This window comes from Streptomyces sp. NPDC037242, from assembly GCF_055604165.1.
This window is the reverse complement of sequence record NZ_JBVJUY010000030.1, coordinates 1-105,139: the sequence shown is the minus strand read 5'-3', so window position 1 is coordinate 105,139 and position 105,139 is coordinate 1. Positions and strand designations below refer to the sequence as shown.

Genomic DNA, 105,139 nt, shown 5'->3' with positions numbered 1-105,139 from the left:
CAACCCCGCACCCCCCAACCCCCCCCCCCCCCCCCCGCCCGCCCCCCCCCCCCCCCCCCCCCCCCCCCCCCCCCCCCCCCCCCCCCCCCGCGCCGTTTCCTGCAACCATTGACTAGTCAATGACCCGTGACTAAATTCTGCTATGCGGATCTAAGCTTCCGTGAAGCGGAAAAGAGGAGAGTGCACGATGGGTCAGCAGGAGAAGGTGGCGACGAGCCTCGCCGGCGCGGTCAGCGAGGGCATCAGCGCCTCCCTCGCCCCGGTGGACGCGGAACTCGCGCGCCACTACCCGGGCGACCCCGGCACCCGCCAGCCCATCCACACGGTCTACGTGCCCGGTGACGTCTTCGCCGCCGACACCATCCGCTCCTGGGGCGACCAGGCCCTCGCGGCCCTCGACGAGCACGCCCCGGACGCCGCCACCTTCGCCAAGGTACTGGGCATCTCCGACGAACTGGCCGTACCGGTCTACGACCGCGTCCGCGCCAAGCTCGCCTCCGAGCCGATCGAGGACCTCCGCGTCGACTTCGAGGACGGCTTCGGCGTCCGCTCCGACGAGGAGGAGGACCAGGCCGCGGCCCGCGCCGCCCGCCTCGTCTCCGAAGCCTTCTCCAACGGCACGAACGCCCCGTACATGGGCATCCGCATGAAGTGCATGGAGTCCAACGTCCGCGACCGCGGCATCCGCACCACCGACATCTTCCTCTCCGGCCTGCTGGAGCACGGCGGCCTGCCCGAGGGCCTCGTCCTGACCCTGCCGAAGGTCACCTACGCCGAGCAGGTCAGCGCCTTCGTCAAGCTGCTGGAGGCCTTCGAGGCCGCCCGCGGCCTGCGCCCGGGCCGGATCGGCTTCGAGATCCAGATCGAGACCAGCCAGTCCATCGTCGCCTCCGACGGCACCGCCACCGTGGCCCGCATGATCGAGGCCTCCAAGGGCCGCGCCACCGGCCTGCACTACGGCACCTTCGACTACAGCGCCTGCGTCGGCGTCTCCGCCGCGTACCAGTCGAGCGACCACCCCGCCGCCGACCACGCGAAGGCGATCATGCAGGTCGCGGCCGCCGGCACCGGCGTACGCGTCTCCGACGGCTCGACGAACGTCCTGCCGATCGGCACCACCGAGCACGTCCACGAGGCCTGGAAGCTCCACTACGGCCTCACCCGCCGCGCCCTGGCCCGCGCGTACTACCAGGGCTGGGACATGCACCCGGCGCACCTGCCGACCCGCTACGCGGCCGTCTTCACCTTCTACCGCGAGGGCCTCGAAGCGGCCGCCGCGCGCCTGAAGGCGTACGTCGCGAAGATCGAGGGCGACGTCATGGACGAGCCCGCCACCGCCAAGGCGCTCGCCGGCTACCTGGTGCGCGGCCTCGACTGCGGCGCGGTCGGCGCCGACGAGGTCACCGCCCTGACCGGACTGACCCGCGCGGAGCTCGACGCCTTCGCTATCCCGCGCCGCTCGGCGACGCTGACGGCCACCGCCTGAGGCTGAAGTACGGGTAGGGCCCGGCCGGGGGAGTTCCCGGCCGGGCTCTCGGCGTTCACAGGGATCCGACGATCCAGCGGCGCAGGGTGCCGTCCTCGCCCGCGGTGGCCAGCAGGCTCCCGTCGGGGGAGAAGGCCACGCTGTGGACGGGCCCCTGGTGGACGGTCAGCGGGCCGCCGACGACCCCGCCCGTGGCCCGGTCCCACAGCAGTACCGTCCCGCCGTCGTCGGCCGAGGCCAGCAGCGCTCCGTCCGGCGAGAAGGCGAGGTCGCTGACCGCCGAGGCGTGGCCGGTGCGCAGTGCGCCGACCGGGGAGCCGGTGGCCGTGTCCCGCAGCCGCACCACCCCGTCGGCCCCGGCCGCGGCGAGCAGGTCGCCCGTCGTCGAGAAGGCCACGGCCCGGACGCAGCCGGTGCTCACGGTGAATTTGCGGAGCAGGCGCTGGCTGGGGACCCCCCACAGCGCGACCGTCCCGTCCGTCGCGGAGGTGGCCAGCAATCCGCCGGGGGAGAAGGCCAGCCCGACGACCTCGCCCGCATGTTCCCGCAGGCTGGAATGGGTACGGCCGCCGGTGACCGGGTGCCACAGCCGTACGGTGCCGTCCGCACCGGCGGTTGCCAGCAGCCGGCCGTCGGGTGAGAACGCGAGGTTGCGAACGGCGCCGTCGTGGTCCGTCGGGATCTCCCTCAGGAGCTTGCCGGTGACCGGATTGCGCAAGCACACCGACCCTTGGGCGGACACCGTGGCCAGCACCGTGCCGTCGGGGGAGAAGGCCATGGCCCGGGAGCCCGTGGAGGCGTCGTCGAGCTGGGCGGCGAGGATCCGCCCGGTGACCGGGTCCCGCAGGACCAGCCCACCCCGCGAGGTGGCGCACGCGAGAATCCGCTCGTCGGGCGAGAAGGCCAACCGCAGCAGACCTTCCTCGGCCGACACGGCCGGAAGCTGGACCCCGTACTGTGCGCGCAGTGCGGCGGCGAGGGCCCGCTCGGCGAGCGAGACCGTACGGGCGGGGCCACTGCGCTCGTACAGCCACACCGTGCGGTCGTCGGACGCGGTGGCGAGCAGCCGGCCGTCCGGCGAGAAGGCGAGCCCGTTCACCGCGTGGGAGTGGTACATGAGCGACGGGCCCACGCGCAGACCCGTACCGGTGTCCCAGAGCCGTACGCGCGAGTCCTCGCACGTGCTGGCGAGCAGTCCGCCGTCGGGCGAGAAGGCCATCGCGTGGACCGCCCCCCTGTGACCCGTGAGGGTCAGCCCGCCCGGGGGGCCGCCCCGGGAACCGAGCAGCCCCGCACTGCCGTCGGCGCGCCCGAAGGCGAGCATCCGGCCGTCGGGGGAGAGGGCCAGCACACTGGGGGAGTCCACCAGTGGTGCCTTGGGCTCGCCGGGGCGGTGGCGTTCTCGGAACATGTCCCACACCCGCCCGCCGCTGCCCGCGCCGAGCAGGCGTCCGTCGTCCGTGAAGGCCACGGCCCGGATCCCGCGGCCGGCGTGATCGGGCAGGGGCGGCCCGGCCCGGCGGCCGGTTTCCAGGTCCCAGAGCCGTACGAGTCCGTCGAAGTCGAGCGTGGCCAGGCGGTGCCCGTCCGCGTCGTACGTCATCGCGCGGATCTGGGTCGCGCCCGCGGACAGGGACGGGCCGCCCGGGGTCAGGTCCGAGGCGTTCCACTGACGCACCACCGACCGGTCCTTGTCGTCGACCGCCAGCAGCACACCGGCCCGCGTGAAGGCGAGCGGGAAGGTGCAGGCGGTCTGTCGGGCAAGGGGCATCTGCCTGTCGGTGTCCCAGAGCTGCACGACTCCGTCGTCGTCGGCGAATGCCAGCAGCCGGCCGTCGGGCGAGAAGGCCACGGACCACACGGTGCAGCCGGTGCGGGCGATGAGCCGTTGGAGCGGGGCGAACGGTGCCTCGGCGGCCGTCTCCGGCCGTCTCCCGACGCCCTGTTCGGCGATGTGCGGGGGCGGTGTCGTCTCCGGCTTCGGTTCCGCTTCGTGCGCGGGCACAGGTACGGGGACGGGCTCGGGCGCCGGAATCCGGGCGCGCCCCGACCCCGTCGGCTGGAGCGCGGCCAACTCCCGCCAGCGCTGCCGCCAGGGATCCAGCTGCGGGGAGACGTGCGAGGGGACGGCGCCCTCCTGGCCGTACTCGTCGTACGAGTACAGGATCCGGACCAGGGCCATCAGCGTGTCGAAGCCGAGCAGCCGCTTGCCCGAGAAGGCATCGCTCTGTGTCGCGATGGGCAGCCGGATCCCGGTACCGGTCCGCGCCGCCTTGCTGCTGAGGTCGCGGTACGAGCGGTTGCCGCGCTCGATCCGCAGGCGGCGCAACTCCGCCGCGAAGGCGGCGAGTCCCTCGTCGAAGGCGGTGTGTGCATCCATCACCCACCAGGCTAGGGCGGCCCCGGCACGGTCGTCCCGGACTTGCGCGAACACGGTGGAACGCCGTGGAACAGCGCGGAGCATCCGTGCCGTTCGGCGCAGTTCGGCGGTGATCGGTTTCGTCCCCGGTTCGTTCCGCCAGTGCGTCCCAAGGGCCTCCTACCTGGTCGGATCGGGCCATGACGAACCCCGAACCGACGTACCCCGAACCGACGTACCCCGAACCGACGTACCCCGGGCCGACGAACGCCGAACCGGCGAACCCGGAACCCTTCCTGACCCTGCACACCGCCTTCGTGCTCGTGACCGCCGTCCTCACCGGCTGCGCGGTGGGCGTGCTGAGCCGCCTCGGCGGTACGCATCCCGCCCTGGCCGTGCTCGCCGGACTCGGCGCGGCGGGCGGGGCCGTGCCCGTACTGCGGAGCCTTATCCGCTGACCGGGGGGAGTTCGCCCGAGCCGCGCCGGATCAGGCGCGTCGGCAGCTCGATGCGCGACGGGGGCAGGTCGGCCCCCGCGAGGCGCTGGAACAGGCGGTCCGTGGCCACCCGGCCCAGGGCCGCAGCGTCCTGGGCGACCACCGTGACGCCCGGACTCAGTAGATCGGCGAGCTCGAAGTCGTCGAAGCCCACCAGCGCCACCGGACGGGGCCCGGCAGCCAGGATCCGTACCACCGTCACCGTCACGCGGTTGTTGCCCGCGAAGACCGCGGTGACGGGCTCCGGGCCCGCCAGCATGGACCGGGCCGCTGCCGAGACGCGCTCGGGCGTCGTCGAGCCCAGCGACACCCAGGATTCGGCCACCGGCAGGTCCGCCGCCGCCATGGCCGTGCGGTAGCCCCGCAGGCGCTCGGTCGCCGTGTGGATGCGGGGGTGGTCGCCGATGAACCCGATCCGGCGGTGGCCGCCCGCGATCAGGTGGGCGACCCCGTCCCGGGCGCCGCCGAAGCTGTCCGACAGCACCACGTCCGCGTCGATCCGGCCCGCGGGACGGTCCACGAACACCGTGGCCACGCCCGCCCGGATCTCCGGCTCCAGGTAGCGGTGGTCGTCCCCGGCCGGGATCACGATCAGCCCGTCCACCCGGCGGGCGCAGAGCGCGAGCGCCAACTCCCGCTCACGGTCCGGGTCCTCGGCACTGGAACCGTTGATGAGCAGCGCCCCGTGCGCGCGGGCCACCTCCTCCACGGCCCGGTTGAGCGGCCCGTAGAAGGGGTCCGCGAGGTCCTCCAGGACCAGGCCGACCGTGGCCGTGCGGCCCTTGCGGAGCACGCGTGCGCTGTCGTTGCGGCGGAAGCCCAGTGCCTCGATGGCCTCCTGGACCCGCCTCTCGGTGTCGGGGGTGACGCCCGGCTCGCCGTTGACCACGCGGGACACCGTCTTCAGGCCGACACCCGCCCTGGCCGCCACGTCCTTCATGGTCGGCCGGTTGCCGTAGCGGGGCTCGGACGGGCGGCGGGTCTGCGGCACGGTACGGAAACCTCCGGAGGCGATGTGTGGCGATGTGTGACGCGTGGCTGGTCAAGGCTCTGACCACGAGGATAAGCACTCGGCCGATTAGCGGGTTTCCGTGGCAGGGTGGTGCGGGCAAGCCACTGGGGGCTCTGGACGGGCCATGGGGGGCATGGGGAGAGGGGTAAACGTGATTGTCTGGATCAACGGCACCTTCGGCGCCGGCAAGACCAGCACGGCCCGCGAACTCGCCGGGCTCCTGCCGGACAGCACACTGTTCGACCCGGAGTTCATCGGCGACGCGCTCCGCGTGCTCCTGCCGCGCAAGCGCCTCGCGGAGGTCTCCGACTACCAGGACCTGCCCAGTTGGCGGCGGCTCGTCGTGGACACGGCGGCGGCGATGCTCGCGGAGCTCGGCGGGGTGCTGGTGGTGCCGATGACGCTGCTCAGGCAGGAGTACCGGGACGAGATCTTCGGCGGGCTGGCGGCGCGCCGGATACCCGTACGGCACGTGCTGCTCGCGCCGGGGGAAACGATCCTGCGGCACCGCATCGCGACCCGCGAGGAGCCCGGGGCGCCCCAGGACGTGGAACTCAGGGTGCGGCAATGGGCGTACGACCACATCCCCGCCTACCAGCAGGCGCTGGGCTGGCTCACGGCCGACGCGCACGTCATCGACAACGGCGCGCTGAGCGTACGGGACACTGCCCGGCGGATCGCCGAAGCCCTGCGCACCGACACGGCCCGGGCCTGCGACATCGTCCAGACACCGCATCCGACGGCGGAGACGGTGGCGGCCGGGGTGCTGCTCTTCGACGCCGAGGACCGGGTGCTGCTGGTGGATCCGACGTACAAGGCGGGCTGGGAGTTCCCGGGCGGCATCGTCGAGCCCGGCGAGGCGCCCGCGCGCGCCGGGGTGCGCGAGGTCGAGGAGGAGCTGGGCCTCTCGCTCGTACGGCCCCCCGAGCTGCTGGTGGTGGACTGGGAGCCGCCGCTGCCTCCGGGGTACGGGGGACTGCGGCTGCTCTTCGACGGCGGCCGGCTCTCGGAGGCGGACGCGGCAGAACTGCGGCTGCCCGGACCCGAGCTGAGGGCCTGGCGGTTCGTGACGGAGGCGGAGGCCGCCGGCCTGCTCCCGCCCCAGCGGTACGAGCGGCTGCGCTGGGCGCTGCGCGCGCGGGAGCGGGGCCGGCCGCTGTACCTGGAGGCGGGCCGCCCGACGCCGTAGCGGCCCTACGGAAGGGGCGTCGCCGCGGCCGCCGCGACGAGGGCGGCGGCGGTGTCCGCCACCAGGGGGTCGCCGTGCCCGAAGCACGCCACCGCCGGGGACAGGTCCGCCAGCCGGCGGAAGGACGTGACGGCTTCGGCGCGGTCCACGTTGAAGACGCCCAGCATCACCGGGCCGACGGCGGCGACGCAGTCACCGGTGAACAGCACGCCGTGCGCGGGCAGATGGACCCCGATGCTGCCCGGCGTGTGGCCCGGGGCGTGGACCGCCACGGCGCCGTCGCCGAAGCCGAGCGCGTCGCCGTCCTCCAACTCCCGGTCCACCGCAGTCGGCGGGGCCTCGGGCACCGTCAAGCCATGTGCGTACAGCGGGAGTTCCCAGTCCAGCAGGTCCGGATCCGGAACCGGGGCCTCGCCCCGGATCACGGGGGCGTCCAGCCGGTGCGCCAGCACCTGCGCACCCCAGCGGGCGGCGAGTTCACCCGCCGCGCCGACGTGATCGCGGTGGCAGTGGGTCAGCACGATCCGCTCCAGCCGTTCCGGCCGGAGCCCGAGGGAGCGGATCGCCCCCTCGATCGCGGGCGCGCGGCCGGCGTGCCCGGCGTCGATCAGCGTCAGGGCGTCACCATCGCACCACAGGTACGCCTGCCCGATGGGGAAGCGGAGCATGTGCAGTCGTCCGGGGAGTATCTCGACAAGATCCATCCCCCGAACGTACGGGCGGCGCCCCCGCTCCCGGCCGACGGATCGCCGGGAGCGGAATACGCCGACGGCGCAGACCTCAGGCGCGCTTGGACTCCGCGTAGTTGACCAGGAACAGCGCCTCCGCGACCGACAGCCGCTCCAGCTCCTCCGGCGAGACGCTCTCGTTCACGGCGTGGATCTGGGCCTCCGGCTCGCTCAGACCGATCAGCAGCATCTCCGCCTCCGGGTACAGCGAGGTCAGCGTGTTGCACAGCGGGATCGACCCGCCCATCCCGCTGACCTGCATCTCCTGACCCGGGTACGCCGCCTGCAGCGCCTGCGCCATCGACGCGTACGCGGGGCTGCTCGTGTCCGCCTGGAACGGCTGGCCCTGGCCCACGACCTCCAGTTCGAGGCGCGCCTTCCACGGGGTGTTCGCCACCAGGTGCGCCTCCAGCAGCTTGATGGCCTCCGTGGTGTCCACGCCCGGCGGCACGCGCAGGCTGATCAGCGCGCCGGCGCTCGCGTGCACCGACGGCGTCGCCCCGATCACCGGCGGGCAGTCGATGCCCAGCACGGTGACCGCCGGACGCGCCCACAGCCGGTCCGCGATCGTGCCCTCGCCGATCAGCTCGACCCCGTCCAGCACCTTCGCGTCCGCGCGGAAGTCCGCCTCCGGGTACTGCAGGCCCTCCCACACCGCGTCCGAGGCCAGACCGTCGACCGTGGTCGAACCGTCCGCCGCGCGCAGCGAGTCCAGCAGCCGGATCAACGCCGCCAGCGCGTCGGGCGCGGCCCCGCCGAACATGCCCGAGTGCAGGTTGCCGCCCAGCGTGTCGATCTTCACCTTGATCAGGGTCATGCCGCGCAGGGTGGCCGTCACCGTCGGCAGGCCGAGGCGGAAGTTGCCCGCGTCGCCGATCACGATGGTGTCGGCGGCGAGCAGTTCGGGGTGTGCCTCGGCGTACTGCTGGAGGCCGCCGGTGCCCTGCTCCTCCGAGCCCTCGACGATCACCTTCACGCTCACCGGAACACCGCCGTTGGCCTTCAGCGCGCGCAGCGCGAGCAGGTGCATGATGAACCCGCCCTTGCAGTCCGCCGAGCCGCGCCCGTACCAGCGGCCGTCGCGCTCGGTCAGCTCGAAGGCGGGGGAGATCCAGGCGGCGTCGTCCAGCGGCGGCTGCACGTCGTAGTGCGCGTACAGCAGAACGGTCGGGGCGCCCTCGGGGCCGGGCAGGAACCCGTACACCGACTGGGTGCCGTCGGGGGTGTCGAGCAGCGCCACGTCCTGGAAGCCCTCGGTGCGCAGGGCGTCGGCCACCCAGTTCGCCGCGGCCTCGCTCTCGCTCTTGGGGAACTGCGCCCAGTCCGCCACCGACTGGAAGGCCACCAGTTCGGTCAGCTCCTGCTTGGCGCGGGGCATCAGCGAGGCGATGGTCTCGGCGATCGGGTTGGGCGACATGGGCACGCTCCTCTTGGGTGCGACGTTGTTCCGTGTGTACGCCGCCGCATCCGCGGGGTGTGCGCATGGCGGTACGGCGAAAGTCAGCATCGATCCTCGCACAGAGGGGCGAGGCGGTCTCTCACCGTAGGATTTCCCCGGCATCGGGCAACAGGATGATCAGGAGCAGCAGCACATCGTGAGCAGCGACAGCAGTGACGGCGTCGGCGTACCGGACACGGCAGGGGAGACGCCCGGGGAGAGCGGCGGGGCCGGCGAGGTGTGGGACGTGGTCGTGGTCGGTGCGGGACCGGCCGGATCCTCGGCCGCGCTCGCCGCGGCGGCGGCGGGGCGGCGCGTCCTGCTGCTGGAGAAGGCCGAGCTGCCCCGCTACAAGACCTGTGGCGGCGGCATCATCGGCCCTTCCAGGGACGCCCTCCCGCCGGGCTTCGTCCTGCCGCTCAAGGACCGGATCCATGCGGTCACCTTCTCCCTGGACGGGAAGCTGACCCGGACCCGGCGCTCGAAGCAGACGCTGTTCGGGCTCATCAACCGGCCCGAATTCGACGCGGCCCTGGTCGCGGAGGCCGAGAAGGCCGGCGCGACCGTGCGAACGGGGACGGCGGTGTCGCGGGTCGAGCAGCACGGGGCGGCCGTGCCGGACCGGCGTACCGTCGCCGTGGTCCTCGCGGACGGCGAGACCGTCCTGGCGCGGGCGGTGGTCGGCGCGGACGGCAGCGCGAGCCGGATCGGCGCGCACGTCGGGGTCGAGATGGACACCGTGGACCTCGGCCTGGAGGCGGAGATCCCCGTACCGGAGACGGTCGCCGCGGACTGGAAGGGCCGGGTGCTCATCGACTGGGGCCCGCTGCCCGGCAGTTACGGCTGGGTCTTCCCCAAGGGCGACACGCTCACCGTCGGGGTCATCTCGGCGAAGGGCGAAGGCGCCGCGACCAAGCGGTACCTGGAGGACTTCATCGCCAGGCTGGGGCTGGCAGGTTTCGAACCGGCCGTCTCTTCGGGGCACCTGACCCGCTGCCGCAAGCCCGATTCGCCGCTCTCGCGCGGCCGCGTGCTGGTCGCCGGCGACGCGGCGGGGCTGCTGGAGCCGTGGACGCGGGAGGGCATCTCCTTCGCGCTGCGCTCGGGGCGGCTCGCGGGGGAGTGGGCGGTGAAGGTCTCCGAGGCGCAGGACGCGGTGGACGCGCGCCGCCAGGCGCTCAACTACGCCTTCGCCGTCAAGGCCGGGCTGGGCGTGGAGATGGGCGTCGGCAAGCGGATGCTGACGGTCTTCGAGGCCAGGCCGGGGTTCCTGCACGCCGCGATCACCGGCTTCCGGCCGGCCTGGCGGGCCTTCGCCCGGATCACCCGGGGCTCGATGACGCTGGCCGACATGGTCCGCGCGTACCCGCTGGCCCGCAAGGCCCTGCACATGGTCGACGCCCGCCAGTCCCGAACCCGCCCCCGCACCTGACCGGCGCCCCGGCGCGGGGCCCCGCCCAGCCCGCCGCGCGACCGGGGCCCGACCGCGAAGCCCACACCCGGCCCGGCCCGCCGGGGGGGGCGGGGTCGGGCAGGTCGGTCCGGAGCCCCCGACCGGCCCGTCGGGGGCGCGGCCGGTAGCCCGCGGGAAGGCCGGTCCCGAGCCCCGGACCCGCCCGTCGGCGCGGATGGGCTGCGACCGGTAGTGCGCCGGGGAGTGGGTCCTGAGATCGGGACCTGCCCGCGCGGGGTCGTGGCTGGGCCGCGGCTGATAGTCCGCCGGAAGGTCGGTCCCGAGCCCCGGACCCGCCCGTCGGGAGCGCGGCCGGGCCGCGGCCGGCAGTCCGCCGGAAAGTTTGTACCGAAGGACCGCCCGTCGGGGACGTGGCTGGGCTGCGGCCGGCAGTCCGCCGGAAAGGTGGTTCTGCGACCCGGACCCGCCCGTCGGAGGCGCGGCTGGGCCGCAGCCGGTAGTCCGCCGGAAGGTCGGTTCTGAGCCCCATACCGGCCTGTTGGGAGTGCGGCCGGGTCGCGGCCGGTGGCCTGCCGGAAAGTCGGTACTGAGACCCGGACCCGCCCATCGGGGGCGTGGCTGGGCTGCGGCCGGTAGTCCGCCGGAAAGTGGGTCCCGAGACCCGGACCCGCCCGCCGGGGCTGCGGCCGGGCGCCCAGCCGGGCCTTCGGCCCACACTTCCCGCCCGAGCGGAATCCCAGCCTGGCGAACGGCCGAACTCGCGGCGGGACGCCGGGCGTCTGGTCGCGCCGCGGTGGGCCGGGCCGGGCGTCCCGTCGCGAGGCGGGCCGGGGAGACGGGTCGGGGAGGCGGGTCGGGCTCCAGGCCGGGCTTCCGATCGGGGCGCGGGTTGGGGCTTCGGGTGGGCCCCCGCCCACACCCCCCGGCGAACTCCCGAGTGGAATCCCAGCCTGGCGAACGGTCGAACTCGCGGCGGGGCGCTCGGCGTCCGGCTGCGGGTCGGGGAGGCGGCGAGGAGACGGGCCGGAGAGGCGGGTCGGGTCCAGGTCGGGGGTCCGGTCGGGGCGCGGGGCTGGGCTTCGGGTGGGCGATGCGGCGGGGCGGGTGTGGGAGTGGGGGGCGGGTCATCCGGTGACGGTGAGGCGGAAGACCGGGTGGTCGGCGGAGGTGGCCTGGAGTTCGGCGTCGGAGGACTTGGCGGTGACGCCCTGGAAGAACCGGTTGACCTCCCAGCCCCACTTCTCCAGGTAGCCCCGCAGGATGACGGCCTTCTCCGCGGGGTCGGTGACCTCCGTGACGGTGAAGGCGCGCACCTTGCGGCCCACGCGCAGTTCGCCGCCGCCCGCGACCCGCATGTTGCGGACCCACTGGGAGTGGCCGCGGGCGGAGACCAGGTACTGGTCCGCGCCCTGGGTGAACGGGTTCACCGGGATCCGCTGCATCTGGCCGGACTTGCGGCCGCGGACCGACAGCTCGGCCGAGCCGGCCAGGCTGAGGCCGAGGCGGGCCAGCTTCCCGAAGAGCGAGTTGAAGCGGGTGGCGAGCGGGCCGGACTGGACGTAGTACGGAGTGGACGCGTTCATGTTGGCCTCCGAGGCGGTTGGGAGAGCACTGCTCTCGCTTGAGATCAGTGTGCACGGATCGGTGCGCTAAATCAAGAGCACTGCTCTCGAAGTGGTTCGGTGATCTGTTTTTTGTGCAGTGCTCCGCCCGCGTGGCACACTGGCTCACATGAGCACCGTGCGAGGGGCCAGGGAACGGGCCCGCATCGAGGTAACAGCCGCCATCAAGGACGAGGCCCGCCGCATGCTCGCGGCCGAGGGCGCCGCCAAGCTCTCGCTGCGCGCCGTCGCCCGCGAACTGGGCATGGTCTCCTCCGCCCTCTACCGCTACTTCCCCAGCCGCGACGAGCTGCTGACCGCGCTCATCATCGACGCCTACGACAGCGTCGGCGCCGCCGCGGAGCAGGCCGACGCCCGCTCCCTCGCCGCGGCCGGTACGCCCCGGGCGCGCTGGATCGCCGTCTGTGAGGCCGTACGCGCCTGGGCGCTGGAGCACCCGCACGAGTACGCGTTGATCTACGGCTCACCGGTCCCCGGTTACACCGCCCCGCAGGACACCATCGGCCCCGCCTCCCGCGTCGGCAACGCCCTCATCGGCATCGTCCGCGCCGCCCACGAGGGCCGCGGCCTCGCCCTGCCCCCGCTCCCCGCCGAACTCCGGCCCGAAGCCGCCCGTATGACCGCGGACTTCGCCCAAGGCCTGCCTCCGGAGGTCACCGCCGCCCTGGTCGCCTCCTGGGCGCAGCTCGTCGGGCTCGTCTCCTTCGAGCTGTTCGGCCAGTTCAACCGCGTGGTCGAGGACCGCGCCGCCTTCTTCGCGCACGCCGCCGGCCAACTGGCCTACGGGGTCGGGCTGTCCGCCAACGGTTGACCGCCCCGGTCGGCCTGGGCATCGGCGTACCGCAGGCTCCGGCCGTACGGTGCGAACAGGTGCCGGGCCAGGGCGAGCGCGGTGAGCACCGCCCCGGCGCGACGGGCAGCGGCTCGATCCCCCGGTCAGCCGGCGGTGAGGGTCACGCAGGGCAGGCCGACGCTCGTATCGCCCCGGAAGCCCTCCGCGCACAGCCGGGTGCCCGCCGGGAAGTGGCGCTGGGGGTACGCCCGGTCGCGGTAGGTCCGGAACTTGGCGACGTCCTCGGCCTTGGTGCGGGCGCTCCAGCCGTTGCTGGTCCACACGCGTGCGGAGATCCGGTTCGGCTGATTGGTGTTGGTGACCGACACCTCCACCCTGCCCAGGTACGTCCCGGTGTCGTAGGTCTCGATGCAGACGGAGTGGTTGCACCACTTGCCGTCGGCCACCGCCGGCGGGCCGGCGGTGAAGACGCCGCCGAAGGCCGCAGCGACCGTGGCAATACCCGTGACGATCTTTCGGAGAGTGGTCATAGCTGCGATAACGACCAGGCCAGGACCCTGTCACTTCGCACCCCGACGCGATCCCGCAGCGGCGGGCGATCGTTCGCTTTTCTGTTCCTCATACCAAAGGGAACGGTTCTGCCGTGCGCGGCGGAACGGCCGTCTAGTGTTCCTCGGGTCGCGCCCCTGCCGCCGCCGGAGGAACCGCCATGGCTCGCGCCGCGAGAGCGCTGTACGCCGTTGTCGTCACCCTGTTACTCGCCGCCCCGGCGCCCGCGGTGACCGCCTCGGCGAGCGCGGGCCGCCCCGGGGCTCCGGCGGACGCGGCGCCATCCGTGCCCGTGCCCGTACCCGCGCCGTCCGTGACGCCCACCCCCCGGATACCCGGCGTGCGGGGCCTGGAGATAGGCGTCCCCGCATACGCGTGGGCCGACGACCCCATGCTCGGCGACCTCACCGCCACCGGCCCGGCCGCCTCCGTGGTGGTCCTCAACCCCGGGAACGGCGACGCCCCCTTCGACGCCCCCTGGCGGGTCCGCGCCGACACCCTGCGCGCCGGGACCACCGCCACCGGCGAGAGGACCAAGGTGCTCGGATACGTCCACACAGATCACGGCAACCGCGACCCCGCAGCCGTCAGGGCCTCCGTCGACAACTACCTGAAGACCGGCGACGGCCGCCTCCACGTGGACGGGATCTTCTTCGACGTCGTCAGCCGCGAATGCGGCCCCGCCAACGCCACCCGCGACCACTACGCGGAACTGCGCCGCTACGTCCAGGACACCATGCGCGCCGTCGACCGCGCCGCGCCCGACCTCGTCGTCAACAACCCCGGCACCGCCATCGCCGACTGCTACCTGGAGCCCGGCCGCCGGACCGCCGACATCTTCGTGACGTACGAGGACACCTACTCGGCCTACGCGGGCGGCGGTTGGCTCGGCGGCAACGTCTTCAACGGCCTCACCGGCTACCGCACCGGCACCGAACTCGACCCGAGCGGCACCGCGTTCTGGCACCTCGTCCACGACGTCCCCGACGCGACCGCGATGCGCGCCACCCTTCGGACCGCCTTCGAGCGGGGTGCCGGCTACGCCTACGCCACCAGCGCGGACATGCCCAACCCGTGGGACACGAGCCCGGCGTGGAAGTACCGCCCCCAGACGTCGTACGCCGCCACCCTCGGCTGATGGTGATGGTGATGCTGGCGCTGACGTACTCTCCCGCCCGCTAGCGCCCGTCGTCCTCCGGGCGGCCGGAGAAGCGCCACAGGAGGTGGGTGACCCGTAGCAGGAACACCGCCCCGGCCAGGACCCCGCCGGCCACCGACAGGGCCCGGCCGACTGCGGGCGAGAGGTCGAAGGCCGGCACCGGGCCGTACACCGCCCCGAAGACGACGGCGGCGGCGAAGCATCCGCTGACGAACGCGTAGCCGATCTCGATGGTGATCGCGTCCCGGTCCGCCTGAGTACGTCGCCCCATGCGTGCAGTGTCACAGCGCGTGGCGCACCGTCACAAGGACGCCCTCTCGCCAACCGCTCAAATCCCGGCGGTGTCGCTCCACAGCCGGGCCAGCGCCAGATCACCGGTGACGCCCGGACCCGCCAGCGGCAGGCGATTCCACAGCGCCGCGTACAGCCAGGACGCCTCGCCGGTCAGCTCGCAGTCCGCCGCCGCCGGTTCACCGGCGGTGTCCCCCCGCACCGCGCGGGCCGGCTCCGGCGACAGCAGTACGTTCCAGACCGCGCCGGTGTCGGCGGCGTGGACCCGGACCAGCCGCGGCTCCGGGGTACGCACACGGCTGCGCGGCCGCGCGTGGAAGCCGGTCAGCAGCTCGTCCACCCCGTCCTCCGCGAAAGCGGGCTCCACCGGCGAGTAGGCCCTGCCCAGGGCCGCCTCGGCGTCCATCCGGTGCACCGTGGTCTCGTGCGCCTGGCGCCGGGCCCAGAAGGCGAGCGGCGAGGGCGGAGCCGTCGGCAGGAAGGTCCAGCACTGCACATCGGCCGGGGCCTCGCTCAGGGTCCGCACCAGCGCCGCGTGCCCCTCGCGGAACCAGGCCAGCAGCTCCGTGCCCACCAGCTCCGGCGCCTCCGGGAACGGCCCGGGCTCCACCTGGGCATCCCGGACGTACCCGGCGGCCCAGCGGTGCACCGACCCGGTGTGCCGCAGCAGATCGGCCACCCGCCACTCGGGACACGTGGGCACCGGGGCGTCCGTACCGGCCTGTTCGGCGACATCGGCGAGCAGTTCGCCCTCACGGGCCAGCGTCTTCACGTACTCGGTGATATCCATGCCCGGAGTCTGCCAGCCGGCACTGACAATGGGAGGTATGAACGGGGAGCTCTTCCCGCGCGAGCGCACCGAGATCGCACCCGGTGCCGTGCACGTGCCCGACTGGCTCGGACCGCGCCGGCAGCGGGAGTTGCTGGACGCCTGCCGCGAGTGGGCCCGCCCGCCCGCCGGGCTGCGCACCGTCCACACCCCGGGCGGCGGGACGATGACCGCCCGGCAGGTGTGCCTCGGCCTGCACTGGTACCCGTACGGCTACGCGCGCACCGCCGTGGACGGCGACGGGGCGCCGGTCAAGCCGATGCCCGGCTGGCTCGCGGAGCTGGGGCGGGCCGCGGTGACCGCGGCGTACGTGGCCGGCGGGTACGGAGGCGCCGGGTACGGGGCCGGCCCCTACGGGGAGGCGTCCGTCGGCGAGGTGCCGTACGCGTACGACATCGCGCTGATCAACTTCTACACCGGTGACTCCCGGATGGGCATGCACCGCGACGCCGAGGAGAAGTCCCCCGCGCCGGTGGTCTCGCTCAGCCTGGGTGATTCCTGCCTCTTCCGCTTCGGCAACACGGCCTCGCGCGGGCGTCCGTATCGGGACGTCGAGCTGCGCAGCGGGGATCTGTTCGTCTTCGGCGGGCCGAGCCGACTGGCCCATCACGGGGTGCCGAAGGTCCTGCCCGGCACCGCGCCGCCCGGTCTGGGGCTGACCGGGCGGCTGAACATCACACTCCGGGTCGGCGGGCTGGGTTAGCCGGCGGCGTCCGGGACCCCCCGATCATGCGAGGATCGCTGTCATGAACGGCAACGGGGCCCCGCCGCGGGTGGGGGATGTGACCACGGGGTCCACCGCTTCCACGAGTACATCCACCAGTGCTTCCACGAGTGCTTCCACGAGGACCAAGCTGGAGCGGGGCCGCGGTGCGCTCGGTCCGGCGCTGGAGCTCGTCCACACCGGCCGGGCCCCCACGCGGGCCGTACTGACGGCCGAGCTCGGCGTCACCCGCGCCACCGCGGGAGCCGTCGCCGCCGAGTTGGAGGCGCTCGGGCTGATCCGCGTCGACTCCCGCCCCGGTGGCGCCGGCGGCGCCCAGGGCCGGCCCTCGCACCGGCTCTCGGTGGACGAGAACGGCCCGGTGGCGCTGGCCGCCCAGGTGCACTCGGACGGGTTCCGGGCCGCGCTGGTCGGCCTCGGGGGCCGGATCGTCGCCACCGCCCCGGGCAAGGTCACCGTCTCCGCCGACCCGGCCCAGGTGCTCGGCGCGGTCGTCGAGGCGGGCGCCGCGCTGCTCGCCGAGTCCGGGCGGCGCTGCATCGGCGCGGGCCTCGCCGTGCCCTCGGCGGTCGCGGAGCCGGAGGGTACGGCGCTCAACCCGCTGCACCTGGCCTGGCCCGCCGGGGCCCCGGTACGGGCCATCTTCGCCGAGTGCGTGAAGGCCGCCGGGATCGACGGCCCCGCCCTGACCGGCAACGACGTCAACCTGGCCGCACTCGCCGAGCACCGGCACGGCGCGGGCCGCAGCGCCCAGCACCTGCTGTGCGTGGCCACCGGGCACCGCGGGGTCGGCGGGGCGCTGGTGCTGGACGGCCGCCTGCACAGCGGGAGTTCGGGCCTGGCCCTGGAGGTGGGCCACCTCACCGTGAACCCGGAGGGGCGGGCCTGCCACTGCGGCAGCCGCGGCTGCCTGGACGTGGAGGCCGACCCGCTGGCCTTCCTCACCGCGGCCGGCCGCACGCCCGGCCCGGAGGTCTCGCTGCTCCAGCAGGCCCGCGACCTGTTGCGGGACGAGCCCGCGGAGCCGGCGGTACGGGCCGCGGTCGAGGAGCTCATCGACAGGCTCGGCCTGGGCCTGGCCGGCCTGGTCAACATCCTGAACCCGGACCGGATCATCCTGGGCGGGCTGCACCGGGAGCTGCTGTACGCCGATCCGGAGCGGCTGCGCGCGGTGGTCGCCGACCGCAGCCTGTGGGGGCGCAGCGGGGGCGTGCCGATCCTGCCGTGCACGCTGGACCACAACAGCCTGGTCGGCGCCGCGGAGCTGGCCTGGCAGCCGGTGCTGGACGACCCCCTGGGGGCGCTGGGCGCGGCGGCCTGACGCGGGCCGCCCGTCCCGCGCCGTGCGCTACCCGGGCCGTGCGCTTCCCGGGCCGCCCGTCCCGGGCCGTGCGCTTCCCGGGCCGTGCGCTACCCGGGCCCGGTGCCGACCGGGACCGCCACCGGCAGGCCGGTCGCCAGGGGCTCGGGGGAGACGGCGGTCGGTGCCGCCCGGGCGGGATCCCGTACAGGCTCCGCACAGATGCCCGGAGGTGCCGTCGGCGCCGCCCGGGCCGGGGTGGCGCGCAGGGAGAACCAGACGGCCTTGCCGGTGCCGTCGGCGTGCCGTCGCGCCCCCCACGTCTCGCTGACCGCCTCCACGAGCGCGAGGCCGCGCCCGGAGGTCTCCAGGGCGTCGGCCTCGAGTTCGCGCCGTACGGGCAGCCGCGGGTCGCTGTCGCCGACCGAGACGGTCAGGCGCCCGAGGCGCAGTTCGATCTCGACCGTGCAGGTCTTGTGCGGCTGCGCATGGCGGTGGACGTTGCTGAGCAGCTCCGTCACGCCGAGTGCGGCCCGGTCTATGAGCGGGTCGAGCTGCCAGTGGCGCAGTTGCGCCGAAACGATCCTGCGGATCTGGCCGATCCGCAACGGCAGGGCCTGCAGTTCGACGACGCAGTGCCTGCGGGAATGACTTATCACGGCTGCGACTCCCCGAAATGAGTGTTACGGGTGCTGCACCCTCGGTAATGCCCCACCAGGGTCACCCACCGTGCCCATCTGTGCAACCGAAAGCGATCGAAAGCAATCCGCATAGATACCCAAAGTGACCGTTTGTGCAGGTGAGGGGGGTACATTGCGAAAGCAAGGCCGCGGAAACGCACGGTTCAGCACACGCACGAAGGAGCACGGCGCCATGAGCACCACCGGTACGACCGCCACGACCGTCGACGTCGACCGCAGCGACGCGGACTACCGCGCCTGGCTGAAGGAGGCCGTCCGCAAGGTGCAGGCGGACGCCAACCGCTCCGCCGACACCCACCTGCTGCGCTTCCCGCTCCCCGAGGCCTGGGGCATCGACCTCTACCTCAAGGACGAGTCCACCCACCCGACGGGCTCCCTCAAGCACCGCCTCGCGCGGTCCCTGTTCCTCTACGCCCTGTGCAACGGCTGGATCCGCCCCGGCCGCCCGGTCATCGAGGCCTCCTCCGGCTCCACCGCGGTCTCGGAGGCGTACTTCGCCAAGCTGATCGGCGTGCCGTTCATCGCGGTCATGCCGCGCACCACCAGCCCGGAGAAGTGCCGGCTCATCGAGTTCCACGGCGGTGAATGCCACTTCGTCGACGACTCGATGAAGATGTACGAGGAGTCGGCGCAGCTCGCGGCCCGCACGGGCGGGCACTACATGGACCAGTTCACGTACGCGGAGCGGGCCACTGACTGGCGCGGCAACAACAACATCGCCGAATCGATGTTCCAGCAGCTGAAGCTGGAACGTTTCCCCGAGCCCGCCTGGATCGTGGCCACCGCGGGCACCGGCGGCACCTCCGCGACCATCGCCCGCTACGTGCACTACATGCAGCACGACACCCGCATCTGTGTCCCGGACCCGGAGAACTCCTGTTTCTTCGACGGCTGGACGAACAACGACCCGGACGCGAGCAGCGACTGCGGCTCGCGCATCGAGGGCATCGGCCGGCCCCGCATGGAGCCGAGTTTCGTGCCCGGTGCGATCGACCGGATGATGAAGGTCCCCGACGCGGCGAGCGTCGCCGCCTGCCGCGCGCTGGAACAGGCCATCGGCCGCAAGGCGGGCGGCTCGACGGGTACCGGCCTGTGGAGTTCCCTGAAGATCATCTCGGAGATGGTGGCGGAGGGCCGCACGGGCAGCGTCGTCACCCTGCTCTGCGACCCGGGCGACCGCTACCTCGACAAGTACTACTCCGACTCCTGGCTCGCGGCGCAGGGGCTCGACATCGCGCCGTACGCGAAGACGATCGAGACCCTCCTGACGACCGGGGTCTGGCGCGAGCCCGCGGCCTGACGGGTGGTACCGCGCCCGCCGCGGCCCGTGGCTACTGACCCGCTTCGCGCCGGTCGGTGAGCCTGAGGTCCAGGGCGCGGACCGCCGAGCGGAAGGAGCGGCCCAGCCCCGGGCGGGCGGCGGTGAGGCCCAGGCGGAAGGGGGTCGAGCCGTCCGCGGCGAAGGTCCAGCGGACGTCGGTGCCCGAGCCCGGGCCGACGGGGGTGAGCCGCCACTCCTCCAGCAGTGCGCGCACCCCGGGGACGTTGGTCTCGTCGACCCGGTACGCGTAGCGCTGCCCGGGTTCCGACGCCATGATCGTCTCCTGGAACCGGGCCCCGCCCAGCAGTTTGATCTCGCGGCCGGCCCCGCCGTGCGTGGGGCGGGCGAGGGTGACGGCCCTGAACCAGCGCGGCCAGCCCTCGACCTCCTCGGCCAGCGCCCGGTAGAGGTCCTCGGGCGCCGCCGCGGCGCGGGTGGTGAACGCGAGTCGCACCGGGGCGTCCTGGACGAAGTCCAGCCCCACCGGACGGAGTCGGCGAGCCATGGCGGTACCCCCTGGAGGTGAGGTGTGGAACGTGCGTGCGGGCCACCATAGCTGGCGGGTCGTCAGATGTCCGCCGCGGGGCCGGATTCCCGCGGTGCGGCACCTGGGCAGGGACGACCGCGCGCGGGATGCTGGAACGCGTCGATCACGCCCCGCGAGCGGAGGCCGCAGTGCCGGATGCCGTTGACCCGTCTGATCCTGCCGTCACCGTCACCGTCACCGTCACCGTCACCGGCCCTGTCCCTGTCCCTGCCCCTGTCGTTGCTACCGCTGCCACTGCCCCGCCCGCGCTGGAACTGCTCGTGCACGGCGTCGCCGGCGACCCGCCCGGGGAGTTGCTCGGCGATCCGCGGACCGTGCGGGTCACCGGCGACTCCACCGCCGCCGTCTTCCGGCGTACCGAGGACGCCGATGCCGAGGCCCACCCCGAGCGGTACGCCGGCCGGCCCGTGCCCGAGGCCTACTGCTGGTCCCGGCTCACCTCCGGCAACGGCGCCCGCGCGCTGTGGCTGCTGCTCCTGCCGTTCATGGTGGCCAACCTCGCCCACTGGGCCCGCCCCGCCGGACGTGGCGCGCCGCGCGCGGTGCGGGCGTACGGGGTGCTCGTGCGGCTCATCGCGCTCAGCCTCACGGTGCTGCTCATCGCGGCCGCCTGCGAGGTCGCGCTCGACCTCTTCGCCTGGCAGAGCGCCGCCGCGTCACCCGGACCCGCGTTCCTGCGGCCCGGCGCCGGGTGGGGCCAGCCCGGCCGCCGCCTCGCGGCCGGGGCGCTGGTGCCGCTCGCGTTGACCGGGCTGCTCTGGTACCTGTCCAGCCGCACGTGGAGCGCCTACGAGTCCCAGCCGCCGCCCGCAGCCGCCGGCCCGGCCCCGGCTACCGGTCCCGACCCCGTCGGCCCCGACCCCGCCGCCGACGGCGCGCCCGCGCTCGGCCGGCCCGGATTCTGGTACGGGCGCCGACTCGTGGCCCGGCTGCGCGCGGCGCACACCGCCGCCGGGCTGCTGACGGTCGCCGCGGCCGTCGCCGCGCCCACCGCCCGCTACGACCGCCGGGCGGCCGCCCCCGTGCTCGAAGCCCTCGGCTGGACGCTGCAAGTGCTGCTCGCCGCCTGCGCCGCCGTCGTGCTCTGGGTCGTCTGCCGGCGCGGCCGCACCGAGGCCCGGGCCGACCACCGCCTCGACCGGGCCGCCGTCATCCTGCTGCCCGGCGCCGCCCTCGCCCTGCTGGCCGCCGTCCTGCTCCATGCCTGCTGGTCGCGGCCGGGCTGGACCTCCACGGGGCGGCTCTCCGGGGACCTCGCCTTCGGCGTGCTGATGCTGGGCCAGGGCGGCTGCGTGCTCGCCCTCGCCGCCGTCGCCTCCCACCTGCACCGCCGGGCCCCCGGCCGAGACCCCGCCGTCCTGCACGGCCTCGGCGGCCCGGCCGTCGCCGTGCTCGGCTGCGCGCTCGGCGGGGTGATGTCCGGCGGGGTCGCCCAGCGCGTCGCGGACTGGCTCGGCGCGGGAGCCGACCCCGGGCGGCTCGGACCGCCCCCGCCCGCACCGCCCGTACTGCTGTCCTGGCAGGCCGCCGTACTGCCGCCGCTGCTCCTCGTACTCGCCCTGCTCGCCGCCTGGTTCGGGCTCCGCGGGGCCCGGGAGCGGCGCCGGGTCGCCCGGACCGTGGCCGCCGAGTACCCGGGGGAGACCCCCGACCGGTCGCGCAGCCACCGGATCGCCGGGGCGAGGGCCGCCGCCGCGCTCACCGACTCCGCGCCCTGGTTCGTCGGTACCGTCTCCGGGATCACCCTGCTGCTCGGCGCGGGCGCGCTCGCCGGAGCCTGGATCGGCGGCCGGGTCCCGGGCGAGGCGGCCCGCGGCGCCGGCCCGGTGCTGGAGACCGCCGCCCGCGCCGCGCAGGACGCCGGGTCCTGGCTCATCGGCTTCGGCTTCGTGCTCTTCGTGACCTGGGGCCGGCGCGCCTACCGGGACCCCGCCGCCCGGCGCACCATCGGCATCCTGTGGGACGTCGGCACCTTCTGGCCCCGGGCCGCCCACCCCTTCGCCCCGCCCTGCTACGCCGAGCGCGCCGTGCCCGACCTGGCCTGGCGGATGACCGGCTGGACCGGCCGCACCGGGGGCCGCCTGGTGATCTCCGGCCACTCGCAGGGCAGCGTGCTCGCGGCGGCCGCCGTCTGGCAACTGCCCCCGCACGTCCGGCGCCGGGTGGCCCTGCTGACGTACGGGTCACCGCTCGGCCGGCTCTACGGGCGCTGGTTCCCGGCCTACTTCGGCCCCGGGCCGCTCACCGCGCTGCACGGGGAGGTCGACTGCTGGCGCAACCTCTGGCGCGCCACAGACCCCATCGGCGGCCCGGTACTGCCCGGCACCGACCAGGCCGTGGACCGCGGCCCGCTGCCCGACCCGGTCGCCTACGGGCGCAGCGCGCGGCACCCGCTGCCCGCGCCGATCCTGGGCCACTCCGACTACCAGGCCGACCCCGCCTTCGCCGCCGAACGCGACGCACTGCTCGTACGGCTGGCGGCGGGCGCACGGGCCGCCGTACCGGCCGCGAGGCTCAGTACGGAGCCGGCGCCGCCGGCAGTACCGCCGGCGCCGGGAGCGCCGGCAGATCCGCCGGGAACAGCAGGGTGAGGTCGTCGGTACTCGGCTCCGACAGCTGCGCCACCCGCCCCGCGTGCCGTTCGACCATCGACTCGAAGGTCTGGCGCGCGGTGCGGCCGTTGCCGAAGGCCGGGCCCTTGGGCAGGTCCGTGAAGTACTCCAGCAGGGCCTTGGCCGCGCCCTCGCCGAGCCGGTACTCGTGCTCCTCCGCCTGCTGTTCCACGATCCGCAGCAGTTCCCCCGGCCCGTAGTCCCCGAAGGTGATGGTCCGCGAGAACCGTGAGGCCACGCCCGGATTGACGGTGAGGAACCGGTCCATCTCCGCCGTGTACCCGGCGACGATCACCACCACCGCGTCCCGGTGGTCCTCCATCAGCTTCACCAGCGTGTCGATCGCCTCGCGGCCGAAGTCGCGGCCCGAGTCCTCGGGCGCCAGCGCGTACGCCTCGTCGATGAACAGGACGCCGCCGCGGGCCCGGTCGAAGGCCTCCTGGGTACGGATCGCCGTGGAGCCGATGTGCTCGCCGACCAGGTCCACGCGCGACACCTCGACCAGGTGGCCGCGCTCCAGCACCCCGAGCGAGGCCAGGATCTCGCCGTACAGCCGGGCCACCGTGGTCTTGCCGGTGCCGGGGGAGCCGGTGAAGACCAGGTGCCGGCGCACCGACGCGGCCTTGAGGCCCGCCTGTTGCCGCCTGCGGCCCACCTCGATCATGTCGGTGAGCGCGCGGACCTCGCGCTTGACGCTGTCCAGCCCCACCAGCGCGTCGAGCTGGCTCAGCACCTCCCCGGAGCCGCGGGCCGCCGCGGACGCGGCCGGGTCCGCCTCGTCGGCCGGCCGCGGGGCGGGCACGTCCGCCGCGGCCCGTGCCACCGGGCCCAGCGCCGCGGACGCGGGCGCGGACACCGTACGGATCCCCGGCCGGGCCCCGGCCTGACCGCCGGCCGAGGCCGACTGGGCAGCGAGCCGCGGTCCCGGCTCGTCGCTGGTGCACTCCACCGCGCTCGGGCCGTCCTCCGCGAACTCGTAGCCGCCGCGCGCGCAGCGCTCGGTGTGGCAGCGGTCCAGCGCGGTGCGGCAGCCGTCGAGGACGTGGAAGCCGAAGCCGGCGCTGCCCGTCACCCGGCAGGCCGTGAAACTGCCGCGGCCGCCCGCCGACACGTAGAACCCGGCCTCGGTGGGGGAGCTGACCGTGCACCGTTCCAGGACCGGATCGGCGCCCTTGGTCACGATCACGCCCGTCTGGACGGCGTCGACGGTGCAGTTGGCGAGGGTGCCGCCGCTGCCGTGGTCGCGGAACCAGGCTCCCGTCGCGGCTTCCCGGATCCGGCAGTCGTCGAGCTGCACGGTCGCCCCGTCGCTCACCGAGACGGCGGTGTTGCGCACCTGCGACAGGTCGCTGTCGACGACGTCCGCGCGTGAACCCCGGTCCAGTACGAACAGGGCGTCCGGCACGTCGTGCACCCGGCACGAGTCCAGCGATGCACTGGCGCCGTCGCTGATCCACACCGCCGGATAGTCGCCCGTGCTGTCGTGGATCTCGCAGGACTCGGCGACGACCCTGGTGCCCGGATCCCACACGGACAGGCCGTTGCGGCCGAAGCGGCGCACGGTGGTGCGGCTGAGGGTGAGCACCGAACGCGAGCGCAGGTCCACCGCGTTCTCGGGGATGTCGTGGATGTCGCAGCCGGCCAGGGTGAGCACCGCGTCCGTGTCCAGGGTGACGCCGTCGGCCGAAGTGCGGTGCACCGAGCAGTCGGTGAGCACCGCGGCGGCGCGCGCGGCGACCTGCACGCCCGCGCCCTTGATCTCGTACACCTCGCAGCCCAGCGCCTCCAGGCCGGAGCCCTCGCCGGTGACCCCGATGCCCGCGCCGGTGGCGTGGTGGATCCGGCAGCGCTCCAGCCGGGGGCGGCCGCCCCCGCGCACCGAGACGCCGGTCTGGCCGGCCGCCACGACCTCGCACTCCTCGAACACCCCGCCGCCGCCGTCGAGTACGGAGATGCCGACCCCGGTCGGGTTCTCCACCGTGCACCGCCGCACGAGCGGCCGGGCCCCGCCGCGGACCTCGATGCCGGCCGCCGAGCGGGTGCTGACCCGCAGGTCGGTGAGTTCGGGGGAGCCGTCCTCGACGAGCAGCGCGGGCGCCGCCCGGTCCTGGCCCTCCAGGTACAGGTCCTGCACCACGGCCGAGGCGCGCACGGTCAGGGCGACCCCGTCGGGCGGGGCGATGCGCACGGAACCCACCGCGCCCTCCGGCCCGCGCAGGGTCACGGCGTGGTTGAGGACCAGGTTCTCCCGGTAGGTGCCGGGGGCGATCGAGAGCACGTCCCCGTCGCCCGCCACGGCCAGCGCTGCGGACAGCGTCGGATACTCACCGGAGCGGCGACGCCACCGCGAAGACCCGCCGTGCGTCACCTGGACCGTGCCCTGAGCCATGGTGCTGTCGTGCCCCCACCCTCGTACTCGCGCTGTCGATGCGACCGGAGCCACTCAAAGCGACTGAAGCGACTGATCTGGCCGCTCCACCGTAGCGCGCGCGGGGCCCGGGAGTTGCCAGGTCAGCTGCCCGCGCCCGCCCGGCCCCAATCGGGTCCCACCGCGGCCCACGCACGGTCCAGCCGTATGTACCGCCGATGCATGAGCCGTCGTACGACCAGTCGCCGCACGGTCTCCACCAGCGCGGCGGCGGCCAGTGCGGACGCGAGGCCCGCCATCACCGCGTGGAAGTTCGCGGCGGCCGGGTCGAGCGGACGTCCCACCACCCGGCCCTCGGTGTCGGTCCAGATCCGGAACTTGTCGCCGGCGCGCGGGGGCTCCTCCGCGGCCGGCACCGTGCCCTGGTGGCTGCTGCCGTCGGGCGCGGTCCACGCGGCCAGGATCTGGCTGCGCTGCGGGGCCTGCCGCTGCGCCGCCGGATCGGCGGCCGCTCCCGCGGGCGGCCCCGGGGTCGGCCGGACCACCACCGCGGGGACGAGGTAGCGCTCCTGCCGCTGCTCGCGCACGGCCCGCTGAAGCGTCCCGTCGACCTGGACCCCGGCCACCCAGCCGACGGCCGGAGCCGCCACCAGGACGCACACCAGCGCGGCGAACGCCACCCACGCCTCGAAAAGGTCCGTCTGGCGGCGCAGCGGATTGCGCCGCCAACGCCAAACACCCATTGCTGTCCGCACGGTCCGGCTCCCCCTACTTGTGCCAGTCTCCGTCTGTCTGCCGTCCAAGCCTCCCGCACCCCCCGGTGACGCGCATTCCGGGACTCGCGAGACTTGTGTCACCCAATCCGGTGCATGTCCTGTGGGGCATGCCGGAGGAGGAGTCGCTCGGGATGTGTCTGTCCGCGGCGACTTTTCCTCACACGTATTGAATGGTCCAACGGCCCCGTCGTGGTGCTTGGTTCCAGCATTCTTCGAGAGCCCCTCGAACGAGTCACTCCAGTACGCGGACCTCGTCGCCGACGCGCAGGGTGCCGAGGCGCACCGGCACCAGCAGCCGGCCGAAGGCGAGCGACTTGCCGATGCGACGGTGCTTGCCCAGGGTCTTCAGCGGCTCCTTGCCGCGCTGCGCCGTCGCCTGGTCGGTGGTCGTGACGATGCACCGCCCGCACTCCTTGGCCCCCCGGAAGACGGCGTCGCCGATCGCGACGCGCCGCCAGCCGTCCTCGGCCCACGCCTCGGCCCCGGCGACCACCACATTGGGGCGGAACCGGTTCATCGGGAGGGGCCCCTCATCGGGGTGGTCGCCCTGGGCGATCAGCGAGTTGAGGGCGTCCAGCGAGGCGAGGGTGGCGATCAGCAGCGGATAGCCGTCGGCCAGGCTCACGGTTTCGCCGGGCAGCGCGTACTGGGGATCGACGGGCCGGCGTACGGCCGGGTCGTCCAGGTGCACCAGTCGCGCCGGCACCCCGAGGTACGCGCTGAACCAGTCGGCCGCGGCGCCCGCCGCGACCACGGTCTCGACCTTCTTCCCGAACAGGACGACCGGCTCCAGCGGCCCCGGTTCGGGTACCTCCACGAGCACGTCCGGCATGCCCGGTGCCGACAGTGCCACCCCGCCGCTCCCCAGCGGACGGGCCGTGGCCAAGGCCAGCCGCGGCTGCTGGCGTTGGGTGATGACCGTGCCCTCGGTGTCCACCACCGCCCACCGGCGGTCGCCGGACAGACCCCAGGGCTCCACGGCCACCTCGTCGGGAGCTGTCCCCGCTACCGACTTGACGGGATGGACGTGGAGCGCCTGGACATGCAAGTTCGACATGGAGGCATAGTGCCAGCCGCCTCCGGTCGGTCAGTAGCCCCGTCCCTGTTGGTACTGGCGGCCGTACGGGTCCTCGTACGTGGCGGCCGGCACCGGCGCGGGCTGCATCTGCATCGGACGCGGCGAGGCCGGACGCATGGCCTCGTACCCGGTGCCCGTGGCGACCGGGCGGGGCTGCTGCGGCTGGGGCTGCGGCATGTATCCCGTGCGGGCGGCGAGCGGCTGCTGCTGCGGGATGTACGGCGCGGGCGCCTGCTGCAGCGGCATCGGCTGCTGCGTGGCCTGCTGCTGGTACGGGTACCCGTACGCCGGGGCGTGCTGCTGCGGCATGGCCGGGGGCAGCGCGGCCGGCAGCGCGGGCAGCGCCGACGGGAGAGCCGGAAGGTACCCACCGCTCGAATAGCCCGTGCTCGGGGAGTCGTAGGCGGCCGGGACGCGGATCGGGGCGATCTGCGGGGTGCCGCGTTCGGCGACGAGGGAATCGTAGATGGGGGTGTCCGGGAAGGAGGGCGCGGAGTAGTAACCGCCGCCATAAGTGGAGCGGGGGGAGGTCATGGGACCTAAGTTAAGCCCACGACTTCACCGGGTCCATAGCGAGGTGTCACCAACACCGCCCTGACCTGCATCTTCGCAGGTCAGGGCCCCACCTTTCACTTGGCGTTCACGTGCACGATTCGTCACTTCCACCCCAGCTTGTTCCTACTCGTACTCACCGGTTGGGTGTTGCACCGACTTCGTACTGACGCAGCGTCACAAGCCGGTGACCTCGGATGACTCCGGCGTCCGCGAGGTTTATCCGGTGCGTGGCGGTTTCAGGCGTCGCTGGGCCGGGCATAGGTACGGCCCTTCCAGGCCGCCCCCCGTCCGCGGTAGTGCTGCACGGCCGAGTCGACGGTCATCAGGAGGTACAGCAGCGCCGTGAACGGAAGCAGCGGAGCGAGCCTCGCCGGCTGCCGGTAGTAGCGCAGCATCGGCAGGTAGGTGCCGGCCATCAGCAGCCAGGCGAGGGCGCCGGCCCAGGCGGTGGCGGGGCGCCCGGCCGCGAGGCCCGCCAGGAGGGCGGCGGGCGGCACCAGGTAGACGAGGGTCAGCCCGGCCACCGCGCCGGCCAGCACCAGCGGGTGGTGGCGCAGTTGGGCGTAGGCGCTGCGCGAGACCATCCGCCACAGGTCGCCGAGCGCGGGGTACGGGCGCACGCTGTCGACCCGTTCCGCGAGTCCGAGCCAGATCCGGCCGCCGCAGCGGCGCACCGCGCGGGCGAGCGAGACGTCGTCGATGACGGCCTGCCGGATCGAGTCCGGTACACCGGCGCGCACGGCCGTCCGCGTGCGCAGCAGCACGCAGCCGCCGGCGGCCGCCGCGGTCCGGCCGGCGGGGCGGTTGATCCGGCGGAAGGGGTAGAGCTGCGCGAAGAAGTACACGAAGGCCGGAACGATGAGCCGCTCCCAGACGCTGACGACGCGCAGCCGCGCCATCTGGGAGACGAGGTCGAGATCGGCGGAGGTCGCGGCGGCGACCAGCTCGCGGAGGCTGTCGGGCTCGTGCGCGATGTCGGCGTCGGTGAGGAGCAGGTAGTCGGGCTCGTCCGCGTGCGCGGTGCGGGCGAGCGCGATGCCGTGGCGCAGCGCCCAGAGCTTGCCGGTCCAGCCGGGGGCGGGGTCGCCCGGGGAGGCGACGGTGAGGGGGAGGCCGGGGTACTCGCGGGCGAGGCGGCGGGCGAGGTCGGCGGTGCCGTCCGTACTGCCGTCGTCGACCAGGATGACCTCGGCTTCGCCGGGATAGTCCTGGGCGATCAGCGAGGGCAGGCTGCGGGGCAGCACCTCGGCCTCGTCCCGGGCCGGGACCACGATCGCGACGGACGGCCAGCGGGCGGGGTCGCTGCGCGGCGGGAGCCGGACGTCGGTCCGCCAGAACATGCCCTGCCCGAGGGCGAGCCAGAGCCAGACGGCGAGCGAGACGAAGGCGGCGGCGGTGAGGAGGCCCATGACGGAAGTCTGCCGGGCCCCACGGACCCACGGGCGGATTCGGCACGGCCGGGCGGCGGTGTCGTTGCCGGCCCCGACACGCGGCGGGCCCCTCCGCGCGGTGCCCCGTCCCGGCCCGCGCACCGCAACCGCCGGGCGGGCCCGGAACGGCCCCCGGCCCGCGCGGCCTCGCAGCGCCGAGCCGCACCCTGCCCCGGAGCCCGGAGCCCGGAGCCCGGAGCCCGGAGCCCGGAGCCCGGAGCCCGGAGCCCGGAGCCCGGAGCCCGGAGCCCGGAGCCCGGAGCCCGGACGTCGGCGGGGCCGGAACGCGGGCGGGTCGGGGCGGCCGACTTGTGGCCCCCGGCGCGGGTGGGTTCGGAGCGGCGCGCCGTCGGCGTTCCGCGCCGGGCTCCCGGCCCCGGCCCTGCGCCCCCGGAGCCCGGCCCCCCGGCCCCGGCCCTGCGCCCCCGGAGCCCGGCTCCCGGGCCCTGGCCCCGGTCCCGGACGTCGGCGGGGCCGGAACGCGGGCGGGTCGGGGCGGCCGGCTTGCGGCCCACGGCGCGGGTGGATTCGGACTGGGGCATCGCCAGGACTCAGCGCCGGGCACCCTGCCCCGGACCCTGCGTCCCCCCGGTCCGGGCCCCTGGCCCCGCGCCTCCCGGGCCCTGGCCGCGCCCCTCCCGCGGAGCCCGGACTCGGGCGCTGCCCCGCGCGCTGCGCCCCCAGAGTCGGATCCCGGGCGCTGCCCCCGGGTCCCGCGCCCGGAGCCCGGACCCGGATGTTGGCGGGGACGGAGCGCCGGCGGGCCGGGGCCCGCGGTTTTGCACGGCGCGCCGCCGGCGTTCCGCGCCGGGCACGCTGCCCCGACCCCGCGCACCCCGGGGTCCGGACTCCGGGCCCTGGCCCCGGTCCCCCCGCCCGGGCACCGGGACTCGGCCCCGGACCCCGCGCCCGGGCACCGGGACTCGGCCCCGGGCCCCGGGGCCGGGCACCCGGCTGTGGCGGTGGTGGGGGTGGATGCGGGGGGTCGTCGACTAAGGTGACCAGGTGAAGATCGCCCTGATGGACTCCGGTATCGGCCTCCTCGCGGCGGCTGCCGCGGTGCGGCGGCTGCGGCCGGACGCGGATCTCGTGCTGTCGTCCGACCCCGACGGGATGCCCTGGGGGCCGCGGACCCCCGCCGACCTCACCGAGCGCGCACTCGCCGTCGCCCGCGCCGCCCGCGCGCAGGGGCCGGACGCGCTGATCGTCGCCTGCAACACCGCCTCCGTGCACGCCCTGACGAGCGTGCGCGTCGAGCTGGAGCCCGCGATCCCGGTCATCGGGACGGTGCCCGCCATCAAGCCCGCCGCGGCCGCCGGCGGCCGGGTCGCGATCTGGGCCACCCCTGCCACCACCGGCAGCCCCTACCAGCGCGGACTGATCCGTGACTTCGCGACCGGCGCCCGGGTCACCGAGGTGCCCTGCCCCGGACTCGCCGACGCCGTCGAGTACGGCAACGAGGCCGCGGTCGTCCGGGCCGTCGCGGCCGCGGCCGCGCTCACCCCGCCGGACGTCACCGACGTGGTGCTCGGCTGCACGCACTACGAGCTGGTCGAGGAGACCATCCGCGCCGCCCTCGCCGAGCGCACCGGCGGCGCCGAGCTCGTCTACCACGGTTCGGCCGAGCCCGTCGCCCTGCAGGCGCTGCGCCGCCTCGGCGCCGAGGCGGCGCCGGACCTGCCGTCCACCGGAACCCTGACCGTCCTCCTCAGCGGGCGCCCGGGCGCGCTCCCCGAGGCCGCCCTCGGGTACGCCGAGGGGCGGCTGCTCGCTGGTCACCGCGCAAGCATCGGGCGCTGACCCGGGCCCTCCGCCGCCAGGCGTACGGCCAGCTCCTCCAGCGCGGCCGCGTCCAGGACCCGGTCCCCGAAGCCCGGCAGCGGGACGTGGAGCGGGGCTGTCCAGGCCTCTGGGATCGCCGCTGCGCCGTAGCGGGCCCCGGCCAGGGTGCCGGTCACCGCGGCCACCGTGTCGGTGTCCCCGCCCAGGTCCACGGCGGCCCGTACGGCCTCCGCGAAGCCGCCCGTCGTGCGCAGCGCCCACACCGCCGAGCCCAGGCAGGGCCAGACCGCCCCGTTGAACTCGGTGGCCAGCCCCGGGTGCCAGTCGGGGGCGAGCACCCGCGCGTACCGCTCGCAGTGGTCGGGGTGCACCGCCTCCAGGGCTCCGGGCAGCGCGGCCAGCGGATCGGCCCCGCCCAGGGCCGCCCGTACGAGCTCGTGCAGGACGGCCGTACCCTCCCAGGCCGCCCGGTCGCCGTGCGTGAGCGCCGCGATCCGCCGGGCGGCGTCCATGGTGCCGGCCCGGCCCGCGGGGGCGAAGTACACCGCCGAGGTCGAGGCCCGCATCAGGGAACCGTTGCCCGCCGCCCGGGCGTTGGTCTGGAAGTGCAGAGCGGCGGCCAGATCCCAGGGCTCGCCGTTGGTCAGCACGGACTCGGTCTGGAGCCCGATGTCCTTGGGCTGCCCCGCCGCCCAGCGCCGGAACCGCGCGAAGACGTCGGGGAGTTCGAGCCCGCCGTGCTCCAGCAGGGACTCGCCGACCAGTACCGCCATCTGCGTGTCGTCGGTGGCCTCGCCCGGGTCCCAGCCGCCGCCCCCGCGCATCTCCTGGCCGCGCGCCGTCAACTGCCCGGCCGGTCCGAACTCGTAGGGCGCGCCGAGCGCGTCACCGGCCGCCGAGCCCAGCACGGCTCCCACGGCGCGGTCCAGCAGGGTGTTCACAGTGCAGCCTCCTAGATCCGTCTGGCCAAATTAGCGCGACAGCCCTGACCCGCGGCACCGGTCCCCCGCCGGCGGCCGAGTGGACCAGAGGCGGTGGCGTACATGCGGAACGTGAGTACGCTGCTACACATGACCGGTCACCCCCCGGGTCCGCTCTGGACGGGCCGGGCCTCCAACCGCGCGCAGTGGCTGCTCGCCGCAGCCGGAGCGGCCTGTCTGGCGCTCGGCATCGAACTCGCCGTCGACTACGCCTGGGACCACGGCATCATTCCGCTGCTCATGGCCGTGATCGGCTGCCTCGCCGTGGGGCTCCTCATCCTCTACGGCACCCTCGCCTTCGTGCACGTCGCCGTCAGCATCGACGCCGAGGCCGTGGAGATGCGCTGCGGCCACATCGGCCTCCCGCGGCGCAGGATCCGGCTCGCCGACGTGACCTCCGCGGAATTCCTCCCTCGGATCACCCCCCAGCAGTGGGGCGGCTGGGGCTACCGCTGGCGCCCCGAGAAGGGCACAGCGATCATCGTCCGGCGCGGCGAGGGCCTGGAACTGCGCCTCGGCGACGGCAAGCTCTTCACCGTCACGGTGGACGACGCCCAGAACGCGGTGCTCGTCATCCGGGCCCACCTGCGGGCCCTCGCACGCTGATACGGAAGGCAGGCTGTGGGTCCGTACGGGGCCGCGGCGCGCGGGGACGTACACTCCGCCAGATGAGCAGCAGTGCGACCCGCGCGGCCGGGAACGAGCCGTCGAAGCCCGCCGTCCGAGAAGAAGCGGAACCGGAATCCGGGCTGACCACCCCCGGCCCCGCCTCCGACGCGGCCCCCGGCGGCCCCGCGGTGCGCAAGGCGGTCCGGCTGGTGCGCCCCGCGCTCGCCGCCCTCTCCGGAGTGCTGCTCTACCTCAGCTTCCCGCCCCGCCCCCTGTGGTGGCTCGCCCCCGTCGCCCTCGCCCTGCTCGCGTGGTGCCTGCACGGCCGCCGCGCCCGGGCCGGCTTCGGCCTCGGCCTCCTGCACGGCCTCGGCTTCCTGCTGCCGCTGCTCGTCTGGACCAGCGAGGGCGTCGGGCCCGTCCCCTGGCTGGCCCTCGCCACCCTGGAGTCCCTCCTCATCGGCCTCACCGCCCTCGGCATCTCCCTCGTCAGCCGGCTGCCCGCCTGGCCGCTCTGGGGCGCGGCCGTCTGGGTCGCAGGCGAGGCCCTGCGCGCCCGGGCCCCCTTCGGCGGCTTCCCCTGGGGCAAGCTCGCCTTCGGCCAGCCCGACGGGGTCTTCCTCCCGCTCGCCGCGCTCGGCGGCACCCCGCTGCTCTCCTTCGCGGTCGCGCTGTGCGGATTCGGTCTCTACGAGGCCCTGCGCGTCGGCGCCGACACCCGCCGCGCCGGCGCCGCGCTGCTCGCGGCCGTGAGCGTGGCCGCCCCGCTGGCCGGCGCCCTCGCCGCCAAACCGCTGGTCTCCGACGCCGCCGAGGACGGCACCGCCGTGGCCGCCGTCATCCAGGGCAACGTGCCCCGCGCCGGGTTCGACTTCAACGCCCAGCGCCGCGCGGTCCTCGACAACCACGCCAAGCGCACCATCCAGCTCGCCGAGGACGTCAAGGCCGGCCGCGCCAAGCAGCCCGACTTCGTCGTCTGGCCGGAGAACTCCTCCGACATCGACCCGTACCGCGAGCCCGACGCCTACGCGGTGATCGACCAGGCGGTCAAGGCCATCGGCGTGCCCGTGGCGATCGGCTCCGTGCTGGTCCCGGAGACCGGGCCGCTGCGCAACACGATGATCCTGTGGGATCCCGTCAAGGGCCCCACCGAGACCTATGACAAGCGCAAGATCCAGCCGTTCGGCGAGCGCATCCCCATGCGCTCCTTCGTCCGGCTCTTCAGCTCCGACGTGGACCGGGTGCGCCGCGACTTCGGCCCCGGCAAGGAGCCCGGCGTCTTCGACATGGCGGGCTCCGGCGTCGGCATGGTCACCTGTTACGAGGCCGCCTTCGACGACGCCGTCCGCTCCACCGTCCGGGCCGGCGCCCAGGTGATCGCCGTGCCCAGCAACAACGCCACCTTCGGCCGCACTCAGATGACGTACCAGCAGCTCGCGATGGACCGGGTGCGGGCCGTCGAGCACAGCCGGACCGTCCTCGTCCCGGTCACCAGCGGGGTCAGCGCGGTCATCCGGCCCGACGGAACGATCGTCAAGCAGACCGAGATGTTCACCGCCGACGCACTCGTCGACGAGATCCCGCTGCGCTCCACCGAGACCCCGGCGACGCGCTTCGGGCCGCTGCCGGAGTACGCCCTGCTGGCCATCGCCGCCGCCGGATTCGGCTGGGTTCTCGCCCGTCGGATCCGGGCCCGCCGGGGCTGAGCCGCGTCCCGGCGCCGCTTAGGGTCGGGGGATGACCACACCTGACTTCATCCGAGAGCTCCGGGCCACCGCCGGGCACCAGCTGCTCCTGCTGCCCGGCGTCACGGCCGTCGTCATCGACGACCTGGGCCGGGTCCTGCTCGGCCGGAGGTCCGACACCGGGCGCTGGTCCGTCGTGGGCGGAATCGCGGAGCCGGGGGAGCAGCCCGCCGAGACGGCGGTGCGCGAGGTGTACGAGGAGACCGCGGTGACCTGCGTACCGGAGCGGGTGGTCCTCGTCCAGATGCTGGAGCCGATCACCTACCCCAACGGGGACATCTGCCAGTTCCAGGACATCACCTTCCGCTGCCGGGCCACCGGCGGCGAGGCGCGGGCCAACGACCACGAGTCGCTGGAGGTGGCCTGGTTCGAGGTGGACGCCCTGCCGCCGCTGGAGCCGTTCGCCCTCGACCGCATCCACCGGGCTCTGCGGGACGAGCCGACCTGGTTCGCGATGCCCGCCGGCGCCCCGCAGCAGTAGGCGGGTCAGTCGGAGACGGCCGCCTCCCGGTAGAGCTCGACGGCCTGGTCGCCCATGACCGCGCTGTACGAGACCTCGGGGACGGTCCCGCCGCCCTCGTAGCCGCCCAGGACGCCCGCCAGGGCGCCGTCGACCAGCCAGGGGCTGCCGCTCGTGCCGCCGCTGAGGTCCGGGCACTCGATGCGGCGCTGGGTCTCGGAGATCAGCGTCGTGTCGTTGGCGCAGCGCAGCGGGGTCTCGCCGCTGCTCGGGTAGCCGACGACCGTGACCGTCGCGTCGCCCGGCTGCTCGGGGGCCACGGGGAAGGCGCCCACGGCGTCCTCGACCTCCCGCCCGTCGACCGGAGCGACCGTCGCGAACGCGATGTCGTCGTCCGGGTCCTCCCCGTCCGTCCAGTCCGGGGCCACGTACATACTGGTCAGCCGCCACACGCCGTACGGGGCCCTGCCGTCCCGGTAGCCCGGTGCGAAGACGGTGCCCTCCAGGTCGCCGAGGCAGTGCGCGGCGGTGGCGATCACGTTGCGGTCGTCGCTGCGCACCACCGCGGCGGTGCAGAAGTGGCCGCCGTCGAGCCCGCCCGCGAAGAGCGCGCCCACCCGGTCGGCGGCCGCGTCGGGGACGGCCTCCGCGGTGACGCCGAGCGGCGGTTCGGCCATGGCGTCGGGCAGGTCCACGCTGAGCAGCGCGGCCATCGCGGTGAGGGACAGCAGGATCCGGGACGTCCGCCGGGCACGAACGCGGGAGCGGCGGCCGGGTCGGGGGAGGGTGCACTGGATCATGCTCCGAGCCTCTCCGGCGAAGCTATGTCCGGAGGCCGAAATTCCATATGAATCCGCTGTGAATCACGGGCCGTGGATCACGGCTGCGGATCACGGCCCGGGGCACAGGGACCGGGCACGGGCCCCGCCGGGCCCCCGCTCTAGCGCCGTTCGTACACCGTCACCCGGCGGCCACGGACCTGGTGGTCCTCCACCACCCTGAACCGCTCCTTGAGGACCGCCGCCTTCGTCTTGTCCCGGTCCGACCCGGGCGGCTTCGCCACCTTCGCCGCGTCCGTCACCAGCAGCACCCGTTCCTGCGCGAGCAGCGCCGCCCGGATCCGCGCCGGGTCCGCCTCCTCGCCCTTGAGCGTGCCCGAGGCGACCGGCGTACGGGCCAGCGCGATGTCCGCCAGCCCCGTGAAGGCCCCCGGCGACACCAGCGCGGTGTCCCGCCGCGCCGCCGGTACGAACAGCACCGCGTCCCCGTCGTGCTTCAGCCGGGCCACCTCCCCGGCGACCGCCAGCACGTCGTCGACCCGGCTGGCGGGGGCCCGCTTGCCCAGCTCCACCGGCAGCAGCGCGAGCACCGCGACCCCGACCACGCCCGGCACGAGCAGGCACGCCACGCGCGGGAACCGGGGCGCGGTGACGCGCACGGCGGCGCCCAGCGCGGCGCCGATCAGCAGCGCCAGACCGGCCATGCTGAACAGCACGTACCGGTCCAGGAACAGCGGCTGCACCAGGGAGAGCCCGGTCAGCCCCAGCTGGGGAACGGCCAGCAGCGGCAGCCCGACGGCGGCCAAGGACAGCCGCCCCGCACGCGGCCGGTTCCACCGGTCCGCCAGGGCCCCGAGCCCGCCGATCGCCAGCAGGATCCCCGGACCGATCAGCATGTGCCAGGTCAGCGGCGGTATCCACGACACCTGGTCGGACTGGCCCCGGCTGAACAGGACCAGCGGCAGCGCCCCCGCCACCGCGGCCCCCGAGGCGAGCAGCCAGCGCCCGCACACGGCGCGGCCCGAGCGCGCCCACCACAGGGTCGCCGCATGCGCGGGCAGCACCAGCAGCGACAGCCAGTTCAGCAGGGCGCAGACCAGCACGGCCAGCCCGTACGCCGTCCAGCGCGGCCACGTCCGCCGCCCGGACCGGTCCGACACGAGCGACACCAGCAGCAGGGTCGACCCCGCCGCCCCGGCCGCGACCAGGGCGTACGGCCTGCCCTCCTGGAGGTAGAACTGCACCGCCGGCAGCAGCCCCAGCGCCAGCCCGCCCCCGAGCCCCGCCCAGAAGCCCGCCAGCCGGCGCCCGATCAGCGCCACGCACGCCGCGGCGGCCGCGACCGCGAGCACGGACGGAAGCCGCAGCGTCGCCGTACTCGCCCCGAACACCTCGAAGAGCCCGTGCATCAGCAGGTAGTACAGGCCGTGCACGGCGTCGACGTTCGCGAGCATCTGCCAGATCTCGCCCGCCGAGCGCCCGGCCACCTGCCAGGTCGCCGCCTCGTCCCGCCACACGCTGTCCTGCCGGGAGAGCCCCCACAGGCCGAGGGAGAGGATCCACAGGACCGGAAGCAGCCACACGAGGTGCCGGCGCCGGCCGGACGGAGGACGGGATATGTCGGAAGGCATGAAGGCGCGCGGATCCTCGGTGGGCGGTTCGGGCGGAAGCCACCAGTCTATGGACGCGGCGGCGGATTTCCGGACACGGTGTTGTGCGCCGCGGAGCGTGAACGCACGGCCCGCCCGCACCTAGCCTCGCCCCAAGAGCACCAACGAGGGGCGGTACCCGGTGAACTGGCTCATCCACGACTACCGCGAGAGCGATCTCGCCGCCGTCGTCCACCTGATCGACACCACGGCCGAACTCGGCCAGGAGTCCGTCTTCTCCCTCGCCGAGTGCATCAGCGCCCTCACGGACCGGCAGCCCTGCGTCGTCGCCGTCCACCAGGGAGTCCCGATCGGCGCGGCCCTCGCCTGCGTCACCGGCGAGCGGGCCTGGGTCATGCGCATCGCCATCGCCGCGGGCTGGCGCGGCCGCGGCCTGGCCAGCGCCCTGCTCGTCGAGCTGGAGCGCCGGCTCATCGCGGCCCGCGTCGGCCGCATCGCCTACGTCCTGCCCGAGGAGGACCTGCTCGGCGAGGGCCTGCTCAACGCCGGGTACACGCGGCAGCCCGCCGTCGCCTACTTCGAGAAGACCGAGCCGCTGCACGGTCCGGCCGCGGGCCTCCTCGACGACCTCGGCGGCCGCTTCCTGCCGAACGACCTGTGGACCAAGGTCGCCGGCATGGAGAAGGAGAAGGACCTCATCGAGCGGCGTGTGGTGCTGCCGCTCGCCGAACCCGAGCGGGCCGCCGCGCACGGGGTGCGGCCGCCGCGCGCCATCACCCTCTTCGGCCCGCCCGGCACGGGCAAGACCACCTTCGCGCGCGCCATCGCCTCGCGGCTCGGCTGGCCCTTCGTGGAACTGCTGCCCTCCCGCCTCGCCGACCAGGGCAACCTGTCCACCGCCCTGCGCGACGCCTTCGCCCGGATCGCCGAGCTGGAGCGGGTGCTCGTCTTCATCGACGAGGTCGAGGAGATCGCGCCCGTACGCACCGAGCCCGCGCAGCCCGGCGGCATCCACGGGGTGACCAACGAGCTGCTCAAGCTGATACCCGGCTTCCGGGAGGGCGACGAGCGGCTGCTGGTCTGCGCGACCAACTCCATCCGCTCACTCGACCCGGCCTTCCTGCGGCCCGGGCGCTTCGACTACCTGATCCCGATCGGTACCCCGGACGCCGGAGCCCGCGCCGCGATCTGGGCGCGCTACACGGCGGGCCGCGCGGACGTCGACGTATCGGCCCTGGTGGCGGCCAGCGAGATGTTCACCCCGGCCGACATCGAGCACGCGGCGCGGACCGCCGCCCAGGTGTCCTTCGAACGGGACCTGGAGGCGGTGGGCGCCCGGGGCGCGGCTGCGGCGCAGCTGGGCGCGACCACCGAGGACTACCTGGCGGCGGTCGCGCAGTGCCGCCCGACGGTGACCCCGGCCATGACGGGCGAGTTCGCGGCGGACATCACGGCGCACGCCCGGCTCTGAACGCGAACGCGAACGCGAAGCGGCCCGCAGCCGCTCCCCAAAGCAGCCGCGGGCCTCCCGCGCGGACTTGGCATCCGTGCGGGACGGCCACGCTCCGGTTGGGGTGTTCGCCGGCTGGAACGTGACGCGCAGGGGTGCCGGAGGGCGTCCCTGAGCCCTCGTCAACGCTTCCGAGTCAACCAGCGGACGAGGCCCGCGCGCTTCGGCCGGACGGCCACGCCCACCCTGGCCGGAAGTACCGCCCGGCGGCCCGCACCCTGGGGCCGAAGGGCCCCTGGGCTTCATGCGCGACGACGAGCGGGCTACGGGCGGCAGCGGTACGTGAACTCCGTCGCGGCCGTCCGGTGCGCGGGCGAGACCAGCTGGACCTCGGCCTTCGCCGGGTAGCTCCCCGCGCCCTGGAAGGTCCACAGCAGGTGCAGCCGGGCCTCGCGCTGCCCGCGCGGCACCCGCTCGGTCAGCTGCTCCGAGGTGGTCCCGTCGCTGCGCACCCAGCGGTAGGTGATCACTCCCGGGCGCCCGTTGGTCCGTACGACGGCCACCACGTCGGCGGTGGAATCGCAGCCGGGCCCCTGGGGGGCGGTGGTGACCGCCACCTCCCGGACCTCCAGGGACGGTCCGTACCGCTGCCAGGCCAGGTACGCCAGTACCGCGAGCAGGACGACGAAGGCCAGGGTGTAGCGGCGCCATTCGCCGCGCGGGCGCGGCGGGGGCAGGGGCGTCGGCCGTAGGGGGAAGGGCGCGGGGTGCGCCGCGGTGACCCCGGGTCCGAAGCGCAGCACCGAGCCGTCGACCCGGTCCGGGACGGCGCCGCCCGGAACGTCGAACTGCTTGGTCCGGGCCAGGCCTTCCGGGGAGTCCTGCGGGTCCCGAACCGTTTCGGGTTCCGGAGCCTGCGGCGGGCCGCTGATCCAGTGGCTGCCGAGGACGGTGGCGCTGTAGTCGTCGTCGCCCTGCGGGGCGCGGGGGTCGCTCATCGGGGCACTTCCACACAGCGCGGGATCGGGAAGGTCGCGTACGCGTACGACGGTTTCGCGGCGGGCTTGGTGGAGACGCGCGCCGTCAGGTAGCAGTTGCCCCCGGTGCGTGAGAGGGCGTGCTGCTTCGACACGGTGGTCGGCGCGCCGGTCTGCGCGGTGAGGCTGTCGGCGCCGTCGGCGAAGGCGAGGCTGTTGGGCACGGTGCCGCGGAACCACTCGATGGTCACCGTGGCGGGTCCGCCTTCGACGTTGAGCCGCACGGACGCGTCGGCCACCGTGGGAGACGCCTTGAGGGTGACGGTCACCGCGGAGACGGCCGTGGTCGGGGTGGGCGTGGGCGTCGGCGACGTCGTGGCGGTCGGCTTCGGGGACGGCGAACTGCTGTAGCTCGGGGTGGCCGAAGCGGAGGGCGAGGGCGTCGTACTGGGCGACGGGCTCGGGCTGGCGCTCGGGCTCGGGCTCGGGCTCGGCGAGGCCGACGGGTCCGGGGACGGGCCGCCGGCCGGGGATGCCGCTGATGCGCTCGACGTCGCGAACGCGTTCAGCGCCTTCGCCCCGCCGGGCTCCGCGCCGACCGCCTGGTAGCCGAGTACGGCCACGATGCCCAGGACTAGCGTCGCCCCGGCCGCGACCAGGCCGCGCCGGCCGGGGGTCCACCGGTGCGGCGGCTCCGGCAGCGTGGTGGTGGCCAGTGCGGTGGTGCCCTGCGCCGAAGCGGCCGCGGAGGGGAACAGCAGCGGCAGCAGGGCGGCCAGGGCCGCCAGCCTGCGCTGTCCGCGCTCCTCCCACTGCGGCCCGTAGGCGGCCAGGGCCACGCCCTCCAGCTCGGCCACGAACCGCTCGGCGTCCTCCGGCCGCTGCTCCGGCGACTTCGCCATGCCCCGCCGGATCAGCGGACGCACCGGCTCGGGCGCCTCGGTCTCCGGCACCGGGGACTCGACGTGCTGGAGCGCGAGCTCCGCGAAGCTCTGCCCGTCGAAGGGCTTGCGGCCGGTCAGACACTCGAAGAAGGTCGCCGTCGCCGCGTACACGTCCGCCGCGGGCGAGGCCGGCCGGCCCTGCCACTGCTCCGGCGCCATGTAGGCGGGCGTGCCCGCCGCTCCGGGCGTCGAACCCTCCCGGGTGGCGATCCCGAAGTCGACCAGCTTGGAGGTGCCGTCCACCGAGACCAGCACGTTCGCCGGCTTGTAGTCGCGGTGGACCACCCCGGCCCGGTGCGCGTCGGCGAGTCCGAGCAGGGAGCCCTTGAGCAGCACGAGCGCCGCCTCGGGGCCGGTCTGCCCGCTCTGTTTGAGCACGGCGTTCAGCGGGACGCCGTCGACGAGTTCCATCACGATGGCGGCGCCGCCGGGCGCCTCCACGTACTCGTACAGCCCGACCACGTAAGGCGAGCGGAGCTCACCGAGCAGTTGGGCCTCCGCCCGGAACTCCCGGACGAAGGCAGGATTCTCCAGCATCCGGTCGTTCAGGTACTTCACCGCCACCGCGGTGCCGGTGCCGTCGTGGACGGCGAGCACCACGCGGCCGCTCGCGCCCGAGCCGAGCTCGCGGATCTCCGTGTAACCGGGAACCGACCACATGCCGTTCATGCCCTTCCCTCTGCCGCGGCGGGGCGTGACAGCGCCCCGGGGCCGGCCCCCGAGGGGACCGGCCACCATCTGGGACACGTTCCCGCCACGGCTGGTTCCCGACCCAGTGATGGTCTCGGCCGGGTCACGGAACGGGCGGTGGCGTCAGGCCGCCGCCGCTCGCGCGCCGATCATGGCGTGCAGCCGGTCGGCCGCCGCCCGTCCGAAGTCCGGGTCGTTGATGTGGGTGTCGTAGTCGTAGAGCCGGGCGGCGCTGCCCCGCAGCCCGTCGCGCAGGGCCGAGAACAGGGCCCGATCCGCGTCGGGGTCATGATAGGGGCCGCCCGGCGCGCCGAGCGTGGACAGTCCGCGCAGTGGGACGCAGACCGCCGTGGGGCCGGTGGCCGCACGGAGTTTCGCGGCGACCCTGCGGCCCAGCTCGGTGCATTCGGCCTCGGTCGTACGGACCACCGTGATCGAGGGGTTGTGGACGCGGACCCGCCGGTGGCGGGCCCGTTCCGGCAGGGTCTCCAGCGGGCCGAACTTCACCATGTCCAGCGCGCCCAGGCTCACCACCTGCGGAATCCCGGCCCGCCCCGCCGCACTGAGCCGGTCGGGGCCCGCGGTGAGGATCCCGCCGCACAGGTCGTCTGCCAGCTCGCTGAGGGTGAGGTCGAGGACGCCGGCGAAGATCCGCTGGCCGGCGAGCTTCTCCAGGGTGCGCCCGCCGGTGCCGCTGACGTGGAAGACCAGGACCTCGTAGCCGAGTTCGGTGAGCCGCTCCCGGGCCGCGTCCACGCCGATCGTGGTCACGCCCGCCATGCTCGCCGCGATCAGCGGACGGCTGCCCGCGCCCAGCGGGACCGGCCGGCGCAGTTCCAGTGAGAGGCGCTCGAAGGCCCTGGCCATGCCGGCGACGGCCTCGACCGCGTTCGCCATGATGGGCGCGGAGACGCTGTTGATCCCCGCGATGTCCACCACGCTGTACATCATCGTGATGTCCGCCGACCCGACGTACGGGGCCACGTCCCCGGACGCCATCGAGGAGACCATCAGTTTCGGCACGCCCAGGGGGAGTGCGCGCATCGCCCGGGTGGCGATGGAGGTGCCGCCGCTGCCGCCGATCGCGAGCACCCCGTGCAGCCGGCCTTCGGCGTGCAGGCGCAAGAGGGTCGCTTCCGCGCCCCGGGCCATCGTGGTCACGGCCGCACCCCGGTCGGCGGCCGCGCGTAGTTCCGAGAGCTCCGTCCCCGCTGCCCGCGCCACCGCTTCACGCGGCACGTCGGCGGGCACCCGGGGTTCGCCCATGATTCCTGTGTCGACCAACACCACTTCGACGCCGGCGCCGAGCAGCCGCTCGCGCAACCAGCCGTACTCCACACCCTTGGTGTCCAGGGTTCCCACCAGCACGACGTTCGTCATAGGTGCAATGTCCATGCAGGTGGGGTTTGTTGGCAAGTAAAGGGTGGGTCAACCCTTCACGAGCCCCAACAGCCGCTCCAGAAAAGGGATTTGGGACACCACCAGTTTGTTTCTGGCCACCTCGGGGGCGAACCAGGCCACCCGGTCCAGCTCCGGGAACTCCTGCGTCCGGCCCGAACCGGCGGGCCACTCCATGCTGAACGTCCCGGGCACCATCAGCGCCGGATCCAGGTCGGCGCGTACCGCCCAGATCGTCACCAGCTTCCCGCCCGGCACCCGCACCTCGCCCAGGGGCAGGTACGGGCCCTGCGGCGGAGGCAGCCCGATCTCCTCGGTGAACTCCCGGCGCGCGGCATCGCGCGGGGTCTCCTCCGGGCCGTACTCGCCCTTCGGGATCGACCACGCGCCCGCATCGCGCCGCTCCCAGAACGGGCCGCCCATGTGGCCGAGCAGGACCTCGACGTCATCCGGACCACCGCCGGCGGCCCCGTGGTCGGCCTCGCGGAACAGGAGCAGCCCGGCGCTGCGCTTCGGCGTCATGCGGTGATGTATGCCCAGCGTGGACCGGCTCAGCACCCCGGTCGCCCGGCTCAGCGCCTCGCGCGGGCCCGGTACCGCGTGCGCCGCCGCATCAGTGGTCGTGCGGGCTCCGCCGGTGCACCGGTCCGTGCGCGTCCGCGCAGTGCGGATCGGCCGACGGATCCGGGCCGCCGAACTCGCCCGCGCGGCCCACCGTGAGCAGGGAATCCTGGGCGTGGTCCACCTGGAGGGTGGTGTGCGTGATCCCGTACTCCTTGGCCAACAACGCCTCCAGGTCGCGGCGGACGGCGTGGCAGTCGCCCTCGGGCGCCACCAGCACGTGGGCGGAGAGCGCCGCCTGCCCGGAGGTGATGGTCCAGATGTGCAGGTCGTGGACCTCGGTGACCGGCGGGTGTCCGGCGAGCCGGTCGCCCACGGCGTCGGGGTCCATGTGGGCCGGGGCGGCCTCCAGGAAGATCCGGCCGGACTCCCGGACCAGTCCGTAGCCCGCCTTCACCATCAGCACGACCACCACGAGGGAGGCGATCGAGTCGGCCTGCCGGAAACCGGTGGTCAGCACGATCAGACCGGCCACGGCGGTGCCGATGAAGGCGAACAGGTCGTTGAGGATGTGCTGGTAGGCGCCCTCGACGGCGAGCGAGGTCCGGTTCGCCTTCGAGATGAACCAGGCCGCGACCACGTTGACGGCGATCCCCGCCAGCGCCGTGACCAGCACCAGACCGCCCTCCACCGGCGGCGGGTCGAGCAGCCTGCGCACCGCCTCGTACGCCAGCCAGACCGCCAGCAGGAGCAGCGTCAGGCCGTTGGCCTGGGCGGAGAGTATCTCGGCGCGCTTGAGGCCGTAGGTGAAGCCGCCGCGCGCCGGTCGGGCGGCGAGCCGCATCGCGATCAGCGCCAGGACGATCGAGACGGCGTCGGTCAGCATGTGCGCGGCGTCCGAGATCAGGGCCAGGGAGTGCGCCACCACACCGATGACTACCTCGATCGCCATGAAGGCCGCGATCAGGCCCAGCGCCATGGCCAGCCAGCGGCGGTCGGCGTCGGCCGCGACACCGTGGCTGTGCCCGCCGGGACCGTGGTCGTGGCCGTGACCGCCGTGGCCGACGGCACCGCCGCGGCCGTTCACGCCGTGGTCGTTCACGCCGTGGTCGTGTGCCGGGTCGTCGTGCTCGTGCGGCGCGTGGTCGTGCGCACTCATGGCGTCCCCCGTTTGATTTCGGACCGGTCGCTGTTCGGGTCTGTCGCGTGAAGTGAAGCGCACCTGACGGAGATGGGCAAAGGCTGCAACGGGGACCGTTGTCATTACCTATAACACCGGCCTGACCTGCGGTTATGCCGGGCGACTGCCAGGACGGCCGGACCGTGGGAAAATCTGACCATGGCCCAGCGACCCGGCGCGACCGCGCCCGAGCTCGTTCTGGAAACCGACAGGGGATCCACCGCGATGACCCCGGGCCGGACGTACCACGTCGGCCGGGACCCCCTCTGCGAGATCTGCCTGGAGGACGCACGCGTCTCCTGGCACCACGCGATCCTGCGCCCCGACGGCGACCACTGGACGCTGGAGGACGAGAACAGCACCAACGGCACCTGGGCCGACGGCCACCGCGTCCACGAATGGGCCGTCGGCGCCGGCAGCGAACTGCGCTTCGGCAGCGCGGCCGACGGCCCGCGAGCCCTGCTGGTCGGCCCCCCGCCCCCGGCCCCGCCGCCCGCCCGGGCCACGGCCCGTCCCTCCTCGGTGTCCAGCCCGGCGCTCACCGGCACCTTCGCCCGGCCGACCGCCGTCCGGCCACTGGCCGCCCGTACCGTCGTGCGGATCGGCCGCGCCCCCGACAACGACCTCGTCATCGACGACCTCGTCGTCTCCCGCCGGCACGCCGAACTGCACTCCCTCGCCGACGGCACGTACGAGATCGTCGACCTCGGCAGCCACAACGGCACCTACCTCAACGGCGCACCCGTCGAGCGCGCCGCCCGCCTCGCCGAGGGCGACATCGTCGGCATCGGACACAGCGCCTTCTGCCTCGTCGGGGACCAGCTCCAGGAATACGTGGACACGGGCGAGGTCTCGCTCGACGTCCAGAACCTCGCCGTCGCCGTCGACCACGGCCGCAAGACCCTCCTCGAAGGCGTCTCCTTCCCCGTCGGCGCCAAATGCCTGCTCGCCGTCGTCGGCCCCAGCGGCGCCGGCAAGTCCACCCTGCTCGGCGCCCTGACCGGCCTGCGCCCCGCCGACCACGGCACCGTCCTCTACGACGGCCGCGACCTCTACCGGGACTACGCCGAACTGCGCAGCCGGATCGGACTCGTACCGCAGGACGACATCCTGCACGCACAGCTCACCGTCCGCCGCGCCCTCACCTACGCCGCCGAACTGCGCTTCCCGCAGGACACCGCCAAGGCCGAACGTCAGGCCCGGGTGGACGAGGTCATCGGCGAACTCGGCCTCCAGCAACGCGCCGAACAGCCCATCCACAGCCTCTCGGGCGGCCAGCGCAAGCGCGTCTCCGTCGCACTGGAACTCCTCACCAAGCCCTCGCTGCTCTTCCTCGACGAACCCACCTCCGGGCTCGACCCCGGCATGGACCGCTCCGTGATGCACATGCTGCGCGGCCTCGCCGACGACGGCCGCACCGTCATCGTCGTCACCCACAGCGTGCTCAGCCTGGACGTCTGCGACCGGCTCCTGGTCCTCGCCCCGGGCGGCCGCATCGCCTACTTCGGCCCGCCCGAGGAGACCCTCGGCTACTTCGGCTTCGAGCAGTGGCCCGAGGCCTTCGAGGCCTTCGAGAACCAGCAGGGGCGCGACTGGGCCGCCGAGTACGCCGCTTCCGCCCAGCACCGCCGCTACGTGACGGGCGCCCCCCGCCAACCCCGCCTCGACGGGGAGGACCGGGCGGCGGGCTTCGTCGCCGCGCCCCCGAAGGCCCAGAGCTGGGGCTCCCAGCTCTCCACCCTGATCCGGCGGTACGCGGCCGCACTCAGCGCCGACCGCACCTTCCTGGCCATCATGATCGCGCTCCCGTTCGTCATGGGAGCCATGGCCCGCGCCCTGGCCGGCACCACCCTCACCCAGGAGACGGCGATCAACGCCCTGCTCATCCTGTGCGTGGGCGGCGTGCTGACGGGCGCCGCCAACGCGGTGCGCGAGCTGGTCAAGGAACGCACCATCTACCAGCGCGAACGCGCCGTCGGGCTGTCCAGATCCGCCTACCTGATGTCCAAGGTGGTGGTCCTCGGCGCCGTCACCGTGGCCCAGGCGGTGGTGCTGACCCTCGTCGGGCTGTTCGGAGTGAAACACAACGCACCCGACGGCAAGGGCGTCCTGCTGCCACCCCTGATCGAAATCACCCTGGCCGTCGCCCTGTTGTCGTTCACGGCGATGATGCTCGGCCTGCTCGTCTCCGCCCTGGTGCGCAAGGAGGAGGTCACCATGCCGCTGCTGGTCCTCCTCGCCATCGTCCAAGTGGTGTTCTGCGGAGCGCTGCTCCAGCTCGACGGGGTGCCGGTGATCGAGCAGCTGGCCTGGTTCGTGCCGTCGCGGTGGGCGCTCGGCGCGATGGCCGGCACCATCGGCCTCGGCGCGATCGTGCCCGGCAAGCTCACCGACGACCCGCTCTTCGCCCACACCACCGGGGTGTGGCTGCTGAACCTGGGCATGCTGGTGGCCCTGGCCGTGCTGTTCGGCGTGCTGGTCGCGCGGCTGCTGCGGCGGCACGAGCCCGCGATCATGCGGAAGTAGGGCCGATGACCAGCGCGGCGGGGCCCGCCGAGGAGTTCCGCCCCACCCATGTCGTGCCACAGGAAGGGCTGCCCGCCTGGGAGGCGCCCGACGTGTCCCGGCCGACCGCCTCCCTGGACGCCTTCCTGCCCGTGCGCCTGTTGTCCCGGCGCGGGGAGTGGGGGGAGGTCCTGTGCTCCAACGGCTGGTCCGCGTGGGTGGACGGCCGCCTGCTGGTGGCCGTGCCGCAGCCCCCGCCGACCGGCGGGCGGCCCCTCGCGCGCACGGAGGACCCGCAGCCGCTGCTCGCCCACACCGCGGAGGCGCTGGAGCGGTACCGGCGGGCCGTGCGGGAGTACGCCTCGGGCGGGGTGGACGCCGGGGCCTTCCGGCGCGGCACCCGGGGACTGCGCGCCGGGGTCGTGGTCGACGGGGAGTCCGTGTGGCTCTACGACGAAACGGCGGGACGGTGGATGTACGCCGACGGGGCCCGTCTGACGACCTACGCGGTCGTCGCCGGACCGGGTGCCCGGGCCGAGGCGGAGGCCCCGCCGCAGGACACCGACCCCGCGGGCGGGGCCGACGTACAAGAAGCCGACACCGGGGCCGTCGCCGATCCCGGTGCCGATGTCAGTGGCGGTGATGCCGGTACCGATGCCGGTGCCGGTGCCGGTGGGGCGCACGAGCCGACGCGGATCGCGGACCTGCCCGGGGCCGGGGCCGGGGAGCGGTGATGGCCGCGGAGCCGCTCGGCGGCCGCGCCTCCGACCTGCGGGGGCGCCAGATCGCCGGGTACGTGGTGGAGAGCGAGATCGGGCGCGGCGGAATGGCGGTCGTCTACCGGGCGCACGACGTACGGCTGGACCGGACGGTGGCGCTGAAGCTCCTGGCGCCCGAACTCGCGCGCAACGACACCTTCCGGCAGCGGTTCGCGCACGAGTCGAAGGTGGCGGCGGCCATCGACCACCCGCACATCGTGCCGGTCTTCGAAGCGGGGGAGACGGACGGGCTGCTGTACATCGCGATGCGGTACGTGGCCGGGCAGGACCTGCGGGCCATGCTCGACCGCACCGGGCCGCTGCCGGTGGCGACGGCGGCGCGGATCGCCGGGCAGGTGGCCTCGGCCCTGGACGCGGCGCACGGGCACGACCTGGTGCACCGCGACGTGAAGCCCGGCAACATCCTGGTCGCGGAGGGCACGGACAGCGAGCACCCCGAGCACGTGTACCTGACGGACTTCGGGCTGACGAAGAAGTCCCTGTCGCTGACCGGGTTCACGAGCGTCGGGCAGTTCGTGGGGACGCTGGACTACGTGGCCCCGGAGCAGATCTCCGGGAAGCCGGTGGACGGCCGGTGCGACGTCTACAGCCTGGGGTGCGTCGTGTACGAGACCCTCGCGGGCGGGCCGCCGTTCCAGCGGGACGACGACATGGCGCTGCTCTGGGCCCACCAGTACGATCCGCCGCCGCCGGTGAGTTCGCGCCGGGCCGGACTGCCCGCCGGGGTGGACGCGGTGCTGGCGAAGGCGCTGGCCAAGGCGCCGGAGGACCGGTGGGCGAGCTGCCTGGAGTTCACCGACGCACTGCGGCGGGAGGGGGCGGGGCCGGTCGCGGAAGCGGGCGGGGCGAGTAGCGGGACCGGCCATCCTTTGACCCGCGTGGCCGGCGGGGCGGCTGCGACCGCCCTGGGGCTGGACCCGGGGGAGGGCCCGGGGCCGCCGCCTCCGCCGCCGAGGTGGGCGATGCCGGTGTTCCGGGGGCGCGGGTGAGCGTCAGTCGCCGGTGTCGGAGGGGCGGCAGAGCACGTGGGCCGTGACCTCGGTGTGGGAGGCGGAGACGTACCAGCCCGTGCGGCCGTCCGCGTCGAAGACGGGGTGGCTGGCCAGGACGGTGTGTCGGTACCCGCCCCGGGCGTCGCGGTCCCGGCGGGCGGTGGAGTAGCCGCCGGACTGTACGGTCGTGCCGCGCGGGCAGAACACCTGGCTGACGGCCACCGCCTCGGCGCCGGGGGCCGCCCGGCCCGTGGGGCCGGCCAGGTAGCGGGCGCCGGTGCTCGTCGCCTGGGTGGGCAGGGCGGTGGAGAGGGTCAGGGCCAACGCGGAGACTGCAAGCAGGCCAGCGGCATGAAGCGGCCGAAACAGGCCTTTGATCGTGTTCACGGAGGCGAGCGTGACATGCAGAAACGATCCCCCGATGAACCGATTTCCACGCGTTCACCCGTATGGCTCAGTTAGTCTCGATCTTCATGAGCACTCTGCAGACGATCAGTGACGTGCCCGTCCTCCTGTGCGCCGCCGAGGGCGAGGCCATCCGCGGCGAGGGCGACGTCCTGGACCTGATCGGAGACGCCGGCTACCAGGGGGCCGATTGGGTCGTGATCCCCGTGGAGCGGCTCGACGAAGCGTTCTTCCGGCTGCGCAGCCGGGTCGCCGGCGACATCGTCCAGAAGTTCGCCAACTACCGCCTCGGAGTCGTTGTCCTCGGTGACATCTCCGGGCATACGGAGAGCAGTTCGGCGCTGCGCGACTTCGTCCGCGAATGCAACCGGGGGCGGCAGACCTGGTTCCTCGGCGACATCGAGGAACTGCGGGAGCGGCTGAAGGGCTGAAGGGCTGAAGGGCTGAAGGGCTGACGAATGGTGATGGAACCCGAGCCCCCGACCGGCCTGCGCGGCGCCGGACCCACCCCGTGGTCGGATGCCGTACCGGTCCACGGGGACCTCCTCGCGGCGAAGGCGCGCGTGTACGACCCCTGCGGGATGGCCTGTTCACAACCGGTCCCGGAGAAGGAGAGCGCCGAGTACGCCGCGCACGCCTTCACCGTCGACGGACTCGCCGTCCGGTTCCGCGCGGCCAGGACGACCCCCACCAAGGTCGGCCAGTTCGTCACCGTGTGGAAGCGGTCCCCGGGTGGGCCCATCCAGCCCTTCGACGCGACCGACCCCGTCGACCTCTTCGTCGTCAGCACCCGCGACAACGGCGGTTCCGGCTTCGGCCAGTTCGTCTTCCCGAAGGACGCGCTCGTGCGACACGGTGTGGTGGCGGCAGGCGGCTCCGGAGGGAAGCGGGCCTTCCGCGTCTATCCGCCCTGGGCGACCACCACCAACCGGCAGGCCGCGGCCGCGCAGGCATGGCAGCTGGCGCACTTCCTGGACCTTCACGAGGACCGGCCCGCCGACTGCGCGCGCGCCCGAGACCTCTATCGCGGCGCGTAGGCCGTTCGGGTCGTCCGGGGCATCCGGGCCATCCCGACGGGGACGGTCTACGGGGCTGGTGGGGGGTCTACGCGCCCGCGGTGGCGCAGGGGGCGGGCGATGAAGGCGCCGAGGAAGCCCGCCACCGCGCCCCAGAGGAAGGCGAGGCCCACCGTTCGCCACAGGACGGGGCGGAGTTCCACCTTGCCGCCGAGGCCGTCGACGTCGCCGATCCCCAGCAGCGACAGCCCGATCCTGGCCTGCACGGAGGCCAGCAGGCATACCGTCAGGGTCGCCAGGGCCAACGCCACGGCCAGGTGGAGCGCGTGCTGCCAGGGGCGGAGGTCCGCCGGGGAGCGGACGGCCGCCAGGACACCCGCGCCGAGCAGCAGGACCGCCGCGACCGCCACGAGCCACCAGGCCCGGGAGTCGTGCCCTGCGAGGGAGGCCACGTCCACCGTCGACAGGTCGGACCCGCGCAGCACCTGGTCCAGCAGCTGGGGCATCGGCAGCCCGAACGGCCCCTCGACCTTGCCCTCCCAGGCCCCGCCGAGGCCCAGGGTGAGGGCGAGCCAGGCGAGGTTCGGCAGGCCGAGCAGGACCACGGCCAGGGTGCGGGCGGCGTGCCCCTGGGTCGCCGCCACCACCACGCCGGCCACGACACCGAGGACGACGTACGCGAGGAGCAGCGCGACCACGGCGAACGCGGCCGGTCGCACCGCCGAGTGGAAGCGGATCAGCCCGGCCGGGAGCGGTGCCCGGCGCGAGATCAGCAGGGCGGCCAGCAACAGGCCGAGGATCCACAGCAGTCCGAAGAAGAGCGTGGCGGGCAGCGCGGCCTTGAACCCCACCGTCGGGGAGGAGTCGAGGAGTTCGCCGAGCTCGGCGCCGATCTCGCCGACGGGGGAGTCGCCCGTGGAGACGGCGAAGGTCTGCCGGGCCAGGAGCGCGAAACCCGTCAGCACCAGCAGCCACAGCAGCACCAACGGGGCGGCGCGGGCCAGCAGTTCGCGCGGCCCGGCCACGGCCCGGTTGTGCAGGGGCCGCAGGAAGCACCAGCCGGCGGTGAGCGCGCCCGCGAGGCTCACGGAGAGCGGGAGTACGGACAGGCTCGCGTCGGCCCCCGCCAGGAAGCCGGCCCCGCCCGACACGTCCACCGAGCCGCCGGCCGCCATCACGACGACGGCGGCCAGCACGTGGGGGAAGGCGCCGCCCGGCAGGTCGCCCGCGCCCGCCAGGGTCAGCCCGGCGGCCGCGACGACGGTCATCACCACGAAGCCCGCGACCACCGCGACGAGGGCGTCGCGCCATGCTCTCGCGGGGGATCCGGATGTCCCGGCGGGGGTACTGCCGGACGTACTGGGCGTACGGCTCACCCTGCAACCGTAGGCACCCTCCGCTTGCGGGCACCACCTGAACGGCGCACACAATGGTCGGCAAGAGTGAATAAATCAGGAGTTTTCCCTGCAACAGCAGCGGAACCTCCACTTGGCACCGGAACTCCTCCGTCTGGGAAGAAGAGCCCGTGACCACGCAACCCTCCGGCCAGCAGCCGCCGCCGTCGTCATCGTCCGAGCGCCCCGCCGGCCCGCCGTCCGGCCCGCTCTCCGGCGGGCAGCAGGGCCCGCCCTCATCGCCGCCGACCGCCCCTCCCGGGGCCGGCGGCGACGGCGGCGCGGGCAGTGCGGGTGGTGGGGGGCCTGAGGGTCCCGGGGGGCCTGAGGGCCCTGACGGCCCTGGGGGTCCTGGTGGCACGCCGCCGGGTCCGCCGCCCAAGGAGCCCTGGTGGCATTCGGTGCCCAAGCTCGCCACCATGCTGGTCGCGGTGGCCGCCGCCGTGGTCCTGGTCGTGGTGCTGACCCGGCCGACCGGCACCTCCACGTCCGCGGGCGCCGAGGTGTTCCTGCAGCCCGCGGCGGCTTCGGGTCCGGACCCCTTCACCGTGTCGACCGCGGCCAAGGAGGCCACGCCGCCGCCGGAGAGCCCACAGCCGTCCGCCAGCGCCACGAGACCGCTGCCCGAGGGGGCCCGTACCACCGGGACCACCGTCACGCGGAGCGTCAGCGGATCCTCGCCCGGCCTGTACGGCGGTACCAAGGACCTCGCCAGCTGTGACGTCGAGAAACAGATCAAGGCGCTCACCGCGGAGCCGGCCAAGAACGCCGCCTTCGCCTCGGCACTCGGCATCCAGCCGGCTTCCGTGCCCGCCTACCTGCGCTCCCTCACGCCGATGCAACTGCTCATGGACACCCGGGTCACCAATCACGGCTTCCGGGACGGCAAGGCCACCAGCTACCAGGCCGTGCTCCAGGCCGGCACGGCCGTGCTGGTCGACGACCGAGGTGTGCCGCGGGTGCGGTGCGCCTGCGGGAACCCGCTCGGGTCGCCGGTGGCGCTGAAGGCCAACCCGAAGCGGTTCGGGCAGACCTGGAACTCGTACCAGCCGACGAAGGTCGTGGTCATCGCGCCGTCGGTGACCGTCGTGAACAAGTTCGTGATCTACGACCACAAGGAACGCCACTGGTACGAGCGCGACCGCGGCGAGCACCACCACGGCAAGCGCGACAAGCCGGTGCCGCCACCGGTGATCCCGCCGACGCCGCCGATCACACCTCCGTTCACGCCGATCACGCCGCCGGTCACCAAGAGCCCGGTGACGCCGTCGGAGTCGGTGACCTCCCCGTCGGGGTCGGCGACCTCCCCGTCGGAGTCCTCGTCGGAGTCGGTGACTTCGCCGTCGGAGTCCTCGTCGGAGTCCCCGTCGGGGTCCTCGTCCGAATCCCCGTCGGAGTCGGTGACCTCGCCGTCGGATTCCCCTTCCGAATCCCCGTCGGGGTCCGCGTCGCTGGTCCCGTCGGATTCGCCGTCGATACTCTCTTCCGAGTCGCCGTCGGCGTCGGTGTCCGACTCCCGGTCGCCGCGGGTGGGGGTTCCGTCGTCCCCGTCGTCTCCCTCGTCGTCGGCCGCCTCGCCGGAGTCCGTCGCCCCGGAGCCCTCGTCGCCGCCGGCGCTGCGGACCTCGGCGGAGCCGAAGCCTCCGGCCCCGCCGAGCCCCACGTCGGCGAAGCCGGAGCCGCCGCCTCCGCCCCCTCCGCCGTCTGAGCCGGCGCCGCCCCCGCCGCCTCCGCCCTCGCCGCCTCCTCCGCCGCCCCCGCCTCCTCCTCCGCCGTCTGAGCCGGCGCCGCCTCCGCCCCCGCCGACGGTTCGGCCCGGCGACGGCAACGGCGACGGCAACGGTGAGGGCAACGGCACCCAGTAGCGGGGAGGTTGCGGTCGCGTACTAGCGGACCCGGCCGTACATGTTCGGGCTGTAGTAGGAGAAGGACGAGACGCGCACGTTCTTGCCGGGGCGCGGGGCCTCCAGGTACTGGCCGTCACCGAGGTAGACGGCCACGTGGTGGATTCCGGAGGCGCGGCCGTTCGAGGACCAGAAGACCAGGTCACCGCGGCGCAGTTCCGAGCGGTTGATCGGGGTGGTGGCCCGGTACTGGTCGTCGGCGACCCGGGGGAGGGAGATGCCGGCGGAGCGGTACGCGGCTTGGACCAGGCCCGAACAGTCCCAGCCGTGGGGGCCGTTGCCGCCCCAGACGTACGGGTCGCCGAGGTGGCTCTTGGCGAAGGAGATGGCGCCCTCGGTGCCCTGGCGCAGGGGAGTGCCGGAGCCCGTGCCCGAGGAGCCGGAGCCGCCGCCGGAGGAGCTGGAGCCGCCGCCCGAGCCTCCCGTACGGCCCGCGTTGCGCTCGTACTTGTCCTGGTGGCTGGTCCAGCGCCACCAGCCGGTGGCGTCCTTGTACCAGTACACGCGGTCCGTCGAGTCCCAGCCGGCGCGGCCGCGGAAGGTCGGCTCCGAGGTCCGGGGGGAGGACGTGGACGGGGCCGTGGGAGTGGCGGACTTCTTGCCGGACTGGCCCGACTGGCCGGACTTGGCGAGGTACTTGTCGTAGTGGGAGGTCCAGCGCCACCAGCCGGTCTGGTCCTTGTACCAGTACTTCGACCCGTCCCAGCCCGCGTGGGACGGCGCCGGCTCGGCCGACGCGGCGCCCGCGCCGGTGCCCATCAGTACGGTCGCGCCCACCGCCGCGACGACGGCGCCGCGCACGGTGCAGCGGCGGCGCGAGGCCCCTGCGGTGGGGGCCGCCGCGCCTGCGGCGCAGCCGGCGCAGGTACAGCTGTCGGGTATGTTCTCGGTGAATTCGGGCGTACGCATGCGGGTTCCTTTCCTGCGGGGGGATCCTCAGTGGGCGTCGACGGCAGGGCCGCGCGCCGTGTAGAAGGCCACGGTCAAGTCCTTGACCAGGGCCTTCCGTTCGTAGTCGTCCAGGCTCACGAGCCCGCGGTCCGACATCCGGTGGACGGTGTCGTCGACCGCGTCGATGACGGAGCTGAGGACGGAGTCCCGGTGCCGGGCGTCGATGGAGGCGATCCGGCGGCGCTGCATCGCGGCAGCGACCTCGGGGGCGTACTCGACGTGCAGCGGCCGGGCGGAGAAGACCTCGACGCCGACGGCCCGGCACTCCGCGGCGAGCAGCCGGGTCAGTTCCTCGCCGACGGCCTCGGCGTCGCGCAGGGTTCCCGGGTCGGCCGGTCCGGGGTCGAAGGAGTCGGCGGGCATCCGGGAGAGCACCCGCGCGGTCGCGGATTCCACCTGCCCGCGCAGGTACTCGGTGTGGTCGTCGACCGCCAGCGTCGCCCGGGCGGTGTCCTTGACCCGCCAGACGACGAGGACGACGGCCCGTAGTGCGGTGCCCTCGGCGTCCACGACGGCGAGCGGCTCGCTGCGCCAGTGCCGCAGCCGTACGTCGACCCGCGCGTGCCGTGGCAGCGGGCTGGACCAGACGAGTCCGGTACGGCGGATCGTGCCGCGGTAGCGGCCGAAGAGGGTGAGCGCCCAGGCGTGGCCGGTGCGGCCGCGGCGCAGGCCGCCGAGGGCGGTGAGCGCGATGGCCGCGCAGCAGAAGAGGAGGGCCAGGGGCCAGGCCTCGGCGGGTACGGGGGAGGGGCGCAGGTCCGCGTGCCGCAGGAGCGCCCCGGCCCCGGCCGCGGCCGCCGCGGCGGCGAGCAGGGCCCACCAGCCGGAGCACGCCCGTGCGGGGCGCTCGGTGAGCGCGGGGTCGAGCACGGCGGGGAGGGTGCGGGGTGTCGTCGGCGCCGGGGCCGGGCCCTTGGCGCCCGGCCGGGGTATCGCTCCGTGGAACCGCCGGTGCCGGATGGTGTCGGCAGGGGTGTCAGGGACGGGGCCGGGGGGCTCGTCGTCCCGGAAGAGGGGTTCGAGGACGAGGGGGTCCCGGTAGGGCCGTACGACCACGCCCGCGCCGGAGGAGCCCGGTATTCGCGCGGGGCCCTGCCCGCCTTCCCTGTCCTCCTCGGCTCCCTCCGCCGGGCCTCCGGTCGTCGAATTCGGCGCTTGCGACAAGCCACACCCCACACTGCCGTGGGCGCCAATGCCCCTCTGCGAAGGGGTGACTGACGCCGATAAAGATGATCAAGATAGAAACGATCTTCACGGAAGCGTACAAGTCGCCCATTCGGGAAAGGTCCCGACAGGCCGGGACTTTAGTCCCTTTCCGGTTCCGCCGCGGTGGCGCCCGCCGCGCCTCCCCGCGGCCTCCGGCGGAGCCCGGGCGGCGGCCTGCTGGCAGCGGAGGCCGGGCCTCGGCCTGCGCCGGGCATGCCCCGGCAGCGCGCGAACGCCGAGCCCCGGTGCGTCGGCCTGCTGGCAGCGGTGGTTGCCCCCGGGTCCCCGTGCGCCGTCCGCTTCCACCCGGCACCGCGGCCCTGTGCCCGCACGGCGGCTCCGGACCCGCACCCCGCTCTCGGCGTTGGCCTGTGCGGGCAAGCCCCGGCAGGCGCGAACGCCGAGCCCCGGTGCGTCGGCCTGCTGGCAGCGGTGGTTGCCCCCGGGTCCCCGTGCGCCGTCCGCTTCCACCCGGCACCGCGGCACTGCGCCCGCACGGCGGCTCCGGACCCGCACCCCGCTCTCAGCGCGGCACCCCCGTACCCCGCGCCTGCCTCCGTGGTCGGGCGTCCTTGCCCTGCCCGCCTTGCGGCGCCCTCGCGCCCCGGGCCTGCCCCGCTGGCCCGGCGTCGCTGCCTGCCGTGCGGCACCCCTGCGCCCCGCTCCCGCCTCGCTGGCCCGGCGTCGCTGCCCCCGGCCCGCCCTGCGGCACCCCTGCAACCCCGGCGCTCCGTGCCTACCTTGCCCGTACGGGGTCCGCGCCGGTCGCGACGCTCCTGCGAGTCCGGGCCGAGCCCGAGCCCGTGTTCCTGCCCCGCGCCCGAGACCCGGGCGGGCTGCTCGGGACCACCCCCTTGCGGCCTCGTGGCGGCCGCCCCGCCGAGCCCGGCCCCTGCCGGGACCTGGACGTCGCCTCGTCCCGCCTGGGCAGGGCCTCCGGCGCACCTCGCCGAGGTGCGCCGGACCGGGGGTCCTGATGCTGACCGGGGCACCCCGACCACCCCGGGAACGGGTCCCACGGGGGCAGGCCCGCCCCGTAGGGGGCCAGGCTGGGCTCAGGACGCACGGGCAGCGCGGTGCGGGTGTGGGTCGGGGCGGCGAGGTGGGCGCGGCGCCGGGCGGGTGGGGCAGGCGGAGGGGGCTTGGGAGTGAGACCCTGGCTGCATGGCCGAGAGGGGAGAGAGCCCCCGGGTCGACTGGCCCGCCCAGCCGGACACGAGCCTCGCGCTCAACCGCATGGGCACCTTCGACTGGGACCTCGACAGCGGGCGGATGTTCCTGGACTCCACCGCCCTCGAGGTCCTGGACCTGCGCCCGGAAGAGTTCAGCGGTACCCCCGCCGGGCTGGGGGCACGGGTCGCGCCTGGCGAGCAGGCCCGGCTCGACGCCAAGGTCGCGCAGGCGCTCAAGGACGGCCGCAGCCACTACGGGGCGTACTTCCGCAGCCGCCTCCGGGACGGGTCCCCGGGCTGGACGCACATCCAGGGCCGCATCCTGCGGGACCCGCACGGTCGCCCGTACCGCGTCATCGGGATCCTGCGCGACGCCGCCCACGACCCGGGCGAGCCCGGTGCGGGCGGGGAGCAGGCCGAGGGCCGGCGCCGGATGACCGGAGTGGTCGAGCGGACCACCGCCATCCTCGCGCACGCCCGGACCGTCAACGACGTCACCGACATCCTCAAGGACCCCGAGGCCCTCGGTCACCTCGGCGCGGTCAGCGTCATGCTCGGCATCGTGGACGGAGGCCGGATCCACCTGGTCGCGGAGGGGCAACTGGGCGCGTACGTACCGGAGATCGAGTACACCCGGATCGACGCGCAGCTGCCGATGAGCGAAGCCGTACGGAGCATGCAGCCGGTCTTCCTCGCCTCCCGCGAGGAGTTCCAGCAGCGCTACCCGCAACTGTGGCCGTACATCGAGCCGTTGTCCGTGCGCAGCGGCGTGTACCTGCCGCTGATCGCCCAGGGCCGTACGATCGGCGCGCTCGGGCTGCTGTACCCGCGGGACGGGGATTTCACCGCCGAGGAGCGCAACCTGCTCGTCGCGCTCGGCAGCGGCATCGCACAGAGCCTCCAACGGGCCATCCTCTTCGAGCAGGAGCACGACCTCGCCGAGGGACTCCAGCGGGCCATGCTGCCGCGCCGGATCCCGGAGGTGGCGGGCGCGCTGATCGCCGTGCGGTACCGGGCCGCCCGCGTGGGGCGGGACATAGGCGGCGACTGGTACGACGTGATCCCGCTCGGCGGGGGCCGGGTCGGGGTGATGATCGGCGATGTGGAGGGGCACGATACGGACGCCGCCGCCGTCATGGGCCAGCTGCGCATCGTGCTTCGCGCGTACATCACCGAGGGGCACACGCCGGGGACGGCGATGGCACGAGCCTCCGCCTTCCTGCGGGAACTGGAGACGGAACGGTTCGCCACCTGTACGTACGCCGACATCGACCTCACCACCGGCATGGCTCAGCTGGTCCGCGCCGGGCACCTCGACCCCGTGGTGCGCCGGGGCGACGGCAGCTGCCACCGGCTCCAGGTGGCGGGCGGGCTGCCGCTCGGGCTCCCGCCCCGCGACCCGCACGGCACCGGCAACGGCTACCCGGTCACCAGCGTCGAGCTGCACCCGGGCGACACCCTGCTGCTCTGCACGGACGGCCTCACCGAACGGCCGGGCGCCGGAGCCGGAGCCGGAGCAGGCGTCGGAGCCGACGCTGGCGTCGTGGCCGGGACCGACGCCGAGGGCCGCAGCGAAGGCGGTGACGAGATCGGCATGCGGGAGCTCATGGACGCGGTCCGCGACGGCCCCGTCGACGTCGAGGAACTCGCCGACGTCCTGTGCGACCTGGTCGGCGACGCGGGCGGCGGGGACGACATGGCCCTGCTCCTGCTGCGCCGCCGCGGCACCCCCACGCCGCGCGGCGGAGGCCCGCTGCGCCAGCGCCTGCTGCCCGGCGACCCGGACGCTCCGGCGATGGCCCGCCACCTGATCCGGGCCGCGGTGGCGGCCTGGGGCGCCTGGGACCAGGCGGACGAGATCGAGCTCGCGGCGGACGAGCTGATGACCAACGCCCTGGTCCACACCGATGGCGTGGGGCACGTCAGCATGCGGCTGACCTCGGAGGGCCGGATCCGGATCGAGGTGGAGGACACCAGCAGCGCACTCCCGCGCCGGCGCGAGGCGGACGACTGGGCGGTGTCGGGGCGCGGCCTGATGCTGGTGGACCGGCTCGCGGACGCCTGGGGCGTGGAACCCCGGGGCGGCGGGAAGTGCGTGTGGTGCGAGTTCGCCGTCCCGGGACGCGAGGGCACGTGAGCCCGCGCGCGGCCGCGGCGGCGATCCGGGCGCCGATCCGCGCTGCCGATCCGTACCGGTGAACACGTGTCAACTCCCGCCCGCCGGCTCAAGCGTTCGCGAAGCATTGGGGCGAATGGCTGGACACGCGCCGACCCGGGCGGTTCGCACCGCCGCGCCCCGTCCGGCTGGTCGATCCTGCCTGCGTGCAGACACTCCGCAGGCTGCCCTCGGCCCCCCTCCCCGCCCTCCTGCCGGTGCTGCTCACCGTGGCCCTCGCCGCGCCCGCCGATGCCGATGCCGGCGGCGGCCGCGGCCGCGACGGCATCGAGACCGCCCGCACCACCCGCCAGGTCGCCCCGGGCATCCGGCTGGAGTCGTACGACCGGCTGGAAGCCGACCGCTGGCTGCGGGTCGACGAACTCGTCGTCGAACTCGGAGGCTCAGCCACAGCAGGTACACCAGCCGCACCAGCCACACGTGTTGCCCCTCTCGCCCCGCTCGCCCCGGACGGGCCGCGGGCCGACTACCTCGGCGGCCGCGGCGCCGCCACCGTCGGCGAGTCCGCGGCCCGCCACACCGCCGGGCCCGGCCGACGCGTGGTCGCCGCCGTGAACGGGGACTTCTTCGACATCAGGGGTACGGGCGCGCCCCTCGGCCCCGGCCTGAGCGCGGGCCGGCTGCTGCACGCCCCGGCACCGGGGGCGGGCCAGGCCGTCGGCTTCGGCGCCGACGGCCCCGGCCGCGTGCTCCGCATCGGCCTCGCCGGGAGCGTCACCCTGCCCGGCGGCGCCGGGGGCGGCCCGCTGGTCGGGTACAACACCGCCCGGCCGCCCGCCGACGGCTTTGCCGCGTACACGTCCGACTGGCCCGGGACCGAACTCCCGGACACGGCCGGCGGCGCGGCCGTGGAACTGCGCGACGGCGTGGTCACCGCCGTCCGGCCTGCGGTACGCCGCCCCGCGCGCCGGGAGCGCCCCGAGCCCGGCACCACCCTGCTGGTCGCGAGCGGGACGGCGGCGCCCGAGCTCGCGGCCCTCCGCCCCGGGGACGCCGTGGCCGTGACGGCGCGAGCCGTCACGGAGGGCGGTCCGGTGCCGGTCACCGCGCTCGGCGGCCGCGAGGCCCTCGTCGTGGCCGGAGTCCCGCAGAACCACGACGGCGAACCGAACAACGCCGCGGCCCCGCGCACCGCGGTCGGCTTCTCCCGCGACGGGCGGTGGATGCGGCTCGTCACCGTGGACGGCCGCCAGCGCGACAGCGGCGGCCTCACCCTGACCGGGCTGGGCCGGATGATGCACCGGCTCGGCGCCCACGACGCCCTCAACCTCGACGGCGGCGGCTCCTCGACCCTGCTCGCCGCCGCGGCCGGGGCGACGGCCCTCGCCGTGGAGAACTCCCCGTCGGACGGACAGCAGCGCCGGGTCCCCAACGGCCTCGCGCTGACCGTCCCGGCCGGCTCCGGCCTGGCCTCCGGCTACCGGATCGAAGCCCTCGGCGGCGCCACCCGTGCCTTCCCCGGGCTGACCCGCACGCTCACCGCCACCGGGTACGACGCGGCACTCGGCCCGGTCGGCCAGGCCGGCCCACCGGGCGGCGGGGCCGCCCCGGCCTGGTCCGCCGACGGCGGCGCCATCGACTCCGCGGGAGTGTTCCGCGCCCCGCGCCAAGGGCGGGCGACCGTGCACGCCCGGCTCGGCGCGGCCCACGGCACGCTCCGCCTCGACGTGCTCGGCCCACTGCGCGGAATCCGCTTCGGCCCGGCCGGGATCGGGCTCGCCGGGCAGGGGGAGAGCGCCGGATTCACCGTGACCGGGTACGACGCCCAGGGCGCGGCCGCCACCGTCGAGCCCCGCGACGTGACCTTGGTCCACGACGCGTCCCAGTGGCGCGTCGCCCCCGACGACCGGGGCGGATTCACCGTCACCGCCCTCGTCCCGCGCGCCACCGGACGGCTGCGCGCCACCGTCCGCCCGGCCGGGTCCGGGGCCTTCACCGCCGAACTGCCGCTCGGCGTGGGCCTGTCGGACCGGCCCGTCGCCGCGCTGGAGGACGCCGCCCGCTGGACCGGCCCGGGCGCGGCCCCCGCCGCGGGGCACCGGGGCCGGGGGCTCTCCCTCGACGTGCCCGCCGCGAACGGCGCCGCCGCGTCCGCCACCGCGCCCCGGCCGCTGCCCGTACCGGAGCCGGCCCGGTCGCTCACGCTCCAGGTGCGCGGCGACGGTTCCGGAGCCCGGCCCGCCGTGGAACTGGCCGACGGGGAGGGCGCGGCCGTCACCCTGCGCGGGCCGGTCGTGGACTGGTCCGGCTGGCGGGAGATCGAGCTCCCGCTGCCGGCGATGGCGGAGCGCCCGTTCACCGTCACCCGGCTCTCGGCGGCAGCCGGGCCGCGCCCCGGCCGACTGCTGCTGGACACGCTCCGGGCCCGGACCCCGGACATCGCGACCGTCCACGCACCCGCCGCCCCGCCCGACCCGGTCGTCGCCGACGCGGCGGGCGTCCGGGCCCGCCCCTGGCGGTTCGCCGTCCGGCCGGCCCGTACCGCACAGGCCGGTGCGCACTCCGGAGCCGACCTCGTGCTGACGGGCGCGGAGCGGCGGGCCTTCGTCCACCGCGGAGTACGGTTCCTGCCGCTCGACACCGCCCGGCGCACCCTGGGCGGGGGCGGCCTGGAGCGGATCGCGGCCCTGCGGGCGGCCCTGGCGGCTGCCGCCGGGGAGCCGGGCACCGGCGCACTGGCCCTCGTACAGCGGTATGCGCCGGGCACCGTGGACCGCAAGGAGGCCGCGCTGCAACTGCACTGGCTCGCGGAGTTCCGGCGCACCACCGGGAAACGGGCCGCGGTGATCACGGTCGGCGCACCCCGCTTCGCGGCAGGCCGTACCGAGGGCGTGCTCACCATCGCCGCCCCGGGCACCGGCACCACCCTGGTGGGCGCGGACGCCTTCGCCGCGGGGGACTGGCTCTCCGTACTGCCGCCGCCGGGCGCGTAGGCCCGTACCGCTGTGCCCTAGGTCTTGTCGTCAAAGTCCCGTCTGGCCGGCGGGGCCTGGCACGCACGCTCGCACCAGGCCCCGCCGGCCCCGCCCTTCGGGCGGCCGACGCCACTTCGACGACACTCCCTAGAGCCGGACCAGCGTGACCTCGGTGGCCTTCACGCTGGTCCACACCGGGGTCCCGTCGGTGATGCCCAGGTCGGCGGCGGCCTCCGGGGTGATCTCCGCGACCAGGTCGGGCGCCTCGGCCGAGGCGATCAGCACGCGCAGCCGGCTCCCGACCGAGGTGATCTCCCGTACGGTGCCCGGCCAGATGTTACGAGGGCTGCCGCCCGGGCGGTCCCGGTGCACGGACACCGCCTCGGGAGCGATGATCGCGAGCGCCTCCGCCCCCTCGGGCAGCGCCTCGGCCACCACCAGCCGACCCCCGGCGGCGAGGGCCAGCCCGTCGGCCGACGCCGTGCCGGGCCAGGCGTTGCGCCCCAGCATCCGGGCCACCCACGGGGAGCGCGGATGCCGGGTCACCTCGGAGGGCGGGGCGTCCTGGAGGGCCTGCCCGTCGGACAGTACGAGGACCCTGTCGGCCAGCGACACGGCCTCGACGGGGTCGTGCGTGACGATGAGGCAGACGCCGCCGAAGTCCGCCAGATGGGTGCGCAGGGCGTGCCGGACCCGGGCCCGCGTCGTCTGGTCCAGGGCGGCGAGGGGCTCGTCCAACAGCAGCAGCCGCGGCCGGGCGGCCAGCGCCCGGGCCAGTGCCACCCGCTGCGCCTGCCCGCCGGACAGCTCGGCGGGCCTGCGGTGGGCGAGGTGCCCGACGCCGAGCCGGTCCAGCCAGGCCTGCGCCTCGCGGCGGGCCTCGGCGCGCGGCACCCGGCGGGCGCGCAGCCCGTACATGGTGTTGGCCAGGGCGCTCAGGTGCGGGAACAGCGCGCCGTCCTGCGGGACCCAGGCGACCTGCCGCTTGTGCGGGGGCAGCGCGGTGACGTCGGTGCCGCCGAGCCGGAGCGTGGCGTGGGCGCGGGGGGTGAGGCCGAGCAGGGCGCGCAGCAGCGTGGTCTTGCCGGCGCCGTTCTCGCCGACGACGGCGATGGTGGTGCCGGGCTCGGCTTCGAGCGTGAGCCGGTTGAAGCCGGTGACCTCGGCGGCCAGCGACCAGCGGCCGCCGCCGGGCGGCGGCCCGGTGCCGGGCCCGGTGGGTGCGTCGGCCGCGTCGGGTGCGGGTGACGGGTCCTGCGCCGCGGCGCCCTGCGCTCCACCGGCCTTCGCGGCGACGGGAGGGCCCGCCCACCGCCCGCGCAGGGCGATCAGTACGCCCATCGCGATGGCGAGCAGCAGCAGGGAGACGGAGGTGGCGGCCTCAGGCTGGTCCTGGAGCAGCAGGTAGACCTGGAGCGGCAGCGTCTGGGTGGTGCCGGGCAGGTTGCCGGCGAAGGTGATGGTCGCGCCGAACTCGCCCAGCGCCCGGGCCCAGGTGAGCGCTGCGCCCGCGATGAGCCCCGGGGCCACCATGGGCATGGTCACGGTGAAGAACACGCGTACCGGCGAGGCGCCGAGGGAGGCCGCGGTCTCCTCGTAGCTCTCCTTGAGGCCGCCGAGCGCGCCCTCCAGGCTGATGACGAGGAAGGGCATCGCGACGAACGTGGCCGCGACGACGGCGCCGGAGGTGTGGAAGGGCAGGGTGATGCCGAAGCTGTCCTCCAGCCACGGCCCGAGCAGTCCGCGCCGGCCGAAGCCCAGCAGCAGGGCCACACCGCCGACGGTCGGCGGCAGGACCATCGGGAGCAGTACCAGCGAGCGGACGAGGGCCTTGCCCTTGAAGTCGACGCGGGCCAGCAGCCAGGCGAGCGGCACGCCGAGGACGAGGGACAGGCCGAGCGCCCAACACGACACGAGCAGCGACAGCTTGAGGGCTTCGACCACGCCGGGGCTGGTGAGGTGGGAGCCGATCTCGCTCCACCGGGTCCTGGCGAGGATGCCGACCAGGGGCAGCAGCAGGAACGCCACGGCGAGCAGGGCGGGGAGCGCCAGCGTGACGGGGGTTCGGGTGCGGCGGCGGGTGCGGAGTCTGCTCATGAGGCGATCCTGGCTGGAGATGCTGTGACGGCGGAGAAGCGGCGCGGCCGCGAGTGCGGATCCGACGCGGAGAGGGGCTGCCCGTCCCCCCGGACCGGGCACCCCCTCTCCGCATCCGGAGGGCGGTTACGCCTTCTGGAAGCCCGCGTCCTGGAGGATCTTCTGGGCCTCCGGGGTGCTCAGCCAGGCCACGAACGCCGCGGCGGCCTCGGCGTTCTTCGACACCTTGAGCGTGGCGGCCGGGTAGGAGGCGACGGCGTTCTGGTCGTCCGGGATCTCCACGGTGACGACCTTGTCACCGGACTTGGCGGAGTCGGTCTTGTAGACGAGGCCGGCGTCGGCCTCGCCCAGCTCGACCTTGCTCAGCACGGCGCGGACGTTGGGCTCCTGGGAGACCGGCTTCACCTCGATCTTCTGGGCATCGAGGATCTGCTTGCTGTAGCGGCCGACCGGGACCTCGGGCGCGGCGAGCACGACCTTGATCTTGCTGTCGGCCAGGTCCTTCAGCTCGTCGATCTTGAACGGGTTGCCCTTGCCGGCCGCGATGACCAGGCGGTTCTTGGCGATGATCGAGGCCTCGTCGGTCTCGGCCCTGAGGCTGTCCATCGTCTTGGTGTCGGCGGTGACCAGCGCGTCGGCGGGGGCGCCCTGCTTGACCTGGGCGGCGAGCTCCTGCGAGCCGGCGAAGGAGAAGGTGATCCTGGTACCCGGGTGGGTCTTCTCGTACGCGGCGCCCGCGGTCTTGAACACGTCGGTGAGGGAGGACGCGGCGAGGACGGTGAGGTTCGCGGCCTTGTGCGCGCCCGAGGCGGATCCGGAGGTCGAGGGGGTCGCGTCGGCCTTCGGGTCGTCGCTGCTGCCGCAGGCGGACAGTACGGGCACGAGGAGGGCGGCGGCCAGGGCGGCGGCAACGGTGCGGCGGCGGTTCAGGATCGGGGACATGAGCTGGTGCTCCTCGGTCGGGTCGGCGGCCGGCCGGGTGCCGGGTCCGCGCGGTGATGACCCGCGCCGGTGACGGGCGGAGCGGGGGTTCGGGTTCGGGTCCGGCTCGGCTGCGGGCCTGCTTCAGGAGCGGTCGATGTGGACGCTGGTCGACTTCACGCGGGCGGTGGCCCGCATGCCGACGGCGAGGCCGAGCTCTTCGACGGCCTCGCGGGTGAGCAGGGAGACGAGACGGTGGGGACCCGCCTGGATCTCGACCTGGGCGGCCACGTCGCCGAGCTTGACGGCGGTGATGATGCCGGGAAAGGCGTTGCGGGCGGAGGTGTACGTCTCCCCGTCCTCGTTGTGGGGCCCTTGGCCCACCTCGACGGCGAACGCGGCCAGGGCCCGGCCGTCGATGAGACGGCGGCCGCCCTCGTCGCGATGGGTCACGACGCGGCCGGCGTCGGCCCAGCGGCGCGCGGTGTCGGGGCTGACGCCCAGCAGACGGGCCGCCTGGCCGATGGTGTAGGACTGCATGTGCGACAAGGTAGGGGCACCTGTCCCGCATTTGCAATTCCATTGGGATGATGTACATGGCAGTTGCCGTGGCTATTGTCGCAACCGCCAAAAGTCATTCCTTTTCGCACGGCCGCAATCGCTAGAGTCGGGGCATGGCTGATGAGGGAACAGGGACGGGAACAGGCGCCGGAACCGCTCGCGTGGACGCCTGGATCTGGTCGGTCCGCCTGACGAAGACCCGCGCGATCGCCGCCGGCGCGTGCCGGGCGGGCCACGTGAAGGTCAACGGCGAACGGGCGAAGCCGGCGCAGCCGGTGCGGGCGGGCGATGAGGTGCGACTCTTCCACGCGGGGCGGGAACGCATCGTGGTGGTCAAGCGCCCGGTCACCAAGCGGGTCGGGCCCCCGGTCGCGGCGGAGTGCCTGATCGACAACAGCCCCCCGCCGCCGACCCCGGTGGAGGCGGCGGTGGTCGGCATCCGCGACCGCGGTGCGGGCCGCCCGACGAAGCGCGAACGCCGCGAGATCGACACCCTGCGCGGCCACTGAGTACGAGTTCCGAGTCCGGGTCCGGTCCCGGACCCGGCGGCGGTCCCGTCAGGTCACGTCTTGCGGTACGTGGAGGCCTCGACCGCCGACGCGAGGACCGCGTCCAGGCCGGCGCCGGCGGAGGCCGTGACCGTGGCCGTCACCGCGCCCTCGACGAAGGGGGCGTCCGCCAGGCGGGCGCCCTCGGGCAGGTCGCCCTCCTGAAGCAGAGCCTTCACGGTCAGTACCGAGCTGCCCAGGTCCGCAAGGAGCACGACCCCGGCGCCCTGGTCCACCGCACGGACCGCTGCCACGATCAGCTCCGCGCTCGTGCCCAGGCCGCCCTCCGCCGTGCCGCCCGCCGCGGCGACCGGGGCCACCGGTCCACCCGCCGCCAGGCCGCGGGCCAGCTCCGCCACCGACTCGGCGACCGCCGCGCTGTGCGAGACCAGCACGATCCCCACGGGCGCGGTCACGAGCCCGCCCCGGCGCCGTCAGCCGTGTCCGCCGTGTCCACCGCGTCCGCGGTGTCGGCGAGCGCCCCCAGCAGCAGTGCCGCCGAGGTCGCCCCCGGGTCCTGGTGGCCGATGCTGCGCTCGCCCAGGTAGCTGGCCCGGCCCTTGCGCGCCTGCATCGGCACCGTCGCCAGGGCGCCGTTCTCCGCCGCGTCCCCGGCCGCGCGGTAGGAGGTGCTCAGAGCCGCCACCCCCGGAACCAGCGCGTCCAGCATGGTCTTGTCGCCCGGGGCCGCGCCGCCGAGCTGCGCCACCGCACCCACTCCCGCGTACAGGGCCTTGCGCAGCTCGTCGTCGGAGACCTCGGCGGCGTCCCCGAGCTCCTTGCCCGTCCGCCGCAGCAAGGTTCCGTACAGCGGCCCGGAAGCGCCGCCGACCGTCGAGATCAGCGTCCGTCCCGCCAGTTGCAGGACCGCGCCGGGCGCTGCCGGAACCTCCGCGTCCAGGGAGGCTCGTACCGCCGTGAAACCCCGTAGCAGATTGCTTCCGTGGTCGGCGTCCCCGATGGGGGAGTCGAGCTCGGTCAACCGCTCAGCCTCGCGCTCCACCACAGCCGCGGCGGCCGCCATCCAGCGGCGGAAGAAGTCTGCGTCACGCACCGGATCTCCTCGCCTCGCCCGGCCGGTCGGCCGGTCGGTAGGTCCCACGGCCACCATACGGTCACCGGCCCCAGCGCAGCGCGACGGTCTGGACGGGCGCGTCCCACAGGCGCAGCAGCTCCTCGTCGACCCGGCACAAGGTGACCGAACACCCTGCCATGTCAAGCGACGTGACGTAGTTGCCCACGAGCGTCCGCGCCACCGGCACACCCCGCTCGCCCAGCACCCGCGCCACCTCCGCGTGGAACCCGTACAGCTCCAGCAGCGGCGTCGCCCCCATCCCGTTGACCAGCACGAGCACCGGCCCGTTCGCGGGACCGACCTCGGCCAGTTCCTCCAGTACGGCACCCACCGCGATCTCCGCGATCTCCCGCGCGGGCATCATCGCGCGCCGCTCCCGGCCGGGCTCGCCGTGGATGCCGACCCCCAACTCCAGCTCGCCGTCGGGGAGGTCGAAGGTCGGGCTGCCCTTCGCGGGTGTCGTGCACGCGCTCAGCGCCACCCCGAAGCTGCGGGAGCAATCGTTCACCCGCCGGGCGATCGCCGCGACCCGCTCCAGCGGAGCGCCCTCCTCGGCGGCCGCGCCGGCGATCTTCTCCACGAACAGCGTGGCACCGGTCCCGCGCCGCCCGGCGGTGTACAGGCTGTCCGTGACGGCGACGTCGTCGTTGACCAGCACCCGCTCGATGCGCAGGCCGTCCTCCTCGGCGAGTTCGGCGGCCATCTCGAAGTTCAGCACGTCCCCGGTGTAGTTCTTGACGACGAACAGCACCCCCTGCCCGCTGTCCACGGCCGCCGCGGCCCGCAGCATCTGGTCGGGCACCGGGGAGGTGAACACCTCCCCGGGACACGCGGCCGACAGCATCCCGTACCCGACGAACCCGGCGTGCAGCGGCTCGTGCCCGGAACCGCCCCCGGACACCAACCCGACCCGGCCCCCGCCGCGCACGTCACGCCGTACGACGACACGCCGCTCCACGTCGACGTCCAGCTCGGGATGCGCGGCGGCCATACCCCGCAACGCATCGGCGACGACGGTCTCCGGACTGTTGATCAGCATCTTCACGGATGGCTCCTCAGCGGCTCGGGCAGGTCCATGGGCGACGGTAGGCCAGCCCGCCCCGCGGCGACAGACAGGCGGGGCCCCGGGCGTGGCATCGCCGCGGGCCTTGAAGGGGCGGCCGGGCACCCCCGACACTGTCGCCGCGGGCCTTGAAGGGGCGGCCGGCACCCCCGACACTGTGGGCATGTGGAGGCGCGCACAGGCGATCGGGGACAAGGACGTCGCACGTGAGATGCGAAAGGTCTTCAAACGTTTCCCCGCGGATGGCCGCCATGACCCCGCCGCCGTCGCCAAGGCGTACGGGCAACTCATGTTCAAGCCGACAGCTCTGGACCGCTTCGGAAACACCGAGATCAGAGGCGAAAAGAAGTTCATCAAGAAATGCTTCAATGTGGGGCTGAGGGACGAGAGTTGCGAATTCGAACAGCTCACGAAACGCGCCGTCCTGGTTTCGGACAGCCTCTTGCTGTCCCATGGACCGGACGCCCCTTATCGCCACCTTGGTGAAAATCGCTCCATCGCCGTCGATACCGACGACAATCTTCAGCCCAGAGGCCATGACTCCCGAACCATCCACTACGGGATTCACTGCCCGGATCTGGCCGCACTAGGAGCCTGGCTCCTTGAAGCCGAGCCGCTGATCAAGGCGGGACTGGCCTGGTACCTTCCAAGCTACTCGACACGTACGGAGTTCAGTTCGTCGAATGCGGCGCTGTCGACCAGCAGCAGCTACCCGATGAGCCAGGTCGCCGCAGTCGACTACATCATCAGGGGCGGAAGGGTGATCGATTCAGCGGAGTCCAATCCGGTGAAGGACCGCCTGGTCCGCCCCGTGCTCCAGATCGACCTGCCCTTCATCGAAGGCGTCACCTTGAGCGACTTCAGTAAGATCACGGTCGACGAATTCGATTCGTACAAAGGATTCCGCGGCTTCTTGCGCACGAGCTTCCTGTCCATGGACGAGGCGCTCAACGCGGAGCAGTCCCAGGTCGAACTGGCGAAGCTGCGCCTGGAAATCGAAGACCAGGTCAGTGCCATGCAGGCCGAGCTCCAGGCGGCCAAGAGGACGAGGGCTCTGGGGGTGGTCGGCGCCACGGTCGCCTCCACGGCCGCCCTGCTCATCGCCGTCGAGGGATCGGTGATGGAGCGGGTACTCACGACTCTTGGACTGACCACGGCCGGAACCTTCTGGGGGGCGATCAGGGACAGGGTCGAGAACGGCCCCCGCGCGATCCAGAGCGGGAAGTGGTACTACGTCTGGATCCTCGCCCAGAAGAGCAGGTCCTTGTAGGTACGTCAGGAGTCCGGCAACAGGCCGCGCGAGGCCACCGTCCAGGCGACCAGGTTCCGGAAGGCCAGGAACTCCTTCTCCCCGTCGAAGCTGTCGACCCGGTCGAACCAGGTCGAGGCGGCCCACCCGCCGATGAGCCGGAACTGTTCGTAGGACTCGGCGAACCGGTCCTGCCGGTAGAGCGCGTAGGCCAGCAGCGTCCGGGAGTCGGCCTCGATCGCAGGGTGCCCGCCCGGCCCGCCGCCCGCCAGGGCGTGGTCGACGGCTGCGAGCGCCCGGCGGCTCTTCCAGGCCTTGTCGTACGGCAGGTCCTTGTCGTCGACGTACTCGAACCACGCCTGGACGGGCAGCATCCGCAGCGGATCGCCCTCGGGGGCCGGGGCCGAGGCCTCCTCCGCGAACTCGAACATCCGCTCGTGGGTGCCCCACCACTTGGGGCAGTGGTACTGCAGGACCGTCTGGTGCGCCCAGAAGTGCCGCGGCGCCCGCTGCCGCACCTCGCCCAGGACCTCGCGCATCCAGCTCTCGGGGCGGCCCTCGCCCATGCCCATCAGGGTCAGCCCGGCCCAGGGGGCGGCGTCCAGAGGGTCGTGCTCGGCGGCCCGCGTGAACAGGCCCTCCGACTGCGGCACCAACTCGGCGAAGGCCGCAAGCCGGCTGCCCGGGGTGGCGTCGTCGGCGGCGCCCCCGCGGATGGTCCAGGCGCGGTACAGGTGGGCGAAGCCGATGACGAGCGGTACGTCGCGCCGGTCCGGGTCCTCGTGCCACCAGTCGACGAGCCAGTCGTCGCCCTCGTGGCAGGCGTGACTCGCCACCTGCGTCAGCTGGTGGTGGCGCACCTCGGTGTCGCGCACACTCGCGGCCAGCAGTTCCGCGACCGGCCGCCAGCGCCCGGCGAGGGCCGCACCGAGGGCGGTGTCCAGCGCCTGGTCGCCGAAGGTGCCGTCGAAGCGCATCCGCTCGTCGGACACGAGGGCGCCGTAGACCCTGGCGTGGTTGCGCAGGCCGCGCCTGCGCTCGGCGTAGGAAGTGAGGAGGGGCACCCTCATGCTGCTGCCCTCCCGGGGGACACGCGGACACATGGACATATGGACATATCGCTTCGGGCAATCCTAGATACCCGGGTCCCCGATTCAAATGTGCGATCGTTTTGAGCGAATGGAACTATATGATTGATGGATCTTGACGATCGAAAACCGACTCCATAGAGTCAGCGCGGCCTCACTCAGCCGCAAGGAGCCCCAGATGTCTGTGCGCCGCCCGCGAGCCCTGCTCGCGATGGACCCCGAGCTTCTGCCCCGCCTGCTGGACGATGCGACCGTCCGCCGGCTCCACGAGGTCGCCGAGCTCGACCTCGGCATCGTCGCCGACGACTTCGCCAGACCCGAGGTGGCGGCGGCGCTCGCGGAGGCCGAGGTGTTGCTCACCTTCTGGGGGGCTCCGGCCATCGATGCCCGCGCCCTCTCGGCCGCGCCCCGCCTCAGGACCGTCGTGCACGCCGCCGGATCCGTCAAACACTTCGTCACCGAGGCCTGTTGGGAGCGCGGCATCACCGTCTCCTCCGCCGCACTGGCCAACTCCCTGCCGGTGGCGGAGTACACCGTCGCCATGGTCCTGCTCGCCAACAAGTGCGTGATGCAGCTGCGTGAGGAGTACCGCCGGGACCGCGGCAGCCGCCACGACTGGCACCTGCGCTACGGCCACGCCGGCAACTATCGCCGGACCGTGGGCATCGTCGGCGCCTCCCGGATCGGACGGCGGGTGATCGAGCTGCTGCGCCCGTATGACCTCGAACTTGTTGTGTACGACCCATATTTGACCGATGGTCAGGTCAAGGATCTGGGCGTACGGGGCGTGGGGCTCGACGAACTCTGTCGGATCTCCGACGTGGTCAGCCTGCATGCGCCGGAGCTGCCCGAGACGCGGTCGATGATCGACCGCCGGCGCCTCGCGCTGATGCGCGACGGCGCCACGCTGATCAACACGGCACGCGGCTCGCTGGTCGACGGCGCCGCGGTCACCGAGGAGTTGGCCTCGGGGCGGCTGCATGCGGTCATCGACGTCACCGAGCCGGAGGTCCTGCCGGCCGACTCCCCGCTGTACGACCTGCCGAACGTGCTGCTCACCCCGCACATCGCCGGCTCCCTCGGCAACGAGCTCCACCGGATGGCCGGTTCCGCGATCGAGGAGATCGCCCGCTACGCCGCCGGCCTGCCCTTCCTGCACCAGGTCCGCCGCGAGGACCTGGACCGGACGGCTTGACGCCACGGCGCCACGACGTCGCCGACCTCTGGACTGATCGTATTGATCAATAGTTCACATGCTCTTGACGTTCAAGATGGCGCGGGCAAATGATTCAACCCGTTCAGCCCACTCGCCGAGGAGCGGTTCAATGAAGGTTCAGTCCTTGCGTGTCTACGGCGCGGTGGCCGCAGCGGTGTCTCTCGCCCTGCTGACCTCCGCCTGCGCCGGCTCCGATTCCACCGCATCGTCCGCCGCCAAGGGCGACGGCAAGCCCGTCACCATCACGTACTGGACCTGGACGAGCGGCGCCGAGGCCGCGGCCGCCGCGTTCAACAAGACGCACACCGACATCCAGGTGAAGTTCTCCCAGATACCCGGCGGGGCCGACGGCTACAGCAAGATCAGCAATGCCATCAAGGCGGGCGACGCGCCCGACGTGGCGACCGTCGAGTACAGCATGGTCCCGGAGTTCGCGAGCCAGGGATACCTGGAGGACCTCACCGCCTCCTCCGGGGAGCTGGTGAAGAAGAGCTTCCCGGCGGGCGTCCAGAACCTGGTCACCTTCGGCGGCAAGACCTGGTCCGTCCCCTTCGACGCCACCCCGCAGGTGTACTTCTACCGCAAGGACCTCTTCGAGAAGTACGGGGTGGGCGTCCCGAAGACCTGGGACGAGTACCGGGCCGCCGCCGAGAAGATCAAGGCCGCCGACCCCAAGGCGCGCATCGGCAGCTTCCCCACCGACGCCCCGCTGGAAGCGACCCTCTCCTGGCAGGCCGGCGCCAAGTGGTTCGAGGTCAAGGGCGACGCCTGGAAGCCCGCCGTCGACGACGCCCCCTCGCAGAAGGTCGCAACCTTCTGGCAGGGCATGCTCAAGGACGACCTCGTCTTCAACTACGGGGCCGGCACCCCGGAGGAGAACAAGTCCAGGGCCGACGGCACCACCGCCAGCATCCTGGGCGCGTCCTGGAGCGCGGGCGGCATGATCGCCGCGATGCCCGACCTCAAGGGCAAGTGGGGCGTCGCCCCCGTCCCCCACTGGGGCACCCCGGCCAGCGGCATGTACGGCGGCACCAGCTTCGCCGTGACCAAGGGCAGCAAGCACGCCAAGGCCGCAGCCGAGTTCATCAAGTGGGTGACGACCGACCCGGCCGCGATGGAGGCCCGGATCAGCGCCCTGAAGAGCCCCAGCAGCGCGCTGCCGGCGAACCCGGCCATGGCCGCGGTGGCGGCGAAGGCCTTCGACACCTCCTACTTCGGCGGCGAGGACCTCTACAAGCTGAGCGGTGAGCAGGTCGGCACGATCGTCCCGGGATGGACCTGGGGACCGGTCCAGGGCAAGGTCAACGCCGACTTCAAGGACGAGGCGGCCAGGAGCGGCCTGCTGAACGGTCTGGCCAAGGCCCAGGAATCGGCCCGGTCGGCCATCGAGAGCCGCGGTCTCAAGCTCGCCGGGTGACCCCGCCGAGTGACCCCGCCGGGGCGGCCGGCCCCGATCCGCCGGCCGCCCCTGTCCCGGCCGCCCCCGCCCCGACGGCCCCCCGTCCCGGCCAACGCCCCCGTCCCGGCCACGCCGTTCCGTACCGCCCGCACCGCCAAGGAGCCTCCCGTGGCATCACCACCCGCCCTCCCGGCCCGCGCCGGAAGCACACTGCGCCGCAACCAGCGCGCAGCCGCCGCGCTGTTCCTCGTACCGTTCTTCGTCCTGTTCGCCATCGTCATGGTGGCTCCGGTGCTCTACGCGGCATGGATGAGCCTGTACCGGGAGCAGTCCTCGGGACTCGGCTTCGGAGGCATCGAGCGCAGCTTCGTGGGTCGGGCCAACTACTCCGCGGTGCTGGCCGACCCGGCGTTCCACACGGCCTTCCTGCACGTCGCCGCGTACTGCGCCGTGTACATACCGGTGATGATCGGCGGGGCCCTCGGCCTGGCCCTGCTGGTCGACTCGGCCCACGCCCGGGCCAAGCGCTTCTTCCAGCTCGCCTTCTTCCTGCCGCACGCGGTGCCGGGCCTGATCGCCGCGATCATCTGGATCTACCTCTACACCCCCGGCCTGAGCCCGGTGCTCGACTGGATCGAGGCCTCCGGCGGCAGCTGGAACTTCTTCTCACCCGGCAACTCCCTCTCGTCGATGGTCAACATCGCCGTCTGGCAGTGGATCGGCTACAACATGGTGATCTTCTTCGCCGCACTCCAGGCCGTGCCCCGCGAGGTCGTCGAAGCCGCAACCGTCGACGGTGCCGGGGCCTGGCGCATCGCCGTGGGCATCAAAGTGCCGATCATCCGCTCCTCCGTGGTCATGACCGTCCTGTTCACCTGCGTCGGAGCGGTCCAGCTCTTCACCGAGCCCCGGCTGCTGTCCGACAAGGCTCAGGCCCTCGGAAACGACTGGTCGCCCACGATGTACATCGTCAGCAAGGCGTTCATCGACCAGGACTACGCGAGCGCGGCCGCCGCGTCGCTGCTGCTGGCCCTCGTGGCCGGGGCACTGTCCTTCGTCGTCACCCGGATCGGGAAGCGGTGGCAGGCAGCATGAGCACACAGACCGCCACCCGCCACCGCGCCGCCGAGCGCACCGGCACGGCCCCCGCAGGCCCCGGACGGCCCGTCGCCCGGCCCAGAGCCCAGCGCGCCTGGGCCTCCAAGGCCGCCGTCAACTCCGTACTGGTCATGCTGGCGCTCTACACGCTGATGCCGATCAGCTGGCTCCTGATCGCGGCCACCAAGAACCGCCGCGACCTCTTCGCCACCAACGGCTTCAGCCTCGGGGAGTTCAACCTCTTCTCCAACATCCACGACGTCTTCACCCACAACGAGGGCATCTACGGACGCTGGCTGCTCAATACGGTCCTGTACGCGGTGGTCGGCTCGGCCCTCTCCTCCCTCATCTCGGTGGCGGCGGGATACGCCTTCGACAAGTACGGCTTCGCGGGCAAGGAGAAGCTCTTCGGGGTGGTCCTCGCGGGCGTGCTCGTCCCCGGAGCGGTCCTCACCCTGCCGATGTACCTGCTCGCCTCCAAGGCCGGGATCACCAACACCTACTGGGCGCTGCTGGTCCCCTCCCTGGTCAACCCCTTCGGCGTGTACCTCGCCCGGGTCTTCTCCGAGGGCTACGTCCCGTACGAGGTCATCGAGGCCGCCAGGATGGACGGCGCCGGCGAGGTGCGGACCTTCCGCACCATCGCGCTGCCGATGCTCGCCCCGGGGTTCATGACGCTGTTCCTCTTCTCCTTCACCGCGAGCTGGAACAACTTCTACGGCGCCCTCGTCATGCTCAACGACAAGGACCTCTACCCCGTCAACCTCGGCCTCCACATGTGGAACATCTCCACCACGGAGAGCCCCGAGATGTACTCGCTGGCCATCACCGGCTCACTCATCGCCGTGATCCCGCTGGTCGCCGCCTTCCTCTGCCTCCAGCGCTTCTGGCGCTCCGGACTGACCGCCGGCGCGGTGAAGTAGCCCCACCACCCACCGAAGACGGGATCCGACCGTTGCCCACCTCATCCGGCACCCGCCGCCGCGTCCTGGTCGTCGGCATCGACGGTGTCCGCCTCGACCTGCTCCGGACCGTGCCCACACCCCACCTGGACACGGTCGCCGCCGCCGGATTCCTCGGCCCGATCGAGATCGACGAAGCCACGCCCACCATGTCGGGCCCCTGCTGGGCCACGATCGCCACCGGGGTCGGCGTCGCCAAGCACGGCGTGTACGGCAACCACTTCGCGGGCCACCGCCTGGACGTGTTCCCCGACTTCGCCACCCGCCTCGCACGGCAGGACGGACGCAAGACCTTCGTGGCCGGCGGCTGGGAGCCGCTGCTGCTGGCCCGCGACGGCGGACCGCTGTTCGCCGCGCCCGGCCGGCTCTCGTACATCGCGCCGAGCGCGGACACCTGCGAGGCCTGGGAAGCCTGCGACGACCAGGTCACCGCGGAAGCCGTCCACGTCCTGGAGACCGACGACCCCGAGGTCTCCTTCGTCTACCTCGGCGCGGTGGACGAGACAGGCCACCTGCGCGGCTGCGGCGACGCCTACCTGCGGGCGATCGGGAGCGCCGACGCACGCCTCGGCCGCCTGCTCGGCGCCGTCCGCGCGCGCCCCGCGTACGAGGACGAGTCCTGGACGGTGATCGTCGTCACCGACCACGGCCACCGCGACGACGGCGGGCACGGCGGCCGCACCGTGCAGGAGCGTACGGCCTGGGTGGCCTGCTGCGGCCCGGACATCGGCGCCGGACCGCCCGCCCGGAGACTGCGCTTCGAGGACGTCGCCGCCCAGGTGTACGCGGCCCTCGGCCGCCCGGCCGACTCGCACTGGACGCTCGACGGCCTCCCCTTCTACGCCCCCTGCCGTCCCGTCCCGGCGGGAGTCTGAGATGCGTGCGGTCTTCTTCGACATGGACGGAACGCTGGTCGACTCCGAGCCGTTGTGGTGGGAGGCGGCCGAAGCCGTGGCCGCCTCCCTCGGGTACACGCTCACCGGGGCCGACGTACCGGCGGTGGTCGGCCGCTCGATCGCCGACACGGCCGGGCACCTGCACGCGACCGCCCGCGCCGGGGCGGCCACGGTCCAGGACATCGCCCGCGACCTGCTCGCGGGGTTCCAGGAGCGGGTCGCCCGCGGACCCCGGCTCCTGCCGGGTGCGCTGGAGCTGCTCGACGCGCTGGCCGCGGCCGGTGTCCCGCTGGGGCTCGTCTCCGCGTCGCCCCGCTCGATCGTGGACCCGGTCCTCGCGGCACTCGGCGCGCACCGTTTCGCCGTCACCGTGGCGGACGGCGAGACCCCGAGGACCAAGCCGCACCCCGACCCGTACCTCGCCGCGGCCAGGGCCCTGGGCGTCGATCCCCGGTCCTGCGTGGCCGTGGAGGACAGCCCGACCGGCACGGCCTCCGCCGAGGCGGCCGGCTGCTTCGTACTGGCGGTCCCCTCCACCGTGCCGATACCGCCGGCGGAGGGGCGGCTGGTCCTGAACCGCCTGACCGAGGCGGATCCGGAGCTGCTCCGCTCCCTCGTGGCGCGCTGACCGCCGCCGCGGCGGTCAGCCCAGCGCCACCCTGATCCGCTGGGTGGCGCCGGCCTGTCCGGTGAGGTCGCCGAAGGCGAGCGTGAGCGCGGAGCCGGTGGCGGCCGAGGTGATGGTGCCCGGCTTCGAGAGCACGGCGGCGACGGGGCGGTGCCACGTCACGGTGAGGGAGCTCTGCATCCGCATCGGGTCCGAGACGCACAGCGTGGCCGTGCCGTCGCCGTGCTCCCGTACCAGGACGCAGGCCGGCTTGTCGGCGGTGAGGGCGCCGACCGTGCCCGCGAACCAGAAGTTGACGGCGGTCACCCCGAGCGAGGGGACCACGATGCCCTGTCGGCTGTTGTCGTTGGCCAGGACGGTGAGCCAGCCGGCGGCGGCGGCCCGGGCGGCGGTCGCGGCCGTGGTGGCGCCGGGCATCAGGATGTAGGAGCAGGCGGCGTCGACCGGGTCCACGCCGTGGTCGAACCAGAGGGTCAGATAGCGGCGGGTGATCGGATCGGTGGTGCCACCGGTGTTGATGTCGTGCCAGGACCCCGTCCGCGCCTCGCGCAGCGCCTTGACGGTGGCCCCGCCGGGGAACACGTACCCGCCGTGGCCCGCGATCTGCGCCCAGTCCGCTCCGGTGAGGGTGGCCGACCAGCCCAACGCGGTGGACTGGGGGACGCCGTCGACGGTGAGGGCGTGGGCGCCGGCCGCGCCGAGGTTGCGGTTGTCGACCACGGTCTCGACGGCGGCGCCGTCGGTGCTCCGGACGGAGCCCGTCAGGCAGACGACGGAGTCGGCCAGGCAGAACCAGGACTTCTTCGCGTAGAGCGTGCTGGACAGCCCCCGGACGTACTGGCCGATGGCGGCGTACTCCCCGTCCGTGGCGCCGCCGACCCAGTTGACGTCCGGCCTCGGCAGGCCCCAGGCGCCGCCCTCCGCATCGGCGAGGGGCTTCTTGGAGACGGTGGTCCCCGGGAGCCGGTACGGGTCGACGGTGGGCCAGAACGCGTCGGTGTACTGGCCGTTGCCGTAGGTGGCACCCCACCACTGGAGCATGCCCGCCCCGGTGTGCCAGCCGCGGAGGTTCTCCCCGTTGCCCGTCTCGTAGAGTCCGATCCGCTTGGAGGCCATGCTGATCGACGCCGCCCAGCCGGGCCTGCGGTGAACGGCCCGGTCCATGCTCGGGAACAGCCGGTGCCCGGTCGGCTCCGCGGCCGGGGTGACGGAGCCGTCGTCCCGTACGGCCTTGAGCCGGGCCAGTGCCGCGACGCCCAGGTCGGTGTCGGTGAGCACGGGGCTGTAGTAGTCCCGCTGCATCGAGCCCTTGACCAGGGCGCGCCAGCGCTGGTTCTCGGCGCTGCCCGCGGCAGTGCCGAGCAGGGCGATGGCGGCGAGGGTGCTGTGGCCGCGGCCGTGGTCGCCGCCCTGGAAGCCGTACGAGTTGGTCCGCGGGTTGCCCCGGCTGGTGGAGCGGCCGGAGACGGCGTCCATCATCAGGCCGTTGTAGAGGAACGGGGCGAAGGACGCCTGCACCGAGTCGAGGATGATCTGCCGGTTGGGGTCGGTGACCGCCCAGGTGGAACCGGCCAGCAGGGAGAAGAGGCCGGCCAGTCCGCCGAGCAGCACGAGGCCGTAGGAGCCGGTGTAGGGCAGGTAGGTGTGCTGGACGAAGGATCCGTCGGCGTAGAAGCCGTCCCCGCTGGTGACGAAGGGGAAGACGGGGGAGAGGGCGTCGCGGGCGAGGGCGATCTTGGCCGGGTTCTTGCCGAGTACGCCGCGCAGGGCGAGCGAGCGGCAGAGGTCCACCCGGTTGGCGCCGGTGCTGGTGCCGGTGTAGTTGCCGACGGCGGAGTCGGGGACGAACCGGTCGACGGCCGCGAGGTGGTTGGCGAGCTGGGTCGCGGAGAGCTGGTCGTAGAGGATCGTGCAGCTGTCCAGCAGGGCCTGGGGAGAGCCGATCTGGAAGTCCCACCAGTTGCCGAACTGGCTCTTCGCCGGGTTGTAGACCTGGTTGTAGAGGTGGTCGAGCCCGGCCTTGGTCTCGGCGGCGAGGGCGGTGTCGCCGGTGAGGCCGGTACCGGGCTGGGCGTACGCCTGGGCCATGGTGGCGAGGCGCGTGTAGCTGGCGGTGATCGAGCTGGAGAGCGTCAGGGGCAGGTCCGGCCAGAGCGACCCGCTGGTGGCGGCCATCGTCGAGCGGTGCGCGGCGGCCTGGGTGCCGAGCAGCGCCAGCTTCTCGGTGAACGGCGCGGCCGCCGGGTCGAAGCCGCTGCCCAGCAGTATCGTGCGCCATTTGGCGCGCAGGGTGTCGTACTCGTCGCCGGCGGCGAAGGCGGCGGTCGACGGGAGGATGGCGGACCCTCCGGCGAACAGGGCGGCGCTGCCGGAGAATTGGAGGAATGAGCGGCGGGACCATGGCGTGGACATGGAGCCTCCAGGGCTGGGGCCGCGGGGGTGGGGGGTGTCCCCGCTGAGCGTTTTCTAGCACGCGCTCGAAACCCCGCTCAAGAGGCGCGTATGGATCGATCGATATGTGCAAGTGGTCGTATGATCGACCTGGACGGACCGTCACCGCAGGAGCGGGGAAGCGTAGTTGGGGTCGCAGGTCCCGAGGAGCTCTACGTTTACGCCTGCATGGTCTCGACGGTGCTGTCGAGCCGGGCACGCTCCGCGGCCAGCACCGTCAGGTGGCTGGTGAGGGATTCGCGCGGGCCGGACTTCACCAGGCCGGGGTCTCCGGTGGCGACGGCGCCGACGAACGCGTCCATCAGGCCGGCGTCGCCGCCCCCGTGGCCCCCGCCGGCGTCCATCGTCCCCTCCGCGCCGAAGCCGACGACCTCCTCGGTTCGGGTCAGGAAGTCGTAGACCCGCAACTGCCGTCCGTCGCCCCTCAGTTCACCGCGGGTGCCGAAGATGCGGGTCTGGCGGTCCGCCTGCTCGGTGAAGGCGGTCATGGTGAAGGTGGCGGTGGCCCCCGAGTCGAACTCCATGGCCACCACCTGGTGGTCGACCACGTCGTTGTCGCAGGCGTACACGCAGCGTCCGTACGGGCCCTCCCGCAGCGCCGTCTCCAGGGCCCGTGGCGTGAACTCGTCCAGCAGCACGTCGAGCGGCCAGCCGTGCCGGCCCTCGGCGAGCCGGTCGCCGTAGTCGCGCTTGGCGGAGTAGGGGCACGTGGTCTCCACCGTGCAGTCCAGACAGCGGTCCGCGGCGCCCGCGGGCCTGTTCTCGGGCCGGAAGTGCGACAGGCGCCCGAAGCTGGAGACGCGTACCGGTGGCCGGCCGAGCACGTACTGCAGCCAGTCCAGGTCGTGGCAGGACTTCGCCATCAGCATGGACGTGGCCTGGTCCTCGCGACGCCAGTTGCCGCGTACGAACGAGTGGGCCTGGTGCCAGAAGCCGACCGGTTCCAGGTGCTGGACGCTGACGACGTCCCCGATCCTGCCGGAGTCCAGGACGCGCTTGAGGGCCTGCGTGTAGGGGGTGTAGCGCAGCACGTGGCCGACGGAGAGGATCACGCCCGCCTCCTCCACCGCCTCCACGATGCGCCGGCACTCGTCCTCGGTCAGCGCCATCGGCTTCTCCAGCATGATGTGGTAGCCGAGCGCGGCGAACGCCAGTACCGGCTCCAGGTGTTCGCGGTCCAGCGTGCAGATCAGCACCGCGTCCGCGATACGGCCCCGGGTCGCCAGTTCCCGCCAGTCGTCCACCACGGCCCCGGCGTCCAGACCGTGCGCGGCCGCGAGCCGGTCCCGCCTGGCCTTCCGCGGCTCGGCCACCGCGACCACCGTGGCCCGGTCCGGATGGGCGAGCGCCCAGCGTGCGTAACCGGTCCCGCGGTTCCCGGCGCCGACGACGGCAAGAGTGATTCCGGAAGGCATCGGTCCCGCTTCCTGTAGGCGTTCCCCGGCGTGAGGCTAGCGATCTCCGGTGGGCGGTACAACCGGTTCGCCCGATGCCGGACGTTCCGCATGCCGGACCCGCTCGGCGCGTCAACTGCCGTTGATAGCACGTGTGTCAGTGGTCCGGGTTATGGTCCCTCTCAACGTCCGGAGTTCGAGTTCGTCAAGGGGGAAATCCGCCATGGACAACACCGACAGCGCCAAGCACGAGGGATTCACGGCCGAGGAGCGGGCCGCGATGAAGGACCACGCCAAGGAGCTGAAGGCGGCCGCGCGCCGCAGCTCCCACGCCGACAAGGCGGCGGAGGCGGAGCGGGACGTGCTGGAGAAGATCGCCGAAATGCAGGACTCGGACCGGATCATGGCCGAGCGCGTCCACGCCGTCGTCACCGCCAACGCCCCGGTCCTCGCGCCGAAGCTCTGGTACGGGATGCCCTCCTACGCGCTGGACGGGAAGGTCGTCTGCTTCTTCCAGAGCGCGGAGAAGTTCAAGGCGCGCTACGCGACGCTCGGATTCAGCGACCAGGCGAAGCTGGACGAGGGCGCGATGTGGGCGGCCGGTTTCGCCCTCACCGAGGTGACGCCCGAGGTGGAGGCGCGCATCGCCGCGCTCGTGAAGCAGGCGGTCAGCTGAACGGTGGCGGGGCCTGGTCCGCCGCGTCGCCGCCGCGCGGGAGCCGGCTTCGCCGCCACCGGGAAATGAGAAAGGCAAGGAGGTCAACCCGCTCCTTGCCACTCTCAACTTATAGCGCACCGGGGGGCTTGCGGCAAGGCCCCGGGCGTACCGCAGAATCGCTGATCGAAGGCAGAACCTGCGGAAATGGCGGTTGTGAATGATTGACGTGATCGTGGTCGGCGGCGGACCGACCGGCCTGATGCTGGCCGGCGAACTGCGCCTGCACGGCGTGCAGGTGGTCGTGCTGGAGAAGCTGGCCGAGGCGACCGTGCAGTCCCGCGGACAGGGTCTGCACACCCGCAGCGTCGAACTGATGGCTCAGCGCGGCCTGCTGGACCGGTTCCTCGCGGTCAGTGAGAAGTTCCAGGTCGGCGGTCTCTTCGGCGGCATCATGAAGCCGTGGCCGGAGCAGTTGGACACGGCCCACCCGTACGGCCTCGCCACCCCGCAGCCGCTCACCGAGCGGCTGTTGGGCGAGCGCGCCGTCGAGCTCGGTACCGACATCCGGCGCGGCTGCGAGGTGGTCGGGCTGACCCAGGACGAGACCGGGGTGAGCGTCGAGTTGGCGGACGGCACGCAGCTGCGCTCGCGCTACCTCGTCGGGTGCGACGGCGGCCGCAGTACGGTGCGCAAGCTGATCGGGGTCGATTTCCCCGGCGAGCCCGCCACGGTCGAGACGCTGCTGGGCGAGATGGAGGTGACGGCGGATCAGGAGACGGTCGCCGCCGTCGTCGCCGAAGTCCGCAAGACCCAGCCGCGGTTCGGCGTCGCCCCCGGAGAGGGCGGGGTGTGCCGCGTCGTCGTGCCCGCCGACGGGGTGGCGGAGGACCGTACGGCCGAACCGACGATGGAGGACTTCAAGCAGCAGCTACGGGCCTTCGCGGGCACGGACTTCGGCGTGCATTCGCCGCGCTGGCTGTCCCGGTTCGGCGACGCCACCCGGCAGGCCGAGCGCTACCGGGTCGACCGGGTGCTGCTGGCCGGTGACGCGGCGCACATCCACCCGCCGACCGGCGGGCAGGGGCTCAACCTCGGTGTGCAGGACGCGTTCAACCTCGGCTGGAAGCTGGCCGCCGCGGTGGCCGGCTGGGCGCCGGAGGACCTCCTGGACAGCTACCACGCCGAACGGCACCCGGTGGGCGCCGCCGTACTGGACAACACCCGCGCGCAGATCACGCTGCTGGGGACGGATCCGGGTGCGACCGCGCTGCGGGAGCTGTTCGCGAAGCTGATGGACTTCGAGGAGGTGAACCGGTACGTCACCGGGATGATCACCGCGGTCGGGGTCCGCTACGACTTCGGCGGGGATCACGAACTCCTCGGCCGGCGGATGCGGGACCTGGAACTGAAGCGGGGCCGCCTCTACGAGCTGATGCACGGGGGCCGCGGACTGCTGCTCGACCAGACCGGCCGGCTCTCGGTCGACGGGTGGGCCGACCGGATCGACCACGTCGTCGACGTCAGCGAGGAACTGGACGTGCCCGCGGTGCTGCTGCGGCCGGACGGCCACGTGGTGTGGGTCGGTGACGACCAGCAGGACCTGCTCGGCCTGCTGCCGAAGTGGTTCGGTGCCGCCACCGGCTGAGCGCGGGAGCAAGCGGCAGTAAATCGAGCAGGTGTTCGGGTCGAGGGGTAAGCTGGCAGCATGCACGCACTCCAGGGGTCCCTCTTCGACCAGACCGACGAGATCCGGCTCGGGTCGCTCGAAGGCCTGCGGCGTACGGACCTGGGGTTCGGCGCCAGCGCCTGGGTCGACCATCTGCCCGGCTGGCTGTCCGGGGCGGACGCACTGTTCGAGCGGCTGGCCGCTGAGGTCTCCTGGCGGGCCGAGCGGCGGCAGATGTACGAGCGCGAGGTCGACGTGCCCCGGCTGCTCGCCTTCTACGCGGAGGGCGAGCGGCTGCCGCACCCCGTGCTCACCGAGGCGCGGGAGGCGCTGTCCCGGCACTACGCCGCCGAGCTGGGCGAGCCCTTCGCCACCGCGGGGCTCTGCCTCTACCGCGACGGCCGGGACAGCGTCGCCTGGCACGGCGACCGGACCGGCCGCTCCGCGACCGAGGACACGATGGTCGCGATCGTGTCCGTGGGGGACCCGCGCGACCTGGCCTTCCGCCCCCGCGACGGCGGCCCCACCCTGCTCCGGCTGCCCCTGGGCCACGGCGACCTCGTGGTGATGGGCGGCTCCTGCCAGCGCACGATGGAGCACGCGGTCCCCAAATCCGCGCGCGCCGTCGGCCCCCGCGTCAGCATCCAGTTCCGCCCGCGCGGCGTCATGTGAGGTACGCCCGCCCGGGAGCCGGGGCTCAGAGGGTGTCTGGCGGGTGTCCGTGGCGTCGCGACGCCCGGCACGCGCTCTCGCCGCACCGACCGAAAGCCCGAGTACGTCCAGTACGCGCACTAGGCGGACACCCACCCATCAGCCGAGTGAACAACGCTGCGGGTCAATACACCTAAGGCGCGTCCGCCGGCCGGGCCGCCGCCGCGGCCGCGTGGAGCGAGCGCAGCGCCAGCAGCAGGACCCCGATGTCGTCGAGGTACACGGGGTCCGGGATCAGGTCCACCGGCGAGACGGTGTAGGCGACGGCGATCCAGAACAGCGCCTTGTCCCGCAGCGGGACACCCGCGTCGAGCAGCAGCCGCCGTGCCTTGAAGACCCGTACGAGCAGCACGGCGGCGGCCGCGGCCAGCCCGAGGGCGACGACCGCGGCGACGGTCAGCCAGAACGTTCCGTCCATGCCACCTCTATACCCGCTCCGCGCGCCCGGTCCCGTCAGGCGCCCTGGGCGCGCAGTCGGCGGCTCACCTCGCCGAGCCCGTCGGCGAGCGCATCGAGCTGCTCGGGGGTGAGTACGTCGACGAGGACCTCGCGCACCGTGGCGACATGGCCGGGGGCGGCCTCCTCCAGGCGGGTGCGGCCGGTCTCGGTGAGGACCGCGAAGACCCCGCGGACGTCGGAGGGGCAGCTGCGGCGCCGGACCAGGCCGGCCTTCTCCATCTGGGTGACCTGGTAGGTCAGCCCGCTCTTCGAATTGATCAGGCCATTGGCGAGTTCCGTCATCCGCAGCTCGCCGTCCGGGGCCGCGGCGAGCCGCACGAGGATCTCGTACTGCGGGTGCGAGAGGCCGGAGTCGTCCTTGAGCTGCTGGTCGAGATGGCGGTTCACCAGGGCGGACGCGGCAAGGAAGCCGCTCCAGGCCCGCATCTCGCGATCGTTGAGCCATCTCGTTTCAGCCATGCCTGCAGCCTACATGGGTTGTTCCAATTTGAATCAGTGGTTAAGGTCGGCAACGACGGTTCGAATTTGAACGACCCATCTCCTTGGACCGAACCGTCCGACCGGAAGGATTCCCCCCCATGACCAGCCCCTCCGTCACCTCGACGAAGCCGCAGGCCGCCGCACCGGCCGTACCCACCGCCCTCGCCCTCTCGACCCCCGGCCACGACGTCGGCCTGCTGCTCCTGCGCCTCGTCCTCGGTCTGACCATGGCCGCCCACGGCAGCCAGAAGCTCTTCGGCTGGTTCGGTGGCGGCGGCATCAGCGGCACCGGCCAGTTCTTCACCGCCAGCGGCTACCCCGCGGGTGACGCCATGGCCGTCCTCGCCGGGCTGACCGAGACCCTCGGCGGCCTCGGCCTCGCCGCGGGCCTGCTCACCCCGCTCGCCGGGGCCGCCGTCGTCGGCACCATGATCAACGCCATCGCCGTGCACGGCGCCGGATCGTTCTTCGCCCCCAAGGGCATCGAGTACGAACTGCTGCTGACCTTCGGCGCGGCCGCCCTCGCGCTCACCGGCCCCGGCCGGTACGCCGCCGACCGCTTCCTGCCCGTCCTGCGCTCCCACCGCCTGGCCCACGGTGCCCTCGCGCTGGTCCTCGCCGTGGTCCTCGCGGGCGGCCTGCTCCTCGTACGCAACTAGGTCGTGTCGTCAAAGTCCCGTCTGGCCTTCGGGCGGCCGACGCCACTTTGACGACACTCCCTAGCGCGCCCGGGGGTGTCCGGGGCCGGAGCTGATTGGCCCCGGGCATTCGGGGGAAGAGCGCACAAATGACACAACCCATCGAAGACTACGCACTCATCGGCGACCTGATGACGAGCGCCCTGGTCGGCCGCGACGGGTCCATCGACTGGCTGTGCCTGCCCCGCTTCGACTCGGCGGCCTGCTTCGCCAAACTCCTCGGCGACGAGGAGAACGGCCACTGGCGCATCGCGCCCGTCGACGCCGCCGTCGGCGAGCCGTGCACCCGCCGCGCCTACATCGACGGCTCGCTCGTCCTGGAGTCGTACTGGGTGACCGACACCGGCACCGCCAGGGTCATCGACTTCATGCCGCAGCGCGACGTCGCCCCCGAGGTGGTCCGCATCGTCGAGGGCGTCAGCGGCACCGTGCGGATGCACAGCACCCTGCGCCTGCGCTTCGACTACGGCCACGTCGTCCCCTGGGTCCGCCGCGTCGAGGACGACCGGGTCGCCGTCGCCGGGCCCGACGCCGCCTGGTTCCGCAGCGAACCCCCGGTCCGCACCTGGGGCGAGGCCAACAGCACCCGCTCCCAGTTCCCGGTCACCCCCGGCCGCCGCGTCGCCTTCGTACTGACCTGGCACCCCTCGCACGAGCCGCGCCCCGAGCCAACCGACCCCTTCGAAGCCCTGGAACAGGGTCTCGCAGACTGGCGCGAGTGGACCGCGCAGTGCCGCTACGACGGCCCCTACCGGGAGGCTGTGACCCGCTCCCTCATCACTCTCAAGGCCCTCACCTACGCACCCACCGGCGGCATCGTCGCCGCCGCCACCACCTCCCTCCCCGAGGAACTCGGCGGCGTCCGGAACTGGGACTACCGCTACTGCTGGCTGCGCGACTCCACCCTCACCCTCGACTCCCTCCTCGCCACCGGCTTCCTCGAAGAGGCCCGCGCCTGGCGGGCCTGGCTGCTGCGGGCCGTCGCGGGCGACCCCGCCGACCTCCAGATCATGTACGGCATCGCGGGCGAGCGGCGGATCCCCGAGACCGACCTGCCCTGGCTGCGCGGCTACGCCGGCTCCGCCCCCGTCCGCGTCGGCAACGCGGCCGTGGACCAGCTCCAACTCGACGTGTACGGCGAGGTCATCGACTCCCTGCACCTGGCCCGGACCTCGGGGCTGCCCGCGGAGATGCACGCCTGGAAGATCCAGCTCGCGCTGCTCGACTTCCTGGAGCGCAACTGGCACCGGCCCGACGAGGGGCTCTGGGAAGTGCGCGGCCCGCGCCGCCACTTCACCCACTCCAAGGTGATGGCCTGGGTCGCCGCCGACCGGGCCGTACGCACCCTGGAGCGCGACCCCTCGATGCCCGGGGAGGTCGAGCGCTGGCGGGCCATGCGGGACGAGGTGCACCGCGACGTGTGCGACAAGGGCTACGACCCGGAACGCAACACCTTCACCCAGTACTACGGCTCCAGCGAGCTGGACGCGTCGACCCTGCTCATCCCACGGGTCGGCTTCCTGCCGCCCGAGGACCCCCGGGTGATCGGCACGGTCGACGCGGTCCGCGCCGAACTCGGCAGCAGCGGCCTGGTCCGCCGCTACAGCACCGAGGGTCCGTCGGTGGACGGCCTGCCCGGCGACGAAGGGGCCTTCCTGGCCTGCTCGTTCTGGCTGGCCGACGCCCTGCACATGACGGGCCGGGAGAAGGAGGCCCGCGCCCTCTTCGAGCGGCTGCTGGCGGTACGCAACGACGTGGGGCTGCTCGCCGAGGAGTACGACCCCGTCGCCGGACGCCAACTGGGGAACTTCCCCCAGGCGTTCAGTCACGTCGGACTGGTCAACACCGCCCTGACCCTCGGCGGCTCCGGTTGACCGGGAGCCGCCGAGGGTCAGGGCCGCGTCGCCGCTGACGGCCCGCGATCGTCCGCTACGCCGCGGCGGTCGCGGCGGTCGCGGCGGTTGCGCCGTTCTCGACGCCCTCGCCGTCCTCCGGAATGCTGACCAGCCAGCGGGTGTCCTTGCGCGGCCGCAGGTACAGCGCCCAGTACAGCGTCGCCACGGCGGTGATGCCGCCCGTCCACAGCAGGTACGGGGTCTCCTGCTGGGTCAGGATGTACGCGAGTACGACGATCAGCACCACCGGCACCGCGGGCCACAGCGGCATCCGCCAGGCGTTCGTCGCGCGGTGCGCCCCGCTGCGGCTGAACAGCGTGGCCACGGCGACGAGCAGGTACATGCCGGTCACCGAGACGCCGGTGACCCCGTACAGGGTGTCGAGGTTGACGAAGCACATCGCCGCACCCGGAACGCCCACCAGCAGCGTGGCCACCCACGGGGAGCCGAAGCGGCCGAGCTTGGACAGTGCCCGGTTGACCGGCGCGGGCCAGGCCTTGTCGCGGGCGGAGGCGAACAGCACCCGGGAGTTCTGGATGACCATGACGATGCCCGCGTTGACGATGGCGAGGGCGACGCAGAGGCTCACGAAGGTGCCGACGGCCGAGTTGGACCAGGCGGTGACCATGCCGCCGAGGTCGCCCGCGGTCAGCGCGTCCAGGTCGGGGGCGCCCATGGTGATGGCGATGACGGGGACCAGGATGACGGCGGTGGAGATGGCGAGGGTGGCGAGCACGGTCCGCGGGACGTTGCGCCGCGGCTTCTCCAGCTCCTCGGAGAGGTAGACGGCGGTCGAGAACCCCTGGGTGATGAACAGGGCGATGGCGAGCCCGGAGACGACCATCATCGCGGTGACGGTGGAGGTGCCGCCGCCTTCGGCGGCCACGGAGCCCTGCACGAGGGCGTCGGCGCCCCGCTCGCTGTGGGCGAAGCCGAGTACGGCGACGAGCGCGGCGGCCACCACCTCCAGGACGAGGAAGATGCCGGTGATCCACGCGTTGGCCCGCAGGTCGAGGAGGCCGGCGAGGGTGGCGAGCAGCATCACGGCGCCGCCGGCCACCGGGGCCGGTATGTCGACCACGGGGGAGAGGTAGTCGGCGGTGCCCATGGCGATCACGGGCGGCACGATCATCACGACCAGCAGGGACAGCACGAACACGAGCCACCCGGCGAGCCGGCCGGCCATGGTGGAGACCATCGCGTACTCACCGCCGGCGCTGGGGATGAGGGTGCCCAGCTCCGAGTAGCAGAACGCGACGCCGACGCAGAGCAGCGACCCGATGGCGATGGTGAGGGCGGTCCACGTGCCGAGGCTGGAGAACAGGTCGGGCACGACGACGAAGAGCGTCGAGGCGGGCGTCACGCAGGAGAGCGTCAGCAGGGTTCCGCCGACGACGCCGATGGAGCGCTTGAGCTTCTGCGGGATGGGCCCTGTGGCGGGGGCGAGGGCCTGAGGGGCGCTGATCGTGTCAGTCATCGTGCGGGGTTCCGATCGACAGATGCGGTGAATGAGCGCGGGAGCGGTATCGCCTCCGAGGCGGTGGTGAGCAAGTTGTTCCGTGACTCCCGGGCCGTCATGGAAGCCCCACCGGATCCGCAGGTCAAGAGCTGCTGACGTGCGGATTCCATCGTCCGGCGCCCGTTCCCGGGCCGTCCGGAGTGTTAAGGCCGCGTAAATGCTGCGGAATCCGTGGGTGCGGTAACCGCAGGTAGCGCCCCGGGAATTTCCTTCCGCTTTGCCGACGCCGAGGGGCGGACGGCGTGGACGGACCGCATGTCCGCACACGCCTCATCACTGCGGGTGAGCGAGAGCCGCCCGGTGCCGGGCGACCCCTTTGGGGGAGACGGGCCTGCAACTCATGGCGGACACCGCGCGCGCCGGGATCGTCCCCGGGAACGATGGGAGCGCCCCCGGCCCTCGGAAGAATCGTTGGCAGACAAGATCGCCAACGGCCCCACGGGGCATGCACACATGGGGAGACTCCGGTGCAGCACACGCGCCTTGACCGACGACGCCGGGCACAGAAGACGGCGGCCGTGGCCGCCGTCGTACTGGTCCTCTTAGCCGGGGGCGTCCCGGCCGCCACCGCCGCCGCGACCCCCGACCGGCAGGGCGCCGGGGTCTCGGCCACGGCACCTGCCGGGGACCTCGACCGCAAGGCCCTCGCCCAGCGGCTGGACGCCGTGCGCGACGCGGGCATGTACGGCGCCTACGGCTCCGTCCGCGACGGCCGTGCACGCTGGAGCGGCGCCACCGGTGTCGCCGACACCGACACCGGGCGGCCCACCCGGCCCGACATGCGCCACCGGGTCGGCAGCATCACCAAGTCCTTCACCTCCGTCGCGGTGCTCCAGCAGAGCGCCCGCGGCCGGATCGACCTCGACGCGCCGGTCGGCGACTACCTCCCCGAACTCCTGCCGGGCGAGCGCGGCCGGAAGGTCACCGTGCGCATGCTGATGAACCACACCAGCGGCATCGCCGACTACATCGCCGAGGCCTTCCCCTCCCTGAAGGAGAACTCGCCCAAGAGCCTGGACGACTTCCGCTACCGCACCCTGCCCCCCACGCAGCTCATCGGGTACGGGGTGGGCAGCCCGCAGCTCTTCGAACCCGGCACGGACTGGTCGTACTCGAACACCAACTACCTGCTGCTCGGCGAACTGCTGCGCAAGGTCACCGGCGAGGACCCCGAACAGGTCATCACCAGGAACGTGATCCGCAGGGCCGGGCTGAAGGACACCTACTTCCCCGGCACCGACCCGCGGATCAAGGGCCCCCACTCCAAGATGTACGAGAACCTCGGCGGGCTGATCGACCCGCCGCGGGACTACTCCGAGTACGACATGACCATGGCCGGCACGGCCGGGGCGCTGGTCTCGACCGCACAGGACCTGAACGCCTTCTACCGGGCCCTGTTCCAGGGCGACCTGCTGCCCGCCGACCTGCTCGGCGAGATGCGCACCACGGTCCCCGTCAAGGACGGGAACGGGACCGTGCTGATCCGCTACGGACTCGGCATCTACACCATGGACACACCGTGCGGTCCGGTCTGGGGCCACGACGGCGCGGTCTGGGGCGCGGGCACCCAGGCGATGTCCAGCGCCGACGGCCGGCGGCAGTTCGCCGTCGGGTTCAACCTGATGGGCTACCAGCGCCAGGACGCGAACGGCCGCCCGGTGCCGCACCCCGTCGACGCGGCCCTCGGGGCCCTGCGCGACCAGGCCCTCTGCGGCAGCGCCGACGCGGCCGGCCGCTCGGCCGCCGCCCCGCAGGGGCTGCCGCAACCGCTGGACTCCCTGCTGCTCAAGGGCGCCGGGCCGACGGCCCCCGGTCAGCGCTTGCGGTAGGCACGCGCGTCATCGGCGGCGGCCAGCACGGCATCGAGGTCGCCGCCGATCGCCGAGGTCAGCGTGATGGCCACGGCGCCCTCCAGGAACGGCGCGTCCACGATGCGGGTGCCGGCGGGCAGTTCGCAGGGCTCCTCGCCCAGCAGGGCCTTGACCGTCAGCACGGCGCTGCCCATGTCGCACAGCACCGCCACGCCCTGGCCCTCGTCCACCGTCCGCGCGGCGGCCGTGATCAGCTCCGCACTGGTGCCGATCCCGCCGTCCGGGGTGCCGCCCGCCACCGCCACCGGGGCGGGCTCGACCGAGCCGAGCAGGGCGCGCGAGAGTCCGGCCACGGATTGCGCCACCGCCTTGCTGTGCGAGACCAGGACCACGCCGACGCGGCCGGTACGGGTCTTCGGCACGGGCCGCTCCGCCGGGGACGCGGCGCCGGCCGGCCCGACGGGGGCCGGTGCCGACGCGTCCGGGGCGTCGGGGGCGTCGGGGGCGTCCACCGCGGTACGCAGGGCCTCCATCAGCAGCGCCACGGAGTTGGCCCCGGCGTCCTGGTGGCCGACGCTGCGCCCGCCGAGGTAGCTGGCCCGGCCCTTGCGGGCTTCGAGCCCCTCGGTGCCGTCGGCCCCGGCGCGGGCCGCGCGGCCCGCCTCCGCCAGGGCCTCGCGCAGCGGCAGGTCCGCCTCGGCGGCGGCGGACAGCGCCGCTACCGCCGGGGCCAGCGCGTCCACGAGCGTGGCGTCGCCGACCTCGGCCCCGCCCAGCTTCTGCACGGAGCGCAGGCCCCCGTCCAGCGCGGCGCCCAGCTCGGCGGCGGTCGGCGCGGGGGTGTCGCCCAGCAGCTTGCCGGTGCGGCGCAGAGCGGTGCCGAACAGCGGTCCTGAGGCCCCGCCGACGGTGTTGGTGAGCGTGGTGCCGGCCAGCGTCAGCAGGGCGCCCGGGGTGGCGGGCCGCGCCTCGTCGACGGCCGCGCCGACGGCGCCGAAGCCCCGTACGAGATTGGCCCCGTGGTCCCCGTCGCCGATGACCGCGTCCAGCTCGGTGAGGCGCTCGCTGTCGCGGTTCACGAGACGGCTGCTCTCGGCGAGCCAGCGGCGGAAGTAGGCGGTGTCGAGCACCGGGGCGGTCTCGGGGTGCGTGGTCGTCATGGTGGTGGCTCCTCAGGCGGGTCGAGCGGTCGAGCGGTCTAGCGGATCGGGCGGACCGGGCGGATCGAGCCGGCCGGGCGGCCGGGGGACGGGCGGGTCAACAGCCCCAGCGCAGGGACGGGGTGTCCACCGGCGCGTCCCACAGCCGCAGCAGCTCGTCGTCGGCGCGGCACAGGGTGAGGGTGCAGCCGGCCATGTCCAGGCTCGTGACGTAGTTGCCGACGAGCGAGCGCGCGACCGTGACCCCGCGCCCGGCGAGCACCCGCTCGACCTCCGCGCGCATGACGTACAGCTCGATCGGCGGGGTCCCGCCGAGGCCGTTGACGAGCAGGATCACCGGGGCTCCTGCGGCATCCGGGAGGTCCGCGAGGATCGCGTCGAGCATCGCCTCGGCGGTCCGGGCGGCGGTCATGAGGGTGCGGCGCTCCCGGCCGGGCTCGCCGTGGATGCCGATGCCGAGCTCGATCTCGTCCTCGCCGAGCGTGAAGTTGGGGCTGCCCTTGGCGGGGGTGGTGCAGGAGGACAGAGCCACGCCGTAGCTGCGGGAGTTCGCGTTGACCTTGCGGGCCACCATCGCGACCTCGGCCAGCGGTGCGCCCTCCTCGGCGAGCGCGCCCGCGATCTTCTCCACGAACAGGGTCGCGCCCGTGCCGCGGCGGCCCGGTCCGCCGGCGTCCCTGGCCACGGCCACGTCGTCGTCCACGACGACCTGCTCGACCTTGACGCCCTCGTCCTCGCAGTCCTCGGCGGCCATCGTGAAGTTGAGGATGTCCCCCGTGTAGTTCTTCACGATGTGCAGGACGCCCGCGCCCGCGTCGACGGCGCAGGTGGCGCGCGCGATGTTGTCGGGCACCGGAGAGGTGAACACGGGCCCGGCCACGGCGGCCGACAGCATGCCGCGTCCCACGAACCCGGCGTGCAGCGGCTCGTGCCCGCTGCCGCCGCCGGACAGCAGCGCGACCTTCCCGGCCGCCGGGGCGCCGCTCCGCGTGACGATGCCCCGCTCCGCCTCCACGGAGAGCTCCGGATGCGCGGCGGCCATTCCGTGCAGGGCGTCGGTGACGACACTCTCCGGGGAATTGATGAGCTTCTTCACGAGGGCCTCTCTCCTGAAATTCGAAACGTGGTCCGGAAAGCGAAAAGTGGAATGGGAGGGCGGTATTAAACCTGCCGCCGTCGCCCGGTCCATCCCTGCTTCCGGGGCGCCTACCGGGAACGTTACCCCTGTTCGCATCGGGTATCGCACGGGTCGTTGGTCCCTGATGAGACCGCGGAAAGGCCCGTCCGCGAGGAGCCTGTGAATTGTGCGGACGCCCTCGGGATCCGTGATAGAGATGAATGAGCAAGCGGAAATGAATTCGCATTCAGGAGGATTCACTGTGAAGACCGTCGGTACGCGCATGATGATCAGCCCGCCGAAGTACGTCCAGGGCGCCGGGGCGATGCACGACCTGGGCGAGCACACCGCGCGGCTCGGGCAGAACGCCGTCGTCCTCGCCGACAAGGGGGTCTGGGGCTTCGTCGACACCGCGGTCACCCAGTCCCTCGCCGCCGCCGGGGTCAAGCTGACCAAGGAGGTCTTCGGCGGACTGTGCACCCAGAAGGAGATCGACCGGGTCGCGGCCGTCGCCGAGGCGGCCGGCGCCGACGTCGTCATAGGCATCGGCGGCGGCACCGCCATCGACACCGCCAAGGCCGTCGGCCACGCCCGCGGGGACATCGCCGTCGTCAGCGCCCCCACCGTCGCCTCCACGGACGCGCCGACCAGCGCCCTGGCCGTCATCTACACCGAGGACGGCGCCTTCGAGCGCTACTCGTTCTTCCAGCGCAACCCGAACCTCGTCCTCGTCGACACCGCACTCGTCGCGGGCGCGCCCAGCCGCTTCATCGTGTCCGGCATGGGCGACGCGCTCGCCACCTGGTACGAGGCCCGCGTCTGCGTCGCCGCCCACCGCACCGCCATGGCCGGCGGCCTCGCCACCGAGGCCTCCCTCAGCCTCGCCCGGCTGTGCTGGGAGACCCTGATGGAGTACGGCACGCAGGCCCGGCTCGCCGCCGAGCAGCACGTGGTCACCCCGGCCCTGGAGAAGGTCACCGAGGCCAACACCCTGCTCTCCGGGCTCGGTTTCGAGTCCTGCGGCCTCGCCGCCGCCCACGGCATCCACAACGGCCTGACCGTCTCCCACCGCACGCACGGCATGATGCACGGCGAGAAGGTCAACATCGGCACCCTGGCCCAACTGGTCCTGGAGGGCGCCCCCACCGACGAACTGGACACCTACCTGAGGTTCAGCCGGTCCGTCGGCCTCCCGACCACCCTCGCCGAAGTGGGCCTCGGCGACCCCGGCCGCGAGGAGCTCCTCGCCATCGGGCGCGCGGCCACCGCCGAGGGCGAGACCACGCACAACATGCCGTTCCCGGTGACCCCCGACATGGTCGCCGACGCGCTGCTCGCCGGTGACGCGTACGCCCGCGCGACCGCCGGCAAGGCCGGGAAGAACTGCTGAGGCCGGGCACGGCTGTGGCGCGTGATGATCCGTAGGGCAGAGTGGGCGCATGTCGACCTACGAGACGATGGCGTTCCACCTCGAGACCGAGCGGCTGATCCTGAGGCCCTGGGCGGAGTCGGATGCCGCCGATTTCTGCGCCCTCCTCGCCGAACGCGGCAAGGGGAAGCCCCCGGTCGAGCGCATCCGGACGGCCATCGCGGAGCTGCTGGCCGCGACGGAGACCACGGGGTTCGCCCTGCTGCCCATCCAGCGCCGTGACGAAGGCGACTTCATCGGCTACTGCGGGCTGATCATCGGCCGCACCACCGTGGAGGAGCCCGAAATCGCCTACGAGCTGTTCCAGCACGCGCACGGGCGCGGCTACGCCACCGAGGCGGCCCGCGCGGTGCTCGATGCCGCCATCGCGACCGGGCGCACACGACTCTGGTCGACCGTCGGCACGTGGAACACGCCCTCGCTGCGCGTCCTGGAGAAGCTCGGCTTCGAGCGGGATCGCGTCTCCACGGAGGAGAACGGCGAAGTGGCGTGGCTCACGCGCTCGTTGCCGTGACGCGGGTTCACGCCCCGGCCTCCCCGCGTGCGGCCTCCGTGAGGGCGGCCAGCAGCAGCGCGATGTCGTCCGGCCGGTCGGCGGCGTTGCCCGCCTCGCTCACCAGCCGGTCGGCGGTCTCCGTCAGCGGGGCCGGGCTGGCTTCGGCCAGCGCGGCCCGCAGCCGCTCCACCCCCTCGTCGATGTCCACCCCCGGGGCCTCCACCAGCCCGTCCGTGTACAGGGCGAGCACCGCCCCGCGCGCCAGGTGCAACTCCGTCACGGGGTAAGTGGCTTCAGGGTCGATGCCGAGCACCACCCCGCCCGGCAGGTCCAGAACCTCGGTCCGGCCGCCCGGATGGCGCAGCAGCGGCTGGGGGTGCCCGGCCCGCACGGCTCGCGCCAGGCCCGTCTCCGGGTCGAGCAACACGTAGCAGCAACTGGCGAACTGTCCCGGGTCCAGGTCGATCAGCAGCCGGTTGGTGCCGCGCACCACCTCTTGCGGGTCGTGCCCGCTGAGCACGAAGGCCCTTACGGCGCTGCGCAGTTGGCCCATGGTCGCCGCGGCCGCCACCCCGTGGCCCTGTACGTCCCCGATGACCAGGGCGAGGCGTCCGCCGCCCGCGTCGAGTACGTCGTACCAGTCGCCGCCCACGTCCATGCCCGCGGTGCCCGGCAGGTACCGGCCGACCGTCACCACGTGGTCGAGCACGGGCAGCCGGTGCGGCAGCAGCGCGGCCTGTAGTCCGCGGGCCAGCGCGGCTTCGTTGTCGTAGCGCTGCGCCCGCTCCAGGGCCTGTGCGATCAGGCCGGCCAGGGCGGTCAGCACCGTACGCTCCTCCGGGCTGAACCCGCGCGGGGTGTCGAAGCCGAGGATGCACGAGCCCACCGGCCGGCCGGAGGCGATCAGTGGCAGGAAGGCGCGGGCCCCGACGTGGGCGTCCAGCGGGATCCCCGGATAGGCCGCCGCCAGGTGTTCCATCGACTCGAAGAACATCGGCCGACCCGACGTGAGGGTCTCCACGCCGGGCAGCCGCACGTCGAGCGCCACCCCGTCGAAGCGGCTCAGGAAGCCCTGGGGGAACCCGGTCTCCCAAGCCAGGTGCAGATGCCGCTCGTTGAGCAGGTAGATGGCCAACTGGCGGCCGCCGAAGGCGGGCAGCAGCTCATCGGTGACCACCGCCGACACCTGACGGGCCGTCACTGCCTCGGTCAGCGCGATGGCGAGGGCCACCGGACGGTAGAGCGCCGAGGCCCGGTCGGCGGGCGAACCGAGCCCGGCTCCCGGCCGGACCACCGACTCGGGGGCGTACGCGGGCTGTTCGGCCGTGCCAATGGTGACCGTGACCCCGTCCGGCCCGGGGTACAACCCCACCGACAGCCAGTCCCCGGCCGCCGGGCCGCCGCGCCGTGCCGGGAAGTGCACCGGCTCCGGGGCCAGGAACACGGCCCGGAAGTGGTCCTCGTACGCCGGATGGCCGAGCCAGGGCAGTGCCTCCCACAGCACCCGCCCGCGCAGCTCGCCGGGTTCCGTTCCGAGCAGCTGCCGGGCGGTGGCGCTGACGAAGCCGATCCGGCCCTCCCGGTCCACGGACAGTACGGCCTGCGCCAGCCGGTCCACCGCCTGACGGGCACCCCGGGCCGTAGCGGGCGCGGGCGCGCTCACCGGGTCGCCCTCCCAGAACACCGGGACCCCGTCCGCGTCCAGTGCGGCGAGGTCCCTGGCCAGGTGGTGCGCCGCCGCGCGCATCCGCTCCCGGTCGGCGGCCGCGACCGGCACCCCGGGGGCCGCCTCGCGCAGCACGAGCAGTACCCCGAACCGTTCCGGCCCGGCGGTCACCGGCTCGTACAGCGACCCGAAGGGGAACGGCAGCCCGGCCATCAGCTGGGGGAACCGCTGCATGGCCGTCTCGGCGTCGGGCAGGTGCACGGACTGCCCTGAGCGGTAGGCCTCGGCGACCGGGTACGGGCGGTTCACGTGCATCCGCCACCACGGCCGGAACAGCGGTCCGGGCAACCCGGTCAGCGCCGCCATGCGCAGGAGCCCGGCGGTGCCGGAGCGCAGGTAGACCCCGCCCGCGTACCCGCCGACGGCCTGCACCGCATCGACGGTGGCCCGCGCGAGGACCCGGGCCATGGCGTCCGCGGCGGGGCCGCCGCTGTCCGGTCTCGCCGTCACTCCCTCAGGATGCCTCCCGGGCCGCCCGCCCGCACGGCCCATCCGCGGATTTGCGCCCGCGGTACCCCGCCACCACCGCGACCGAGGCGAGCAGCAGCAGCCCGGCCACCGTGCGCAGCGCCGACCCCATGGCGCCGGTGAAGGCGGCGGTCTCGGCCGGGCCCCGCGGGATCCCGTGGAAACGGGAGGCCAGCACCGTGCCGACCACCGCCACCCCCAGGGCCGCGCCGATCTCGCGGGCAGCGGTGTTCAGCCCGGAGCCCAGCCCGGCCTGGTGCGCGGGCAGCTCGGCGACCACGGTCAGGGTGAGCGGGGGCGCGCACAGCCCGGCCCCGGCCGACAGTACGAGCAGGTACCCGGCGTACAGGGGGTAGGGAGTGCCCGCGTCCGCGGTGGACACCAGCAGCAGCCCCAGCCCGATCAGACCCAGCCCGGCGCCCACGGGCAGCCGGGGCCCGGTGCGCTCCTGGAGCCGGGCGCCGAAGCGGGGCAGCAGGGCCATCCCGACGGTGAGCGGGACGATCGCGAAGCCGGTCCGGGCGGGGGAGAAGCCCTTCGCGTACTGGAGGTACTGGGCGTTGACGAAGAACAGCGAGAACAGTCCGAAGAAGGCGGCGCCGATCCCGAGCGCCCCGGCCCGCAGCTTCCGCGAGGCGAAGACCCGCGGATCCAGGAGCGGCCGGGCGGCGCGCAGCGCGTATCCGGTGAAGGCCGCCAGCAGCACCGCGCCCGCGCCGAAGGAGCACAGCACGCGCGCCGAGCCCCAGCCGTACGAGGGCCCCTCGATGACCGCGCGGACCACCGCGAGCAGCGCGGCGGCGAGCAGCGCCGCCCCGAGCGGGTCTACGGAGGCGTCGGGCCGGGCGGGCGTGCGGGGCACGGTGCGGGCGACGGCGAGCACGAGCACGGCGCCGAGCGGCACCACCGCCCAGAACAGCGCCCGCCAGCCCAGGTACTCGGCGGCCAGCCCGCCCCCGACATTGCCCGCCAGGCCCCCGAGGCCCACGGCCAGCGTCCAGGTGGCCAGCGCCCGGCCGCGCTGCGCCGGCGGCGACAGGTGGACCAGTACGGACATGGTGGCGGGCATGATCAGGGCGGCTCCCGCCCCGCACACCCCGCGCCCCGCGATCAGTACGGCCGGGTCCGCCGCCAGCGCGCTCAGCGCCCCGCCGGCGGCGAACAGCCCGAGCCCGGCGAGCAGGGCGCCCTTGCGGCCGTAGCGGTCGCCGAGGGCCCCGGCCGGGATCAGCAGCGCGGCGAAGACGACGACGTACGCGTCGACCGCCCACAGGAGCTGGCCCGGGCCCGGGTGCAGGGAGGACGCGGCGAGCTGCGGGATCAGCAGGTTGACGGCGGCGACCATCCCCTGGGCCACGAGGACGCAGGCGCAGAGGGCGAGCAGGGCGGGCCGGGTCAGCGCGGGTGCCGGAGGGGCCGCCGCGGCCGCTGCGGATCCGGCTTGTTTCCGGGCGTGGTGGAGCACGGCTCCTCCTGGGAGTCGGCGGTGGAAGGGGGAGGGGAGGCACGGGCCGTCCCCGGTTTCCCACCGTAGGGTTGGCCTGACCTGCTTTCCAGTGCAAGTTATGCATGGGGTGAATGCGTGTGACGCAATCCGGATCCGGCTCGGTCTCGGGCTCCGGCCTGGACCTGAACCTGCTGCTGGCCCTCGACGTCCTCCTGGAGGAGTCCAGCGTGTCCCGGGCGGCCGCCCGCCTGCACCTGTCCGAACCCGCCATGAGCCGGACCCTGGGCCGCATCCGCAAGGCCCTCGGCGACCCCGTCCTGGTCCGGGCCGGCCGGCACATGGTGCCCACCCCGCACGCCCTCGCCGTGCAGGGCGAGGTACGGGCCGTCGTGGAGCGGGCCCGTGCGCTCTTCCTCACCGGCGGCCGGGTCGACCTGCCCACGCTGACCCGTACCTTCACCGTGCTGGCCAACGAGTCGTTCACCGCCGTCCACGGGGCCGCGCTGTTCGGCCGGGTCGCGGCCGAGGCACCGGGCGTACGGCTGCGCTTCCTGGCGGAGAGCCACGTGGACGTCCCGGCGCTGCGCGAGGGCGTCGCCGATCTGGAGCTCGGCGTCATCGACACCCGCTCGCCCGAGGTGCGGGTCGAACACCTCGCCGACGAGACGATGCTGGCCGTCGCCCGCTCCGGCCATCCGCTGCTGCGCGGCGGCGGCGCGCCCACCGCGCGCCGGTTCGCCTCCGCCGAGCACCTCATCGTCTCCCGGCGCGGCCGCCTGGAGGGTCCGGTGGACGCGGCCCTCGCCGAACAGGGCCTGACCCGGCGGGTGGTGGGCAGCGTCGGCACCTTCCCCGCCTCCCTCTTCGTACTGCGCGACACCGACCTCGTGGGCCTGATCACCAGTCAGGCCGCCCCGCTCGCCACCGCCCTGGGGCTGCGGACCTTCGAGATCCCGCTCGAACTGCCGCCCCTGCCCTTCGGCATGGCCTGGCACCCGCGCCACGACGCCGACCCGGCGCACGCCTGGCTGCGCCGCTGCGCCCGCGGACTCCTCCGGCCGGAGCGGACCCCGGACCGGCGGGATCCCGGGTCGGCGTCGCAGCCTGCGCCGGACCCGGCCGAACGGCCGACGCCGGGTCGGGACCGTAGGGCTGAAAGACCCGCTTGATCAGGGACCTTGAGCGTCTCCCGGGCGCCCCGGCGGCTGCTTAGCCTTGCCTAAGTAGATCCGCCTCGCCGAAGAAGGTGTGCTCGTGCCGTCGCTCAACGACAGCCGTCCCGGGACGACCGTACGCATCACCGGGATCGACCCCGGTGCCGGCCTGGGTGGGGGCGGCCGCAGACGGCTGCTCGAGTTCGGCTTCGTTCCGGGCGCCGACGTCACCGTGATCGCGCGCGGCGCCACCGGCGGGCTGCTCGTCGGGCTCGGCGAGACCCGGGTGGCGCTGGACTCCCGAACCGCCGGCCGGCTCAGGTGCGTCCGATGAGCTGTCACGCCCCCGACGGCGGCGCCACGACGACGGCGGTGCGGGAGGCCGGCACCCCGCTCGTCGCCCTCGCCGGGAACCCCAATGTCGGCAAGTCGACGCTCTTCAACGCCCTCACCGGAGCCCAGCAGCGCGTCGGCAACTGGCCCGGCAAGACGGTCTCGGTGGCTCGCGGCGAGTGGCGCACCCTCGGCAGGGCCCGGCTGCGCCTCGCCGACCTGCCCGGCTCCTACAGCCTGCTGCCCGACTCCCCGGACGAGGAACTTGTGCGCGACGTGCTCACCGCGCCGGCCGGGGAGCGGCCCGACGCGGTGGTCTTCGCCCTCGACGCGGCCAACCTGGCGCGCAACCTCTACCTGCTCTCGCAGATCCTCGACACCGGCATCCCGGTCGTCGTCGCGCTGACCATGACCGATGTCGCCGCGCGGCGCGGTACGGCCCTCGACCCCGGCGCGCTGGCCCGGGAACTCGGGCTGCCCGTCGTACCGGTGGAGGGGCGCACCGGGACCGGGCTCGACCTGCTCGCCGACACCGTGGCCGACGCGCTGCCCGGGCCCCCGCCGCACCCGACGGCCGCGTACCCGACGGCCGCGTACCCGACGGCCGCGTACCCGACGGCCGCGTACCCGACGGCCTCGTACGCGACAGCCCCGTTGACCGGCGCCCGCCCGGCTGGTGCCCGCCCGCCCGGTGCCTGGTCGGCCGCCTCGCCCGTCGACGCCGAGCTCGACGCCCTCGTACGGGAGGCCGCGCACGCCCCGCACCCGTACCCGCCGCGCTGGCTGGCGGTGAGCCTGCTCTGCGGCGAGGAGCCGGGCGCCGCCGTGCCCGCCGGGCTCGTCGACCGCGCACGCCTCGCCGCCGGCCGGCTCGCGGCCACCGACGAGGACGCCGACGCCGAACTCCTCGTCGCCGAAGCCCGCTACGCCTGGGCCCACGCCGTCATCGAGCGCGCCGCGCCCCGCCCCGCGCGGGCCCGGCCCACCCTCACCGACCGCGTGGACCGGCTGCTGCTCTCCCGCTCCTTCGGCATCCCGTTCTTCCTCGCCGTGATGTGGGGCGTCTTCCAGGCCACCACCACCCTCGCCAAACCCCTCCAGGACGGCCTCGGCGCCTTCGTCTCCGGGCCGGTCAGCGGCGGAGCCGACCGGCTGCTGGCGGTCGTGCACGCCCCCGGCTGGCTCACCGGCCTGCTGGTGAACGGCCTGATCAGCGGGGTGGGCCAGCTGCTCACCTTCGTGCCGCTGATGATCATCATGTTCGCGCTGCTGGCCCTGCTGGAGGACTCCGGGTACTTCGCCCGCGCCGCCTTCGTCGCCGACCGCCTGATGCGCACCCTGCGGCTGCCCGGCCGCGCCTTCCTCCCGCTCGTCGTCGGCTTCGGCTGCAACGTCCCCGCCTTCGCGAGCACCCGGATCCTCAGCCGCCGCTCGCACCGGCTCCTGGTCGGCATGCTCATCCCGTACATGAGCTGCACCGCCCGCCTCGCCGTCTACGTGATGATCGCGGGCATCTTCTTCGGCTCGAACTCCGGCACCGTCGTCTTCCTCCTGTACGTCGCCTCCGTGCTGCTGGTGGTCGGCATGGGCCTGCTCCTGCGCCCCCTGCTCTTCAAGGACATGGAGGAGGAGCCGCTCGTCCTGGAACTGCCGCCCTACCGGCTCCCCACGCTGCGCGTCACCGGAGCCCAGGTCCTCCAGAAGCTCGGCGCCTTCCTGCGCACCGCGGGCGGGATCATCGTGGCCACCGCGGCGGCGGTCTGGCTGCTGATGGCCGTCCCCGCCGCAGCGGGCGCGGGCGGCTTCGGCAGCACGGAAGTGGAACAGAGCGTCTTCGGTACCGTCACCCGCGCCGTCGCCCCGGTGATGGCACCGGCCGGCTTCGGCGACTGGCACGCGACCGCGGCGCTCGGTACCGGACTCATCGCCAAGGAGGGCGTCATCTCCACCCTCGCCCAGACCTACTCGGCCGAGGAGGATCGCGGCCCCGAACTCGGCGACCGCCTGCACGCCACCTTCGCGGAGTCCTCCGGCGGACACCCCGAGGCCGCGGCCCTCGCCCTCCTCGTCTTCGTCCTGGCCTACACGCCCTGCATGGCCACCGTCGCCGCTCAACGCGCCGAGATCGGCACCCGGCTGACCCTCATCGGGCTCGGGCTGCAACTGGCCGCGGCCTGGTTGCTGGCCACCGGCGTCTTCCAGATCGCGCGGGTGCTGTGGTGAGCGCCGCGCAAGGGCCCGGGACGCTGCGCAGGCTGCTGCGGGAGTTCGAGGAGGCCGCGCCGGGCGAGGGGCTGGGGCAGATCGCGGCCCGGCTCGGCATCAGCCGGGCCGAAGCCGCCGACCTCGCCGGGTACTGGGTCCGCAAGGGCCGCCTCAGGCGGGAGGAGATCGGCGCCCCGGACTGCGCCGGGTGCTTCTTCGCCTCGCGCGCCTGCCCGGCCTCCCGGCCCGCGGCGCCCGCCGGGCCCTCCGCGGGCTCCTCGGCCCCGGCCTGCCACAGCGGGCCCGCGCGGCCGGCGCTCGTCGCGCTGAGCCCCGTACGCCCCGCACGCCGTACGGACTGACCCGAACGCCTCCCCCGTCCGGGGGACGGTCGGGCGCCGGGCCCCTCTCGGCGGCCAGATGCGGGCAGGCTTGCGAACATGCGACAGCAGTACGACACGTCAGCGCCCCCGGTGGCCTTCTCGGTGGCCGACGCCTTCATGCTCCGTACGGCCCTGGACGCCCTCGGCGGGGTCCGCGGCCTCGACACGCTCGACCTGGCCTGCGGACACGGCTCCACGACACGGCTGCTGGCGAGCGGCGGTGCCCGCCGGACCGTGGGCGTCGACAGCTGCCCCGAACGCATCAGCCGGGCCCGGGCGCACGGGACGGGGGAGCCCGGCAGCGTCGTCGAGTACCACGTCGCCGACGCGGCCGGACTGCCCCAGCTCGGGCCGTTCGACCTGGCCACCGCCGTGTACCTGTTCAACCAGGCGCACGACCGGGCCGCCCTGCACGCGATGTTCCGGGCCGTCCGCGCCAACCTCCGCCCGGGGGCACGACTGCTGGCGATCGTGCCGAACCCGGGCGCCTTCCCGCACGTGGACTGGTCCCCGTACGGGATCCGGATCGTCGAGCGCACCCCGGGCGGCGACGCCCCGCTGCTCCGGGCGCGGCTGGAGACCGACCCACCGGTCGCGTTCGAGTGCCGCGAGTGGGCCCACGCCGACTTCGCCGAGGCCGCGGTCGACGCGGGCTTCACCACGGTCGCCTGGCAGCCCACCCGTACCCCGCCGGCCTGCGAGGTCCGCGACGAGACGTACTGGGCCCGCTACCGCAGTGCGCCGGTCAGCTCGCTGATGAACTGCGTGGCCTGACGCGAACGCCCGTCAGGCCTCGGCCGTCGCGCGGACCAGCGCCACGATGCGCTCGCGCGCCGCCCGGCCCTCCGGCACCGGCAGCAGCGGGTACACGTGCGGGAGTCCCGGCTCCTCGTGGAAATCCACCTCGGCCCCGGCCGCGCGGGCCCGCCGCAGCAGCTCCCGGCTGTCGGTGACCAGGACGTCCCGGCTGCCCGCGAACACCGTCAGCGGGGCCAGGCCCGCGAAGGACCCGTGCAACGGGCTCACCTGCGGATCGTCGGCCGCCAGGTTCCCCGCGTACAGCCGGCCGGCCTCGCGCAGCCCGGGCCGGGCCAGCATCGGGTCGGCCGGCTCGATCGCCGCCTGGTCGGGATGGCTCATGGTCACGTCCAGCCACGGCGAGATCAGGACGATCCGGGTGGGCTGCGCCCCGGTGCGGTCGCGCAGCCGCTGCGCCGCGGCCAGGGCCAGGCCGGCCCCGGCGGAGTCCCCGATGAGCACCGTGCCGCCCGCGCCGCCGCTCGCGATCAGGCCGCTGAGCAGGTCGGCGGCGACCGGGACCGTACGGTCGGCGGTACCGCGCGGGGCGAGTATGTACGCCGGTACGACAACGCGGGCGCGGGCCTCGGTCACCAGGGTCCGGATCATCGACCAGTGCGGCCGGACGAGTTCGTTGATGTACCCGCCGCCGTGCACGTACAGCACCTGGGCCGTCGGCTCGGCGCCGCGCGGGGAGGCGTCGTACACGGGCCAGGCTCCGACGAAGGTCCGCGAGACCTCCGCCACCCGGCCCAGCGAGCGCGGAGGCAGATGGGACGCCGGCCGGCGGGACGATTCGGCCACTCGGGTCCTTACCGCCTCGGCGCTCGCGAGCCGTCTTCGTCGGCCCGCCGCGATCAGCGCGACCGAAAGCGCCCTGCTGCGCAGACTCGGCACGCCCCTCACCTCCCCAGTTCCGGCCCTGGCCCCAGCCCCGGCCGCCTGCCCGTCACCTGAGGAGCATAGGCGTGAAGCTGGCCTGTGGACCCGCTTAAGAAATCCTCGATGGACTGATCACCCGCAGGTGGGCAGATTGGTGCTTGTCCGCACGTCACCGCGGCAATCGTGCCCGCGGTGCTTCCTTCCGCATGCCTGGAGCCACCCCCATGAAGGCACTCGTCAAGCACAAGGCAGAGCCCGGCCTGTGGCTCATGGACGTTCCCGAGCCCGAGTACGGCGCCGGCGACGTGCTGATCAAGGTGCTGCGCACCGGAATCTGCGGAACGGACCTGCACATCCGTGCCTGGGACGGCTGGGCGCAGGGCGCGGTCAAGACCCCGCTCGTGCTCGGCCACGAGTTCGTCGGCGAGGTCGCGGCGCTCGGCGCGGACGTCCGCGGCATCGAGGTCGGCGCGCTGGTCAGCGGCGAGGGCCACCTGGTGTGCGGGACCTGCCGCAACTGCCTGGCCGGCCGCCGCCACCTGTGCCGCAGCACGGTCGGGCTCGGCGTCGGGCGCGACGGGGCGTTCGCCGAGTACGTCGTCCTGCCCGCGCAGAACGTCTGGGTGCACCGCACCGCGGTCGACCTGGACGTCGCGGCGATCTTCGACCCGTTCGGCAACGCCGTGCACACCGCGCTGTCGTTCCCGCTCGTCAACGAGGACGTGCTGATCACCGGCGCGGGCCCGATCGGCATCATGGCGGCGGCCGTGGCCCGGCACGCGGGTGCGCGTAATGTCGTCATCACCGACGTCAGCCCGGAGCGGCTGGAGATCGCCCGCAAGGCGGGTGCGACCCTCGCGGTGAACGTCGCCGAGTCCTCCATCGCCGAGGCGCAGGCGAAGCTGGGCCTGCGCGAGGGCTTCGACATCGGCCTGGAGATGTCCGGCCGTGCCGAGGCGATGCGCGACATGATCGACAACATGACGCACGGCGGCCGGATCGCGATGCTCGGCCTGCCGGCCCAGGAGTTCCCGGTCGACTGGGCGAAGGTCGTCACCTCGATGATCACCATCAAGGGCATCTACGGCCGTGAGATGTTCGAGACCTGGTACGCGATGACGGTCCTGCTGGAGGGCGGGCTCGACCTCAGCCCGGTCATCACCGGCCGCTACTCGCACCGCGACTTCGAGGCCGCCTTCGACGAGGCCGCGACCGCCCGCAGCGGCAAGATCATCCTGGACTGGACGACCTGACCCGCCCGGGGGCCGCCCGGCGGCCCAGGGCCTCCTGCCCCGCCGACCCGGGTCTCCGGACCTCCGGGCCGGGGCTCCTGGCCTCCGGGCCGGGGCTCCTGGCCTCCGGGCCGGGGCTCCAGGCCTCCGGCCCAGGGTTCCGGACCTCCGGGTCCAGGGCTCCTGGCTGCCGGGCCCAGGGCTCCTGGCTTCCGGGCCGGGCCCCTGACCTCGGGTCCAGGGCTCCTGGCCTCCGGGTCCAGGGCTCCCGGCCTCCGGGTCCGGGGCTCCTGGCCTCCGGCCGAGGGTTCCTGGCCTCCGGGTCCGGGGCTCCTGGCCTCCGGCCGAGGGTTCCTGGCCTCCGGGTCCGGGGCTCCTGGCCTCCGGCCGAGGGTTCCTGGCCTCCGG

General features: G+C 73.8%; 88 protein-coding genes and 2 pseudogenes. 45 read left to right on the top strand and 45 right to left on the bottom strand.

The features are described from left to right. Nucleotides 1–187: 187 nt before the first annotated feature. Nucleotides 188–1,486, top strand: a complete 1,299-nt coding sequence (locus tag ACZ7GJ_RS29540) for a DUF6986 family protein (protein WP_470755962.1) — start codon at nucleotides 188–190, stop codon at nucleotides 1,484–1,486. Nucleotides 1,487–1,541: 55 nt separating this feature from the next. Here the strand turns inward: ACZ7GJ_RS29540 and ACZ7GJ_RS29535 are convergent, their stop codons facing one another. Continuing rightward, the gene (locus ACZ7GJ_RS29535) at nucleotides 1,542–3,866 is read right to left on the bottom strand and encodes a WD40 domain-containing protein (protein WP_470755961.1); all 2,325 of its coding nucleotides are present in this window, start codon (nucleotides 3,864–3,866) and stop codon (nucleotides 1,542–1,544) included. A gap of 179 nt (nucleotides 3,867–4,045) precedes the next feature. Here ACZ7GJ_RS29535 and ACZ7GJ_RS29530 point away from each other — a divergent pair, with 179 nt between their 5' ends. After that, nucleotides 4,046–4,303 carry a hypothetical protein gene (locus ACZ7GJ_RS29530; protein ID WP_470755960.1) on the top strand — a complete coding sequence of 86 codons (258 nt, stop codon included), beginning with the start codon at nucleotides 4,046–4,048 and terminating at the stop codon, nucleotides 4,301–4,303. Here the strand turns inward: ACZ7GJ_RS29530 and ACZ7GJ_RS29525 are convergent. Beyond that, nucleotides 4,293–5,333, bottom strand: a complete 1,041-nt coding sequence (locus tag ACZ7GJ_RS29525; protein ID WP_470755959.1) for a LacI family DNA-binding transcriptional regulator — start codon at nucleotides 5,331–5,333, stop codon at nucleotides 4,293–4,295. The genes ACZ7GJ_RS29530 and ACZ7GJ_RS29525 overlap by 11 nt on opposite strands. Nucleotides 5,334–5,505: 172 nt before the next feature. On the opposite strand from ACZ7GJ_RS29525, the gene ACZ7GJ_RS29520 reads away from it, so the two are divergent. Continuing rightward, entirely contained in the window at nucleotides 5,506–6,543 is a 1,038-nt protein-coding gene (locus ACZ7GJ_RS29520; RefSeq protein ID WP_470755958.1) for an NUDIX hydrolase, read from the top strand. Between the two features lie 5 nt (nucleotides 6,544–6,548). On the opposite strand, the gene ACZ7GJ_RS29515 is transcribed toward ACZ7GJ_RS29520, so the two are convergent. Both ACZ7GJ_RS29515 and ACZ7GJ_RS29510 read right to left on the bottom strand, forming a co-directional pair. Next, nucleotides 6,549–7,247, bottom strand: a complete 699-nt coding sequence (locus ACZ7GJ_RS29515) for an MBL fold metallo-hydrolase (protein ID WP_470755957.1) — start codon at nucleotides 7,245–7,247, stop codon at nucleotides 6,549–6,551. 76 nt (nucleotides 7,248–7,323) lie between these two features. After that, complete coding sequence (locus ACZ7GJ_RS29510) at nucleotides 7,324–8,688, bottom strand: M20/M25/M40 family metallo-hydrolase (protein WP_470755956.1); 1,365 nt, start codon at nucleotides 8,686–8,688, stop codon at nucleotides 7,324–7,326. A 178-nt stretch (nucleotides 8,689–8,866) separates the two neighbouring features. Here ACZ7GJ_RS29510 and ACZ7GJ_RS29505 point away from each other — a divergent pair, with 178 nt between their 5' ends. Continuing rightward, a complete protein-coding gene (locus ACZ7GJ_RS29505) occupies nucleotides 8,867–10,141 on the top strand; it encodes a geranylgeranyl reductase family protein (RefSeq protein ID WP_470755955.1) in 1,275 nt (424 codons plus the stop codon). A 1,106-nt stretch (nucleotides 10,142–11,247) separates the two neighbouring features. Here ACZ7GJ_RS29505 and ACZ7GJ_RS29500 read toward each other — a convergent pair. Then, the gene (locus ACZ7GJ_RS29500; RefSeq protein ID WP_470755954.1) at nucleotides 11,248–11,706 is read right to left on the bottom strand and encodes a nitroreductase family deazaflavin-dependent oxidoreductase; all 459 of its coding nucleotides are present in this window, start codon (nucleotides 11,704–11,706) and stop codon (nucleotides 11,248–11,250) included. A gap of 148 nt (nucleotides 11,707–11,854) precedes the next feature. Here ACZ7GJ_RS29500 and ACZ7GJ_RS29495 point away from each other — a divergent pair, with 148 nt between their 5' ends. Then, entirely contained in the window at nucleotides 11,855–12,556 is a 702-nt protein-coding gene (locus ACZ7GJ_RS29495; protein WP_470755953.1) for a TetR/AcrR family transcriptional regulator, read from the top strand. A 125-nt stretch (nucleotides 12,557–12,681) separates the two neighbouring features. On the opposite strand, the gene ACZ7GJ_RS29490 is transcribed toward ACZ7GJ_RS29495, so the two are convergent. Then, nucleotides 12,682–13,068, bottom strand: a complete 387-nt coding sequence (locus tag ACZ7GJ_RS29490) for a hypothetical protein (protein WP_470755952.1) — start codon at nucleotides 13,066–13,068, stop codon at nucleotides 12,682–12,684. 179 nt (nucleotides 13,069–13,247) lie between these two features. On the opposite strand from ACZ7GJ_RS29490, the gene ACZ7GJ_RS29485 reads away from it, so the two are divergent. Continuing rightward, a complete protein-coding gene (locus ACZ7GJ_RS29485; RefSeq protein WP_470755951.1) occupies nucleotides 13,248–14,225 on the top strand; it encodes a spherulation-specific family 4 protein in 978 nt (325 codons plus the stop codon). A 40-nt stretch (nucleotides 14,226–14,265) separates the two neighbouring features. On the opposite strand, the gene ACZ7GJ_RS29480 is transcribed toward ACZ7GJ_RS29485, so the two are convergent. Further along, the gene (locus tag ACZ7GJ_RS29480) at nucleotides 14,266–14,517 is read right to left on the bottom strand and encodes a DUF6332 family protein (protein ID WP_470755950.1); all 252 of its coding nucleotides are present in this window, start codon (nucleotides 14,515–14,517) and stop codon (nucleotides 14,266–14,268) included. 57 nt (nucleotides 14,518–14,574) lie between these two features. After that, entirely contained in the window at nucleotides 14,575–15,327 is a 753-nt protein-coding gene (locus ACZ7GJ_RS29475; protein WP_470755949.1) for a maleylpyruvate isomerase family mycothiol-dependent enzyme, read from the bottom strand. Between the two features lie 37 nt (nucleotides 15,328–15,364). Between ACZ7GJ_RS29475 and ACZ7GJ_RS29470 the strand changes: the two genes are divergently transcribed. Together ACZ7GJ_RS29470 and ACZ7GJ_RS29465 are read left to right on the top strand one after the other, a co-directional pair. Then, nucleotides 15,365–16,069, top strand: coding sequence for an alpha-ketoglutarate-dependent dioxygenase AlkB family protein (locus ACZ7GJ_RS29470; protein ID WP_470755948.1), 705 nt, complete (start codon nucleotides 15,365–15,367; stop codon nucleotides 16,067–16,069). Nucleotides 16,070–16,112: 43 nt separating this feature from the next. Next, entirely contained in the window at nucleotides 16,113–17,411 is a 1,299-nt protein-coding gene (locus tag ACZ7GJ_RS29465; protein WP_470755947.1) for an ROK family transcriptional regulator, read from the top strand. Nucleotides 17,412–17,500: 89 nt separating this feature from the next. On the opposite strand, the gene ACZ7GJ_RS29460 is transcribed toward ACZ7GJ_RS29465, so the two are convergent. After that, the gene (locus ACZ7GJ_RS29460) at nucleotides 17,501–18,049 is read right to left on the bottom strand and encodes an ATP-binding protein (protein WP_470755946.1); all 549 of its coding nucleotides are present in this window, start codon (nucleotides 18,047–18,049) and stop codon (nucleotides 17,501–17,503) included. 214 nt (nucleotides 18,050–18,263) lie between these two features. On the opposite strand from ACZ7GJ_RS29460, the gene ACZ7GJ_RS29455 reads away from it, so the two are divergent. Next, nucleotides 18,264–19,391, top strand: a complete 1,128-nt coding sequence (locus tag ACZ7GJ_RS29455; protein ID WP_470755945.1) for a PLP-dependent cysteine synthase family protein — start codon at nucleotides 18,264–18,266, stop codon at nucleotides 19,389–19,391. Nucleotides 19,392–19,422: 31 nt separating this feature from the next. On the opposite strand, the gene ACZ7GJ_RS29450 is transcribed toward ACZ7GJ_RS29455, so the two are convergent. After that, a complete protein-coding gene (locus tag ACZ7GJ_RS29450; protein ID WP_470755944.1) occupies nucleotides 19,423–19,917 on the bottom strand; it encodes an SRPBCC family protein in 495 nt (164 codons plus the stop codon). A 128-nt stretch (nucleotides 19,918–20,045) separates the two neighbouring features. On the opposite strand from ACZ7GJ_RS29450, the gene ACZ7GJ_RS29445 reads away from it, so the two are divergent. Further along, complete coding sequence (locus ACZ7GJ_RS29445; RefSeq protein ID WP_470755943.1) at nucleotides 20,046–22,550, top strand: hypothetical protein; 2,505 nt, start codon at nucleotides 20,046–20,048, stop codon at nucleotides 22,548–22,550. Here the strand turns inward: ACZ7GJ_RS29445 and ACZ7GJ_RS29440 are convergent. The 5 genes from ACZ7GJ_RS29440 to ACZ7GJ_RS29420 form a co-directional block, all read right to left on the bottom strand. Further along, a complete protein-coding gene (locus ACZ7GJ_RS29440) occupies nucleotides 22,474–24,960 on the bottom strand; it encodes a right-handed parallel beta-helix repeat-containing protein (RefSeq protein ID WP_470755942.1) in 2,487 nt (828 codons plus the stop codon). The genes ACZ7GJ_RS29445 and ACZ7GJ_RS29440 overlap by 77 nt on opposite strands. Nucleotides 24,961–25,082: 122 nt before the next feature. Next, nucleotides 25,083–25,682, bottom strand: coding sequence for an Rv1733c family protein (locus ACZ7GJ_RS29435; protein WP_470755941.1), 600 nt, complete (start codon nucleotides 25,680–25,682; stop codon nucleotides 25,083–25,085). Between the two features lie 265 nt (nucleotides 25,683–25,947). Beyond that, entirely contained in the window at nucleotides 25,948–26,772 is an 825-nt protein-coding gene (locus tag ACZ7GJ_RS29430) for an MOSC domain-containing protein (RefSeq protein WP_470755940.1), read from the bottom strand. A gap of 30 nt (nucleotides 26,773–26,802) precedes the next feature. Beyond that, a complete protein-coding gene (locus tag ACZ7GJ_RS29425) occupies nucleotides 26,803–27,327 on the bottom strand; it encodes a DUF6643 family protein (RefSeq protein ID WP_470755939.1) in 525 nt (174 codons plus the stop codon). 257 nt (nucleotides 27,328–27,584) lie between these two features. Beyond that, nucleotides 27,585–28,757 carry a glycosyltransferase gene (locus ACZ7GJ_RS29420; protein ID WP_470755938.1) on the bottom strand — a complete coding sequence of 391 codons (1,173 nt, stop codon included), beginning with the start codon at nucleotides 28,755–28,757 and terminating at the stop codon, nucleotides 27,585–27,587. Nucleotides 28,758–29,783: 1,026 nt separating this feature from the next. On the opposite strand from ACZ7GJ_RS29420, the gene ACZ7GJ_RS29415 reads away from it, so the two are divergent. Continuing rightward, nucleotides 29,784–30,578, top strand: coding sequence for a glutamate racemase (locus ACZ7GJ_RS29415; RefSeq protein ID WP_470755937.1), 795 nt, complete (start codon nucleotides 29,784–29,786; stop codon nucleotides 30,576–30,578). On the opposite strand, the gene ACZ7GJ_RS29410 is transcribed toward ACZ7GJ_RS29415, so the two are convergent. After that, a complete protein-coding gene (locus ACZ7GJ_RS29410; RefSeq protein WP_470755936.1) occupies nucleotides 30,554–31,501 on the bottom strand; it encodes an ADP-ribosylglycohydrolase family protein in 948 nt (315 codons plus the stop codon). The genes ACZ7GJ_RS29415 and ACZ7GJ_RS29410 overlap by 25 nt on opposite strands. Nucleotides 31,502–31,630: 129 nt before the next feature. On the opposite strand from ACZ7GJ_RS29410, the gene ACZ7GJ_RS29405 reads away from it, so the two are divergent. From ACZ7GJ_RS29405 to ACZ7GJ_RS29395, 3 genes are all read left to right on the top strand, one after another. Next, on the top strand, nucleotides 31,631–32,146 hold the full coding sequence (locus tag ACZ7GJ_RS29405) for a hypothetical protein (RefSeq protein ID WP_470755935.1): 516 nt from the start codon (nucleotides 31,631–31,633) through the stop codon (nucleotides 32,144–32,146). 62 nt (nucleotides 32,147–32,208) lie between these two features. Then, nucleotides 32,209–33,855, top strand: a complete 1,647-nt coding sequence (gene lnt / locus ACZ7GJ_RS29400) for an apolipoprotein N-acyltransferase (RefSeq protein ID WP_470755934.1) — start codon at nucleotides 32,209–32,211, stop codon at nucleotides 33,853–33,855. A gap of 31 nt (nucleotides 33,856–33,886) precedes the next feature. Beyond that, a complete protein-coding gene (locus ACZ7GJ_RS29395) occupies nucleotides 33,887–34,375 on the top strand; it encodes an NUDIX hydrolase (protein ID WP_365916307.1) in 489 nt (162 codons plus the stop codon). 5 nt (nucleotides 34,376–34,380) lie between these two features. Here ACZ7GJ_RS29395 and ACZ7GJ_RS29390 read toward each other — a convergent pair whose 3' ends face one another. Both ACZ7GJ_RS29390 and ACZ7GJ_RS29385 read right to left on the bottom strand, forming a co-directional pair. Then, on the bottom strand, nucleotides 34,381–35,154 hold the full coding sequence (locus ACZ7GJ_RS29390) for a trypsin-like serine peptidase (RefSeq protein WP_470755933.1): 774 nt from the start codon (nucleotides 35,152–35,154) through the stop codon (nucleotides 34,381–34,383). Nucleotides 35,155–35,294: 140 nt separating this feature from the next. Next, entirely contained in the window at nucleotides 35,295–36,764 is a 1,470-nt protein-coding gene (locus tag ACZ7GJ_RS29385) for a glycosyltransferase family 39 protein (protein WP_470755932.1), read from the bottom strand. A gap of 160 nt (nucleotides 36,765–36,924) precedes the next feature. On the opposite strand from ACZ7GJ_RS29385, the gene ACZ7GJ_RS29380 reads away from it, so the two are divergent. Further along, on the top strand, nucleotides 36,925–38,214 hold the full coding sequence (locus ACZ7GJ_RS29380; RefSeq protein WP_470755931.1) for an ATP-binding protein: 1,290 nt from the start codon (nucleotides 36,925–36,927) through the stop codon (nucleotides 38,212–38,214). Between the two features lie 302 nt (nucleotides 38,215–38,516). Here ACZ7GJ_RS29380 and ACZ7GJ_RS29375 read toward each other — a convergent pair whose 3' ends face one another. The 5 genes from ACZ7GJ_RS29375 to ACZ7GJ_RS29355 all read right to left on the bottom strand — a co-directional run bounded on the left by ACZ7GJ_RS29375 (nucleotide 38,517) and on the right by ACZ7GJ_RS29355 (nucleotide 43,922). After that, nucleotides 38,517–39,191 (bottom strand): hypothetical protein, encoded by a 675-nt coding sequence (locus ACZ7GJ_RS29375; RefSeq protein WP_470755930.1) that lies wholly within the window; start codon nucleotides 39,189–39,191, stop codon nucleotides 38,517–38,519. Further along, nucleotides 39,188–40,783, bottom strand: coding sequence for a serine/threonine-protein kinase (locus ACZ7GJ_RS29370; RefSeq protein WP_470755929.1), 1,596 nt, complete (start codon nucleotides 40,781–40,783; stop codon nucleotides 39,188–39,190). The genes ACZ7GJ_RS29375 and ACZ7GJ_RS29370 overlap by 4 nt, the downstream gene beginning before the upstream one ends. 144 nt (nucleotides 40,784–40,927) lie before the next feature. After that, nucleotides 40,928–42,184 (bottom strand): Tm-1-like ATP-binding domain-containing protein, encoded by a 1,257-nt coding sequence (locus ACZ7GJ_RS29365; protein WP_470755928.1) that lies wholly within the window; start codon nucleotides 42,182–42,184, stop codon nucleotides 40,928–40,930. Nucleotides 42,185–42,232: 48 nt separating this feature from the next. Then, complete coding sequence (locus ACZ7GJ_RS29360) at nucleotides 42,233–42,724, bottom strand: NUDIX hydrolase (RefSeq protein ID WP_470755927.1); 492 nt, start codon at nucleotides 42,722–42,724, stop codon at nucleotides 42,233–42,235. Nucleotides 42,725–42,815: 91 nt separating this feature from the next. Then, nucleotides 42,816–43,922 carry a cation diffusion facilitator family transporter gene (locus ACZ7GJ_RS29355; protein ID WP_470755926.1) on the bottom strand — a complete coding sequence of 369 codons (1,107 nt, stop codon included), beginning with the start codon at nucleotides 43,920–43,922 and terminating at the stop codon, nucleotides 42,816–42,818. A gap of 180 nt (nucleotides 43,923–44,102) precedes the next feature. Here ACZ7GJ_RS29355 and ACZ7GJ_RS29350 point away from each other — a divergent pair, with 180 nt between their 5' ends. From ACZ7GJ_RS29350 to ACZ7GJ_RS29340, 3 genes are read left to right on the top strand one after another with little or no spacing between them, the layout of a single operon-like run. Further along, complete coding sequence (locus ACZ7GJ_RS29350) at nucleotides 44,103–46,469, top strand: ABC transporter ATP-binding protein/permease (protein ID WP_470755925.1); 2,367 nt, start codon at nucleotides 44,103–44,105, stop codon at nucleotides 46,467–46,469. 5 nt (nucleotides 46,470–46,474) lie between these two features. Further along, nucleotides 46,475–47,182, top strand: coding sequence for a hypothetical protein (locus tag ACZ7GJ_RS29345; protein ID WP_470755924.1), 708 nt, complete (start codon nucleotides 46,475–46,477; stop codon nucleotides 47,180–47,182). Then, nucleotides 47,182–48,216, top strand: coding sequence for a serine/threonine-protein kinase (locus ACZ7GJ_RS29340; protein ID WP_470755923.1), 1,035 nt, complete (start codon nucleotides 47,182–47,184; stop codon nucleotides 48,214–48,216). The genes ACZ7GJ_RS29345 and ACZ7GJ_RS29340 overlap by 1 nt, the downstream gene beginning before the upstream one ends. A 3-nt stretch (nucleotides 48,217–48,219) precedes the next feature. Here the strand turns inward: ACZ7GJ_RS29340 and ACZ7GJ_RS29335 are convergent, their stop codons facing one another. Continuing rightward, nucleotides 48,220–48,543 (bottom strand): hypothetical protein, encoded by a 324-nt coding sequence (locus tag ACZ7GJ_RS29335; RefSeq protein ID WP_470755922.1) that lies wholly within the window; start codon nucleotides 48,541–48,543, stop codon nucleotides 48,220–48,222. 149 nt (nucleotides 48,544–48,692) lie between these two features. Here ACZ7GJ_RS29335 and ACZ7GJ_RS29330 point away from each other — a divergent pair, with 149 nt between their 5' ends. Both ACZ7GJ_RS29330 and ACZ7GJ_RS29325 read left to right on the top strand, forming a co-directional pair. Continuing rightward, on the top strand, nucleotides 48,693–49,055 hold the full coding sequence (locus ACZ7GJ_RS29330; RefSeq protein ID WP_470755921.1) for a DUF4180 domain-containing protein: 363 nt from the start codon (nucleotides 48,693–48,695) through the stop codon (nucleotides 49,053–49,055). 27 nt (nucleotides 49,056–49,082) lie between these two features. Continuing rightward, a complete protein-coding gene (locus tag ACZ7GJ_RS29325) occupies nucleotides 49,083–49,661 on the top strand; it encodes a MepB family protein (RefSeq protein WP_470755920.1) in 579 nt (192 codons plus the stop codon). 47 nt (nucleotides 49,662–49,708) lie between these two features. On the opposite strand, the gene ACZ7GJ_RS29320 is transcribed toward ACZ7GJ_RS29325, so the two are convergent. Then, on the bottom strand, nucleotides 49,709–51,016 hold the full coding sequence (locus ACZ7GJ_RS29320; RefSeq protein WP_470755919.1) for a streptophobe family protein: 1,308 nt from the start codon (nucleotides 51,014–51,016) through the stop codon (nucleotides 49,709–49,711). A 149-nt stretch (nucleotides 51,017–51,165) separates the two neighbouring features. On the opposite strand from ACZ7GJ_RS29320, the pseudogene ACZ7GJ_RS29315 reads away from it, so the two are divergent. Continuing rightward, nucleotides 51,166–52,521, top strand: a pseudogene (locus tag ACZ7GJ_RS29315) (DUF6777 domain-containing protein); the annotation flags it as partial. 399 nt (nucleotides 52,522–52,920) lie between these two features. On the opposite strand, the gene ACZ7GJ_RS29310 reads toward ACZ7GJ_RS29315, so the two are convergent. Continuing rightward, entirely contained in the window at nucleotides 52,921–53,847 is a 927-nt protein-coding gene (locus tag ACZ7GJ_RS29310) for a C40 family peptidase (RefSeq protein WP_470755918.1), read from the bottom strand. A gap of 27 nt (nucleotides 53,848–53,874) precedes the next feature. Next, on the bottom strand, nucleotides 53,875–55,053 hold the full coding sequence (locus ACZ7GJ_RS29305; protein WP_470755917.1) for an SPFH domain-containing protein: 1,179 nt from the start codon (nucleotides 55,051–55,053) through the stop codon (nucleotides 53,875–53,877). 1,206 nt (nucleotides 55,054–56,259) lie between these two features. Here ACZ7GJ_RS29305 and ACZ7GJ_RS29300 point away from each other — a divergent pair. Together ACZ7GJ_RS29300 and ACZ7GJ_RS29295 are read left to right on the top strand one after the other, a co-directional pair. After that, nucleotides 56,260–58,404 carry a SpoIIE family protein phosphatase gene (locus ACZ7GJ_RS29300; RefSeq protein ID WP_470755916.1) on the top strand — a complete coding sequence of 715 codons (2,145 nt, stop codon included), beginning with the start codon at nucleotides 56,260–56,262 and terminating at the stop codon, nucleotides 58,402–58,404. A gap of 185 nt (nucleotides 58,405–58,589) precedes the next feature. After that, a complete protein-coding gene (locus ACZ7GJ_RS29295; RefSeq protein ID WP_470755915.1) occupies nucleotides 58,590–61,376 on the top strand; it encodes a phosphodiester glycosidase family protein in 2,787 nt (928 codons plus the stop codon). Nucleotides 61,377–61,505: 129 nt separating this feature from the next. Here the strand turns inward: ACZ7GJ_RS29295 and ACZ7GJ_RS29290 are convergent, their stop codons facing one another. From ACZ7GJ_RS29290 to ACZ7GJ_RS29280, 3 genes are all read right to left on the bottom strand, one after another. Next, nucleotides 61,506–63,455 (bottom strand): ABC transporter permease, encoded by a 1,950-nt coding sequence (locus tag ACZ7GJ_RS29290; protein WP_470755914.1) that lies wholly within the window; start codon nucleotides 63,453–63,455, stop codon nucleotides 61,506–61,508. Nucleotides 63,456–63,581: 126 nt separating this feature from the next. After that, nucleotides 63,582–64,397, bottom strand: coding sequence for a molybdate ABC transporter substrate-binding protein (gene modA, locus ACZ7GJ_RS29285; RefSeq protein ID WP_470755913.1), 816 nt, complete (start codon nucleotides 64,395–64,397; stop codon nucleotides 63,582–63,584). Nucleotides 64,398–64,520: 123 nt separating this feature from the next. Continuing rightward, nucleotides 64,521–64,916, bottom strand: a complete 396-nt coding sequence (locus ACZ7GJ_RS29280) for a TOBE domain-containing protein (RefSeq protein ID WP_470755912.1) — start codon at nucleotides 64,914–64,916, stop codon at nucleotides 64,521–64,523. 134 nt (nucleotides 64,917–65,050) lie between these two features. Between ACZ7GJ_RS29280 and ACZ7GJ_RS29275 the strand changes: the two genes are divergently transcribed. After that, nucleotides 65,051–65,446, top strand: coding sequence for an RNA-binding S4 domain-containing protein (locus tag ACZ7GJ_RS29275; RefSeq protein ID WP_470755911.1), 396 nt, complete (start codon nucleotides 65,051–65,053; stop codon nucleotides 65,444–65,446). A 53-nt stretch (nucleotides 65,447–65,499) separates the two neighbouring features. Here the strand turns inward: ACZ7GJ_RS29275 and ACZ7GJ_RS29270 are convergent, their stop codons facing one another. The 3 genes from ACZ7GJ_RS29270 to dhaK (ACZ7GJ_RS29260) all read right to left on the bottom strand — a co-directional run bounded on the left by ACZ7GJ_RS29270 (nucleotide 65,500) and on the right by dhaK (ACZ7GJ_RS29260) (nucleotide 67,605). Further along, complete coding sequence (locus ACZ7GJ_RS29270) at nucleotides 65,500–65,901, bottom strand: PTS-dependent dihydroxyacetone kinase phosphotransferase subunit DhaM (protein WP_470755910.1); 402 nt, start codon at nucleotides 65,899–65,901, stop codon at nucleotides 65,500–65,502. Then, entirely contained in the window at nucleotides 65,898–66,539 is a 642-nt protein-coding gene (dhaL, locus tag ACZ7GJ_RS29265; protein WP_470755909.1) for a dihydroxyacetone kinase subunit DhaL, read from the bottom strand. Before dhaL (ACZ7GJ_RS29265) ends, ACZ7GJ_RS29270 begins: the two co-directional genes overlap by 4 nt. A 61-nt stretch (nucleotides 66,540–66,600) precedes the next feature. Further along, nucleotides 66,601–67,605, bottom strand: coding sequence for a dihydroxyacetone kinase subunit DhaK (dhaK, locus tag ACZ7GJ_RS29260; RefSeq protein ID WP_470755908.1), 1,005 nt, complete (start codon nucleotides 67,603–67,605; stop codon nucleotides 66,601–66,603). A gap of 85 nt (nucleotides 67,606–67,690) precedes the next feature. Here dhaK (ACZ7GJ_RS29260) and ACZ7GJ_RS29255 point away from each other — a divergent pair, with 85 nt between their 5' ends. Continuing rightward, nucleotides 67,691–68,893, top strand: coding sequence for a hypothetical protein (locus ACZ7GJ_RS29255; RefSeq protein WP_470755907.1), 1,203 nt, complete (start codon nucleotides 67,691–67,693; stop codon nucleotides 68,891–68,893). A gap of 5 nt (nucleotides 68,894–68,898) precedes the next feature. On the opposite strand, the gene ACZ7GJ_RS29250 is transcribed toward ACZ7GJ_RS29255, so the two are convergent. Beyond that, a complete protein-coding gene (locus ACZ7GJ_RS29250) occupies nucleotides 68,899–69,942 on the bottom strand; it encodes a hypothetical protein (RefSeq protein ID WP_470755906.1) in 1,044 nt (347 codons plus the stop codon). Between the two features lie 196 nt (nucleotides 69,943–70,138). Here ACZ7GJ_RS29250 and ACZ7GJ_RS29245 point away from each other — a divergent pair, with 196 nt between their 5' ends. From ACZ7GJ_RS29245 to ACZ7GJ_RS29220, 6 genes are all read left to right on the top strand, one after another. Then, the gene (locus tag ACZ7GJ_RS29245) at nucleotides 70,139–71,155 is read left to right on the top strand and encodes a hydroxyacid dehydrogenase (protein ID WP_470755905.1); all 1,017 of its coding nucleotides are present in this window, start codon (nucleotides 70,139–70,141) and stop codon (nucleotides 71,153–71,155) included. Nucleotides 71,156–71,285: 130 nt separating this feature from the next. Then, on the top strand, nucleotides 71,286–72,593 hold the full coding sequence (locus ACZ7GJ_RS29240) for an ABC transporter substrate-binding protein (protein WP_470755904.1): 1,308 nt from the start codon (nucleotides 71,286–71,288) through the stop codon (nucleotides 72,591–72,593). Between the two features lie 261 nt (nucleotides 72,594–72,854). Further along, the gene (locus ACZ7GJ_RS29235) at nucleotides 72,855–73,670 is read left to right on the top strand and encodes a carbohydrate ABC transporter permease (RefSeq protein WP_470755964.1); all 816 of its coding nucleotides are present in this window, start codon (nucleotides 72,855–72,857) and stop codon (nucleotides 73,668–73,670) included. Further along, a complete protein-coding gene (locus ACZ7GJ_RS29230; RefSeq protein WP_470755903.1) occupies nucleotides 73,667–74,596 on the top strand; it encodes a carbohydrate ABC transporter permease in 930 nt (309 codons plus the stop codon). Before ACZ7GJ_RS29235 ends, ACZ7GJ_RS29230 begins: the two co-directional genes overlap by 4 nt. Nucleotides 74,597–74,628: 32 nt before the next feature. Then, on the top strand, nucleotides 74,629–75,510 hold the full coding sequence (locus ACZ7GJ_RS29225) for an alkaline phosphatase family protein (protein WP_470755902.1): 882 nt from the start codon (nucleotides 74,629–74,631) through the stop codon (nucleotides 75,508–75,510). Nucleotide 75,511: 1 nt separating this feature from the next. Beyond that, complete coding sequence (locus tag ACZ7GJ_RS29220; protein WP_470755901.1) at nucleotides 75,512–76,159, top strand: HAD family hydrolase; 648 nt, start codon at nucleotides 75,512–75,514, stop codon at nucleotides 76,157–76,159. A 15-nt stretch (nucleotides 76,160–76,174) separates the two neighbouring features. Here ACZ7GJ_RS29220 and ACZ7GJ_RS29215 read toward each other — a convergent pair whose 3' ends face one another. After that, a complete protein-coding gene (locus tag ACZ7GJ_RS29215) occupies nucleotides 76,175–78,571 on the bottom strand; it encodes a polysaccharide lyase 8 family protein (RefSeq protein WP_470755900.1) in 2,397 nt (798 codons plus the stop codon). A 197-nt stretch (nucleotides 78,572–78,768) separates the two neighbouring features. Beyond that, nucleotides 78,769–80,025: a Gfo/Idh/MocA family protein gene (locus ACZ7GJ_RS29210; RefSeq protein WP_470755899.1), complete on the bottom strand. Its 1,257-nt coding sequence runs from the start codon at nucleotides 80,023–80,025 to the stop codon at nucleotides 78,769–78,771. A 202-nt stretch (nucleotides 80,026–80,227) separates the two neighbouring features. Between ACZ7GJ_RS29210 and ACZ7GJ_RS29205 the strand changes: the two genes are divergently transcribed. From ACZ7GJ_RS29205 to ACZ7GJ_RS29195, 3 genes are all read left to right on the top strand, one after another. Next, nucleotides 80,228–80,680, top strand: coding sequence for an iron chaperone (locus ACZ7GJ_RS29205; protein ID WP_470755898.1), 453 nt, complete (start codon nucleotides 80,228–80,230; stop codon nucleotides 80,678–80,680). Between the two features lie 199 nt (nucleotides 80,681–80,879). Further along, nucleotides 80,880–82,307, top strand: a complete 1,428-nt coding sequence (rox, locus tag ACZ7GJ_RS29200) for a rifampin monooxygenase (protein ID WP_470755897.1) — start codon at nucleotides 80,880–80,882, stop codon at nucleotides 82,305–82,307. Between the two features lie 60 nt (nucleotides 82,308–82,367). After that, nucleotides 82,368–83,000: an alpha-ketoglutarate-dependent dioxygenase AlkB gene (locus ACZ7GJ_RS29195; RefSeq protein ID WP_470755896.1), complete on the top strand. Its 633-nt coding sequence runs from the start codon at nucleotides 82,368–82,370 to the stop codon at nucleotides 82,998–83,000. A gap of 172 nt (nucleotides 83,001–83,172) precedes the next feature. On the opposite strand, the gene ACZ7GJ_RS29190 is transcribed toward ACZ7GJ_RS29195, so the two are convergent. Together ACZ7GJ_RS29190 and ACZ7GJ_RS29185 are read right to left on the bottom strand one after the other, a co-directional pair. After that, nucleotides 83,173–83,457 (bottom strand): YkvA family protein, encoded by a 285-nt coding sequence (locus ACZ7GJ_RS29190; protein WP_470755895.1) that lies wholly within the window; start codon nucleotides 83,455–83,457, stop codon nucleotides 83,173–83,175. A gap of 35 nt (nucleotides 83,458–83,492) precedes the next feature. After that, entirely contained in the window at nucleotides 83,493–83,957 is a 465-nt protein-coding gene (locus tag ACZ7GJ_RS29185) for a MarR family winged helix-turn-helix transcriptional regulator (protein ID WP_470755894.1), read from the bottom strand. A gap of 119 nt (nucleotides 83,958–84,076) precedes the next feature. On the opposite strand from ACZ7GJ_RS29185, the gene ACZ7GJ_RS29180 reads away from it, so the two are divergent. Beyond that, nucleotides 84,077–84,637: a DoxX family protein gene (locus tag ACZ7GJ_RS29180; protein WP_470755893.1), complete on the top strand. Its 561-nt coding sequence runs from the start codon at nucleotides 84,077–84,079 to the stop codon at nucleotides 84,635–84,637. 128 nt (nucleotides 84,638–84,765) lie between these two features. After that, entirely contained in the window at nucleotides 84,766–86,550 is a 1,785-nt protein-coding gene (locus ACZ7GJ_RS29175; protein WP_470755892.1) for a glycoside hydrolase family 15 protein, read from the top strand. 55 nt (nucleotides 86,551–86,605) lie between these two features. Here the strand turns inward: ACZ7GJ_RS29175 and ACZ7GJ_RS29170 are convergent, their stop codons facing one another. Next, entirely contained in the window at nucleotides 86,606–88,048 is a 1,443-nt protein-coding gene (locus tag ACZ7GJ_RS29170) for an APC family permease (RefSeq protein ID WP_470755891.1), read from the bottom strand. 509 nt (nucleotides 88,049–88,557) lie between these two features. Between ACZ7GJ_RS29170 and ACZ7GJ_RS29165 the strand changes: the two genes are divergently transcribed. Beyond that, nucleotides 88,558–89,919 (top strand): serine hydrolase domain-containing protein, encoded by a 1,362-nt coding sequence (locus ACZ7GJ_RS29165; RefSeq protein ID WP_470755890.1) that lies wholly within the window; start codon nucleotides 88,558–88,560, stop codon nucleotides 89,917–89,919. Here the strand turns inward: ACZ7GJ_RS29165 and ACZ7GJ_RS29160 are convergent. From ACZ7GJ_RS29160 to dhaK (ACZ7GJ_RS29150), 3 genes and pseudogenes are all read right to left on the bottom strand, one after another. Then, nucleotides 89,904–90,434, bottom strand: a complete 531-nt coding sequence (locus ACZ7GJ_RS29160; protein ID WP_470755963.1) for a PTS-dependent dihydroxyacetone kinase phosphotransferase subunit DhaM — start codon at nucleotides 90,432–90,434, stop codon at nucleotides 89,904–89,906. The two genes, ACZ7GJ_RS29165 and ACZ7GJ_RS29160, sit on opposite strands and share 16 nt — an antisense overlap. Then, nucleotides 90,423–91,031, bottom strand: a pseudogene (dhaL, locus tag ACZ7GJ_RS29155) (dihydroxyacetone kinase subunit DhaL); the annotation flags it as partial. The pseudogene dhaL (ACZ7GJ_RS29155) and the gene ACZ7GJ_RS29160, both read right to left, overlap by 12 nt. 127 nt (nucleotides 91,032–91,158) lie before the next feature. Continuing rightward, nucleotides 91,159–92,157 carry a dihydroxyacetone kinase subunit DhaK gene (gene dhaK, locus ACZ7GJ_RS29150; protein WP_470755889.1) on the bottom strand — a complete coding sequence of 333 codons (999 nt, stop codon included), beginning with the start codon at nucleotides 92,155–92,157 and terminating at the stop codon, nucleotides 91,159–91,161. A gap of 283 nt (nucleotides 92,158–92,440) precedes the next feature. Between dhaK (ACZ7GJ_RS29150) and ACZ7GJ_RS29145 the strand changes: the two genes are divergently transcribed. Together ACZ7GJ_RS29145 and ACZ7GJ_RS29140 are read left to right on the top strand one after the other, a co-directional pair. Next, nucleotides 92,441–93,568, top strand: a complete 1,128-nt coding sequence (locus ACZ7GJ_RS29145; protein WP_470755888.1) for a glycerol dehydrogenase — start codon at nucleotides 92,441–92,443, stop codon at nucleotides 93,566–93,568. A 49-nt stretch (nucleotides 93,569–93,617) separates the two neighbouring features. Beyond that, nucleotides 93,618–94,121 carry a GNAT family N-acetyltransferase gene (locus ACZ7GJ_RS29140; RefSeq protein ID WP_470755887.1) on the top strand — a complete coding sequence of 168 codons (504 nt, stop codon included), beginning with the start codon at nucleotides 93,618–93,620 and terminating at the stop codon, nucleotides 94,119–94,121. Between the two features lie 7 nt (nucleotides 94,122–94,128). On the opposite strand, the gene ACZ7GJ_RS29135 is transcribed toward ACZ7GJ_RS29140, so the two are convergent. Both ACZ7GJ_RS29135 and ACZ7GJ_RS29130 read right to left on the bottom strand, forming a co-directional pair. After that, a complete protein-coding gene (locus ACZ7GJ_RS29135; RefSeq protein ID WP_470755886.1) occupies nucleotides 94,129–96,321 on the bottom strand; it encodes a SpoIIE family protein phosphatase in 2,193 nt (730 codons plus the stop codon). Further along, the gene (locus ACZ7GJ_RS29130; protein ID WP_470755885.1) at nucleotides 96,284–97,762 is read right to left on the bottom strand and encodes an MFS transporter; all 1,479 of its coding nucleotides are present in this window, start codon (nucleotides 97,760–97,762) and stop codon (nucleotides 96,284–96,286) included. The genes ACZ7GJ_RS29135 and ACZ7GJ_RS29130 overlap by 38 nt, the downstream gene beginning before the upstream one ends. 113 nt (nucleotides 97,763–97,875) lie before the next feature. On the opposite strand from ACZ7GJ_RS29130, the gene ACZ7GJ_RS29125 reads away from it, so the two are divergent. From ACZ7GJ_RS29125 to ACZ7GJ_RS29105, 5 genes are all read left to right on the top strand, one after another. Continuing rightward, nucleotides 97,876–98,913 carry a LysR family transcriptional regulator gene (locus ACZ7GJ_RS29125; RefSeq protein ID WP_470755884.1) on the top strand — a complete coding sequence of 346 codons (1,038 nt, stop codon included), beginning with the start codon at nucleotides 97,876–97,878 and terminating at the stop codon, nucleotides 98,911–98,913. A gap of 85 nt (nucleotides 98,914–98,998) precedes the next feature. After that, nucleotides 98,999–99,232, top strand: coding sequence for a FeoA family protein (locus ACZ7GJ_RS29120; RefSeq protein ID WP_470755883.1), 234 nt, complete (start codon nucleotides 98,999–99,001; stop codon nucleotides 99,230–99,232). After that, complete coding sequence (gene feoB / locus ACZ7GJ_RS29115) at nucleotides 99,229–101,454, top strand: ferrous iron transport protein B (RefSeq protein ID WP_470755882.1); 2,226 nt, start codon at nucleotides 99,229–99,231, stop codon at nucleotides 101,452–101,454. The genes ACZ7GJ_RS29120 and feoB overlap by 4 nt, the downstream gene beginning before the upstream one ends. Next, entirely contained in the window at nucleotides 101,451–101,798 is a 348-nt protein-coding gene (locus tag ACZ7GJ_RS29110) for a hypothetical protein (protein ID WP_470755881.1), read from the top strand. The genes feoB and ACZ7GJ_RS29110 overlap by 4 nt, the downstream gene beginning before the upstream one ends. A gap of 78 nt (nucleotides 101,799–101,876) precedes the next feature. Continuing rightward, the gene (locus tag ACZ7GJ_RS29105) at nucleotides 101,877–102,593 is read left to right on the top strand and encodes a class I SAM-dependent methyltransferase (protein ID WP_470755880.1); all 717 of its coding nucleotides are present in this window, start codon (nucleotides 101,877–101,879) and stop codon (nucleotides 102,591–102,593) included. Between the two features lie 12 nt (nucleotides 102,594–102,605). On the opposite strand, the gene ACZ7GJ_RS29100 is transcribed toward ACZ7GJ_RS29105, so the two are convergent. Next, on the bottom strand, nucleotides 102,606–103,514 hold the full coding sequence (locus tag ACZ7GJ_RS29100; protein WP_470755879.1) for an alpha/beta hydrolase fold domain-containing protein: 909 nt from the start codon (nucleotides 103,512–103,514) through the stop codon (nucleotides 102,606–102,608). Nucleotides 103,515–103,723: 209 nt separating this feature from the next. Here ACZ7GJ_RS29100 and tdh point away from each other — a divergent pair, with 209 nt between their 5' ends. Next, nucleotides 103,724–104,752, top strand: a complete 1,029-nt coding sequence (gene tdh, locus ACZ7GJ_RS29095) for an L-threonine 3-dehydrogenase (RefSeq protein ID WP_365916203.1) — start codon at nucleotides 103,724–103,726, stop codon at nucleotides 104,750–104,752. Nucleotides 104,753–105,139 lie beyond the last annotated feature (387 nt).

Coding starts and splice junctions, on each gene's coding strand:
- ACZ7GJ_RS29345 (WP_470755924.1), top strand. CDS start 46,475: ATGACCAGCGCGGCGGGGCCCGCCGAGGAGTTCCGCCCCACCCATGTC.
- ACZ7GJ_RS29515 (WP_470755957.1), bottom strand. CDS start 7,247: ATGGATCTTGTCGAGATACTCCCCGGACGACTGCACATGCTCCGCTTC.
- ACZ7GJ_RS29215 (WP_470755900.1), bottom strand. CDS start 78,571: ATGTCCACGCCATGGTCCCGCCGCTCATTCCTCCAATTCTCCGGCAGC.
- ACZ7GJ_RS29180 (WP_470755893.1), top strand. CDS start 84,077: ATGACCAGCCCCTCCGTCACCTCGACGAAGCCGCAGGCCGCCGCACCG.
- ACZ7GJ_RS29240 (WP_470755904.1), top strand. CDS start 71,286: ATGAAGGTTCAGTCCTTGCGTGTCTACGGCGCGGTGGCCGCAGCGGTG.
- ACZ7GJ_RS29185 (WP_470755894.1), bottom strand. CDS start 83,957: ATGGCTGAAACGAGATGGCTCAACGATCGCGAGATGCGGGCCTGGAGC.
- ACZ7GJ_RS29360 (WP_470755927.1), bottom strand. CDS start 42,724: ATGACGCCGAAGCGCAGCGCCGGGCTGCTCCTGTTCCGCGAGGCCGAC.
- ACZ7GJ_RS29395 (WP_365916307.1), top strand. CDS start 33,887: ATGACCACACCTGACTTCATCCGAGAGCTCCGGGCCACCGCCGGGCAC.
- ACZ7GJ_RS29495 (WP_470755953.1), top strand. CDS start 11,855: ATGAGCACCGTGCGAGGGGCCAGGGAACGGGCCCGCATCGAGGTAACA.
- ACZ7GJ_RS29340 (WP_470755923.1), top strand. CDS start 47,182: ATGGCCGCGGAGCCGCTCGGCGGCCGCGCCTCCGACCTGCGGGGGCGC.
- ACZ7GJ_RS29125 (WP_470755884.1), top strand. CDS start 97,876: ATGCGTGTGACGCAATCCGGATCCGGCTCGGTCTCGGGCTCCGGCCTG.
- ACZ7GJ_RS29465 (WP_470755947.1), top strand. CDS start 16,113: ATGAACGGCAACGGGGCCCCGCCGCGGGTGGGGGATGTGACCACGGGG.
- ACZ7GJ_RS29175 (WP_470755892.1), top strand. CDS start 84,766: ATGACACAACCCATCGAAGACTACGCACTCATCGGCGACCTGATGACG.
- ACZ7GJ_RS29325 (WP_470755920.1), top strand. CDS start 49,083: ATGGTGATGGAACCCGAGCCCCCGACCGGCCTGCGCGGCGCCGGACCC.
- ACZ7GJ_RS29105 (WP_470755880.1), top strand. CDS start 101,877: ATGCGACAGCAGTACGACACGTCAGCGCCCCCGGTGGCCTTCTCGGTG.
- ACZ7GJ_RS29485 (WP_470755951.1), top strand. CDS start 13,248: ATGGCTCGCGCCGCGAGAGCGCTGTACGCCGTTGTCGTCACCCTGTTA.
- ACZ7GJ_RS29290 (WP_470755914.1), bottom strand. CDS start 63,455: ATGAGCAGACTCCGCACCCGCCGCCGCACCCGAACCCCCGTCACGCTG.
- ACZ7GJ_RS29535 (WP_470755961.1), bottom strand. CDS start 3,866: ATGGATGCACACACCGCCTTCGACGAGGGACTCGCCGCCTTCGCGGCG.
- ACZ7GJ_RS29350 (WP_470755925.1), top strand. CDS start 44,103: ATGGCCCAGCGACCCGGCGCGACCGCGCCCGAGCTCGTTCTGGAAACC.
- feoB (WP_470755882.1), top strand. CDS start 99,229: ATGAGCTGTCACGCCCCCGACGGCGGCGCCACGACGACGGCGGTGCGG.
- ACZ7GJ_RS29450 (WP_470755944.1), bottom strand. CDS start 19,917: ATGGCTCGCCGACTCCGTCCGGTGGGGCTGGACTTCGTCCAGGACGCC.
- ACZ7GJ_RS29510 (WP_470755956.1), bottom strand. CDS start 8,688: ATGTCGCCCAACCCGATCGCCGAGACCATCGCCTCGCTGATGCCCCGC.
- ACZ7GJ_RS29500 (WP_470755954.1), bottom strand. CDS start 11,706: ATGAACGCGTCCACTCCGTACTACGTCCAGTCCGGCCCGCTCGCCACC.
- ACZ7GJ_RS29470 (WP_470755948.1), top strand. CDS start 15,365: ATGAACGGGGAGCTCTTCCCGCGCGAGCGCACCGAGATCGCACCCGGT.
- ACZ7GJ_RS29365 (WP_470755928.1), bottom strand. CDS start 42,184: ATGACGAACGTCGTGCTGGTGGGAACCCTGGACACCAAGGGTGTGGAG.
- lnt (WP_470755934.1), top strand. CDS start 32,209: ATGAGCAGCAGTGCGACCCGCGCGGCCGGGAACGAGCCGTCGAAGCCC.
- ACZ7GJ_RS29250 (WP_470755906.1), bottom strand. CDS start 69,942: ATGAGGGTGCCCCTCCTCACTTCCTACGCCGAGCGCAGGCGCGGCCTG.
- modA (WP_470755913.1), bottom strand. CDS start 64,397: ATGTCCCCGATCCTGAACCGCCGCCGCACCGTTGCCGCCGCCCTGGCC.
- ACZ7GJ_RS29190 (WP_470755895.1), bottom strand. CDS start 83,457: ATGGACGGAACGTTCTGGCTGACCGTCGCCGCGGTCGTCGCCCTCGGG.
- ACZ7GJ_RS29405 (WP_470755935.1), top strand. CDS start 31,631: ATGACCGGTCACCCCCCGGGTCCGCTCTGGACGGGCCGGGCCTCCAAC.
- ACZ7GJ_RS29140 (WP_470755887.1), top strand. CDS start 93,618: ATGTCGACCTACGAGACGATGGCGTTCCACCTCGAGACCGAGCGGCTG.
- ACZ7GJ_RS29195 (WP_470755896.1), top strand. CDS start 82,368: ATGCACGCACTCCAGGGGTCCCTCTTCGACCAGACCGACGAGATCCGG.
- rox (WP_470755897.1), top strand. CDS start 80,880: ATGATTGACGTGATCGTGGTCGGCGGCGGACCGACCGGCCTGATGCTG.
- ACZ7GJ_RS29455 (WP_470755945.1), top strand. CDS start 18,264: ATGAGCACCACCGGTACGACCGCCACGACCGTCGACGTCGACCGCAGC.
- ACZ7GJ_RS29390 (WP_470755933.1), bottom strand. CDS start 35,154: ATGATCCAGTGCACCCTCCCCCGACCCGGCCGCCGCTCCCGCGTTCGT.
- tdh (WP_365916203.1), top strand. CDS start 103,724: ATGAAGGCACTCGTCAAGCACAAGGCAGAGCCCGGCCTGTGGCTCATG.
- ACZ7GJ_RS29245 (WP_470755905.1), top strand. CDS start 70,139: ATGTCTGTGCGCCGCCCGCGAGCCCTGCTCGCGATGGACCCCGAGCTT.
- ACZ7GJ_RS29385 (WP_470755932.1), bottom strand. CDS start 36,764: ATGCCTTCCGACATATCCCGTCCTCCGTCCGGCCGGCGCCGGCACCTC.
- ACZ7GJ_RS29205 (WP_470755898.1), top strand. CDS start 80,228: ATGGACAACACCGACAGCGCCAAGCACGAGGGATTCACGGCCGAGGAG.
- ACZ7GJ_RS29275 (WP_470755911.1), top strand. CDS start 65,051: ATGGCTGATGAGGGAACAGGGACGGGAACAGGCGCCGGAACCGCTCGC.
- ACZ7GJ_RS29355 (WP_470755926.1), bottom strand. CDS start 43,922: ATGAGTGCGCACGACCACGCGCCGCACGAGCACGACGACCCGGCACAC.
- ACZ7GJ_RS29220 (WP_470755901.1), top strand. CDS start 75,512: ATGCGTGCGGTCTTCTTCGACATGGACGGAACGCTGGTCGACTCCGAG.
- ACZ7GJ_RS29235 (WP_470755964.1), top strand. CDS start 72,855: ATGGTGGCTCCGGTGCTCTACGCGGCATGGATGAGCCTGTACCGGGAG.
- ACZ7GJ_RS29170 (WP_470755891.1), bottom strand. CDS start 88,048: ATGACTGACACGATCAGCGCCCCTCAGGCCCTCGCCCCCGCCACAGGG.
- ACZ7GJ_RS29135 (WP_470755886.1), bottom strand. CDS start 96,321: ATGGGCCGTGCGGGCGGGCGGCCCGGGAGGCATCCTGAGGGAGTGACG.
- ACZ7GJ_RS29480 (WP_470755950.1), bottom strand. CDS start 14,517: ATGGGGCGACGTACTCAGGCGGACCGGGACGCGATCACCATCGAGATC.
- ACZ7GJ_RS29475 (WP_470755949.1), bottom strand. CDS start 15,327: ATGGATATCACCGAGTACGTGAAGACGCTGGCCCGTGAGGGCGAACTG.
- ACZ7GJ_RS29445 (WP_470755943.1), top strand. CDS start 20,046: ATGCTGGAACGCGTCGATCACGCCCCGCGAGCGGAGGCCGCAGTGCCG.
- ACZ7GJ_RS29300 (WP_470755916.1), top strand. CDS start 56,260: ATGGCCGAGAGGGGAGAGAGCCCCCGGGTCGACTGGCCCGCCCAGCCG.
- ACZ7GJ_RS29425 (WP_470755939.1), bottom strand. CDS start 27,327: ATGACCTCCCCCCGCTCCACTTATGGCGGCGGTTACTACTCCGCGCCC.
- ACZ7GJ_RS29280 (WP_470755912.1), bottom strand. CDS start 64,916: ATGCAGTCCTACACCATCGGCCAGGCGGCCCGTCTGCTGGGCGTCAGC.
- ACZ7GJ_RS29375 (WP_470755930.1), bottom strand. CDS start 39,191: ATGAGCGACCCCCGCGCCCCGCAGGGCGACGACGACTACAGCGCCACC.
- ACZ7GJ_RS29540 (WP_470755962.1), top strand. CDS start 188: ATGGGTCAGCAGGAGAAGGTGGCGACGAGCCTCGCCGGCGCGGTCAGC.
- ACZ7GJ_RS29490 (WP_470755952.1), bottom strand. CDS start 13,068: ATGACCACTCTCCGAAAGATCGTCACGGGTATTGCCACGGTCGCTGCG.
- ACZ7GJ_RS29420 (WP_470755938.1), bottom strand. CDS start 28,757: ATGGGCCTCCTCACCGCCGCCGCCTTCGTCTCGCTCGCCGTCTGGCTC.
- ACZ7GJ_RS29310 (WP_470755918.1), bottom strand. CDS start 53,847: ATGCGTACGCCCGAATTCACCGAGAACATACCCGACAGCTGTACCTGC.
- ACZ7GJ_RS29440 (WP_470755942.1), bottom strand. CDS start 24,960: ATGGCTCAGGGCACGGTCCAGGTGACGCACGGCGGGTCTTCGCGGTGG.
- ACZ7GJ_RS29430 (WP_470755940.1), bottom strand. CDS start 26,772: ATGTCGAACTTGCATGTCCAGGCGCTCCACGTCCATCCCGTCAAGTCG.
- ACZ7GJ_RS29530 (WP_470755960.1), top strand. CDS start 4,046: ATGACGAACCCCGAACCGACGTACCCCGAACCGACGTACCCCGAACCG.
- ACZ7GJ_RS29330 (WP_470755921.1), top strand. CDS start 48,693: ATGAGCACTCTGCAGACGATCAGTGACGTGCCCGTCCTCCTGTGCGCC.
- ACZ7GJ_RS29370 (WP_470755929.1), bottom strand. CDS start 40,783: ATGAACGGCATGTGGTCGGTTCCCGGTTACACGGAGATCCGCGAGCTC.
- ACZ7GJ_RS29435 (WP_470755941.1), bottom strand. CDS start 25,682: ATGGGTGTTTGGCGTTGGCGGCGCAATCCGCTGCGCCGCCAGACGGAC.
- ACZ7GJ_RS29210 (WP_470755899.1), bottom strand. CDS start 80,025: ATGCCTTCCGGAATCACTCTTGCCGTCGTCGGCGCCGGGAACCGCGGG.
- ACZ7GJ_RS29230 (WP_470755903.1), top strand. CDS start 73,667: ATGAGCACACAGACCGCCACCCGCCACCGCGCCGCCGAGCGCACCGGC.
- ACZ7GJ_RS29160 (WP_470755963.1), bottom strand. CDS start 90,434: ATGGAGGCCCTGCGTACCGCGGTGGACGCCCCCGACGCCCCCGACGCC.